The organism is Actinopolyspora alba (genome assembly GCF_900112765.1).
In the GTDB taxonomy this organism is placed as follows: Bacteria; Actinomycetota; Actinomycetes; order Mycobacteriales; family Pseudonocardiaceae; genus Actinopolyspora; species Actinopolyspora alba.
Genome location: NZ_FOMZ01000002.1, coordinates 1 through 115,343, shown reverse-complemented (window position 1 = coordinate 115,343; position 115,343 = coordinate 1). Strand labels below are relative to the sequence as shown.

Annotated in this window: 105 protein-coding genes, 2 tRNA genes, 1 pseudogene and 1 riboswitch; of the genes and pseudogenes, 74 read left to right on the top strand and 34 right to left on the bottom strand. The window is 68.0% G+C overall.

Features of this window, described 5'->3' with window-relative positions; translation table 11 throughout:
• Positions 1-71 precede the first annotated feature (71 nt).
• Positions 72-161: an Imm1 family immunity protein gene (locus BM150_RS25215; protein ID WP_175496662.1), complete on the bottom strand. Its 90-nt coding sequence runs from the start codon at positions 159-161 to the stop codon at positions 72-74.
• Between the two features lie 546 nt (positions 162-707).
• Positions 708-1,034, bottom strand: a complete 327-nt coding sequence (locus BM150_RS03110; protein ID WP_092923596.1) for a hypothetical protein — start codon at positions 1,032-1,034, stop codon at positions 708-710.
• A gap of 146 nt (positions 1,035-1,180) precedes the next feature.
• On the opposite strand from BM150_RS03110, the gene BM150_RS03105 reads away from it, so the two are divergent.
• From BM150_RS03105 to ribD, 4 genes are all read left to right on the top strand, one after another.
• Complete coding sequence (locus BM150_RS03105; protein WP_092923593.1) at positions 1,181-2,065, top strand: helix-turn-helix domain-containing protein; 885 nt, start codon at positions 1,181-1,183, stop codon at positions 2,063-2,065.
• Positions 2,066-2,083: 18 nt separating this feature from the next.
• Entirely contained in the window at positions 2,084-2,308 is a 225-nt protein-coding gene (locus BM150_RS03100) for a DUF397 domain-containing protein (protein WP_092923590.1), read from the top strand.
• 10 nt (positions 2,309-2,318) lie between these two features.
• A complete protein-coding gene (locus BM150_RS03095) occupies positions 2,319-2,528 on the top strand; it encodes a DUF397 domain-containing protein (RefSeq protein WP_092923587.1) in 210 nt (69 codons plus the stop codon).
• Between the two features lie 393 nt (positions 2,529-2,921).
• Positions 2,922-3,785 (top strand): bifunctional diaminohydroxyphosphoribosylaminopyrimidine deaminase/5-amino-6-(5-phosphoribosylamino)uracil reductase RibD, encoded by an 864-nt coding sequence (gene ribD, locus BM150_RS03090; RefSeq protein ID WP_217641329.1) that lies wholly within the window; start codon positions 2,922-2,924, stop codon positions 3,783-3,785.
• 94 nt (positions 3,786-3,879) lie between these two features.
• On the opposite strand, the gene BM150_RS03085 is transcribed toward ribD, so the two are convergent.
• Complete coding sequence (locus tag BM150_RS03085) at positions 3,880-4,557, bottom strand: maleylpyruvate isomerase family mycothiol-dependent enzyme (protein WP_092923584.1); 678 nt, start codon at positions 4,555-4,557, stop codon at positions 3,880-3,882.
• A gap of 88 nt (positions 4,558-4,645) precedes the next feature.
• Here BM150_RS03085 and BM150_RS03080 point away from each other — a divergent pair, with 88 nt between their 5' ends.
• From BM150_RS03080 to BM150_RS03065, 4 genes are all read left to right on the top strand, one after another.
• On the top strand, positions 4,646-7,294 hold the full coding sequence (locus BM150_RS03080) for a valine--tRNA ligase (protein WP_092923581.1): 2,649 nt from the start codon (positions 4,646-4,648) through the stop codon (positions 7,292-7,294).
• Between the two features lie 56 nt (positions 7,295-7,350).
• On the top strand, positions 7,351-8,718 hold the full coding sequence (gene folC, locus BM150_RS03075) for a bifunctional tetrahydrofolate synthase/dihydrofolate synthase (protein ID WP_092924372.1): 1,368 nt from the start codon (positions 7,351-7,353) through the stop codon (positions 8,716-8,718).
• On the top strand, positions 8,715-9,179 hold the full coding sequence (locus BM150_RS03070; protein WP_245755227.1) for a DUF4233 domain-containing protein: 465 nt from the start codon (positions 8,715-8,717) through the stop codon (positions 9,177-9,179). The genes folC and BM150_RS03070 overlap by 4 nt, the downstream gene beginning before the upstream one ends.
• Before the next feature lie 105 nt (positions 9,180-9,284).
• Entirely contained in the window at positions 9,285-9,527 is a 243-nt protein-coding gene (locus BM150_RS03065) for a hypothetical protein (RefSeq protein WP_139219437.1), read from the top strand.
• A gap of 303 nt (positions 9,528-9,830) precedes the next feature.
• Here the strand turns inward: BM150_RS03065 and BM150_RS03060 are convergent, their stop codons facing one another.
• Positions 9,831-10,928, bottom strand: coding sequence for a zinc-binding dehydrogenase (locus tag BM150_RS03060; protein ID WP_092923576.1), 1,098 nt, complete (start codon positions 10,926-10,928; stop codon positions 9,831-9,833).
• A 210-nt stretch (positions 10,929-11,138) separates the two neighbouring features.
• Between BM150_RS03060 and ndk the strand changes: the two genes are divergently transcribed.
• From ndk to proB, 10 genes are all read left to right on the top strand, one after another.
• The gene (ndk, locus tag BM150_RS03055; RefSeq protein WP_092923573.1) at positions 11,139-11,555 is read left to right on the top strand and encodes a nucleoside-diphosphate kinase; all 417 of its coding nucleotides are present in this window, start codon (positions 11,139-11,141) and stop codon (positions 11,553-11,555) included.
• Complete coding sequence (locus BM150_RS03050) at positions 11,552-12,088, top strand: GNAT family N-acetyltransferase (protein WP_092923571.1); 537 nt, start codon at positions 11,552-11,554, stop codon at positions 12,086-12,088. Before ndk ends, BM150_RS03050 begins: the two co-directional genes overlap by 4 nt.
• A 994-nt stretch (positions 12,089-13,082) precedes the next feature.
• A complete protein-coding gene (locus BM150_RS03040; protein WP_092923568.1) occupies positions 13,083-16,373 on the top strand; it encodes a translation initiation factor IF-2 N-terminal domain-containing protein in 3,291 nt (1,096 codons plus the stop codon).
• 905 nt (positions 16,374-17,278) lie between these two features.
• The gene (locus BM150_RS03035; RefSeq protein ID WP_092924366.1) at positions 17,279-17,911 is read left to right on the top strand and encodes a DUF6230 family protein; all 633 of its coding nucleotides are present in this window, start codon (positions 17,279-17,281) and stop codon (positions 17,909-17,911) included.
• A 102-nt stretch (positions 17,912-18,013) separates the two neighbouring features.
• Positions 18,014-18,595 (top strand): DUF6114 domain-containing protein, encoded by a 582-nt coding sequence (locus tag BM150_RS24640; protein WP_245755226.1) that lies wholly within the window; start codon positions 18,014-18,016, stop codon positions 18,593-18,595.
• Entirely contained in the window at positions 18,592-19,452 is an 861-nt protein-coding gene (locus tag BM150_RS24385) for a hypothetical protein (RefSeq protein WP_217641328.1), read from the top strand. The genes BM150_RS24640 and BM150_RS24385 overlap by 4 nt, the downstream gene beginning before the upstream one ends.
• Positions 19,453-19,743: 291 nt before the next feature.
• The gene (rplU, locus tag BM150_RS03020; RefSeq protein WP_092630791.1) at positions 19,744-20,052 is read left to right on the top strand and encodes a 50S ribosomal protein L21; all 309 of its coding nucleotides are present in this window, start codon (positions 19,744-19,746) and stop codon (positions 20,050-20,052) included.
• Between the two features lie 14 nt (positions 20,053-20,066).
• On the top strand, positions 20,067-20,324 hold the full coding sequence (rpmA, locus tag BM150_RS03015; RefSeq protein WP_092923565.1) for a 50S ribosomal protein L27: 258 nt from the start codon (positions 20,067-20,069) through the stop codon (positions 20,322-20,324).
• 168 nt (positions 20,325-20,492) lie between these two features.
• The gene (gene obgE / locus BM150_RS03010) at positions 20,493-22,001 is read left to right on the top strand and encodes a GTPase ObgE (RefSeq protein ID WP_092924359.1); all 1,509 of its coding nucleotides are present in this window, start codon (positions 20,493-20,495) and stop codon (positions 21,999-22,001) included.
• Entirely contained in the window at positions 21,998-23,134 is a 1,137-nt protein-coding gene (gene proB, locus BM150_RS03005) for a glutamate 5-kinase (protein ID WP_092923562.1), read from the top strand. The genes obgE and proB overlap by 4 nt, the downstream gene beginning before the upstream one ends.
• A gap of 479 nt (positions 23,135-23,613) precedes the next feature.
• On the opposite strand, the gene BM150_RS03000 is transcribed toward proB, so the two are convergent.
• On the bottom strand, positions 23,614-25,704 hold the full coding sequence (locus BM150_RS03000; protein ID WP_425427404.1) for a RecQ family ATP-dependent DNA helicase: 2,091 nt from the start codon (positions 25,702-25,704) through the stop codon (positions 23,614-23,616).
• A 363-nt stretch (positions 25,705-26,067) separates the two neighbouring features.
• Between BM150_RS03000 and BM150_RS02995 the strand changes: the two genes are divergently transcribed.
• From BM150_RS02995 to BM150_RS02955, 9 genes are all read left to right on the top strand, one after another.
• Positions 26,068-26,691 carry a TetR/AcrR family transcriptional regulator gene (locus BM150_RS02995; protein ID WP_092923556.1) on the top strand — a complete coding sequence of 208 codons (624 nt, stop codon included), beginning with the start codon at positions 26,068-26,070 and terminating at the stop codon, positions 26,689-26,691.
• 163 nt (positions 26,692-26,854) lie between these two features.
• Positions 26,855-28,054 carry a cytochrome P450 gene (locus BM150_RS02990; RefSeq protein WP_092923553.1) on the top strand — a complete coding sequence of 400 codons (1,200 nt, stop codon included), beginning with the start codon at positions 26,855-26,857 and terminating at the stop codon, positions 28,052-28,054.
• Between the two features lie 128 nt (positions 28,055-28,182).
• On the top strand, positions 28,183-28,404 hold the full coding sequence (locus tag BM150_RS02985; RefSeq protein WP_092924356.1) for a ferredoxin: 222 nt from the start codon (positions 28,183-28,185) through the stop codon (positions 28,402-28,404).
• Between the two features lie 128 nt (positions 28,405-28,532).
• A complete protein-coding gene (gene nadD, locus BM150_RS02980) occupies positions 28,533-29,156 on the top strand; it encodes a nicotinate-nucleotide adenylyltransferase (protein WP_092923550.1) in 624 nt (207 codons plus the stop codon).
• Between the two features lie 174 nt (positions 29,157-29,330).
• Positions 29,331-29,741: a ribosome silencing factor gene (rsfS, locus tag BM150_RS02975; protein WP_092924353.1), complete on the top strand. Its 411-nt coding sequence runs from the start codon at positions 29,331-29,333 to the stop codon at positions 29,739-29,741.
• Complete coding sequence (locus tag BM150_RS02970; RefSeq protein ID WP_092923547.1) at positions 29,738-30,352, top strand: histidine phosphatase family protein; 615 nt, start codon at positions 29,738-29,740, stop codon at positions 30,350-30,352. The genes rsfS and BM150_RS02970 overlap by 4 nt, the downstream gene beginning before the upstream one ends.
• Before the next feature lie 40 nt (positions 30,353-30,392).
• Positions 30,393-31,304, top strand: a complete 912-nt coding sequence (locus tag BM150_RS02965) for a DegV family protein (protein ID WP_092923544.1) — start codon at positions 30,393-30,395, stop codon at positions 31,302-31,304.
• A 244-nt stretch (positions 31,305-31,548) separates the two neighbouring features.
• Positions 31,549-32,394, top strand: coding sequence for a ComEA family DNA-binding protein (locus tag BM150_RS02960; protein ID WP_245755222.1), 846 nt, complete (start codon positions 31,549-31,551; stop codon positions 32,392-32,394).
• A gap of 7 nt (positions 32,395-32,401) precedes the next feature.
• Positions 32,402-34,783: a ComEC/Rec2 family competence protein gene (locus tag BM150_RS02955; RefSeq protein WP_092923541.1), complete on the top strand. Its 2,382-nt coding sequence runs from the start codon at positions 32,402-32,404 to the stop codon at positions 34,781-34,783.
• Between the two features lie 411 nt (positions 34,784-35,194).
• Here the strand turns inward: BM150_RS02955 and thrC are convergent, their stop codons facing one another.
• A complete protein-coding gene (gene thrC / locus BM150_RS02950) occupies positions 35,195-36,466 on the bottom strand; it encodes a threonine synthase (protein ID WP_092923538.1) in 1,272 nt (423 codons plus the stop codon).
• A gap of 13 nt (positions 36,467-36,479) precedes the next feature.
• A riboswitch (SAM riboswitch) is annotated at positions 36,480-36,610 on the bottom strand.
• A 106-nt stretch (positions 36,611-36,716) separates the two neighbouring features.
• Here thrC and holA point away from each other — a divergent pair.
• Positions 36,717-37,697 (top strand): DNA polymerase III subunit delta, encoded by a 981-nt coding sequence (gene holA, locus BM150_RS02945; RefSeq protein ID WP_092923535.1) that lies wholly within the window; start codon positions 36,717-36,719, stop codon positions 37,695-37,697.
• A gap of 136 nt (positions 37,698-37,833) precedes the next feature.
• Here holA and rpsT read toward each other — a convergent pair whose 3' ends face one another.
• From rpsT to BM150_RS02930, 3 genes are all read right to left on the bottom strand, one after another.
• Positions 37,834-38,094: a 30S ribosomal protein S20 gene (gene rpsT, locus BM150_RS02940; protein ID WP_092924347.1), complete on the bottom strand. Its 261-nt coding sequence runs from the start codon at positions 38,092-38,094 to the stop codon at positions 37,834-37,836.
• Between the two features lie 307 nt (positions 38,095-38,401).
• Positions 38,402-38,608 carry a type II toxin-antitoxin system antitoxin gene (locus tag BM150_RS02935; protein WP_092923532.1) on the bottom strand — a complete coding sequence of 69 codons (207 nt, stop codon included), beginning with the start codon at positions 38,606-38,608 and terminating at the stop codon, positions 38,402-38,404.
• 9 nt (positions 38,609-38,617) lie between these two features.
• On the bottom strand, positions 38,618-39,535 hold the full coding sequence (locus tag BM150_RS02930; RefSeq protein ID WP_092923529.1) for an SPFH domain-containing protein: 918 nt from the start codon (positions 39,533-39,535) through the stop codon (positions 38,618-38,620).
• Between the two features lie 736 nt (positions 39,536-40,271).
• Between BM150_RS02930 and BM150_RS02925 the strand changes: the two genes are divergently transcribed.
• The 7 genes from BM150_RS02925 to BM150_RS02895 all read left to right on the top strand — a co-directional run bounded on the left by BM150_RS02925 (position 40,272) and on the right by BM150_RS02895 (position 50,116).
• Positions 40,272-40,655, top strand: a complete 384-nt coding sequence (locus BM150_RS02925; RefSeq protein WP_092923526.1) for a VOC family protein — start codon at positions 40,272-40,274, stop codon at positions 40,653-40,655.
• Positions 40,656-40,833: 178 nt separating this feature from the next.
• On the top strand, positions 40,834-42,696 hold the full coding sequence (gene lepA / locus BM150_RS02920; RefSeq protein ID WP_092923523.1) for a translation elongation factor 4: 1,863 nt from the start codon (positions 40,834-40,836) through the stop codon (positions 42,694-42,696).
• Positions 42,697-42,913: 217 nt separating this feature from the next.
• A complete protein-coding gene (locus BM150_RS02915) occupies positions 42,914-43,387 on the top strand; it encodes an OsmC family protein (protein WP_092923520.1) in 474 nt (157 codons plus the stop codon).
• A 530-nt stretch (positions 43,388-43,917) separates the two neighbouring features.
• A complete protein-coding gene (locus tag BM150_RS02910) occupies positions 43,918-46,281 on the top strand; it encodes an arylsulfatase (RefSeq protein WP_092923517.1) in 2,364 nt (787 codons plus the stop codon).
• Positions 46,274-47,281, top strand: a complete 1,008-nt coding sequence (locus tag BM150_RS02905; RefSeq protein WP_092923514.1) for a formylglycine-generating enzyme family protein — start codon at positions 46,274-46,276, stop codon at positions 47,279-47,281. Before BM150_RS02910 ends, BM150_RS02905 begins: the two co-directional genes overlap by 8 nt.
• Positions 47,251-48,153: a LysR family transcriptional regulator gene (locus tag BM150_RS02900; RefSeq protein WP_092923511.1), complete on the top strand. Its 903-nt coding sequence runs from the start codon at positions 47,251-47,253 to the stop codon at positions 48,151-48,153. Before BM150_RS02905 ends, BM150_RS02900 begins: the two co-directional genes overlap by 31 nt.
• Positions 48,154-48,481: 328 nt before the next feature.
• Complete coding sequence (locus BM150_RS02895) at positions 48,482-50,116, top strand: BCCT family transporter (RefSeq protein ID WP_092923508.1); 1,635 nt, start codon at positions 48,482-48,484, stop codon at positions 50,114-50,116.
• 340 nt (positions 50,117-50,456) lie between these two features.
• On the opposite strand, the gene BM150_RS02890 is transcribed toward BM150_RS02895, so the two are convergent.
• Entirely contained in the window at positions 50,457-51,932 is a 1,476-nt protein-coding gene (locus BM150_RS02890) for an XRE family transcriptional regulator (protein ID WP_092923505.1), read from the bottom strand.
• 115 nt (positions 51,933-52,047) lie between these two features.
• Between BM150_RS02890 and aceA the strand changes: the two genes are divergently transcribed.
• Entirely contained in the window at positions 52,048-53,370 is a 1,323-nt protein-coding gene (gene aceA, locus BM150_RS02885; RefSeq protein ID WP_092923502.1) for an isocitrate lyase, read from the top strand.
• A gap of 452 nt (positions 53,371-53,822) precedes the next feature.
• Complete coding sequence (locus BM150_RS02880; RefSeq protein ID WP_217641325.1) at positions 53,823-54,449, top strand: MOSC domain-containing protein; 627 nt, start codon at positions 53,823-53,825, stop codon at positions 54,447-54,449.
• Positions 54,450-54,489: 40 nt separating this feature from the next.
• Here BM150_RS02880 and BM150_RS24000 read toward each other — a convergent pair whose 3' ends face one another.
• Positions 54,490-54,831, bottom strand: coding sequence for a type II toxin-antitoxin system PemK/MazF family toxin (locus tag BM150_RS24000; protein WP_175496661.1), 342 nt, complete (start codon positions 54,829-54,831; stop codon positions 54,490-54,492).
• A gap of 323 nt (positions 54,832-55,154) precedes the next feature.
• On the opposite strand from BM150_RS24000, the gene BM150_RS02870 reads away from it, so the two are divergent.
• From BM150_RS02870 to BM150_RS02845, 6 genes are all read left to right on the top strand, one after another.
• Positions 55,155-56,654 carry a CoA-acylating methylmalonate-semialdehyde dehydrogenase gene (locus BM150_RS02870; protein ID WP_092923493.1) on the top strand — a complete coding sequence of 500 codons (1,500 nt, stop codon included), beginning with the start codon at positions 55,155-55,157 and terminating at the stop codon, positions 56,652-56,654.
• A 175-nt stretch (positions 56,655-56,829) separates the two neighbouring features.
• Positions 56,830-58,011: an acyl-CoA dehydrogenase family protein gene (locus BM150_RS02865; protein WP_092924345.1), complete on the top strand. Its 1,182-nt coding sequence runs from the start codon at positions 56,830-56,832 to the stop codon at positions 58,009-58,011.
• Positions 58,008-59,066, top strand: coding sequence for an enoyl-CoA hydratase/isomerase family protein (locus tag BM150_RS02860; RefSeq protein WP_092923491.1), 1,059 nt, complete (start codon positions 58,008-58,010; stop codon positions 59,064-59,066). The genes BM150_RS02865 and BM150_RS02860 overlap by 4 nt, the downstream gene beginning before the upstream one ends.
• A 56-nt stretch (positions 59,067-59,122) precedes the next feature.
• Positions 59,123-60,010, top strand: a complete 888-nt coding sequence (gene mmsB, locus BM150_RS02855) for a 3-hydroxyisobutyrate dehydrogenase (RefSeq protein ID WP_092923488.1) — start codon at positions 59,123-59,125, stop codon at positions 60,008-60,010.
• Between the two features lie 437 nt (positions 60,011-60,447).
• Positions 60,448-60,729, top strand: coding sequence for a hypothetical protein (locus BM150_RS02850; protein WP_245755253.1), 282 nt, complete (start codon positions 60,448-60,450; stop codon positions 60,727-60,729).
• A gap of 250 nt (positions 60,730-60,979) precedes the next feature.
• Positions 60,980-61,318 (top strand): barstar family protein, encoded by a 339-nt coding sequence (locus BM150_RS02845; RefSeq protein WP_425427403.1) that lies wholly within the window; start codon positions 60,980-60,982, stop codon positions 61,316-61,318.
• 219 nt (positions 61,319-61,537) lie between these two features.
• Here the strand turns inward: BM150_RS02845 and BM150_RS02840 are convergent, their stop codons facing one another.
• Entirely contained in the window at positions 61,538-62,314 is a 777-nt protein-coding gene (locus BM150_RS02840) for an enoyl-CoA hydratase-related protein (protein WP_092923485.1), read from the bottom strand.
• A gap of 241 nt (positions 62,315-62,555) precedes the next feature.
• Here BM150_RS02840 and BM150_RS02835 point away from each other — a divergent pair, with 241 nt between their 5' ends.
• Both BM150_RS02835 and BM150_RS02830 read left to right on the top strand, forming a co-directional pair.
• Positions 62,556-62,924 carry a YciI family protein gene (locus tag BM150_RS02835; RefSeq protein ID WP_092924339.1) on the top strand — a complete coding sequence of 123 codons (369 nt, stop codon included), beginning with the start codon at positions 62,556-62,558 and terminating at the stop codon, positions 62,922-62,924.
• Positions 62,921-64,150, top strand: a complete 1,230-nt coding sequence (locus tag BM150_RS02830) for an RNA polymerase sigma factor (RefSeq protein WP_092923482.1) — start codon at positions 62,921-62,923, stop codon at positions 64,148-64,150. The genes BM150_RS02835 and BM150_RS02830 overlap by 4 nt, the downstream gene beginning before the upstream one ends.
• A 49-nt stretch (positions 64,151-64,199) precedes the next feature.
• On the opposite strand, the gene BM150_RS02825 is transcribed toward BM150_RS02830, so the two are convergent.
• The 3 genes from BM150_RS02825 to BM150_RS02815 form a co-directional block, all read right to left on the bottom strand.
• On the bottom strand, positions 64,200-64,442 hold the full coding sequence (locus BM150_RS02825; protein ID WP_092923479.1) for a hypothetical protein: 243 nt from the start codon (positions 64,440-64,442) through the stop codon (positions 64,200-64,202).
• Between the two features lie 127 nt (positions 64,443-64,569).
• Entirely contained in the window at positions 64,570-67,035 is a 2,466-nt protein-coding gene (locus BM150_RS02820) for an ADP-ribosylglycohydrolase family protein (protein WP_175496660.1), read from the bottom strand.
• A gap of 36 nt (positions 67,036-67,071) precedes the next feature.
• The gene (locus tag BM150_RS02815) at positions 67,072-72,273 is read right to left on the bottom strand and encodes a type VII secretion system-associated protein (protein WP_139219436.1); all 5,202 of its coding nucleotides are present in this window, start codon (positions 72,271-72,273) and stop codon (positions 67,072-67,074) included.
• 699 nt (positions 72,274-72,972) lie between these two features.
• Here BM150_RS02815 and BM150_RS02810 point away from each other — a divergent pair.
• Both BM150_RS02810 and BM150_RS02805 read left to right on the top strand, forming a co-directional pair.
• Positions 72,973-73,899 (top strand): DUF5818 domain-containing protein, encoded by a 927-nt coding sequence (locus BM150_RS02810; protein WP_092923470.1) that lies wholly within the window; start codon positions 72,973-72,975, stop codon positions 73,897-73,899.
• 272 nt (positions 73,900-74,171) lie between these two features.
• On the top strand, positions 74,172-74,966 hold the full coding sequence (locus tag BM150_RS02805) for an FkbM family methyltransferase (protein ID WP_245755220.1): 795 nt from the start codon (positions 74,172-74,174) through the stop codon (positions 74,964-74,966).
• 139 nt (positions 74,967-75,105) lie between these two features.
• Here the strand turns inward: BM150_RS02805 and BM150_RS02800 are convergent, their stop codons facing one another.
• From BM150_RS02800 to BM150_RS25000, 7 genes are all read right to left on the bottom strand, one after another.
• Entirely contained in the window at positions 75,106-75,864 is a 759-nt protein-coding gene (locus BM150_RS02800) for a sirohydrochlorin chelatase (protein ID WP_092923467.1), read from the bottom strand.
• 36 nt (positions 75,865-75,900) lie between these two features.
• On the bottom strand, positions 75,901-77,256 hold the full coding sequence (locus BM150_RS02795; protein WP_092923464.1) for a sulfate adenylyltransferase subunit 1: 1,356 nt from the start codon (positions 77,254-77,256) through the stop codon (positions 75,901-75,903).
• Positions 77,256-78,200 (bottom strand): sulfate adenylyltransferase subunit CysD, encoded by a 945-nt coding sequence (cysD, locus tag BM150_RS02790; protein WP_175496684.1) that lies wholly within the window; start codon positions 78,198-78,200, stop codon positions 77,256-77,258. Before cysD ends, BM150_RS02795 begins: the two co-directional genes overlap by 1 nt.
• Before the next feature lie 115 nt (positions 78,201-78,315).
• Entirely contained in the window at positions 78,316-79,041 is a 726-nt protein-coding gene (locus tag BM150_RS02785) for a phosphoadenylyl-sulfate reductase (RefSeq protein WP_092923458.1), read from the bottom strand.
• Positions 79,038-79,229 carry an eL43 family ribosomal protein gene (locus BM150_RS02780; protein ID WP_092630667.1) on the bottom strand — a complete coding sequence of 64 codons (192 nt, stop codon included), beginning with the start codon at positions 79,227-79,229 and terminating at the stop codon, positions 79,038-79,040. Before BM150_RS02780 ends, BM150_RS02785 begins: the two co-directional genes overlap by 4 nt.
• Positions 79,226-80,938 carry a nitrite/sulfite reductase gene (locus BM150_RS02775; protein ID WP_092923455.1) on the bottom strand — a complete coding sequence of 571 codons (1,713 nt, stop codon included), beginning with the start codon at positions 80,936-80,938 and terminating at the stop codon, positions 79,226-79,228. Before BM150_RS02775 ends, BM150_RS02780 begins: the two co-directional genes overlap by 4 nt.
• Before the next feature lie 234 nt (positions 80,939-81,172).
• The gene (locus BM150_RS25000) at positions 81,173-81,268 is read right to left on the bottom strand and encodes a putative leader peptide (RefSeq protein WP_342752520.1); all 96 of its coding nucleotides are present in this window, start codon (positions 81,266-81,268) and stop codon (positions 81,173-81,175) included.
• A gap of 379 nt (positions 81,269-81,647) precedes the next feature.
• Here BM150_RS25000 and hemW point away from each other — a divergent pair, with 379 nt between their 5' ends.
• The 9 genes from hemW (at position 81,648) to BM150_RS02730 (ending at position 90,265) form a co-directional block, all read left to right on the top strand.
• Positions 81,648-82,886 carry a radical SAM family heme chaperone HemW gene (hemW, locus tag BM150_RS02770; RefSeq protein ID WP_092923452.1) on the top strand — a complete coding sequence of 413 codons (1,239 nt, stop codon included), beginning with the start codon at positions 81,648-81,650 and terminating at the stop codon, positions 82,884-82,886.
• A gap of 302 nt (positions 82,887-83,188) precedes the next feature.
• On the top strand, positions 83,189-84,214 hold the full coding sequence (gene hrcA / locus BM150_RS02765) for a heat-inducible transcriptional repressor HrcA (protein ID WP_165400776.1): 1,026 nt from the start codon (positions 83,189-83,191) through the stop codon (positions 84,212-84,214).
• A gap of 91 nt (positions 84,215-84,305) precedes the next feature.
• Positions 84,306-85,484, top strand: a complete 1,179-nt coding sequence (gene dnaJ, locus BM150_RS02760) for a molecular chaperone DnaJ (RefSeq protein ID WP_092923449.1) — start codon at positions 84,306-84,308, stop codon at positions 85,482-85,484.
• A gap of 120 nt (positions 85,485-85,604) precedes the next feature.
• Positions 85,605-86,345: a 16S rRNA (uracil(1498)-N(3))-methyltransferase gene (locus BM150_RS02755; RefSeq protein WP_092923446.1), complete on the top strand. Its 741-nt coding sequence runs from the start codon at positions 85,605-85,607 to the stop codon at positions 86,343-86,345.
• A gap of 59 nt (positions 86,346-86,404) precedes the next feature.
• The gene (locus BM150_RS02750) at positions 86,405-86,755 is read left to right on the top strand and encodes a histidine triad nucleotide-binding protein (RefSeq protein ID WP_092923443.1); all 351 of its coding nucleotides are present in this window, start codon (positions 86,405-86,407) and stop codon (positions 86,753-86,755) included.
• A gap of 163 nt (positions 86,756-86,918) precedes the next feature.
• Positions 86,919-87,998: a PhoH family protein gene (locus tag BM150_RS02745; RefSeq protein ID WP_092923439.1), complete on the top strand. Its 1,080-nt coding sequence runs from the start codon at positions 86,919-86,921 to the stop codon at positions 87,996-87,998.
• Positions 87,995-88,561 (top strand): rRNA maturation RNase YbeY, encoded by a 567-nt coding sequence (ybeY, locus tag BM150_RS02740; protein WP_092923436.1) that lies wholly within the window; start codon positions 87,995-87,997, stop codon positions 88,559-88,561. The genes BM150_RS02745 and ybeY overlap by 4 nt, the downstream gene beginning before the upstream one ends.
• A gap of 29 nt (positions 88,562-88,590) precedes the next feature.
• On the top strand, positions 88,591-89,907 hold the full coding sequence (locus BM150_RS02735; RefSeq protein WP_175496683.1) for a CNNM domain-containing protein: 1,317 nt from the start codon (positions 88,591-88,593) through the stop codon (positions 89,905-89,907).
• On the top strand, positions 89,900-90,265 hold the full coding sequence (locus BM150_RS02730; protein WP_092923430.1) for a cytidine deaminase: 366 nt from the start codon (positions 89,900-89,902) through the stop codon (positions 90,263-90,265). Before BM150_RS02735 ends, BM150_RS02730 begins: the two co-directional genes overlap by 8 nt.
• A gap of 28 nt (positions 90,266-90,293) precedes the next feature.
• Here BM150_RS02730 and BM150_RS02725 read toward each other — a convergent pair whose 3' ends face one another.
• On the bottom strand, positions 90,294-90,794 hold the full coding sequence (locus BM150_RS02725) for a MarR family winged helix-turn-helix transcriptional regulator (protein WP_092923428.1): 501 nt from the start codon (positions 90,792-90,794) through the stop codon (positions 90,294-90,296).
• A gap of 54 nt (positions 90,795-90,848) precedes the next feature.
• Between BM150_RS02725 and BM150_RS02720 the strand changes: the two genes are divergently transcribed.
• A complete protein-coding gene (locus BM150_RS02720) occupies positions 90,849-92,624 on the top strand; it encodes a chloride channel protein (protein WP_092923425.1) in 1,776 nt (591 codons plus the stop codon).
• Positions 92,625-92,741: 117 nt separating this feature from the next.
• Positions 92,742-93,650, top strand: a complete 909-nt coding sequence (era, locus tag BM150_RS02715) for a GTPase Era (protein ID WP_092923422.1) — start codon at positions 92,742-92,744, stop codon at positions 93,648-93,650.
• Between the two features lie 158 nt (positions 93,651-93,808).
• Here era and BM150_RS02710 read toward each other — a convergent pair whose 3' ends face one another.
• Positions 93,809-94,306, bottom strand: a complete 498-nt coding sequence (locus tag BM150_RS02710; protein WP_092923419.1) for a DUF4190 domain-containing protein — start codon at positions 94,304-94,306, stop codon at positions 93,809-93,811.
• Positions 94,307-94,662: 356 nt separating this feature from the next.
• Here BM150_RS02710 and BM150_RS02705 point away from each other — a divergent pair, with 356 nt between their 5' ends.
• The 5 genes from BM150_RS02705 to BM150_RS02685 all read left to right on the top strand — a co-directional run bounded on the left by BM150_RS02705 (position 94,663) and on the right by BM150_RS02685 (position 97,999).
• The gene (locus tag BM150_RS02705) at positions 94,663-95,076 is read left to right on the top strand and encodes a DUF2752 domain-containing protein (RefSeq protein ID WP_245755218.1); all 414 of its coding nucleotides are present in this window, start codon (positions 94,663-94,665) and stop codon (positions 95,074-95,076) included.
• A gap of 26 nt (positions 95,077-95,102) precedes the next feature.
• Entirely contained in the window at positions 95,103-96,026 is a 924-nt protein-coding gene (gene recO, locus BM150_RS02700; protein WP_092924330.1) for a DNA repair protein RecO, read from the top strand.
• Positions 96,023-96,631, top strand: a complete 609-nt coding sequence (locus tag BM150_RS02695) for a GNAT family N-acetyltransferase (RefSeq protein WP_245755217.1) — start codon at positions 96,023-96,025, stop codon at positions 96,629-96,631. The genes recO and BM150_RS02695 overlap by 4 nt, the downstream gene beginning before the upstream one ends.
• A 73-nt stretch (positions 96,632-96,704) precedes the next feature.
• Positions 96,705-97,550, top strand: coding sequence for an isoprenyl transferase (locus tag BM150_RS02690; RefSeq protein WP_092923416.1), 846 nt, complete (start codon positions 96,705-96,707; stop codon positions 97,548-97,550).
• A complete protein-coding gene (locus BM150_RS02685; protein ID WP_092923413.1) occupies positions 97,550-97,999 on the top strand; it encodes a hypothetical protein in 450 nt (149 codons plus the stop codon). The genes BM150_RS02690 and BM150_RS02685 overlap by 1 nt, the downstream gene beginning before the upstream one ends.
• Before the next feature lie 131 nt (positions 98,000-98,130).
• Here BM150_RS02685 and BM150_RS02680 read toward each other — a convergent pair whose 3' ends face one another.
• Complete coding sequence (locus BM150_RS02680) at positions 98,131-98,547, bottom strand: Fur family transcriptional regulator (RefSeq protein WP_092923410.1); 417 nt, start codon at positions 98,545-98,547, stop codon at positions 98,131-98,133.
• A gap of 114 nt (positions 98,548-98,661) precedes the next feature.
• On the bottom strand, positions 98,662-99,039 hold the full coding sequence (locus BM150_RS02675; protein ID WP_092923407.1) for an ArsR/SmtB family transcription factor: 378 nt from the start codon (positions 99,037-99,039) through the stop codon (positions 98,662-98,664).
• A gap of 353 nt (positions 99,040-99,392) precedes the next feature.
• On the opposite strand from BM150_RS02675, the gene BM150_RS02670 reads away from it, so the two are divergent.
• From BM150_RS02670 to BM150_RS02650, 5 genes are all read left to right on the top strand, one after another.
• Complete coding sequence (locus BM150_RS02670; protein WP_092924324.1) at positions 99,393-100,778, top strand: glycine--tRNA ligase; 1,386 nt, start codon at positions 99,393-99,395, stop codon at positions 100,776-100,778.
• A gap of 39 nt (positions 100,779-100,817) precedes the next feature.
• On the top strand, positions 100,818-101,483 hold the full coding sequence (locus BM150_RS02665) for a YdcF family protein (RefSeq protein ID WP_092923404.1): 666 nt from the start codon (positions 100,818-100,820) through the stop codon (positions 101,481-101,483).
• Between the two features lie 82 nt (positions 101,484-101,565).
• On the top strand, positions 101,566-102,858 hold the full coding sequence (locus BM150_RS02660) for a deoxyguanosinetriphosphate triphosphohydrolase (protein WP_092923401.1): 1,293 nt from the start codon (positions 101,566-101,568) through the stop codon (positions 102,856-102,858).
• 132 nt (positions 102,859-102,990) lie between these two features.
• On the top strand, positions 102,991-103,185 hold the full coding sequence (locus BM150_RS02655; protein ID WP_092923398.1) for a hypothetical protein: 195 nt from the start codon (positions 102,991-102,993) through the stop codon (positions 103,183-103,185).
• A 146-nt stretch (positions 103,186-103,331) separates the two neighbouring features.
• Entirely contained in the window at positions 103,332-104,450 is a 1,119-nt protein-coding gene (locus BM150_RS02650) for a serpin family protein (protein ID WP_092924322.1), read from the top strand.
• Positions 104,451-104,498: 48 nt separating this feature from the next.
• Here BM150_RS02650 and sigJ read toward each other — a convergent pair whose 3' ends face one another.
• A complete protein-coding gene (gene sigJ, locus BM150_RS02645; protein WP_245755214.1) occupies positions 104,499-105,443 on the bottom strand; it encodes an RNA polymerase sigma factor SigJ in 945 nt (314 codons plus the stop codon).
• Between the two features lie 187 nt (positions 105,444-105,630).
• Here sigJ and dnaG point away from each other — a divergent pair, with 187 nt between their 5' ends.
• The 6 genes from dnaG (at position 105,631) to BM150_RS02615 (ending at position 110,151) form a co-directional block, all read left to right on the top strand.
• Positions 105,631-107,532, top strand: a complete 1,902-nt coding sequence (dnaG, locus tag BM150_RS02640) for a DNA primase (protein ID WP_092923392.1) — start codon at positions 105,631-105,633, stop codon at positions 107,530-107,532.
• Positions 107,529-108,077: a hypothetical protein gene (locus BM150_RS02635; protein ID WP_092923389.1), complete on the top strand. Its 549-nt coding sequence runs from the start codon at positions 107,529-107,531 to the stop codon at positions 108,075-108,077. The genes dnaG and BM150_RS02635 overlap by 4 nt, the downstream gene beginning before the upstream one ends.
• Positions 108,078-108,157: 80 nt before the next feature.
• A complete protein-coding gene (locus tag BM150_RS02630) occupies positions 108,158-108,919 on the top strand; it encodes a trans-aconitate 2-methyltransferase (RefSeq protein WP_092924319.1) in 762 nt (253 codons plus the stop codon).
• Between the two features lie 108 nt (positions 108,920-109,027).
• A tRNA-Asn gene (locus BM150_RS02625) sits at positions 109,028-109,099 on the top strand.
• 594 nt (positions 109,100-109,693) lie between these two features.
• The gene (locus tag BM150_RS02620) at positions 109,694-109,906 is read left to right on the top strand and encodes a hypothetical protein (RefSeq protein ID WP_092630587.1); all 213 of its coding nucleotides are present in this window, start codon (positions 109,694-109,696) and stop codon (positions 109,904-109,906) included.
• 167 nt (positions 109,907-110,073) lie between these two features.
• Positions 110,074-110,151: transfer RNA gene (locus BM150_RS02615), tRNA-Ile, on the top strand.
• 65 nt (positions 110,152-110,216) lie between these two features.
• Here BM150_RS02615 and BM150_RS02610 read toward each other — a convergent pair.
• The 7 genes and pseudogenes from BM150_RS02610 to BM150_RS02580 all read right to left on the bottom strand — a co-directional run.
• On the bottom strand, positions 110,217-111,392 hold the full coding sequence (locus BM150_RS02610) for a site-specific integrase (RefSeq protein WP_175496658.1): 1,176 nt from the start codon (positions 111,390-111,392) through the stop codon (positions 110,217-110,219).
• Positions 111,392-111,571, bottom strand: coding sequence for a helix-turn-helix domain-containing protein (locus BM150_RS02605; RefSeq protein ID WP_092923386.1), 180 nt, complete (start codon positions 111,569-111,571; stop codon positions 111,392-111,394). Before BM150_RS02605 ends, BM150_RS02610 begins: the two co-directional genes overlap by 1 nt.
• A 2-nt stretch (positions 111,572-111,573) precedes the next feature.
• Positions 111,574-113,034: a replication initiator gene (locus BM150_RS02600; RefSeq protein WP_092923383.1), complete on the bottom strand. Its 1,461-nt coding sequence runs from the start codon at positions 113,032-113,034 to the stop codon at positions 111,574-111,576.
• Between the two features lie 99 nt (positions 113,035-113,133).
• On the bottom strand, positions 113,134-114,153 hold the full coding sequence (locus BM150_RS02595; RefSeq protein ID WP_092923381.1) for a hypothetical protein: 1,020 nt from the start codon (positions 114,151-114,153) through the stop codon (positions 113,134-113,136).
• Positions 114,154-114,164: 11 nt separating this feature from the next.
• Positions 114,165-114,350: a hypothetical protein gene (locus tag BM150_RS02590; protein WP_092923378.1), complete on the bottom strand. Its 186-nt coding sequence runs from the start codon at positions 114,348-114,350 to the stop codon at positions 114,165-114,167.
• A complete protein-coding gene (locus tag BM150_RS02585) occupies positions 114,347-114,904 on the bottom strand; it encodes a GGDEF domain-containing protein (protein ID WP_175496657.1) in 558 nt (185 codons plus the stop codon). Before BM150_RS02585 ends, BM150_RS02590 begins: the two co-directional genes overlap by 4 nt.
• An 82-nt stretch (positions 114,905-114,986) precedes the next feature.
• A pseudogene (locus BM150_RS02580) lies at positions 114,987-115,343 on the bottom strand (FtsK/SpoIIIE domain-containing protein); the annotation flags it as partial.

The window sequence follows — 115,343 nt, the reverse complement described above, 5'->3', positions numbered from 1 at the left end:
CTGTCTGTTGAGGTGTGGGATCCACGACCGGTAGTCGTTCCGGGAACGACTCGTCTTGCTCGGCTCGCGTTTCAGACGAGTATTCCCTGACACCAGGTCACGCATGTTGGCCTTGTGCCGCTTTCCGCGAATTCGCGGACCGCTCGTGCGACGGTGTCCACCGGGAGAGCGGCGTCGGTGTCGAACCGGCTGCCGCTGTGGGGCGAGTACAGCAGCCCCGGCTATGCTCGGAGCCGGAGGCTTCCCAGGACTCGATCGTCGTTCCGTCGGTCCGGATGTAGTTGATCGCGCCGACGCTGTCCTGCGGCTGGACGCTGACGTGTAGCCACCCGATCGGAAGCTGCTGCTCGTCCTCATCCTCCGCGCCGTCCACATCGCCGGGATACAGGTCCGCGATGACGTGGGGATCCTCCACGCTTCCGACCGGATAGTCCTCGGGACCCGACAGCAGTTTTTCGATTACGCGTTCGAATTCGTCGGACGTATCGGCAACGAGTCGGGTGGGAACACGTTCGATGAATGCGCTGATCATGTCGCCTCGATGTCCCTAGATTACCGTCGGTTCCGCTCGTTCTGCTTCGCGTGCCGAATGCGGGGCTGGTTACCGGTGAACCAACCCGGCGATCTCCGCTGTTTCAGCGCCGCCGGGTGGTCCGGTTTCTTCGTAGGGGTCGGACTCTCGGTGCGTAAGGTGCTCCCGCCGATTTTCACTCGGTCAGGTTGGTTTCCTCGGGCCAGACCAGCACGACGTCGCGGATGATGCCGAACATGCGTCGCGCCCCTTCGGCCGAGCAGCAGTGAGCGAGCACGTGGCCGTCGGCCCGGAACACGTTGGCGCTCCCACCCACTTCCACACCCCAGGCGTACAGCTCCAGCTCGCCGGACTCGGGGTCGGTTCTCTCCAGCAGGGCGAACACACGTGGGGCTGAGTCACTCAGAGCAACGTTGCTCTCGAACTTTTCCACGTCGCTGTTCGACTGTGTGGTGAGCCACTCCGTTTCAGGAGTGATCCCGTTGGTTGAGCCTCCCGACATGACTTCCTCCCGCAAGATGTAGCTTCCTGATTACGGTGTGCAACATCAATGATGATTGTGGGATTGCAGATAAAAAAGTGGTATCCCACTCACTTCACTCGAAGGGAGGCACATCGTGCGGCGGTGTTCACCCAAGGAGGCGAACGATGTCCCAGGGAAACGGCGAAGCTGTCAATGCGACAGTGCGAAGGTGGCAGCTCACCGAGACGCTTCGGCGGTTGCGTGAGGATGCCGGGCTCACTATTGATCAGGCGGTCTCATGGCTCAAAGCCAGCTCCGGCAAGTGGTCCAGTTCCAAACTGTCTCGGATCGAGACGCGTGACCAGGGAGTACGCGCTCGTGAGGTCGTGCAGCTCCTCGACACTTACGGAGTAAGCGATACCGCATTACGAGAGTGGGTTCTTGAGCTGGCTGAGACCGCCCACGAACGTGGCTATTGGCTTGCCTTGCGTAAGGACCTTCCCGAGGACTTCCACTCGTTCCTCGGTGTGGAGAGTTCGCTGATCGCACTACGCCAGTTCGAGACGATGGTGGTTCCGGGACTGTTGCAAACCCCTGACTTCACCCGTGCACTCATCAACGGAGCCGACCCAGGCTTGGCCGAGGACGTGGTGGAACGGCGAGTCACCGCGCGGATGGCTCGGCAGCAGGTGCTCAACCGTTCGGAACCGTTGCAATACCATGTGATCCTGGAAGAAGCTGTGCTGGAGCGCCCGGTTGGAGGCAGCCGCGTCATGCGCAATCAGTTTCGTCGTTTGGTCGATGAAGCTTCCAGTGAGCATGTGACGATCCAGGTGCTTCCTAAGTCGGCCGGAGCGACACCAGCGTTGGACGGTCCGTTTTCGCTACTTACGCTGCCCGATCCCATACCTGATTTTGGGTACGCCGAAGGTCATGGCGGTGGTGTGTACATCGAGGACCGTTCTTCGGTGCGTAGCTGCACCCTCAAGTTCGGAATACTGACGGAACGTTCCTACTCCCAAGCTGCTTCGATGGATCTGTTCGAGCAGGCAGCGAAGCGTTACTCGTAAGACTGCAAGGAGTGCGACATGACTGGTAATGCTCTTCGACTGACAAGTACATGGCGCAGGAGCAGCCGCTCCGGTAGCGGTGGGCCTGGCGGTGGCAACTGCGTCGAGGTCGCCTTCGGTGAGGGTTTCGCCGCTGTGCGGGACTCCAAATCACCCGATGCGGGTGTCCTCGCGGTGCCCGCTGCCCAGTGGCGGTCCTTCTTGAGTGGATTGCACAGCGATCGTTATGAGTACGGCAGTTGAGGAGGCGAAGATGTTCGTAGCGGGGGAGTCAGCTGGTCTGGCCTGGCGCAAGAGCAGCCGCTCTGGAGGTGCTGGCAGCGGCAGTGGCAACTGCGTCGAGGTCGCCTTCGGTGAGGGTTTCGCCGCTGTGCGGGACTCGAAATCGCCCGATGCGGGTGTGCTCGCGGTCCCTGCTGCTCAATGGAGATCCTTCCTGGCGAGTCTCCGTGCCGAAGCGTAGGCGTATCGCCTTTCCGGAGTCGTCGCTGGAGCCGGGAAGAGGCGACGAGTTCGAGGTGTCCACTGTCGAAGGGCCGATGCCACGACCGTGTGGCCGGATACGGCAGGACCACGACAGTGGGCAACTCGTCCGAATGAAGCGGGACGAGGAACGGTACTGACGAGGCGACCTGTGATCCATCATGGGTGACTCTTCGTCACCATCTCACCCCATCGTGTCGTGGCTGCGAGTTAGGATCACTCGCGAAGTCGAATCCGATCGTGGAGTGAATCAGTGACCGTGGGGTTGCCCAGCGTGGAAGAAGCCGTCGAGCTGCCCGTGATCGCCCAACTGGAGGCGATGAACTGGAAGCATTCCCCGATTCGTACCCCGTCGATCTGCTAGACCAGCTTCATGACGATCACCACGGCTGAGGTCGAGACTCGCGCGATGCGTCACGCGATCGCGCTGTCGGCGTGGGGACACGGCACCACCAGCCCTAATCCTCCGGTGGGGTGTGTCGTGCTCGACGGTGACGGGCGGTTGGTCGGGCAGGGGTGGCATCGCCGGAAAGGCGAGCCGCACGCCGAGGCCTACGCCCTCGCGCAGGCGGGAAGCGCCGCCGATGGTGGGACCGCCGTGGTCACGCTGGAACCGTGTTGCCATCACGGGCGTACCCCGCCCTGTCATCGGGCACTGATCGAGGCGGGCATCGCCCGCGTGGTCATCGCCGTTCTCGACCCGACTTCCCGAGGACGTGGCGGGGCCGCCCTGCTGCGCGAGGCCGGGATCGACGTGGTTGAGGGATTGCTCGTCGAGGAAGCCCACTTGGTGCTCGGCCCGTGGTTGGCCGCGCTGGAGTGGCAGCGCCCGGTGCTCACCTGGGGCTGTTGCCTCCCCCGGCAGGGAAGTCTGACAGGCGACGGCACGGTCCTGCCGGGCGAGATCGACACGCTCGTTCACGACGACACGAGCACGATCATGACCACCGCTATCGAAAGGCCTGTCGTCAGGACGCTGTCCACATTGCCGCACGATCCGCACCAGGCGCTTACCGCTCTCCAACACGAAGGAGCTCGAACAGTCGGCTTGGCCGTGGGCGGTGCGGCAATCCGGCCGTATCTCGATGCCGGTCTGATCGACCACATCGAGGCCCACAGCCCGCACGAGACGGCGCACCTTCCGCACCTGCCCGACGAATACCGACTGACCCGGCTCTCACGCCTGAACGACGGGCTCCGGCTGTCCCTGACCAGAAACAACGCGAACACGATCTAGGCATAGCTGCTCTCGCATCGTTGACGGCAGCTCTGCGGTCGAAGGGGCGTAAATTTCTCGCGAAATCGCCGCGCGGGTCACGGCAGGGGAGCGGTCACGGCCAGGGACCCAGCTCGGGCAGCGGCCCGTCGCCGCTCGGGAGCCGCTGCGGGGTCCGGCCCGCCAGCCAGCACGCCAGCGAGGCGCACGAGCCCTCTATTTTCCGCGTCGGCGAGTCGCCGATCTCCCAGGTGCGCTCCAGGTCGCTGGGAGCGAGCACGACCCCGGTGCCCTCCAGCCGGGGCAGCAGGAAGTCGATGGTGTGCTCGCAGAACTCCGGCGACCACTCCAGCTCGGTGTGACCCAGGTCCAGATCCACCGTGTGGATCTCCAGCTCGCGCCACCGGCACGACACCAGGCCCGCCACCGTGCCGTCGCGGAGCCGCACCGGCCGCTGCCAGTCCTGCTCGGCCACCGAGTCCCAGACGATCTCCAGCTGCGCGTGGGCGGTTGCGGTCTGCTGCACCAGCCCGATCGCGTCCTGGGCGGCGTCGCGCTCGATCGCCTCGTCGCGGTCGCCGTCCGGGTACGGGTCGACCAGCTCACCGCGACCGGCGGCGCTGGTCATGTTCGCCAGTGCGATCGCGTTGTGGGCGAGATGCGCCACCACGTGGGCGCGCGACCACCCCGGCAACCCGGAGGGTTCGCGGAGATCGCTGGTCTCCAGCTCGCTGACCAGGTCAAGCAGTCTGTGGTGACCCTCCCGGACGGGGTCGAGACCGGCTTCGTCCATGGTTCGCAGGCCGCCTTCCCACGCTCGGTTCCGCCGTTGAAGCCTAGCACCGTACAAGGATGCCCGACGGGGTTCGTAGAATCCCGGTGTGACACAGACCAGCCCAGCACAGCCCCGTGAACTTCCGTCGACCTGGAACCCGGCCGACGTAGAGGCCGAGCTGTATCAGCGCTGGGTAGACGCCGGATACTTCACCGCTGACGCGAACAGCGACCGCCCGCCGTTCTCGATCGTCATCCCCCCGCCGAACGTCACCGGCAGCCTGCACATCGGTCACGCGTTCGAGCACACCCTGATGGATCTGCTCACGCGCCGTCGCAGGATGCAGGGCTACGAGGCTCTCTGGCTGCCCGGCATGGACCACGCCAGCATCGCGGTGCAGGCGCTGGTCGAACGACAGCTGCAGCAGGAGGGCATCGATCACCGCGAGCTCGGCCGGGAGGGCTTCCTGGAACGGGTCTGGCAGTGGAAGGAACAGCACGGCGGTTCGATCCTGTCCCAGATGCGTCACCTCGGTGACGGGGTGGACTGGACCCGCGAGCGGTTCACCATGGACGCCGGACTCTCCCGCGCTGTCGACACGATGTTCAAGCGGCTCTACGACGACGGGCTGATCTACCGCGCCGAACAGCTGGTCAACTGGTCGCCGGAGATGCGTACCGCCATCTCCGACATCGAGGTCGAGCACCGCGAGGTCGAGGGAGAGCTCGTCACCATGCGCTACGGCGACGGGGACTCGGCGCTCGAGGTGGCCACCACGCGGGTGGAGACCATGCTCGGTGACACGGCGGTCGCGGTGCATCCCGACGACGAGCGATACCGCCACCTGATCGGCACCGAGATCGAGCTCCCGCTGACCGGGCGCGGGATCCCGATCGTGGCCGACGAGCACGTCGACCCGGAGTTCGGCAGCGGCGCCGTCAAGGTGACCCCCGCACACGATCCGAACGACTTCGAGATCGGCCGCAGGCACGACCTGCCCATGCCGACGATCATGGACGAGCGGGGCCGGATCGCCGGAACCGGCACCCGGTTCGACGGCATGGACCGGTTCGAGGCCCGCGTCGCCGTGCGGGAGGCCCTGCGCGAGCAGGACCGCATCGTCGCGGAGAAGCGCCCCTACACCCACAGCGTGGGCCACAGCTCGCGCTCCAAGGAGCCCATCGAGCCGCGGCTTTCCATGCAGTGGTTCGTCAAGGTCGGCCCGCTGGCGAAGGCCGCCGGGGACGCGGTGCGCGACGGCCGGGTCGAGGTGCACCCGCCCGAACTGGCCAAGCGCTACTTCGACTGGATCGACAACCTGCACGACTGGGCCATCTCCAGGCAGATGTGGTGGGGCCACCGCATCCCCATCTGGTACGGACCGCGGGGCGAGGTCGTCTGCGTCGGCCCGGACGAGCAGCCGCCCACCGGCGAGGGGTGGTACCAGGACGAGGACGTGCTCGACACCTGGTTCTCCTCCGGACTGTGGCCGTTCTCCACCCTGGGGTGGCCGGACGACACCGCCGACCTGCGCAAGTTCTACCCCACCAGCGTGCTGGTCACCGGCTACGACATCCTGTTCTTCTGGGTGGCGCGGATGATGATGCTGGGGCTCTACGGCATGTCCGACCGCGAGCCGGAGCAGGCCGTGCCGTTCCGCCGGATCGCGCTGCACGGCATCGTGCGGGACAAGCACGGCAAGAAGATGTCGAAGTCCTCCGGCAACACCGTGGACCCGCTGCAGTGGATCGAGACCTACGGCACCGACGCCGTGCGGTTCACGCTCGCCAGGGGAGCCAACCCCGGTGCCGACGCGCCGATGAGCGACGAGTGGGTCGCCGGGGCGCGCAGCTTCGTCACCAAGCTGTTCAACGCCACCAAGTTCGCCCTCGGCAAGGACGCCCACGTCCCCGAGCGGTTGCCGGAGCGCGCCGAGCTCACCGACGCCGACCGCTGGATCCTGGACCGGGCGGACGCGTTGGTCACCGAGGTGGACGAGCTGCTGGAGGACTTCCAGTTCGCCAAGTCGGTCGAGGCGCTCTACCACTTCACCTGGGACGAGTTCTGCGACTGGTACGTGGAGCTGTCCAAGGTCCAGCTGGACGAGGGCGGGCGGCGCGCCGAGGCCACCCGAGAGGTGCTCGGCCACGTGCTCGACGTCCTGCTGCGGCTGCTGCACCCCACGATCCCGTTCGTGACCGAGGCGCTGTGGACGGCGCTGACCGGTCGGGAGTCGGTCGTCATCGCCGACTGGCCCACCCCGACACGGCACCCGGCCGACACCGCGGCGGCCGAGCGGATCGACGCGGTCCGCTCGCTGGTCACCGAGATCCGCAGGTTCCGGGCGGATCAGGGGGTCAAACCCAACCAGAAGGTCGCGGCCGAACTGGACGGTTTGCCCGAGGTCGGCATCGCCGAGCACGAGGCGGCGATCCGTGCGCTGGTCAAGCTCACCGAACCGGGGGATGACTTCAACGCCTCCTCGGAGCTGAAGGTCGGCCTGTCCGGCGGCGACGTGGCCGTGCGGCTGGACCTGTCGGGGGCGGTGGACGTCGCGGCGGAGCGCAAGCGCCTGAACAAGGATCTCGAGGCCGCCGAGAAGGAACTCGCCGGTACCGAGCAGAAGCTGAACAACCCCTCGTTCACCGAGAAGGCACCCGACGAGGTCGTGGAGAAGATCCGCACGCGGCGCGCCAACGCGCTCGCCGAGATCGAACGAATCAACACCCGGCTGGAATCGCTTCCGGGGGCGTGACCGTGTCCGGTGCGGCCGTCGAGCGAGACGGCCGCACCTGGGAGGAGAGTGAATTGGTGGCCGACTCCGAGCCCGGCAACCTGCAGGAACTGCGGGTCGTCGAGTCCGAGCTCAACGAGCGCTGGCCCGAAACCAAGATCGAGCCCACGCTGGACCGGATCAGGGCGCTGACCGATCTGCTCGCCGAGCCGCAGCGTGGCTACCCGGTCGTGCACGTAGGGGGGACCAACGGCAAATCCTCCACCGCCCGCATGGTCGACGCGCTGCTGAGCCGCATCGGCCTGCGGGTCGGTCGCTACAGCAGCCCGCACCTGCAGCTGGTCACCGAGCGCATCAGCATCGACGGCGCTCCGATCAGCCCGGCCGGCTACGTCGAGGCCTACCGCGACATCGCGCCGTACGTGTCCATCGTGGACTCCAACAGCGAGGTCCCGATGAGCAAGTTCGAGGTGCTGACCGGCATGGCCTTCGCAGCGTTCGCCGAGGCCCCGGTGGAGGCGGCCGTGCTGGAGGTCGGCCTGGGAGGCGGTTGGGACGCCACCAACGTCGCCGACGCCCAGGTCGCGGTGCTCTGCCCGATCTCGCTGGATCACGCCGAGTACCTCGGCAACGACGTGGCGGGCATCGCCGAGGAGAAGGCGGGCATCATCAAGGAGGGTTCGGTGGTGGTGCTGGCCTCGCAGACCCCCGAGGCGCAGGAGCCGATCCTGCGACGGGTGGCCGAGGTCGACGCCACCGTGGCCCGCGCGGGCCACGAGTTCGGCGTGCTGGAGCGCTCCGTGGCCGTCGGCGGCCAGATGCTGCGGCTGCAGGGGCTGGGCGGCGTCTACGAGGACGTTTTCCTGCCCGTGCACGGTGAGCACCAGGCGCACAACGCCGCGCTGGCGCTGGCTTCCGTGGAGGCGTTCTTCGGTGCCGGTTCGGAGCGCCAGCTCGACATCGAGCAGGTCAGGGACGCCTTCGCCGAGGTGATCACCCCCGGCAGGTTGGAGCGGGTCCGCTCCGCCCCCAGCGTGCTGGTCGACGCCGCGCACAACCCCCACGGCGCACGTGCGCTGGCCGACGCGGTCAGCTCCGAGTTCTCGTTCCGGCGGCTGATCGGCGTGGTCGGTGTCATGGCCGACAAGGACGCCAGGGGTATCCTGGCGGAACTGGAACCGGTGGTCGAGGAACTCGTCGTCACCCGCAACTCCGCGCCTCGGTCCATGGACCCGGACGACCTGGCGGTGCTGGCCGAGGAACTCTTCGGCAGGGATCGGGTGCACACCGAGCCGAGGCTGGACGACGCGGTCGCCTCGGCGATCAGTCTCGCCGAGCACACCACCGATCCGAGCGAGTCCATCTCGGGGGCGGGAATCGTGATCACCGGTTCGGTGGTCACCGCGGGCGAGGCCCGCGCCCTGTTCGGCAAGGAGCCCACGTGAGCGACCAGCGTGATTCCCCCGGCGAGGACTCCGGGCGGCGTTCCTCGGGACTTCCCGAGGCGCCGCCCGAGGTGCGCGATCCCTGGAAGGGGCTGCGCGGCATCATGGCGGGCACGCTGGTGCTGGAGTTCATCGTCTTCGGCCTGGCGCTGCCGGTGGTCTGGCAGCTCGGGTCGGGAGTGAGCAGCGCCGGGTTCCTCGTGGTCGCGGTGCTGACCGTGCTGCTGCTGGCGGCGAGCGGGGTGCAGGGCCGCCGCTGGGGGCTCGGCGTGGCGCTGGCGCTGCAGCTGTGCCTGATCGGCTGCTACTTCGTGCACCCGGCGGTGGGGATCATGGGAGTGATCTTCGCGCTCATCTGGGGCTACATCCTGTACGTGCGGCACGACGTGGCCAAGCGGATGCGGGAGGGGCGGCTGGCCGACCAGCTCGGCCACCCGCCCGGCTACCCGCCGCCGCGGTGAGGCCGCTCGCGGTCGTGCCGCCCAGGGATTCGTCCGACGGCCTTCCTCGGATCTCGCTCGTTCGAGCGATGCGCATCAGTGTGCATGGTGGCCATGCTCGGATACATGGCCACCACGAGAACGACCATCACTCTCGATCAGGGATTACTGGAAGAAGTCAAGCAGCAGGCTTCGCAGGCCCATCGGACGGTGAGCGACTTCGTGGGGGAAAGTCCGCGGGGGCGGTTGAGCAGCATGCGGAGGCAACCCGAGCCGTTCACGCTCGCGACCGTTGACCTGGGCGGCTGCGAGCCAGGTGTGGATATTTCGGACAATGCTTCGTTGCGGGATGTGATGGACGACGAGTGATCGCCCGCGATGTGAAGGTCTTCGTCTCCGCATGGGAAACGGAATTCTCCTCATCGGTGGGACAGGAGCTCGGTGGCGGAATCCTCCCGCTGGTTTTCTCCGGCGTTCCCGAAGTCGAACTCCCACTACGCACGCCGAACTCCGACCACTCACGCAGTCGGCACCCCCGCTGGTTCTCGCGTACGGCTCTCGCGAGGAAGGCCCGACGTGGCGTAGGTCGCTACTCGATGTCGGGCCTCGCCGGAGCGAGAGGTTCCGCCACTTCACGCACCCCGCCAAGCTCCCGGGACGCCGAAGTAACCACTACGCCACGTCGATCACGGCCCGTCCGCGAATCTCCCCCCGATCCAGCGCGGCGAACGCCTCGGCCGCCCGCTCCAGCGGGTAGTGCTCGCTGATCGCGTCCTGCGGCCGCAGCAGTCCACGGGCCACCAGATCCAGCAGCACCGGCATGTCCCTGCGGGGTTTGGCGCCGTAGGAGCCCTTGACCTGCAGCTTGCGTCGAGCGATGGTGCCCAGGTTCAGCTCACCCATGTCGCCGGGCGGCGCGATGCCCACCACGACGACCTGACCGCCCTCGACCACCGAGTCCCGCGCCACCTCGAAGGTCCGGGACGAGCCCAGCGCCTCGAAGGCGACGTCCACACCGCGTCCACCGGTGAGTTCGCGGACCGCCGTCGCCGGGTCCGTCTCGGTCGAGTTGACCGTGCTGGTGGCGCCGAGCTCCCGAGCCGCCGCCAGCTTCTCCGTCGCGACGTCCACCGCGATGATCTCGGCGGCCCCGAAGACCCGCGCCAGCTGGATCAGCGCCGAGCCCACGCCTCCGGCCGCGACCACGGCCACCGTGTCGCCCACCCGCACGTCGGCGGCGTGTCGCAGCGCCCCGTAGGCGGTCATGGTCGAACATCCGACAGCCGCCACGTCCGTCAGCTCAACCCCGTCCGGCACCCGGTACACCGAGGTGGCGGGGGTTACCGCGCGTTGGGCCAGCCCACCCATCGAGTACATCCAGACCGGCTCGCCGTCGCGCGAGAGCCTCGTCCGCCCGTCGTAGAGCTGCCCCTTGGCGCGGTTGTAGGCGAAGAACTCCAGGCAGATCTCCTCGTTGCCCGCCGCGCACTGCGCGCACCTGCCGCACGGCATGATGAAGCTGGTGACCACGCGGTCACCGACCTCCAGGCCGCTGACCGAGCTTCCCAGCTCGCTGACCACCCCGGCGACCTCGTGACCCAGCACCGCTGGGGTCGGAAACGGCAACTCGCCCTTCAGCACGTGCAGGTCCGAGTGGCACGCACCGCAGGAAGTCACGTCGATGGCCACCTCACCCTCGGCGGGACGCTCTGCTTCGATCTCCTCGATCCGCAGCGGCTCGTTCACTGCGGTGTGTACGGCGGCGCGCATGCGGGGCTCCTAATCACTCGGCGACAGACCAGCCAGTCGGTATGCTCGACCAGAAGCTATCGCGCGAACGAATCGCGGACCAGACTTGACAGCGGGGGAGCTACCCACCCCGTCGGTAGCGCACCGGTTGCGAATACCCTTGACAACGATAAGCATCGACCGTTGTCGACCGGGCCCGCGACGGCCCCGGCAAACCAAGGAGAACACCCGTTGAGCGAGCGCACTCTCGTCCTCGTCAAACCCGATGGCGTCGAGCGAGGTCTGGTCGGTGAGGTGATCAGCCGAATCGAGCGCAAGGGGCTCAAGCTGGTCGCGCTCGAAATGCGCCAGGTCGACCGACAACTCGCCGAGCAGCACTACGCCGAGCACGACGGCAAGCCCTTCTTCGGTTCGCTGCTGGAGTTCATCATGTCGGGGCCCGTGGTGGCCGCCGTTGTGGAGGGCCCCAAGGCCGTTGCCGCTTTCCGGCAGCTCGCGGGCGGCACCGACCCGGTGGAAAAGGCCGAGGCGGGCAGTCTGCGTGGCGATTACGGGCTGGAAGTGCAGTACAACCTGGTGCACGGTTCCGACTCCGCCGAGTCGGCCGAGCGCGAGCTCAAGCTGTGGTTCCCGGACCTGGCGGCATGACCGAAGCGGAGTTCATCAGCGGCCCCCATCGGGTGGACCAGCCGCATCCCGAGCTGGCGCAGGCGCTGGCCGACCTGCTGGGGCGGGTCACCGTGGCAGGCGGTGCCACCGGTTTCACCGCGGATGCCGAGTTGGAGACGTTGACCACGACCGCGCAGGCGATCGTCGACGACGCTTCCACCAGGCCGAAACGACGCCACGTGCTCACGGCGGGCAAGCAGCACACCCTCGCCGGTGCGGTGGTGCTGCGGCCGGGAGAACTCCCGGTGGAGCGGCACCGGGCCGAGCTGGAGTGGTTGCTGGTCGATCCGCAGGTGGTCGAGCGGGGCATCGGTGCACAGCTGCTGGACGCCGCCGAGTCGCACGCCCGTGCGCTGGGGATCACCCGGTTGCAGCTGCGGATGCGTTCGGCCCCCGACTCCGAGAGCTTCTACACCGAGCGGGGCTGGACCGAGCGTGGTCGTTGGCCCGGCTCGTTGCTCGTGGGGGAAGGTGAACCGAGGGACGAGGTCTGGTTGACTCGCGACCTCTGACCGGACGTTCCGAGCGACCTGGTCCGTCCCACCGTGCGGGACGGCGCCTCGGTGTGGCGGAGTGGTCGGTTTCGGATCCGCTGGGGCCGCCTGGTCCTCGCGGTCCGAACGCCTCCGAAACCGTCCGAAACGCTGCCTTCGAAGCGGCCGTGTGCCCCCCGGCCTAGGCTGTAGGGTGCGGGGTGCCTCCCGAGCGGTTTCGGCGGGGCGGACCTTCGATCGGACTACGGAGGAAACGCTGAGTCATTACCAGGCCGTGGCCTCGCGGAGAGCTCTTGACCGGGGCTTCGGACGTGATCAGTCGCGGTTCGTCTCGCATCGTGATCCGGCGCGTACTTTCGAGCACGCGTTACCCGGCTCCGTGAGTCGGTCGGTACCCCCGCCGATCCGCTCACGGGTACCGGTTTCCCGGCCGTCGCAGCGGGTAGCCGAGCGGCGGTAGAAGTATGTCGTCACGAGTGGCGACGTGTTGTGAAACCCGTGGCACGGTGGTGGTCTGCCGATCCACGGTTTTTCCGGGCGAGGTGTCCGGTTGAACGCGGTGCGTGACCGTTTTTCGGTTGACGCCCCACAGACGGACGATTGCCCGGATCGCGCGAGACAATATGGGATAATCGTAATGGTCGTACGGCATGCTACTCCGGTCGTGCGACCCGACGACGTACTCGACGCCCTTCGCGTCGTCGCCGACTCGCCCGTGCCGGGGGTTGCGCGAGCCACACGGTTGGCGCAGGGTCGGCCCGACGGAGGAGGCGCGATCGCCGAACCGCTGTCCGAGGACAGGGCGGCGGCCGGATCTCGACAGGTGGATCTCACCCTAGGGTGACGGATTCGGCGGGGACGCCGTCGACCCACCGTGCGGTTCCTGGGTTCGGACCAGGGAAGCAGGGGGAGCGAACAGAATTACCGCCACCAGTGGCGGAGGGCAGCGAACGTATGCAGACCCTCGTGCGGCCGCGTCCGCGTCGGACGCGCCCGGGGGCGAAGGAGCTGAATGTTGAACAGGGAGACGTCCGCTGGTAACTCCAGCGGATCTTCGGCTACATCGGAGCAGCAAGAGCGGGCGCAGGGCGAATCCGCTCACCGGACTTTCGAGATGCCCGCCAAGCTGCGGGTACACGCACTGGCCAAGATGCTGGGGGCCACCAGCCGTGAGGTCATAGCCACACTCGGTGAACTCGGTGAGTCCGTGCGCAGTGCGCAGTCCAACATCACCCGGGATGTCGCACTCAACGTGGTGCGCTCGTTGCGTCCGGACCGGATCCATTCCGAGTCGGAGGGGAAGTCCGAGCAGCAGGCCACCGACGACCGGGTCACGACGTCGGACACCGGGGGCGGCCACTCGGCGGGTGGTTCCGGTTCCCGGCAGTCGAGTGCTTCCGAGGCGCGGTCCGCCACGGGCACGTCGACGAGGGACCAGGGGGCGGCAACCGACAGCGGTGAGGATGCGGCAGTGAAGAGCGGCACCGCCTCCGACGAGGTGCGGACGGGTAGTGACAGCGGTTCCGACGGGGATGCCGCCACCGGCGACGGTACTTCGGACAACAGTGCGCTCGCGCCGGCCTTCGCGGCCCCGCAGGCGATGTTCCTGGCTCCGTCCGAGACGAGCTCGTCGTCGCGGTCGGAATCCGCGGAAACCGCCACCGAGGCCGTGGCGGAGACCGAGGAGTCCCCCTCCGAGTCCGACGGGACACCTTCGGATGAGGAGCAGTCCGAGAGCGTCGCCACGCGCCGTCGGCGGCGTCGGGGCAGGCGCGGTCGTGGTCGTGGGCGCGGCGGTGAGGGTGACTCCGAGAGCTCCGCCGACTCGGAGGGCTCGGGTTCCGAGTCCGGCGCGGAAGCCGAGACCGCCGTCGAGCCGGACAACGTCGAGAAATCCTCCCGGGGACCCAAGAAGGAAAAGAAGAACAAGAAGGACAAGAAGGACAAGTCCGCGGAGGGTGAGAACAAGTCCAACGGGCAGCGCGGCGGGGGATCCCGTGGCTCCGGCTCGGAGGAACCGGCCGAGACGAGTGCGCGGGAAGCCGAACGCTCCGATGCGGTGGACGAGGACACCGACTCCGGCGGTGGCGCCGGCAGCAAGCGCAGGCGCCGCAGGCGCCGCAAGTCCTCGGGTGAGTCCGAGAACGTGACCAGCCGGGACGACGATCCGCCGAACACCGTCGTGCACGTGCGCGAGACCGCGCCCGACAACTCCCGGCAGGACGCGGAGGACGAGGTCCGCTCCGTCAAGGGCTCCACCCGGCTGGAGGCCAAGCGCCAGCGGCGCAGGGACGGCAGGGAAGCGGGCCGCAAACGTGCTCCGGTGCTGTCCGAGTCCGAGTTCCTGGCACGCAGGGAGTCGGTCGACCGCAAGATGGTCGTGCGTGAGAACGAGGGGCAGACCCAGGTCGCCGTCCTGGAGGACGACGTCCTGGTCGAGAACTTCGTGACCTCCTCCGGCAGTGGCTCACTGGTCGGTAACGTCTACCTGGGGCGCGTGCAGAACGTGCTGCCGAGCATGGAGGCCGCGTTCGTCGACATCGGCAGGGGCCGCAACGCGGTGCTCTACGCCGGTGAGGTCGACTGGGAGTCCGCCGGGCTGGCCGGCAAGTCCCGCCGGATCGAGCAGGCCCTCTCCACGGGCGACAGCGTGCTGGTGCAGGTCACCAAGGATCCGCTGGGGCACAAGGGCGCCAGGCTGACCACCCAGATCAGCCTTCCGGGACGTTTCCTGGTGTACGTGCCGGGCGGCGGTGCCACCGGTATCAGCCGCAAACTGCCGGACAACGAGCGCAAGCGGCTCAAGGACATCCTCAAGCGGATCGTCCCCGAGGACTCGGGCGTGATCATCCGTACCGCCTCGGAAGGAACCAGCGAGCAGGCGCTGGACCGGGACGTTCGTCGGTTGCAGGCGCAGTGGGAGGACATCCGGGACAAGGCCGAGTCCTCCGGGGCGCAGGCCCCGCAGCTGCTCTACGCCGAACCGGACCTGCTGATCAAGGTGGTTCGGGACCTGTTCACCGAGGACTTCTCCTCGCTGGCGGTGCAGGGCGGCCAGGCGTGGGAAACGATCGAGGCCTACGTCAAGCACGTGGCACCGGATCTGTTGACCCGGCTGAGCAAGCACGTCGGAACCAAGGACGTCTTCACCGAGTACCGGATCGACGAGCAGATCTCCAAGGCCCTCGACCGCAAGGTCTGGTTGCCTTCCGGGGGATACCTGGTGGTCGACCGCACCGAGGCGATGACCGTCATCGACGTCAACACCGGCAAGTTCACCGGTTCCGGCGGAAACCTCGAGGAGACGGTGACCCGCAACAACCTGGAGGCCGCCGAGGAGATCGTGCGTCAGCTCAGGTTGCGCGACATCGGTGGCATCATCGTCATCGACTTCATCGACATGGTTCTGGAGGCCAACCGCGATCTGGTGCTGCGCAGGTTGACCGAGTGCCTCGGCAGGGACCGGACCCGGCATCAGGTCGCCGAGGTGACCTCGCTCGGTCTGGTGCAGATGACCCGCAAGCGGGTCGGTACGGGTCTGCTGGAGGCCTACAGCAGTACCTGTGAGCACTGCCGTGGTCGTGGTGTCCTTGTTTCCACGGAACCGATCGATCACAGTCAGCACGTCACGGCCGCGAGCGGTTCCCGCCGCGGTAAGCAGCGCAACAAGTCGGGTCAGCAGGCCGAGAGCACCGGTGAGGTGACGGAATCCGCTCGTGCGGAGACCCCGGCGGTCGAGAGCGAGACCACCCGTGCCGACGGTGAAAACGGATCCGACTCCCGTTCCCGTCGACGTCAGCGACGTCAGAACGGTTCGGGCAACGCGGATCAGGCGGTGCGTCGGACCACCGAGCCCACCAAGGACGTCGTGGCCGAGCAGCCTGCCAAGTCGGCTGCCAACGGAAGTGCGCACTCGGAGGAGTCCTCGGCGGATCCGGAGGCCTCGGCTGCCCCGGTGGCTCAGCGGACCGCTGCCGTCGAGCCCGCCGCTGCCGCCGAGCCCGCCGCTGGCGGCAAGCACGGCGCGGCGGTTGCCACTTCGGACGAGGCCGCTCAGCACGAGACCGAACCGGCTCAGCGGGGCAGGCGCAAGGCCAGCAGGCCGACCGGTATCACCGGTACGGCTCCGCAGCCTGTCGTGCTGGATCCCGCGGAGCGGACCGCGGGCAACGTCTCCGAATCCGCCGACTCCACGAGTTCCACGGCGGTTTCCGCCGGTCCGGTACAACGTTCGTCCCGGCGTGCGGCGGGACGTGCGGCCGGACCTCCCGCGGCGGCGGGGGCGGACTCCGAATCGGAGTGATACCGGCCCGGTCGCTTCGTGCCGAGTCGTAACGGAGTGTTGTCGTCCCGGTTCGCCGGGACATCCGGTTGGCGGATCCTCCCGCCCGCGCTCGCGGGGTGGGACCGACATCGAGTGGGCAGCTGTACCACGTCGGTCCCTACCCGGGAGAGGGTGAGGCGGGAGCCCCCACGTCGCCTGCCCGTTACCGGCTGGTCGCCGACCCGAGGCCGACGATGGGAGGACTTCGGGGGCGTTCTTCGGTGGTCGGCTACGCCGGAGAACACCCGCGAGTCGATGTTCCGGCGGGCTGGCCGCTAGCCGTCGGCCGTTGGACGGTGTCGCGGAAGCACCCGCGGTGTTCGAACGGTGCTTTCGGACAAGTCCGATATTTCGTGTGTCGCGCGTGGAGTTCGATTGGCCCGTTCGGCACGTCGCGGTGTTGGTTCTTCCCGAATCGGGAAACGGTTTCCGGGACGCCGTGACATCGGCCCCGGTGCGTGACTTTCGTCGTCCCGGCCGATTTCGGTTTTCGTGGCGGTTGGGATCGCGTCTTCGACTTCGCCGAAGCTTCGGCGATGACGGCCGTCGCGTTCCATTTCTTCCGCTTCGCGATCGATATTCACTCAATCGTGTGGGTCACGAACGGCTTGATCGGTTCCGTCCGATTCTTTCGTGCGAGATTCTCGTGGTGCGATCGTTGTTTCAGGTGGCGGCCTTGCCGGTTCGTTCGGACACGTACAGTGGCAGAGCGTGACTAACTTCACGAAAGTCATTCGTGTTTAGTCTCACGGTATGGTGTTCGCTGTGATTTCCGTCTATGGTTACTCCTCGGTAAGAGTAATGCAGGTCACTCACTGTGTTCTGTGTCGCAACGCTCCGGTGGGGACTGTCTGATCAAGTACCGCACACACCGAGGTGAATACATGGCGGCGAATCGCGAGACCGAAACCGATGACGGCAACGCGCCCAACGGGCGTACCCGGTGGCGCGTCTTCGCGCTGATGTTGTTCGGAAGTTTTTCCGCGATCGCGTTGATGCTGACCGGTCTTTCCAAGGGAGCGATGGCCGCCAACTTCGCCGTGTCGGGAGTCACCTACAAGGCATCCGCCGACGAGTTGGTGGCCGAGGGCGTGGCTCAATTCGGCGCCTATGACAAGGGATCAGGCGAGAAGAACCACCCCGTGTTGGTCAACGCGTTCAAGCACGCCGAGCTGAGTGATTTCTGCCAGTCCTTCGTGGTGGAAGACCTGCCCGGGATCGGTGACGCCACCGTCCGCATCGAGGCGCCCGGCGGCATGGAGGCGCAGCGCCTCGTGCTCGGGGTGGAGAAGGTCAACGGTGACCTCACCCTCAACAACGTGCAGATCGGCAGGGACGCTTCCCAGCTGGACCTCGGTCCCGAGGGCGTGGGCGGTTCCCCGGGGGCGTTCGGTATCCAGGCCACCGGCGCGCGGATCGACGGTCTGCGGCAACAGGCGTGGTCGACCACCGCCTCCACCCTCAATCTCCGGGACGTGGAGATCACGACCAAACCCGGTCATCACCCCTGCTTCTGATTACGCGGTGGACTTTCCGGGTCCGCGGTGGGCGGCCTCGCCGTCCGCTCGGGAAGACGGAACGGGCCCACGGCTCGGTCACACCGGGAGGGAGGACCAACGGTGAGAGGAACCATCGGCAACCGTGGCGGTGTCCCGGCCGTGCTGGCCGGATTCCGGCGCTGGCGTCGCACGAGACCCTTCTGGGGTGGGCTGTTCACCCTGCTCGCGGCGCTGCTGCTGTTGTATCCGCCCTACGCCTCGTTGAAGTTCGGCGACATCGAGGTGTCACTGCGTACGACGGCCGGGATCTCCGCTCTGGTGATCGGAGTGGTGATGATCGCCTGTGCCCTGTCGTTCTGGATCCGTCCCGAGTGGCGGTTGTCCGCGGGCATCGTGGCGCTGTTGTTGTCCCTGGTCGCGTTGGTGGTCGTCAATCTCGGGTCCTTCCTGATCGGAACGATGCTGGGAGTGATCGGCTCCTCGCTCGCGATCGCCTGGTCGCCCCGGCGCGCGCCGGGGCGCGAAACCCGCGAAACCACCGCCGACCGCTCCGGACGCTCCGAGCGCCGTCGGCGGGGACCCGCCGCGTACAAGCCCTCCCCGGTTCCCCGGGAGAACGGGGCGCGTGACGGGGAGACAGCACGCGACGGGGAGACGGCAGAGGTGACCGAGGCGACGAGAATCGGTGAAGGAGACAAGTGAGGGAGGAACAGCGAACTCGGTGGGGCGGCCCGGGGCGAGTGTCGGGACTGGTGCCCCCTCGTCCCCGGGTCGGCGCCGTGGTCGCGCTGCTCGCCGGGCTGGTGGTGCTGGGAAGCGCGGGCGGGTTGACCCGGCCCGCGCTCGTGGCGGCACAACAGCCGCAGCCGTCGGGCTCGGAAGTGGCGCCGAGCGAACCGGGTTCACCGTCCGCCGGGCCGGAAGCCACCGCTACTCCGGAGAGAACCGCGCCTCCGGAATCCACGGTCCCCCCGGCAGCGGAGGCGCCTTCCTCGGAGACCGGGACGAGCTCCTCGCCCTCGGCTTCCACGGAGACCGGTGCCGCGACATCCGCTTCCGAGAACGGGGACACCCGGCTCCCGCTCGCCTCGGAGCGATCCCCGGACGTACGCCCGGGCCCGGGGCGCAGCTGGACGCTGACCGCGAGCTCCCTGACGCTGCGCGGGGTGCACTACCACGGTTTCGCCATGCGGGAAGTAGCTGGTGAGAAGGTGCGCACGATGCACTTCACCGTCGACGAGCTGCTGATCCGCGACCTCGTGCAGCGTGGCGACCTGGGCAACGGCAAGGTGGCCCGGGTGGCGGCGGACCCGGGGTCGGTGTCGACCATCACCGAGGGGCCCATCGAGCTCTACACCCAGAAACTGACCGGCACGCTCAACGTGGTCGGCTATCCGCTGGTCCCCGTGGAGATGTCGCCCGAGGCGTTCCTGCTGCCCGACGTGGATCTCGGCTTCCTGGAACTGCCCGAGCTGACGTTCAGCGACGCGGTGGTGCGCAACGCCGAGCTCAGTGGCGGTAAACTGTTCATACCGGGTGCGGGGATAACCCTGGAATGATCGACTGTCCCACCGGCTCGGCACGGTTCGGCCCCTGCGGCGGGACGCCGGATGTCGGACTGTATGATAAGCGGGAAATTCTCGCCGCCGGACGGGCGGCAGGGGTTCCACGCCTGTAGGAGACGGGGCTCATCCGAATGGGGCTCACCCGGCAGGGGCAGCTTCGTCGCTGTGGCGAGAACCCCCTGTGACGCCGCCTGGTCGGCGTACTGGGATCTCCGGACAGCCGGGGAGGGCGTCCGTCGCAGACTGGTGAACTAGCGAAACCGAGCAGCAGGAGACTTCCGACTCATGTACGCGATCGTCAAGACCGGCGGCAAACAATACAAGGTGGCCGTCGGGGACGTCGTCGAGGTTGAGAAGCTCGAGGGCGAGCAGGGTTCCGAGGTCACCCTCCCGGCGCTGATGGTCGTCGACGGCTCCGAAGTCACCGCCGACGCCGAAGCGCTGCGGAAGGTCTCGGTGACCGGCAAGCTGGTCGAGCAGACCAAGGGTCCCAAGATCCGGATCCACAAGTTCAAGAACAAGACCGGCTATCACAAGCGGCTGGGACATCGGCAGAAGCTGACCCGCGTCGAGGTCACCGGCATCACCAAGTGAGGGCGTGAGAATACATGTCAACCAAGAAGGGCGCGTCCAACTCTCGGAACGGCCGTGACTCGAATCCCAAATTCCTGGGAGTGAAGCGTTTCGGCGGCCAGAAGGTAAACGCAGGCGAGATCCTGGTGCGGCAGCGCGGTACCAAGTTCCACCCCGGCGGCAACGTGGGGCGCGGCGGCGACGACACGCTGTTCGCGCTCTCGGCCGGCTCGGTGGAGTTCGCGCGCAGGCGCGGCCGGAAGTTTGTCAACGTCGTACCGAGCGAGGCCTGAACCGGCTTCGCTACGTGCCCCGGAGCGGGAACTCCCGGACCGGACTCCCTCGCACGAGGTGATCGACTCCGGTAGGGCGATCCGCTTTCGGGCACACACTTGTTCTCCGCGAGGGGCGGGTCCGGTCCGTGCACCGTGACCCGCCCCTCGCTTGGTTTCTCCCCGGTCCTGGAGGTTTTCGTGTCGCGCTTCGTCGATCGCGTGACGATTCATGTCGCCGCAGGTGACGGAGGTAATGGTTGCGCCTCGATCCACCGGGAGAAGTTCAAGCCACTGGGGGGACCGGACGGCGGCAACGGGGGCAAGGGTGGTGACGTCACGCTCGTGGTGGACTCCGGGGTGCACACCCTGCTGGACTTCCACTACCGTCCGCACGTCACCGCGACCCGCGGTACCCAGGGCCGCGGCAGTATGCGCAACGGCGCCGCCGGTGCGGACCTGGAACTGCCGGTTCCGGAGGGAACCGTCGTCTCCACCCCCGACGGGGAGGTGCTGGCCGATCTCGTCGGTGAGGGCACCAGGTTCGTGGTCGCCAGTGGCGGCCGAGGCGGACTGGGCAACGCCGCGCTCATCTCCAGGGCCCGCAAGGCTCCCGGCTTCGCGCTGCTGGGCGAGCCCGGCCAGCGGCAGGACGTGGTGCTGGAGCTGAAGTCGGTAGCCGACGTTGGGCTGGTCGGGTTCCCCTCGGCCGGTAAGTCCTCCCTGGTGTCGGTGCTTTCCGCCGCGAAACCCCGCATCGCCGAATACCCGTTCACCACGCTGACTCCCAACCTGGGTGTGGTGAGCGCGGACGACAAGGTCTTCACCGTCGCCGATGTTCCCGGGCTCATTCCCGGTGCCAGCGAGGGACGCGGCCTCGGGCTGGAGTTCCTGCGGCATCTCGAACGGTGCGCGGTGCTGGTTCACGTGGTCGACTGCGCGAGTTTCGACCCCGAGCGCGACCCGCTTTCCGACATCGACGCGCTGGAAAGCGAGCTGGACCGCTACACCCCTGCCCTGAGCGAGGAGCAGGGCGCGGTTGACCTCGCCGAACGACCGCGACTGATCGTGCTGAACAAGATGGACATCCCCGACGGTCGCGCCATGGCCGATCTGGTTCACGAGCAGGTGCGCGAACGCGGTTGGCCGGTGTTCGAGGTCTCCACCGCCACCCACGACGGGCTCCGGGAACTGCGCTTCGCCCTGGCCGAGGAGGTGGAGCGGTTCCGGGCGAGCCTGCCCGCCCCCGAGCCCAGCCGCCCGACGGTGCGGCCGAAGGCCGTCGACAGCGGGGGTTTCACCGTGGAAGCCGATCCCGAAGAGCCCGATGCCTACGTGGTGCGGGGGGACAAGCCCGAGCGGTGGGTACTGCAGACCAGCTTCGACAACGAGGAGGCCGTCGACTACCTGTCCGACAGGCTGGCCAAACTCGGTGTCGAGGAGGAATTGGCCAGACAGGGGGCCCAGCCCGGCAGTCAGGTCACGATCGGTTCGGTCACCTTCGACTGGGAACCAACCACCCCGGAGGGCAACGCCGCCGTGCGTGCCACTCGTGCCGGGGGACAGCCCCGGACCTCGGCCGACCAGCGCAAGGCCGCCAAACGCGCCCGACGTACCGGGACGACCGACGAGTCCGGGCACCCCATGGCCGAGTACGACACGATCGAGGACTCCGACGACGAGGACGACTCGCTATGAGTTCCGGTGAACTCGCCGCCCTGACATCTCCGACCCGGAACGCGATCTCGGCGGCGCGCCGGGTCGTGGTCAAGATCGGTTCCTCCTCGTTGACCACGGCGGAGGGCGGTCTCGACGAGAACCGTCTGACGGCTCTGGTGGAAACCGTCGCCGCACGGATGGCGGAGGGCAGTCAGCTCGTGCTCGTCTCATCCGGAGCCATCGCGGCGGGAATCGCTCCGCTGGAACTGGGGAAACGGCCCAAGGACCTGGCCACCCAGCAGGCTGCCGCCAGCGTGGGGCAACAGGCGCTGGCACACGCCTACGCCGCCTCGTTCGCGAGGTTCCGACTCACCGTGGGACAGGTACTGCTGACCGCCGACGACGTCGTCCGCAGGGCGCACTACCGCAACGCGCACCGCACGCTGCACCGGTTGTTGAACCTCGGTGCCGTCCCGGTGGTCAACGAGAACGACACGGTCGCCACCGCCGAGATCCGCTTCGGTGACAACGACCGGTTGGCGGCGCTGGTGGCCCATCTCGTCGGTGCCGACGCCCTGGTGCTGCTCTCCGACGTCGACGCGCTCTACGACGGCGACCCGCGTGACGGTGCGGCCGGTCCGGTTCGCGAGATCTCGGCAGCGCGGGACTTGGAGGGGATCACGGTCGGTTCGAGCGGAGCCTCCGGGCTGGGGACCGGCGGGATGGCCTCCAAGGTGCAGGCCGCCCGGGTGGCCTGTTCGGCCGGTATCCCCGTCCTGCTCACCTCCGCGGACCTGGCCGGCGAGGCCCTCGGGAAGGCCGACGTGGGCACCGTGTTCGCGGCGACCGGACCGCGGTTGTCCGCGCGACGTTTCTGGCTGGCACACGCCGCCGGAGCACAGGGCAGGCTGCACCTCGACGAGGGAGCCGTCGACGCCGTGCTGCGGCGACGGCGTTCGCTGCTGGCCGCCGGTATCACCGGTGTCGAGGGGGCGTTCGAGGGCGGCGACGTCGTCGAACTTGCCGGACCGTCCGGCGCGGTGGTGGCACGCGGCGTGGTGTGCTTCGACGCCGCCGAGCTGCCCGACCTGATCGGCCGTTCCAGCCACGAGCTGCCGTTCGAACAGCGGCGTGAGGTCGTGCACGCCGATGATCTGGCCCCCCTCACCTGAGTTTCGCTCGGAACGGTGCTTTGCTCGGTTGGCCGGGTGGCGGAACCTCTCGCACCGCTCTCGCTGGGGAGGCCCAACATCGGGTAGCGGCCTACACAACGTCGGGCCTTTCTCGCGATAGCCGCACGGGGGAACCCGCGGCGGTGCTGGATGCGAGGGTGGTGGGGGCTCGGCCTGCGTTGATGGTCGGGGTTCGGCCTGCACTGGTGGTTGGGGCTCGGCTTTCGGAGCACCAAGGGCGCGGCGATTTCGCGAGAAATTGACGGAGCTCGGGGACCGCACCGCCGTACTGGAGCGTCAATTTCGCGAGAAATTGACGGAGAGGTGGGGTCGCTACTCAAAGCGGCCCAATGCCGCGAGGCGCCGACCCACGCGCCGGCTACTCGACCACCACGCCAGCGCGACCACCCCAGCAACACAGCGAGGCGCCGTCGGAGGTTCCACCACGGAAGCACCCACGGCAACGGTCCCGAGAATTCTCAAGTGCTGGCGAGGGTCAGCGGGAGCACCCCGGGCGCGCCGGACTCGCGCAGCATGCGGGCCACCACGGTGAGGGTCCATCCGGTGTCGGCGTAGTCATCCACCAGCAGCACCGGCCCGCCGAGATCGGTGAGGGGAACTTCCTCCGGCAGACTGAACCGTGACCACAGCCCGGCCAACCGCCGTGCACTGTTGTGACTGCGTCGCGGTGTCCGGCTCGGATCGTGTGCCACGTGACCGAGCAACCGCAGCCTGCCGATGGTGGCGATGCGCTCCGCCAGCCCGGAAACCAGCATCGGTCGCGAGGACGATCCCATGGCCACGACCCCCACCGGTCGCTCCTTCCAGTCCCATTCGGCGAGCACCCGTACACAGGCCTGCACCAGCTCCTCCGGAACCTCGCGATCGGAAGTGTCCGGACGCAGCAGCTCGCGCAACTTGTCACCCCACCCGATGTCGCTCAGCCTGCCGAGCGCACGTCCCGGTTCGTGCTGTTCGGTCGGTGGGATCTTGCCCGAGACCGGGATTCCGACCTCCCGCATCCCGTTCGGCCACATCTTGCGGGGGCTCAGCGTGATCCCGGCGCGTTCCAGTCGTTGCCGGGCTGACTCGGAGGTGTCCGGGCTCACCGCTGTGGAGTAGACCGTTCCGGTGCAGTTGTCACAACGTCCGCACGGTGCGGCGTGGGGATCGTCCAGCTCGGCACGCAGGAACTCCATGCGGCACTTCGTGGTTCGCTGGTACTCCAGCATCGACTGCTGTTCGACCTCTCGTTGCCGCGCGATCCGTTCGTAACGTTCGCTCTCGTAGGACCACTCGACGCCGGTGCTGGTCCAGCCGCCCTTCACGCGCCGCACCGCACCGTCCACATCGAGCACTTTGAGCACCATCTCCAACCGGGACCTGCTCAGCTCCACGTGCGGTTCCAGCGCGGCGGTGGAGAGCGGCTTGTCGGCGCTTTCCAGGGTCGCCAGTACCGCGCGCACGGTGTCCTCGCCGGGGAAGGTCAGTGAAGTGAAGTAGTCCCAGATCCGACGGTCCTCGTCGCCGGGCAGCAGCACCACCTCGGCGCGTTCCACACCGCGTCCGGCGCGACCGATCTGCTGGTAGTAGGCGATCGGGGAGGCGGGTGCGCCCAGGTGTATCACGAAACCGAGGTCCGGTTTGTCGAAGCCCATACCCAGCGCCGAGGTAGCCACCAGCGCCTTGACCTCGTTGTTCAGCAGTGCCGACTCCGCTGCGGCCCGCTCGTTCGCCTCGGTTCGGCCCGAGTAGGAGCTGACCGCGAAACCGCGGTCCGCCAGGAAGTCCGCGACCTCTTCCGCGGTGGACACCGTCAAGGTGTAGATGATCCCGGATCCGGGAAGACGTTCGAGGTTGTCGGCCAGCCACGCCAGGCGTTCCCGGGTGGAGTGCAGCGGGACCACGCCGAGTCGCAGGCTCTCGCGGTCCAGCGAGCCGCGCAGCACCAGCGGGGTGTTGGGGGAGGCCGAGTCCTCGGTGACGCCGAGCTGCTCGGAGACGTCGTGCACCACCCGGTCGTTGGCGGTGGCGGTCGTGGCCAGTACCGGTACCCCGTCGGGCAGCTCGGTCAGCAGGGTTCGCAGTCTGCGGTAGTCGGGCCGGAAGTCGTGTCCCCAGTCGGAGATGCAGTGGGCCTCGTCGACCACCACCAGCCCGGTGTTGCGGGTGAGTTCCGGCAGTACGTTGTCCCTGAAGTCGGGGTTGTTCAGTCGCTCCGGGCTGACCAGCAGTACGTCCACATCGCCGACGGCGACTTCCTCCTCGATCGAGGCCCACTCCTCCTGGTTGGCCGAGTTTATGGTGGCGGCGTGCACACCCGCCGCGGCGGCGGCCTCGACCTGGTTGCGCATCAGCGCCAGCAGTGGGGAGACGATGACGGTCGGCCCTTCGCCCAGGTCGCGCAGCAGGGCCGTGGCCACGAAGTAGACGGCCGACTTGCCCCAACCGGTCCGCTGCACCACGAGGGCCCGGCGCCGCTCCAACACCAGGGCGCGGATGGCGCTCCACTGGTCCTCGCGCAGCGTGGCCGTCGGTCCGGCCAGCGCGCGGAGGTGTTGCTCGGCCATTTCTCGAAGCGCCTGTTCGTCCACGGGCCGATTCTTACCGAAACCCGCTGTCGTCGGGCCCAACGGGTGGGTGCTCGCCCGTCGCATGTCGGCTGCTCCGGTGCCGTTGAAGCACCGCGACGCCCACGTGGCTCGCGTACGGTTCGGTGGACCGGCGACGTGGCCCGGCGACGTGGAGCGGCGGCGCGGCCCGCCGAACCAGCCGCGGAGGATCGAGCGGAGCGATAGGGTGCGGCCGAGCACGGCCGACCGCGTTGGGTGACCATCAACCGGACACGGCTGAAGTGTTGCTCGGCTCACTCCTGTGTTGTAGTGGGTCGTGTCACGATTTCCGGCGGTCGGTGCGGCACTTCCGGTGATCGGATGAGCGTGTCGGCACCGTCTCGGGAGGCGGGTTTGTGCGAGGACCGGCAGCCACGGCGAAAGCGTGATCCGACGGCGACCAGAACGGCGCTGTTGCGTGCGGCGGGCGAACTGTTCGCCGAGCGCGGTTTCGATCAGACCACGGTCCGCGAGGTCGCCGCGCGTGCCGAGGTCAACCAGGCACTGCTGTTCCGGTACTTCGGTTCCAAGCAGGAACTGTTCGCCGAGGTGCTCAGCCACAACAGCGAGGCACTGCTGCGGAGCGGCCCCGCGGCGGAGCTGCCGCGTCGCATCCTGGAGAGCGTGCTCTCCGAGCACACGCGTTCCGGTGCCGAGCACACGCTGGTGGCTCTGCTGCGTTCCCTCAGCGACGAGCGGGCGGCCACGTTGTTGCGCGACGAGCTGGGTGGTTCCTACTCGGAGCGGCTGGCCTCGCTCACCGACGCCCCCGATGCCGAGCTGCGTGCCGATCTCGTGCTGGCCTGGTTCTTCGGTGTGGGCATGATGCGATCCGTGCTGCGCAAGAGTCCACTGGCCGAGGCTTCGCCCGAGGTGATCGTCGATTACCTGATGCGGGCCGTTCCGCTGCTCCTGGAGCGGAACGCGCCTGCCGATGACGAGTGAGCGATGTTCTCCGGTCGTTCCGGGGCGGACTCCCGAGCGCGGGGACTCCTGGGCGATGGGTGTTCCCGTTACCTGTTCGGCGGAGTGCGTGGCACGGTTCGGGCTCTTACCATGCGAGTAGTAAGCGGTTGCTTACTTGTCGTCTCGTGTGCGGGAGCCGAGCATGACCACCATCGACCCGACGCCGCGAACCTATCCGTTCAGCGCGCCCGACAGGCTGCGGCTGGACCCGTTCTACGCGGAGCTGCGCAGGCAGGAACCGGTGTCGCGGGTGCAGCTTCCCTACGGCGAAGCGGCATGGCTGGCCACCAGATACTCCGATGTACGCACCGTCTTCGCGGATCCGCGGTTCAGCCGCGCGGCCACGGTGGACAAGGACGAGCCACGCGCGCGCCCGATCCCGCAGCAGACCGGCATCCTGACCATGGACCCACCGGAGCACACCAGGCTGCGCAAGCTGGTGGCCAAGGCGTTCACCGCTCGCAGGGTCGAGCAGCTGCGACCCCGCGCACAGCGGATCGCCGATGACCTGAGTCGGGCCATGCGGCGCGGCGGGCCGCCGCTGGATCTGGTCGAGGAGTTCGCGCTGCCGCTGCCGATCACCGTGATCTGCGAACTCCTCGGGGTTCCCTACGAGGACAGAACCGACTTCCGGGTCTGGTCGGACGCCTTCCTGTCCACGAGCAAGCTGTCCGAGCAGCAGGTCAACGACTACATCGGACAGATGCGCGCCTACATGGCCGGGTTGGTCGAGCAGCGGCGGGAACATCCCACCGACGATCTGCTCAGCGCGCTGATCCAGGCGAGGGACGAACAGGACAAACTCTCCGAGACCGAACTGCTGGACCTCTCCGTGGGGCTGCTCGTGGCCGGACACGAGACCACGGCCACCCAGATCCCCAACTTCGTCTATGTACTGCTGACGCATCCCGAGGAGCTCGACTGGCTGCGTGCCGATCCGGAACGGATTCCCGCGGCCGTCGAGGAACTCATGCGGTTCGTCCCGCTGGGGGTGAACGCGGCCTTTCCACGTTATGCCCTGGAGGATGTCGAGCTCGGCGGTGTACTGATCCGCGCTGGTGAGCCGGTCCTTGCCAGCCTCGCTTCGGCCAATCGGGACGAGTCCGTCTTCGAGGATGCCGACCAGCTCGATCTGCGACGCGACTCCAACTCCCACATCGGCTTCGGGCACGGTCCGCACCACTGCCTCGGAGCGCAGTTGGCGCGGATGGAACTGCAGGTGGCGTTGGGCACGTTGCTTCGGGACTTCGAGGATCTGCGGCTCGCGGTGGACGAACCGGATGTCTCCTGGAAGACCGGGATGCTGGTGCGCGGACCGAGGAATCTCCCGGTGACTTGGTGATCCGGTGACAGCACCACGCCACCCGGATTCCGGCGGAGCCTTCCGTCGGTCTCACCGGGCGGGGACGAGCCGTGGGACGAACACGCGGAACCGGCGACGTCAGCGTCGGAAACGTGAAAGGTGATCGGATGAGTTGGCAGGTAGAGGTCGACGGCGAGACGTGTATCGGCTCGGGAATGTGCGCCGCCATCGCCGAGGAGCACTTCCAGCTGGTCGACGGTGTCTCGCGCCCGTTACGAACGGAGACCGAACCGGATGACGACGTGGTGGACGCCGCCGAGTCCTGTCCGGTGGAGGCGATCCGCGTTCGGGACGCGCAGTCCGGCCGCACGTTGGCACCCGAGCCGTGACCGGGGCGCGTTCCCATGGATTCCGCGCCGCGACCCGCGAATGATCGTGCTCCGTCCCCCGTGGGGTCAGTCACGGCACGGCGTCCTTCCGGGATCTTTCCGTCGCGTGGCGACTATGCTGGGGCACCATGTCGCGTCCTCGCCGAATCGGCGTCATGGGGGGAACCTTCGACCCCGTCCATCACGGCCATCTCGTCGCAGCGAGTGAGGTGCAGGCCCAGTTCGGCATGGAGCAGGTGCTGTTCGTGCCGACCGGGCAGCCCTGGCAGAAGGGCCACGAGGATGTGAGCTCGGCCGAGGACCGCTACCTGATGACGGTGGTCGCCACCGCCTCCAACCCGCGGTTCTCGGTCAGCAGGGTCGACATCGACCGCAACGGGCCGACCTACACGATAGACACGCTCTCCGATCTGCGGCGGCAGTATCCCGACGCGGAGTTGTACTTCATAACCGGGGCGGACGCGCTGGAGCAGATCCTCTCCTGGCACCGGGTGGACGACCTGTTCGATCTGGCGCACTTCATCGGAGTCACACGTCCGGGATACTCCCTGGACGACGAGCACCTACCGCGTGGTTCGGTCAGCCTGGTCGAGATCCCGGCCATGGCCATCTCCTCCACCGGATGCAGGCAGCGCGTCGCGTCCGGTCTTCCGGTCTGGTACCTCGTTCCGGACGGAATAGTCCAGTACATCAGCAAGCGAGGCCTCTACCGCCGCTTCGGGCAGTCACCGGCGCAGGAGTGGGGGCCGTAGGCACCTCGGGCCGAACGGTACGCGTGCGGCGGGCACCGCTCCGGCCCTCTCCCACTCGTCCGGCACCTCGCCCGCGGCGACCGGTACGGTCCGGTGGATTCCGCCCGTCGAGCGGGGGACGGTTATCCTCGTTCGGAGTATGGGTGGCAGACGGTGACCACCGAGAGGAGCGATGTGGCAGCCAGTGAGAACGCCCGCAGTTTGGCGTTGGTGGCCGCGCGGGCGGCTGCGGACAAGAAGGCCGAGGAACTGCTTCTGCTGGACGTGTCCGACCGACTGATCATCACCGACTGCTTCGTGATCGCCTCCGCCTCCAACGAACGGCAGGTCGGAGCGATAGTCGAAGCGATCGAGGAGAAGATGCGGGCCGCGGGGACGAAACCGGTTCGCAGGGAGGGCACCCGGGAAGGGCGCTGGGTGCTGCTCGATTTCGTCGACGTCATCGTGCACGTGCAGCACTCCGAGGAGCGCGCCTTCTACGAGCTGGAACGGCTCTGGAAGGACTGCCCGGTCATCGAGTTCGACCACGACGGTGCTCCCGACGACTCCGCCGAACAGCACAGCGAAGAGGGCAGTCAAGCGTGACCCTGCAACGGCTGGTGCTCTGGCGGCACGGCGAGACGGACTACAACCTGGCGGGTCGTATCCAGGGGCATCTCGATTCCGAACTCACCGAACTCGGACTGGAACAGGCCAAACGCACCGCGCCGCTGGTGGCGGGGTTCGGTCCCGAAGTGGCGGTGAGCTCGGATCTGCGTCGTGCCAGCACCACGGCCGCGGCGTTCGCCGAGGTCACCGGGCAGGAGGTCCGGCTGGACGAGCGGCTGCGCGAAACCAACCTCGGGCAGTGGCAGGGACTCAGCGGCGCCGAGGTCGAGCAGGGGTGGCCCGGGGCGATGGGTGCGTGGCGCACCCAGCCCACCTTCGCGCCACCGGACGGCGAGACCAGGGTGGAGGTCGCCGAACGCGCCTACGAGGTGGTGTCCGAACTCGACGAGGCCGTGGAAGGCACGGCGCTGCTGTGCGCGCACGGCGGTCTGATAACAGCGCTGACCGCCAGACTGCTGGGGTGGCCGACCGAGATCTGGTCCAGCCTCGGCGGGGTGGGCAACTGCGGTTGGGCCGTGCTCTCCCGCAGCACCCTCGGCAAGCACGGCTGGCGGCTGACGACCTACAACGGCGGGTTCGTCGAATGACACTCCCCCGGATCGCTCGTGGTTCTCGGCGGAGCCCGCGTTGAGCGTCGCCGTGGTCACCGATTCGACCGCGTACCTGCCCGCGCGACGGGTCGAGCACTACGGCGTGCGTGTGATTCCGCTGCACGTGAGCACGGAGGCCGAGCAGTACAGCGACGAGACCTCGTTCGGTCCGGGGCGCCTGACCGAACAGCTGCGCCGCGGCAGGCGTGTCACCACCTCGGGGGCGACGGTTGCCGAGTTCGCCGCGGCCTACCGCGCGGCGCTGGACGCGGGAGCCGAGGGTGTGCTCTCGATCCACCTCTCCGGTGAACTCTCCGGCACGGTGGATGCCGCTCGCACCGCCGCGCGCGAAGTGGCGCCCTCGGTCATCAACGTGCTCGACTCCCGCTCCGTTGCCATGGGGCTGGGATTCGCCGTGCTGGCTGCCGCGGAGCTGGCCGAGGGAGGCGCCGGGTTGCAGGAGGTCACCGGAGTGGCCGAGCGCGTCGCGGCGCGCGGAACCATCCTGTTCTCGGTTCAGACGCTGGAGTACCTGCGCCGTGGCGGGCGCATCGGCACCGCATCCGCCCTGCTGGGAACGGCGCTGGCGATCAAACCGCTGCTGCGGCTGCACGACGGCGTGATCGACGCCGCTGAGAAGGTGCGGACCACCAGCGCGGCCGTGCGAAGGCTGGAGCAACTGGCCGTCGAGGTGGCCACGACCGAGTCCACGCGGCAGTCCCCCGTCGGTGATCCGCACCGACCGGCGCTGGCCGTCCACCACTTGGCGGCACCGGGACGGGCCGAGACGCTCGCCCGAAATATCCGAGGGCGACTGCCGGGGTGCTCCGACTGCGTTGTTTCCGAGGTCGGAGCCACCATCGGAGCTCACATCGGGCCGGGCTCGGTGGGGGTCGTCGTGCTGCCCGGTGGGTGGAGTGCCACCGGCACCGCACCTTTCGACGACTGATCGGAATTTTCCGCCCGGGTTGTCGGGACGCCGGCTCAGCGGAACGCAAAAGCGTGGCCGGGAAGCCGGTTCGGGCAAGGCGCCCTGCGGCGCGTTCCGGTTTTCCACATCGCCTCGCGGCACTCGACTCAATCTCGTATCGTGCGGCTGGCCGCGTGCGTGTTTGTCCACAACGTGCTCGGTTGTCCACCGGAGGCGTTCTTCGGTGTTCCCGGTGGGTGCACCGCCGGTTAGCTTCGCCGGTATGCCCGATCTTTTCCGGTCCGACGGATCGTCCCCTTGGGAGGAACGAATCGTCGCCGCGACCACTGACGAGCTCCCCCCGGCTCGTCGACGGCTGCGGCAGCTGATGGCTTCCGAGGGCGGTGCCTCCGAGGCGAACTCAGCGGCCGATACGGCGGGGACCGCCGAGACGCCGGAAAACCGTGAGACGCCGGAGACCGGGGGTCGGGCGCGGCGGTGGTTGCCCCGAACACCACGTGAGGTGTTGCTGGACCCGGGCCGAGCGGGGTGCCTCGGCGTGGTTCTCGCCGCGGTGATCGGCTGCGTCGTCCTGCTGGTGAGCCGCGATTCCGGTGGCGGGACCGTGGCGGTTCCGTCGACTCGGCTTCCCGCTCCGGGACCGGCAGCGGTGACCGATGCGGTCGTCACCGCCTCCTCCGAGACCGAGCTGGTGGTCAGCGTGGTGGGCAGGGTGCACGAACCGGGGCTGGTGACACTGGCGACCGGATCCCGTGTCGCCGACGCGCTGCGAGCTGCGGGAGGTCCGTTGCCCGAGACGGACACCCTGGCGTTGAACCTGGCTCGGGAACTGTCCGACGGGGAACAGCTCTACGTCGGGGTGCCGGTACCCTCCCTCGCCTCGAGGTCGGCACCGGACGGCACCACCACCGAGTCCTCGAAGGTGGATCTCAACCGGGCTGACGAACAGCGGCTGCGGGAACTGCCCGGCATCGGTCCGGTCACTGCCGGGGCGATTCTGCGCTGGCGTTCCGAGAACGGTGGATTCGAGTCGGTGACCCAGCTTCGCGAGGTCGACGGGATCGGGACGGTGCGGTTCTCGCGGTTGCGCGATCTGGTTCGGGTGTGAGGCGGTGATGACCGACCGGGCAGGCCCGGACACTGCCGCGTCGGTGGCTCGCCCACTGGACCTCCGATTGGTGCCGGCAGCGCTCGGAGTCTGGGGCGCCACGCTGGTCGGGTTGCGCACCGGTTGGGTCGCCGCCGTCCTGTTGGCGTGCTGCTGTGCCACGGCCGCGGCGACGTGCCTGTTCGTCGTGGGCCGGAGATGGGCGATCGGGGTGATCGTGTGCTCGGTTCTGGTGGGAACCGCCGGTTTCGGGCTGGCAGTGCGATTGCGACCCGTCGAGAATCACCCGCTTCGGGAAGCCGCCTCGCGGGGAGAGAGCGTACGGCTGCGTGTCGAACTCACCGAACGCCCCACACCCGTCAGCGGTACCTCGGCAGGGGGCGGAGGCGGGATCGGGGAACGGTCGGTGGTGCGTGCCCGGATCCGTGCGGTACGGCAGCGGCAGCGGTGGCACTCGGAGTCCGGTTCGGTGCTGTTGCTGGTGCCCGCCGAATCCTGGGGCGGACTGTTGCGGGGGCAGCGAGCCACCACCACCGGTGCGGCACTCCGTCCGCGTGGAGCCGATCTGTTGGTGATCGTTCTCGCGGTCCACCAGCGGCCGGAGAACGTGACCCGGCCGCCCGTGTCACAACGGTTCGCCGAGAGGTTGCGCGCGGGACTGCGCGATGTTTCCGAGTCCGCACTCTCCCCACGCGCCGAAGGACTGCTTCCCGGCCTGGTGGTGGGGGACACCAGCGGGTTGCTCGACACGGTCCGCCGTGATTTCGGAAGGGCGGGGCTGACCCACCTGACCGCGGTGTCCGGTGCGAACCTGGCGATCGTCTGCGGTGCCGTACTGCTGTTGCTTCGCGCGATGCGTGCTCCGCCGTCGTTGGCCGCGGGCTGCGCGGGGGCAGCGCTGGCGGGATTCGTGGTTCTCGCCGGTGGTGAGCCCAGCGTGCTGCGTGCGGCCGTCATGGGGGCGCTCGGACTGCTCGCGCTCGTGCTGGGGCGTAACGGAACGGCACTGCCCGCGCTCGCGGGCTGTGTGATCCTGCTGCTGTTGTGGCACCCCGAGCTGGCCGTGAGCCCCGGGTTCGCGTTGTCGGTCACGGCCACGGCCGCCCTGGTGCTGCTCGCCCCGACATGGTCGGGGTGGCTGCGGCGACTTGGGGTGCCCCTCCGGCTGGCCCAGGCGCTGGTGGCGCCGGCTGCCGCGCAACTCGCCACCGCACCGCTCGTGGTCGCGTTGTCCGGGGAGCTCAGCCTCGTGGGTGTCGCCGCGAACGTGCTGGTGGAACCGGTGATCGCCCCGGCCACGGTGCTCGGTGTGGCCGCGACGCTGCTCGCTCCCTGGTTCTCCCCGCTGGGTGAGCTCCCGGTACTGCTTGCCGCTCCGGAACTGGAGTGGGTGCTGCTGGTGGCCCGGTGTGCCGCGAGTTCCTCGCTGGCGACGATCCCGTTGCCTTCCGGGGCGCGGGGGATCCCGCTCGTGGTCGCCCTGGTGGCCGCGATCCTGCTGCTGCTCCGGTTCCGCACCGGCAGACTGCTCCTGGGCGGTTCGCTGCTGTCCGTGCTACTGCTGCTGGTCACGGTCGGGCTGCGGCCCGGTGGCTGGCCTGTGACGGGTTGGAGCGTCGTGGCCTGCGACGTCGGACAGGGGGACAGCCTGGTACTGGCCACCGGAGTCCGCGGTTCCGCCGTCGTGGTGGACACCGGTCCCAGCGCCGCCCTGGTCGATCGGTGTCTCGACCGCCTCGGGGTGCGGCACGTGCCGTTGCTGGTGCTCACCCACCCGCACGCCGATCACTACGCCGGCATCTCCGGGGTGCTGGTGGGACGCGAGGTCGATGCGGTGGCTACGGGAGCGGCCCGTCCGTCCATCTGGTCGGACACCGACGTTCGACGACGTGCGCGCGACAACGACGCGCATCTCGTGCGACTGTCCGCGGGGCAGCTGATCCGCTGGCCCGCTCTGGAGGTCGAGGTGCTGGCACCGGAAGGAGACGCCGAGCCCGTGGCGGCGGAACGGGTCAACGACGCCTCGGTGGTGCTGCGGGCGAACACTCCGGCAGGGCGGGTACTGCTGACCGGCGACATCGAACTGGCCGGGCAGCGCGAGCTGCTCTCGGCGGATGTTCGGCTGGACGCGGAAGTGCTCAAGGTGCCGCACCACGGTTCCCGGTACACCAGTGACGAGTTCCTCCGAGCGGTTTCCCCACGGGTGGCGCTGATCAGCGTGGGGCACGGGAACGACTACGGGCATCCCAGCGACGGGATCGTCACGACGCTGCGCGGCCTCGGCGCCGTGGTACGCCGCACCGATCGCCGTGGCGACATCGCAGTGCTGGGCGGAAACCGCGGAATGCGGACCGCCAGCACCGGCGACCCGTTCCGCCCCGACGACTGAGAATCAATCCCGGGGCGGGATGTGGCCGAGGAGTAGATATCCGAGCTCTGTTCGGGTGCGGTAGACCGCTGCTGTTCCTCGGCGCGGCAGCGCCGAACGCCCACGTACGCAGTCGGCACCGTCGCGGGTTCTCTCGTGGTGCTCTCGCGAGGAAGGCCCGACGTTGTGTAGTCGCTACCCGATGTCGGGCCTCCCGCAGCGAGAGCGGTGCGAGAGGTTCCGCCACGCAGTACTTCGACAACTCCGGCAACAGGCTCGGAACGACAGAACCCCGGTCGTTGAGGTGGTTCGATTGCGAGGCAGGGCCGCTCGCCGCGTAGCGGCCTACTCAAGAGCGGCCCAACGTGGCAAGCGTCCGCCTCAGCGACCGATGACCGACCGAGCGCGAAAGGCGCTCAGCGGTACCGTTCTTCAGAGGTTCAGTGCCTCGTCCACTGCTTCGGTACTCGGCGCCACGGTGGCCTTCGGGCCGACGTGCTCCTGCAGCGAGTCCATCGTCTTGAGACCGTCACCGGTGATCATCAGCACCGTCTCCGAGTCCGGGTCCAGTTGTCCGGACTCGATCAGCTTCTTCGTGGTGGCCACGGTGACGCCGCCCGCGGTCTCGGCGAAGATGCCCTCCGTGCGAGCCAGCAGCCGGATGCCCTCGACGACCTCCTCGTCGCTGACGTCCTCGATCGCCCCGTTGGTGCGGCGCACGGTGTCGAGTACGTACGGACCGTCGGCGGGGGCGCCGATCGCCAGCGAACGCGCGATGGTGTCGGGTCGCACCGGCTGCACCACGTCGTGGTTCTGCTTGTAGGCGTCCGCGACGGGGGAGCAGCCCGTGGCCTGCGCACCGAAGATCCGGTAGGGACTCTGTTCCACCAGCCCGACCTCGCCGAGCTCGCGGAAGCCCTTGTCGACCTTGGTGAGCTGCGAGCCGGAGGCTATGGGGACCACGACCTGCTCCGGAACGCGCCAGCCGAGCTGTTCGGCCACCTCGAAGGCGAGGGTCTTGGAACCTTCCGAGTAGTAGGGCCGCACGTTGACGTTGACGAACGCCCAGTCCTCGTGCTCCCCGGCCAGCTCGGTGGCCAGACGGTTCACATCGTCGTAGTTGCCGTCGACGGCCAGCAGCGAGCCGTCGTAGACGGCGGTCATCAGCACCTTGGCGCGTTCCAACGAGGAGGGAACGAGCACCACCGAGTCCCAGCCCGCGCGTGCCGCGGCCGCTCCCACCGCGTTGGCGAGGTTACCGGTGGAGGGGCACGCCAGTACCTTGAAACCGAACTCGCGCGCGGCCGCCAGTGCCACCGCCACGACCCGGTCCTTGAAGGAGTGGGTGGGATTTCCCGTGTCGTCCTTGATCCAGATGCGTTTGACGCCCAGCGCGTTGGCGAGCGCGTCGGCCCGGACCAACCTCGTACAGCCCGGATCGGTGTTCGGGTGCCGTTCCACATCGGACGGAACCGGCAGCAGGCTCTTGTAGCGCCAGATCGAGCGCGGGCCGGATTCGATGTCCTCCCTGCGCACGCGGCCGAAGTCGTAGGCGACTTCCAGCGGCGAGAAGTCCTCCAGGCAGACGAACTCCGGAGCCAGGGGTTGCCGATGCCCCTCTTCCTTGGATACGAGCTCGGCCGCGGGGCCGAGGTCGAACTTCCGGTCGGTCGTCTCGGACTGTGTTCGGGCGGCAGCTGTCATCGCGAGGTCCTTCCCCTCATCTGTCCCGCTGGCGGGTCGGAATTGGCACCGTTTTCGTCGGCCCGCGCCACGAACGTGGTCGCGGTGCCGACGCTGGTTGCCGGGGCTTCGCCGGGCCGGTCCCTCTGCCCCTCTGGATGAGCTATCCAAGTTGTTTCGGCAACGCTACGGCATGAACCCGTCATCCGACCACTTCGATCCAGCATCCGGGACGGGGTTGACCGTCGGCCCCAGTGGGAGAATGCGGACCATGAACTCGGCTCCCGCCTCGTTGCATCTCGTGCTCGGTGACGAAGAACTGCTGGTCGAGCGTGCTGTTTCCGAATCCCTCGCCGCCGCTCGCCGGGCCGATCCCGAAGCCGAGCTACGTCGTTCCAAGGTGAGTGACCTCACCCCTCCCGAACTCGACGAGATGCTGAGTCCCTCGCTGTTCGCGGAGGGGCGCGTGATCGCGTTGGACAGTGCGCAGGACGCGAGCAAGGAGATCGCCGAGGCGGTGCTCCGCCACGCGCGCGCTCCTGCCGAAGGGGTGGTGCTCGTGGTGCTGCACAACGGTGGTGGCAGGGCCAAGCACGCCAAGGAACTCCCCGGCGAGCTGCGCGGCATGGGGGCCGCCGTCACCGAGTGCGACCGGATCACGCGGCCCGCCGAGCGGGAGAGCTTCGTCCGCGCGGAGGCCACCAGGGCCGGTGGGCGCATCGACTCGGCCGCGGTGAGCGCTCTCGTGGAGACGGTAGGCAACGACCTGCGCGAGCTGTCCGCCTCGGTGTCCCAGCTGGTCGCCGATACCGACGGCAAGGTCGACGAGGCCGCGGTGCGGCGTTATCACCAGGGCAAGGCGGAGGTCACCGGCTTCGTGGTGGCGGAGAAGGCCGTGATGGGGGACCGCGCCGGCGCTCTGGAGGCGTTGCGCTGGGCGCTGCAGCTGGGTGTGCCGCACGTGCTGATCGCCGATGCGTTGGCCGACGCCGTGCGCACCATCGGGCGAGTGGCCAGTGCCGGAGGAGGGGATCAGTACCGGCTCGCGCGGGAGCTCGGCATGCCGGCCTGGAAGGTCAAGAAGGCGCTCTCGCAGGCCCGGGGCTGGAACGCGGCGGGAGTGGCCGAGGCGATGCGGCTGGTCGCTTCGCTCAACGGCCAGGTCAAGGGACAGGCCGCCGACGCCGACTACGCCCTGGAACGCGCGGTGCTGGGATTGATCGCGACCCGGAGTTCCCGGAACCAGAGCTGAGCGGGAGGCCCGGGCGGGGCATCGGGCAGCGAAGGGGACCGGCGGCCTACGGGCCTCTCCGCGGCGTGCGAAGAGGCCCGTGTACCGGCGTTTCCCGGACGGTTCCCGATCGCCGTCGCCCGTCCGGGGAGTCCGATCAGAGCTGGTTGAGCTGCCTGGCCATCGAGGACTTCTTGTTGGCCGCCTGGTTGCGGTGGATGACGCCCTTCTTGGCGGCCTTGTCGACCAGGCGGGTGGCGGCACGCTCCATCTCGGCGGCCTTTTCCTTGTCGCCGGTGGCAGCGGCCTCGCGGAACCGGCGCATCGCGGTCTTCATCGACGTCTTGACCGACTTGTTGCGAAGACGGTTGCGCTCGTTGATCAGGACTCGCTTCTTGGAGGACTTGATGTTGGCCACTGTTGCGCCTCTTTCGCTGATCGACTCGAATGTCGCGACCGCGCTCGAACGGCGCTGCCCCGTCGCGAAACGCTTCGGTTCGCCGGGATTTCCCGGTTCACCGGTGGTTCCGGCACGACGGTTCGCGGGCAGCCTTCCTCCACGTCGGAAATGCCGCGCGGTGCGATCGACCATCGTAGCAACACCGCGCCACGCCGCCGCGCCCGGTTCCGCTGGTCAGGGCGCTGCCCGCTGGAGATGCCCGATGAGGGGGCCAGGAGTTCCCACCCGTATGCCCGGTAGCGCGGGTGGGGGCCGTCGTGGTCGCTCAGTCCGCGTCGTCGTCCTTGCGGGGCCTTCCTCTGCCGCGCTGCCGTCCGGTCTCCCCCGGCAGCCTGCCCGCGTCCTGTAGTGCCTTGCGCAGCAGGAACTCTATCTGCGCGTTCGTGCTGCGCAGCTCGTCGCCAGCCCAACGCGCGAGCGCGTCGTGTACCGCCGGATCCAGGCGGAGCAGGAAGCTCTTGCGGGATGCCACGCGACTACCTCACTGGTACAGCGAGCCGGTGTTGACCACCGGTTGGGTCGCCTTGTCACCGCAGAGCACGACCAGCAGGTTGCTGACCATCGACGCCTTGCGCTCCTCGTCCAGTTCGACGATCTCGTCCGCTGCCAGCTGGCCGAGCGCCGACTCGACCATGCCGACCGCGCCCTCGACGATGCGCTGCCGTGCGGCCACGACCGCGTCGGCCTGCTGGCGCTGCAGCATCGACTGCGCGATCTCGGGAGCATACGCGAGGTGGGTGAGCCTGGACTCGACGACCTTCACTCCCGCCGAGTGAACCCGGTCGGCGATCTCCTTGGAGAGCTTGGCGGTGATCTCCTCGGCGTTCTCCCGCAGCGAGAGTTCCTGCCCGCCCCTGGTGTCGTAGGCGTAGCTGGTGGCGATGTACCGCACCGCCGTTTCCGTCTGGGTCCGCACGAACTCGACGAAGTCGTCGACGCTGAAGGACGCCTGCGCCGTGTCGTCCACCTGCCAGACCACCACGGCGGCGATCTCGATGGGGTTGCCCTCGGCGTCGTTGACCTTCATGACGCTGGTCTCGTGGTTGCGGATGCGGGTGGAGATGCGTGTCCGGTCGGTGGTCAGCGGATTGACCCAGTGCAGCCCCTCCTGGCGCAGCGTCCCGGTGTAGCGGCCGAGGAACTGCAGCACCCTCGCTTCGCCGGGGGAGACCGCCACCAGCCCCGCCATTCCGACCAGGGTGACTGTCCCCAGCGCGATCCCGACCGCGAGCAGCCACCAGGTGGAGTTCACTCCGCCGAGAGCGGCCAGTGCGGCGGCCAGGAGCAGCAGCAGTACGCCCAGCCCGAGCATCGGGAGCCCCGAGGCTCTTCTCGCGGGCTGTTCCCTGATCTCCGGTTCCGGCATCGCCACTCCCGTTCCGGCTTCCTCCGTGCTCATCCGTTTCCTCCCCGATCGTGTTCCTTGCTTTCGAAAAGACATCATAGTGATATCACTTTTTCGGGGTGGGGTCAAAGCCGGAAATCGCCAGATGATCTCGGTTACTCGTGGGGGAACGGTGGGGAAACAGGAGGTTGGGCTGCCCCCGGCGGCCGAGCGGCGAACCGAGCACGCCGTCGACGTCTTCGCGGAGCGTCACGTGTCGGTTTGGCCCGGCCGGAGGGGAGTTCGGATGGGACCGGCGGCGGTGGCGCTCGTGGTGCTGCACGTCGGACCGCCGCCGTTGCGCATCGGGCTGTTCGGCGGTGTCGTCAGTGCTGTCCTGCCTCTCGCGTACTTCGCGTTGCCGCAGCGGGGTTACTCGGCCGGGGACATGTCCGTGTCTGGGACGCCTACGCCGTCATCGAGCTGGCGCTGTCGCCGCTGCTGTTCGACTGGCCCAACCAGCTGGCCCGAGTGGTGCTGTTCGCGCCGTACGCCTGGAGCAGGAGGAACCGGATCGCGCATGTCTGTTCCGGTAATCGGCGCGAAGTGATGCTCGTGGGGCTGTTGTCGCCGTCGGCTTACCGAGACTCCCCGCTCCGCTCGTGGATTTCGCGCGAAATCGGTGCTCTGACACGGCAACAGCGCTGTGCCCTGTCGATTCCCCTCGATTCGCGCGGCGATTTCGCGCGAAATCGCCGCCGAGCGTTGCCGCTGTTCGGCGGATCCTCACGTGATCGGGTAGGACGGGGGCATGGAGGTTCTCAGCAGCAGGGTGATTCTGCGTCCCGGTGACCACGATCGTTCGGTGCGGTTCTACCGCGACACGCTCGGGCTCGCGATCCACCGCGAGTTTCCCGGTGGCACGGTGTTCTTCCTCGGGCAGGGACTGCTGGAAGTGTCCGGGACCGGCGACAGCGGCCCCAGCGAGGACCAGATGCTGTGGCTGCAGGTGCGGGACGCCGCCGAGAGCGTCCGTGAACTGCGCGAGTTCGGTGTTGCGGTGCTCGCCGAACCGGAACGGCGACCCTGGGGGCTGATCGAGGGCACCGTCGCCGACCCCGACGGGATGCGGATCGTGCTGGTGGAGGTGCCCCCCGAACATCCGCTGCGCAGTGACGTTCGGCAACCTCCCTGACACGCTGTCGGTGCGGCCCCGGCGGGGCGGCCGGACCGGTCGCCCCGCCCCGCTCCGCCGCGACGGGTCTCGTGCGGTACGCACTCCCGGGTTGGGGTCGGGTATTCCGCACTTTCGTGGGACCATGGGCACACAGCCCTGCCCGTACGCGAGTCGACATCCCGCGAGGAAGACTTCAGTGAGCACCTTCGCAGACACGACCTTCACGTCTCCTGAACGCATCAGGAACTTCTGCATCATCGCCCACATCGACCACGGCAAGTCGACGTTGGCCGACAGGGTGTTGCAGCTCACCGAGGTGCTCGACGAGCGCGCGTACCGGGACCAGTACCTCGATCGGATGGACCTGGAGCGCGAGCGCGGCATCACGATCAAGTCCCAGAACGTGCGACTTCCGTGGCAGGTCGATGGTGAGGACTACGTGCTGCACCTGATCGACACCCCCGGCCACGTCGACTTCACCTACGAGGTCAGCCGCTCGCTCGCCGCTTGCGAGGGGGCGATCCTGCTGGTGGACGCCGCCCAGGGGATCGAGGCGCAGACTCTGGCCAACCTCTACCTGGCCATGGAGCACGACCTGGAGATCATCCCCGTGCTCAACAAGATCGATCTCCCCGCCGCCGACCCCGACCACTACGCCGCGGAGCTGGCCCACATCATCGGCTGCTCGGAGTCCGACGTGCTGCGGGTCTCGGCCAAGAGCGGTGAGGGGGTCGCCGACGTGCTCGACGCCGTGGTGCTCAACGTTCCCGCGCCGGTCGGCGAGCACGACTCGCCGGCCAGGGCGATGATCTTCGACTCGGTCTACGACACCTACCGGGGCGTGATCACCTACATCCGTGTGGTCGACGGCAGCATCACCCCGCGCGAGAAGATCCGGATGATGTCGACCGGAGCCACCCACGAGCTGCTCGAAGTCGGCATCATCTCACCCGACCAGAAACGCTCCGAGGGACTCGGGGTCGGTGAGGTCGGCTACCTGATCACCGGTGTCAAGGACGTCCGCCAGTCCCGGGTGGGTGACACGGTGACCTTCGCCAAGAACGGTGCCGAGCAGCCACTGCCCGGCTACCGCGACCCGATCCCGATGGTCTACTCCGGGCTCTATCCGATCGAGGGATCCGACTATCCGGTACTGCGTGACGCGCTGGACAAGCTGCTGCTCAACGACGCCGCGCTGACCTACGAGCCGGAGACCTCCGGTGCGCTCGGTTTCGGTTTCCGCTGCGGTTTCCTGGGGCTGCTGCATCTGGAGATCACCAGGGCGCGACTGGAGCGCGAGTACAACCTCAATCTCATTTCCACCGCTCCCAACGTGGTCTACGGCGTCACCTTGCAGGACGGCACCGAACTGGAGGTCACCAACCCCTCGGACTGGCCCGAGGGCAAGATCCAGGAAGTGCGCGAGCCGATCGCGAAGTGCACCGTGATCGCTCCCTCCGAGTTCGTCGGCGCGATCATGGAGCTGTGCCAGAGCAGGCGCGGGCGGCTCGACAGCATGGACTACCTCTCCGAGAGCCGCGTCGAGCTCCGCTACACCATTCCGTTGGCCGAGATCGTGTTCGACTTCTTCGACCACCTCAAGTCGCGCACCCGCGGTTACGCCTCCATGGACTACGAGGAATCGGGCACGCAGGCCTCGGACCTGGTCAAGGTCGACATCCTGCTGCAGCACGAGGCGGTGGACGCCTTCAGCGCGATCGTGCACAAGGACAACGCCTACTCCTACGGCACCAAGATGGCCTCCAAACTCCGAGAGCTCATCCCGCGCCAGCAGTTCGAGGTGCCGATCCAGGCGGCCGTGGGTTCGCGCATCATCGCCCGCGAGACGATTCGCGCCATGCGCAAGGACGTGCTCGCCAAGTGCTACGGCGGTGACATCAGCCGTAAGCGCAAACTGCTGGAGAAGCAGAAGGAAGGCAAGAAGAAGATGAAGACGGTCGGCCGTGTCGAGGTGCCGCAGGAGGCGTTCGTGGCCGCGCTGTCCACCGACGAGTCCGCCAAGGACGATTCCAAGGGAGACTCCAAGGGCAAGAAGTAGCCCGACGGGAAGTAGCGGTGAGGCCTTGTCGTCACCCCGGTTTTCGCCGGGCTCGTTCGGTGGAACTTCCGCTCCTTCGGGGCCGGTGCTCGTCCTGCGTCGAAGCCTGCCGGAGCGCGTCGAACCGTCGCGCGGTCCGGGAAAACGGCGAGTCCACACCGGACCGTGTTCCCTAGAATCGAGCTTCGTCGTAGTCGAGGGTCGAAACGAGGGAACGATGTCCGAACGACACGAGTACGAGACCGTGGTGCGCTGGACCGGGAATCGTGGAAGCGGTACCGAGAAGTACGACTCCTACGGCCGTGAGCACTTGGTCGAGGTCGCGGGCAAGGCGCCCCTGCGCGGCTCGGCCGATCCGGCCTTCCTCGGGGACCCGGAACTGCTGAATCCGGAGGAGCTGCTGGTGGCCTCGCTCGCGCAGTGCCACATGCTCTGGTACCTGGGGATCTGTGCCTCCTCCGGGGTCGTGGTCACCGACTACCGCGACGCGGCTCGCGGCACCATGACCGAGGAACGGGGCGGTGGAGGTCGTTTCACCGAGGTGGTGCTGCGACCGGTGGTGACGGTGCGGAGCGAGTCGATGCGCGACAGGGCCGAGAGACTGCACGAGCAGGCGCACCGCAAGTGCTTCATCGCCAATTCCGTGAACTTTCCGGTCCGTCACGAGCCCGGTATCCGCGTGGCGAGCTGAGCGGACCGGGGGCGATCCGGCCTTCTTCTCCCCGGAGCCCCGGGTGTCGATTTCGCGCGAAATCGACACCCGGGCGCGGTGGGATATCACTCCGCTTCGGGCACTCAGCGTAGTTCGTTGGTCACTTCTCCGGTCACGACAAATATTCGGGTGGTGTGACGCCTGTCCCGCGCCGCCGTTTTCGCTATTGCATATAGATACTGTCTATGTCTTTAATTCAAAAATTGTCTGGCAAGTGTCTGATTTGTGTGGTGGCCTGCGTTTATCTTTCGTTGGAATCGATTCCGCGTGGCGGTGCGGTGAGCCGTGTCGGGGTCTTGGGGGTTGCGTTTCCGACGCCGTCGGCTAGTATGCCCCAGCGAATAACGGCGGTTTCGACGAGTTCGGTAATCCGGTGAAATCGTCGGTTGGTGCCCACGGGTGCGCGTGATTGATCAAAGACGATCCTCGTCCGCCACCCGCGGTTTTTCGTTTTCGACCGGTGGGCTACCGGACGCTGTCCCGAGCATTACGATTTCAGGAGGTCTGGCATGAGTGATCCGGAGATGTCGCGGACGAGTCTCCCCATCCGGGGAGCAACTCGGCAGCACGCGTCATCGCTGGACATCCGCGAGCAGGACCCACCGTTCTCCCCGCCCGAGCCGCCGAGCTCGCCCGAGGGGGCTCCCAACGTGGTGGTCGTGCTGCTGGACGACATGGGGTTCGGCGCCCCCAGCGCCTTCGGCGGGCCGTGCGAGATGCCCACGGCCGACCGGCTGGCCGGGGGCGGGCTGCGCTACACGCGGTTCCACGTGACCGCGGTGTGCTCACCGACCCGGCAGTCGCTGCTGACCGGACGCAACCACCACTCGGTGGGAATGGGAGTCACCACCGAGATGGCCAGCGCCGCTCCGGGGTACAACGGGATACGGCCGCTGAGCGCGGGAACGATGGGTCAGATCCTGGCCGGTAACGGCTACAACACCGCGGCGTTCGGCAAGTGGCACCAGACCCCGGCGCGCGACGTCAGCGCGGCGGGCCCGTTCGACCGCTGGCCCACCGGTGAGGGCTTCGAGAAGTTCTACGGATTCCTGTGCGCTGAGATGAACCACTGGTATCCCGTGCTGTTCGACGGCACCACACCGGTGGAACCCGAGCGTGGGCCGGAGGACGGCTACCACCTCTCCGAGGACCTGGTCGACCGTGCGATCGACTGGGTGCGCGACCAGAAGTCACTCAAGCCCGAAACCCCCTTCTTCGCCTACCTCCCCTTCGGCGCGACCCACGCGCCATACCACGTTCCGAAGGAGTACCGCGACAAGTACCGGGGCAGGTTCGACCACGGTTGGGACCGACAGCGTGAGATCACCCTGCAGCGACAGAAGGAACTGGGAGTCGTTCCCCCCGAAACGGAACTGGCCCCGTGGGCCGAGGGCGTGCCGCACTGGGACGAACTGTCCGAACAGGAGAGGGAGTCCGCCGCCTCGTTGATGGAGCTCTACGCGGGATTCGCCGAGCACACCGACGACCAGATCGGTCGTCTCGTCGACGAGCTGGAGCAGCAGGGCGAACTCGACAACACCCTGTTCGTCTACATCCTCGGCGACAACGGCGCCTCCGCGGAGGGAGGACTCGGTGGGACGCTCAACGAGCACCGGCACGCCAGCGGTATCCCCGACGACGCCGAGACGATCAACCGCCACCGGGAGGAACTGGGTGACGCGACCACGCACGCCCACTATCCGGTCGGCTGGGCGCTGGCGATGAACACGCCGTACCAGTGGACGAAACAGGTCGCCTCGCACTTCGGCGGAACCAGGGACGGCATGATCGTGCACTGGCCACGCGGTATCGCCGAGCGCGGTGGTATCCGCGACCAGTTCCACCACGTCATCGACGTGCTGCCCACCGTCCTCGAAGCGGCCGGGATCCCACAGCCCGAGGAGGTCAACGGGGTCACGCAGCAGCCGGTCGAGGGCACGAGCATGCTCTACAGCTTCAACGACGCCTCGGCGGCGGAACGCCGCCGGATCCAGTACTTCGAGATGGTGGGCAACCGGGGCATCTACCACGACGGCTGGATGGCGGTCACCAGGCACGGCACTCCGTGGGACATGGTGCAGGACGGCACCCGGCACTACTTCGACGACGATCGCTGGGAGCTCTACGACACCAATGTGGACTGGAGCCAGGCCCACGACCTGGCGGCGGAACACCCGGGCAAACTCCGGGAACTGCAACAGCTCTTCCTGGTGGAGGCCAGCCGTCACAACGTGTTCCCCCTCGACGACCGCATGACCGAGCGGGAGAACCCGCGCGAGGCCGGGCGGCGCGACCTGCACGGCGACCGTCGGTCGATCACGTTCCACGCCTCCGCTTCGCGGTTGACCGAGGAGACGGCGCCCAACGTCAAGAACCGCTCGCACACCCTGACCGCCCGTGTCGAGGTCCCCGAGGCCGGTGCGGACGGAGTGCTGGTGGCCCAGGGCGGACGGTTCGGCGGCTGGTCGCTGTACGTGCACCGGGGGCACGCCTGCTACGCGTACAACTACTTCGGACTCGAGGTCTACCGGGTGAGCACGAACGAGCCGCTCCCGCCCGGCGAGCACGAGATCGTGTTGGACTTCGCCTACGACGGCGGCGGTGTCGGCATGGGCGGTACCGCGACCCTCCACGTCGACGGTGAGCAGCGCGGGCAGCAGCGGGTGGGCGGCACCATTCCGTACTATTTCGCCTTCGACGAGACGTTCGACATCGGAGTCGACCGTGCGTCACCGGTAACCGACGACTACCCGCCGGTGGACAACGCCTACGCGGGCACGCTGCACAGCGTGCGGGTGGATCTCGGCGACGATCTGCACAGCGACAGCGACAGCGAACGTGACCGCGAACTGTTCAGGGCGGCTCATGACTGACACGACGACGGGAGACTGCTGCGCACCCACGCGGCCCGCGGGTGAGGCCTCGCGGACGGAGACGGTACGCACCCGGGTCCACTCCGGTTCCACCGTGGGGCTGGTGCGGCTCGGCGGCGGCGAGTTCCGGATGGGAAGCGAGCGGGACGAGGCGTACCCGCAGGACGGCGAGGGCCCGGTGCGGACGGTGCGGCTCGACCCGTTCTGGATCAGCCCGACGGCCGTGTCGGTGGCCGACTTCGCCGTCTTCGTGGACGCCACCGCCTACCGCACCGACGCCGAGCGTTGGGGGTGGTCGTTCGTGTTCGGCGGGCTGCTGCCGGACGACTTCCCGCCCACGCGCGGAGTCGCCGCCGCTCCCTGGTGGCGCCAGGTCGAGGGCGCCTACTGGTGGCGGCCGGAGGGGCCGGGCTCCGATGCCGGGGACCGCCCGGACCATCCGGTCACGCACGTGTCCTTCCGGGACGCGCTCGCCTACTGCGACTGGGCCGGGTTGCGACTGCCGACCGAGGCCGAGTGGGAGTACGCGGCGAGGGGAGGGCTCGAGGGAAGCCCCTTTCCGTGGGGTGAACAGCTGGAGCCTTCCGGTCGGCACCGGATGAACGTCTGGCAGGGTGAGTTCCCCGGGCGCAACGAGTGCTCGGACGGCTGGTACGGAACCTGCCCCGTGGACGCCTTCGAACCGAACGGTTACGGGCTGCACAACACGACCGGCAACGTGTGGGAGTGGTGTGCCGACCGGTTCGACCCGGAATTCCCGGCACGGGACACCCGGATCAACCCGAGGGGACCCGACCGGGGGGAACGACGCAGTACGCGCGGCGGTTCCTACCTGTGCCACGAGTCCTACTGCAGGCGTTACCGGGTTTCGGCGCGTCAGGGAGTAACCCCTGACTCGTCCATCGGCAACATCGGGTTCCGGTGCGTCCGCGACGTGTGGCCGAGTGACGAGGATCAGGAGGCGGCGGGATGGAACGCAGGGAGCTCGAGTACTTCCTGACCATTGCCGACCAGGGCAGTTTCACGGCCGCGGCCCAGACGCTGCGCGTCGCGCAGCCCTCGCTGTCGCACGCGATCGCTTCGCTGGAGAACCGGCTCGGCGGCAGGGTGTTCCACCGGCTCGCACAGGGGGTGAGCCTGACCCCGGCGGGCGAGGCTCTGCTGGAACCGGCACGGCAGGTGATGCGTGACTTCAGCACGGCCACCGACTCGGTGCGCAGGGTGCTGGGGCTCGCGGGCGGCAGGCTGGACATCGTCGCCCAGACCACCCTGGCCGTGGATCCGCTGGCCGATCTGGTCGGTTCGTTCCTGCGCGTGCATCCGAAGGTGGCCGTGCGCATCACGGATCCCGAGCTGGGCTCCGATGTCACGGCCGCCGTGCGGGCGGGCGAGTGCGAGCTCGGCATGGTCGACTCCACAGAGGAGACGGTGGACGATCTCGGAAGCATGGTGCTGCCGGGGCGGGAGTTCCTGGCAGTGCTGCCCGCTTCGGCCGATCCGGGACGTTCCGCGCTGGCGCCCGCCGACCTCGCCGCGCTGGACTGGGTCAGTACCCCGAAGGGAACCGCGCCCCGCGAGGTCATCGAGAACACCGTGGGCACCCAGGGAAGCAGTCCACACGTGGCGGTCGAGACCGCCCACCAGGCGATGATCGTGCCCAGCGTGCTGGCCGGAGCGGGTGCCACGCTGCTGCCCGCGTCGATGGCGCGGGAGGCCGCCGAGCGCGGCGCGGTGACCGTCTCGCTGCGGCCCCGGGTGATCCGGCGCGGGGTGCTCTTCTGGCGTCGCGGTCCGCTGTCTCCCTCGGCGGCGGAGTTCGTGAGCCTGGTGGAGGAACTCGTGCGACGCGGGCCGGGAGACCGCTCCGGGTAGTAGTGGTGCTGTGCGGGGCGGACAGAGTTGTTCGAAACCCGTTTCGAATGGCACGACGAAACCGTTGAACAGCGGAGAATCTACTGGTCGTTCTGGTGCGGAAGGATTTTCGAATGATTCTCTCCGTGTTCGTTCGTCGGTGGGTGAAACCGTGAACGGAAGGGAGGGAACGGACGATCCCGCTCGCTTCGGAATCCGATTCGTCCGCGAGGGATTCGAAAATTCTTTCGGGTTCGAATTCGCTGCTCGCGCCGGGTGGTGTTGCTGCCCGAGCGATGAAAGTGTCCGATTTGTCCGCGTGTATCCAATCTTGTGGATAGTGGTTTCCATGCAAACGTTAAGAAAGAATCGGTCCGCGATCGGAGTCGTTTTCTTCGTCTCCGTCGCGGTCTCGGCACTGGTCGTCCTGTGGGGCGTGGCGGCGCCGAAGGGCTTCGAAGCCGCCACTAATCGACTGTTCGACCACGTCGTTTCGGATCTGAGTTGGCTTTTCCTGCTCGCGGCGAACCTGTTTCTGGTCTTCGTGATCTACCTGGGGCTGAGCAGGTACGGCAGGATCAAACTCGGGAAGAAGGACGACAGACCCGATTTCGGTCGGTTGTCCTGGTTCGCCATGATGTTTCAGGCCGGTATGGGGCCCTCCATCATCTTCTGGGGCCTGGCCGAGCCACTGTCGCACTACGTCAACGTGCCGTTCGGCCTCGCCGAGCCCGGTTCGGAGGAAGCGGCCGGGGTGGCTGTGCAGTACTCCTTCTTCCACTGGGCGTTGCACCCTTGGGCGATCTACGCCACCGCCGGCCTGGCCGTGGCTTACTTCACCCACTACAAAGGTGAGAAGGCACTGGTCAGCGCCATTTTCCGCCCTTTGATCGGCGATCGCGTCGACGGTCCCGTGGGAAAGACGATCGACATCCTTGCGGTACTGGCGGTCGTGTTCGGTATCGCCGTCGCCCTGGGGCAGGCCGGACTGCAGATAACAGCGGGACTCGGTCAGACGTTCGGGTTGCCCACGGTGATGTTGGTGCAGCTCCTGGTCCTCGGCCTCACCACGGCGGCGTTCATGGTCTCGGCCACGACACGGATCGAGCACGGCATCAAGTGGCTCGCCAACATCAGCATGCTCATCGCCCCGCTGCTGCTGGTCTTCTACTTCGTCGTCGGACCCACCGTCACACAGCTCAACGTCCTCACCGAAGGTATCGGCAACTACCTGACCAACATCGTCCCGATGAGCTTCCGGCTGGACGCGTTCAGCACGAACACGGATTGGTTGGGGAGCTGGACCGTTTTCTACTGGTCCTGGTGGATCGCCTGGGCCCCGTACGTGGGAATGTTCATGGCGCGCATCTCCCGCGGACGCAGCATCCGCGAGTTCGTCGGGGCCACTGTCCTGGTCCCCAGCGTGGTCAGCATAATCTGGATCGCCGTGTTCGGTGGAGCGGCGCTGCGGCTGGCTCGCGACGGGCAGGCCTCCGACATCGCCGGGACCGTGGCGCAGAGCCCGGCCGCGGGAATGTTCGTCTTCATCCAGCAGTACCCGCTGCCAGTACTCTTGTCGATCATCACGCTGGTGGTGCTGTGGGTGTTCTTCGTGGCCGGTGCCGACGCCGGTACCGTGGTACTGGGTGAACTGTCCACCGGCGGCTCCGCGAATCCCAAGGTCTGGGTCCGACTTCTCTGGGGACTCCTGCTGGCGGGCGTCGCGGCGGTCCTGCTGGTCTCCGGCGGGCTCGGCGCGCTGCAGAAAGCCTCGGTGCTCATCGGTACACCGTTCACGGTCGTCCTGATCGGCATCTGCGTGGCCCTCCACAAAACCCTGTCCAGGGAGCACGCTCCTCCCGCGGTGGAACCCTCGTACAGCCGAGCTACCGATTCCCAGGACAGCGATTCCCAGGACAGCGATCCCGAGGACAGGCGAACCGGGTACGAGGAAAATTCCGCCGAGCGGGTGCGCCTTCAGTAACCACCACGACTGATCACCGGCACCCGCGATAGCCGGATCTGTCCCGGTGTCGCTGGACCGATTCGGTTCCCGTTGACCGTGTATCTCGGACACGGGGCAACCGTGCTCGGATTGGTGGCGTGTGTGCTGTGGGCCGAGGAGACAGCGGGCGGCTCGTCGGCAGCGGCCGGCGCGTGCATTTCCCTTCCCGCGGCTCCGACGCATGGGTCATCACGCCGAGTCGGTCGCCACGTGACCCTCGGCGCTTCGCGCCGTTGTGGACGCTCCTCCCGCAGCCCGCGGGAGGAGCGTCTTTTTCCTGGCACGCCGTTTCCCGGGACGTCCTTCCCGGAACCGGGGTTCAACCCTGGTGGGTTTCCAGGAACGAGTAGACGTCGGCCTCGTCCACCCCGGGGAAGGTGTCGGAAGGAAGTGCCGACAGCACGTGGGAGTGCGCCCGGGCCGACGGCCAGACCATGCCCTGCCACCGGTTGGCCAGCTCGGCGGGCGGGCGTTGGCAGCACTCGCCGTTCGGGCAACCCGACTTGGAGTGGTTCGTGGTCTCACGCCCCCGGAACCAGCGGGACTCGGTGTAGGGGACGCCGAGCGTGATGGCGAAGTCGCGTCCCCTGCTCGGGTCGACGTGCGCCACGCACCAGTGGGTGGCACCGGGTTTGTCGGTGTACTGGTAGTGGGTGGAGTAGCGGTCCGCGGAGGCGAACACCTGCCGTCCGGCCCAGTACCGACACATCCGCTGCCCCTCGATCGCCCCGGTGGGGTCGGCGGGGAACTCCAGCCCGTCGTTGGCGTATGCCTTGTAGATGATCCCGGTCTCGTCGTTGCGCACGAAGTGGCAGACCAGGTCCAGGTACTGCGTGGCGAGGTTGGTGAACCGGTGGGCGGCCATCTCGTAGGAGACCGAGAACACGTCACGCAGGTCCTCCACGGCCAGGTCCCGGTCCGCTTTGGCCTGGCGCAGGTAGCTCACCGCGGCGCTCTCGGGGATCAGCACGGCGGCGGCGAAGTAGTTCGCCTCCACGCGCTGCCGCAGGAAGTCGGCGAAGTCGCGTGGCTGGCGGTGTCCCAGGTTCAGGTGCCCGAGGGTCTGCAGCAGGATCGTGCGGGGGCTGTGCATTCCCAGCGACTCGCGTCGCAGGAAGATCCGGTTGTGCCGCAGGTCGGTCACCGACCGCACCGAACGGGGCAGATCGGTGACGAAGCGAAGCCCGTACCCGAGATGTGTGGCGATCGACTGGATCAGCCCTTCGGAGAGCGGCCCGCCGTGGTAACCGACGCCCCGCAGGATCTCGCCCGCCGATTTCTCGATCTCGGGGAAGTAGTTGCCGTGTTCGCGCATCATGCCGCGCAGCTCCGCGTTGGCCGCCCGGGCCTCCTCGGGTGTGGCCACCCGTTTCGTCTCCCTGCGCCGTAGCTCCTCGTAGAGCGCCAGCACGTGTTCCAACGCCTCGGTGGGGACCCGCTTGCCGATCTTCAGCGGTGGCACGTCCAGCTGTTGGTAGAGCGGGTCCAGCTGTGCCTGCTCCACGGCTATCTCCAGCTCGGCACGCCGGTTCGGCGGCTTCTTGGACATCAGCTCGTCCACCGAGCTGTTCAACGCCACGGCCAGCGAGCGCAGCAGCGACAGCTTCGGTTCGCGGTGCCCGTTCTCCAGCAGCGAGAGCTGCGAAGGTGCCCGATCGACCCGTTGTCCCAGCTCGGAGAGGGTCAACCCGGCCGCCTTGCGCATGTGGCGCAGCCGCTGCCCGAAGACGAGCAGGTCCTGCTCGTTGGAAAAAGTGCCGCGTTCTTCCGTCGACTCAGCCGTAAACTCCGACATGCAGTTCACCCTAGCAGAAAAAATACAAAATTTTGTCCAGATTGGGGCTCGTTTTTTCTTGGTCGGGTACCAACACTGGGGTCAACAGGCCGCAAGCGATCGGAAGGTGAAAGCCATGACCCCTCAGCCCGGTACCCGTGAACAGGCCCTGCAGGCCGCCAAGGACCTGCAGCGCGACTGGGAGACCAACCCCCGTTGGAAGGGCGTCGAGCGCACCTACTCCGCTGGTGACGTCATCCGACTCCGTGGCTCGGTGCAGGAGGACAACACCCTGGCCAGGCTGGGCGCCGAACGGCTCTGGAACCTGCTGCACGACAACGACTACATCCACGCGCTCGGTGCGCTGACCGGGAACCAGGCCGTCCAGCAGGTCCGCGCCGGACTGCAGGCCATCTACCTCTCGGGTTGGCAGGTCGCCGCCGACGCGAACCTCGCCGGTGAGACCTACCCGGACCAGAGCCTGTACCCGGCCAACTCGGTCCCGCAGGTGGTTCGGCGGATCAACAACGCGCTCAAGCGCGCCGACCAGGTCGCCTGGGCCGAGGCGCTGGACGCCGAGGCCAACGAGGTCGAGCAGGAGGACCGGCACTGGCTGGCCCCGATCGTCGCCGACGCCGAGGCCGGTTTCGGTGGTGTGCTCAACGCCTACGAGCTGATGAAGGGCATGATCCAGGCGGGCGCCGCCGGTGTGCACTGGGAGGACCAGCTCGCTTCCGAGAAGAAGTGCGGCCACCTCGGCGGCAAGGTGCTCATCCCCACCAGCCAGCACGTCAAGACCCTCAACTCCGCCCGGCTGGCCGCCGACGTCGCCGGGGTTCCCTCCCTCGTGGTCGCCCGCACCGACGCGCAGGCAGCCACCCTGCTGACCAGCGACGTCGACGAGCGTGACCAGAAGTACGTCACCGGCGAGCGCACCTCGGAGGGCTTCTACAAGGTCAACAACGGCATCGAGCCCTGCATCGACCGCGGGCTGGCCTACGCGCCGTACTCCGACCTGATCTGGATGGAGACCTCCACACCGGACCTCGACGTGGCCAAGCGGTTCGCCGAGTCCATCAAGGCGCAGTACCCCGACAAGATGCTGGCCTACAACTGCTCGCCGTCGTTCAACTGGCGCAAGAACCTCGACGACAGCACCATCGCCAAGTTCCAGCGTGAGCTCGGCCAGATGGGTTACAAGTTCCAGTTCATCACGCTGGCCGGTTTCCACGCGCTGAACTACAGCATGTTCGACCTGGCGAAGAACTACGCCTCGGATGACATGACGGCCTACGTCGACCTGCAGGACAGGGAGTTCGCCGCGGAGAAGGACGGCTACACGGCCACCAAGCACCAGCGCGAGGCCGGAACCGGCTACTTCGACCAGATCAGCATGGCGGTCAACCCGGACTCCTCGACCACCGCGCTGGCCGGGTCCACCGAGACCGCGCAGTTCTGAGGGCGCCCGCCCGGGCCGGTTGTCGAGTGGTTTCCCGAACCTCCCGGCCACCGCTCGGGCAGGCCAGACGTCGGGTGGCGACGACCGTGCCGCGGCCCGTGGTGAGCCGCGGTACGGCACGAGACCCCCTCCGCCGCGCGCCGGTGAGGCGCCGTCCCGGCGTTCGCGGCGGAGGGCAACGACAGTGAGCGCCGTACTCCTGCGGCGGCGTTCACCAAGACGCACCAGCGGCCCTGTGGCGGGGTGTGATGATCGCGATGGTGCGAGTGGGCGGGAACCCGGATCGGTGGGTTCCCGCCCATGCTTGTGTTTCGGGTCCGTGGGGCGGCTCATGAGTGGCAGGCTCGTCTCCAGCGGCTCCCTCCCGTGGCTCCACTCGGGCCGCGCGCCGCATCCCGAGTGGATTTCGAGTTCCGCTCGATCGGGAGTCGTGCGACGCATAGGCTGGCCCCGTGAGTCGCGTGAACGAGGTCAACCTCGCAGCCACCGCCAGCACGGGGGAGTGGACGGGACGGATCGGTGCCAGCGGAATCGACAAGCGACCGGTACGGGGGCCGGCGCGGGTCGAGGTCTCGGGAGTCGTGGGTGACACGGTCTGCGACACCGACAACCACGGCCGCTGGTTCCAGGCCGTCTACGCCTACGACCTGGAGGACCTGCGGTACTGGTCCGGCGAGACCGGGCGGGAGCTGGAACCGGGCAATATCGGGGAGAACCTGACCCTGGAAGGCTGCGACTGCGGCAACGCGGTGATCGGGGAGCGCTGGCGAATCGGTACGACCGTGCTGCGCGTGACCGGACCGCGGACTCCCTGCAGGGTTTTCGCGGGCTTCTGGGACATGCCGGGGTTGATCAAGCGGTTCACCGACCACGGCAGGCCCGGAGCCTATCTGGCGGTGGAGCGGCCCGGTGAGATCACGGCGGGCGATGCCCGCGAGGTGCTGTACCGACCGGAGCACGGTGTGACCATCGCCGAGCTCTTCGCCTTCCGGATGGGGCGCGCGACGCCCGAACTGACCGAACACGTGGCGGCGGCGGAGCCCGATCTGCCCGAGTACTGGGCCGCGAAGGTTCGTTAGCGGTTCCCGCCGCTTGCGGTTAGCTGTGCTGGTGCGTGGCTCAGATGTCGAGTGTGCGGGCGAGTGCTCGACGCACTTCGGAGAGTTCTTCCTCGGTGGGCGCCAGTTCCGGGGCGAACCGTAGGAAATTTCGCGCGGACACGGTGCGTACCCGCTCGGTGACGACCCAGCTGTCGGCGGCTGCCACGTGGACGCGCTGCGAGCGCTCGCTCCGTTCCTCGCGGGTCAGCGGCAGTACGTTGACCAGTGCGCTGTTGGTCAGTTCCAGGTGGTAACGCGACGAGACCACGAGAACCGGGCACTGCCCGACCTGTTCCTCGCCGTGCACCGGATCGTGATCGACGATCCAGACGTCACCGGGGCTGATCGGTTGGGCGGTCACGTGAGCTCCCGAATCTCCTTGCTCGGCATGGTGGCGAACGGTTCTTGAACCTGCTCTTCCGTCGAATCTTCCCCGCTTCCCCGTCTCGCGCGTCGGCGGGGTGCCGGACGCACGCTCGATGTCGCCGTGAGCGTGGCGAAGTGCGCGGACTATGGTGCCGCGCTTCCTTCCGGTTCGGCCGTTGACCTCACACAATCGTGTTGTGACGCAGCACACCCTGTTGTGATGTGTTGCATTGGGGCAATGATTGGACTACCAAAAGTTTGGCTTCCAAGCGCATAGCGGGAGTCGGCGACCGGTGCGAGGGAAGGGTGCGTAGCGGAATGACCACCGAGCTGGAGCACTTCATCGACGGCAAGCGCGTCGCCGGTACCTCCGGTAACCACGACGACGTGTTCGATCCGAACACCGGAGGCGTGCAGGCCAGGGTGCCGCTGGCCTCCTCCGGAGAGGTCGACGCCGCCGTGCGCGGCGCCGCCGAGGCGCAACGCGAGTGGGCGAACTGGAACCCCCAGCGCCGGGCACGCGTGCTGATGCGGTTCCTCGAACTGTGCCGCGAGGAGATGGACTCGCTGGCACGGCTGCTGGCCTCCGAGCACGGCAAGACGGTGCCCGACGCCAAGGGCGACGTGCAGCGCGGCCTGGAGGTCGTCGAGTTCGCCACGGGCATTCCCCACCTGCTCAAGGGGGAGTACACCGAGGGCGCGGGCGCGGGCATCGACGTCTACTCGATGCGCCAGCCACTGGGGGTGACCGCGGGGATAACCCCGTTCAACTTCCCGGCGATGATCCCGCTGTGGAAGGCCGCCCCGGCCATCGCCTGCGGCAACTCCTTCGTGCTCAAGCCCTCCGAGCGCGACCCCTCGGTGCCGCTGCGCCTCGCCGAGCTGTTCGTCGAGGCGGGGCTGCCACCCGGCGTGTTCAACGTGGTCAACGGCGACAAGACCGCGGTGGACGCGCTGCTGACCCACCAGGACGTGGCCGCGATCGGCTTCGTCGGATCCTCCGACATAGCCGAGTACATCTACTCCACGGCCACCGCCCACGGCAAGCGGGCGCAGTGCTTCGGCGGCGCGAAGAACCACATGATCATCATGCCCGACGCCGACCTCGACCAGGCGGTGGAAGCCCTGGTCGGCGCCGGGTACGGCTCCGCGGGGGAGCGCTGCATGGCCATCTCGGTGGCCGTTCCCGTCGGACGACCCACGGCCGAGGCGTTGGTGGAAAAGCTCACCGAACGAGTCAACGGACTCCGGATCGGCACCAGCTTCGACGACTCCGCCGACTTCGGCCCGCTGGTGACTGCCGCCGCCAAGCAGCGGGTCGACGACTACATCGGCCTCGGCATCGAGGAGGGCGCGGACCTGCTGGTGGACGGCCGCGGTTTCCGGATGCCCGAACACGAGAACGGCTTCTTCACCGGTGCCTCGCTGTTCGACAACGTCACCTCGGACATGCGGATCTACAACGAGGAGATCTTCGGCCCCGTGCTCTCGGTGGTCCGCGCCGCCGACTACGAGGAGGCGCTGCGGCTGCCCAGCCAGCACCAGTACGGCAACGGTGTCGCCATCTTCACCAGGGACGGCGACGCCGCACGCGAGTTCGCGGGCCGGGTGGACACCGGCATGGTCGGCATCAACGTGCCGATCCCGGTGCCGATCGCCTACCACACCTTCGGCGGCTGGAAGCGTTCCGGATTCGGCGATCTCAACCAGCACGGTCCCGACTCCATCCGGTTCTACACCAGGACCAAGACCGTGACCTCGCGCTGGCCCTCCGGTCGGAAGGAGGAGGCCAGCTTCACGATCCCGACCATGCACTGAGCCGTTCCGCCGGCGGGCCGGTGGGTCGTCCGCCGCACCACCGTGCCGACCGGTCCACACCGCCGGTGGTGACCCCACCGGCGGTGTGACCACCACGGACCGCGAACCGGTGGTGCCGCCACCGCGAGAGGCCCGACGCCGCGATCCGGCGTCCCCGATCGAGCAGGAGTCCCACATGACCGCTTCCGTGATCGCCTCCGAAACACCGCGATCCCCGTTCGCGCTCACCGACGACCAGCGTGCGCTCAAGGAGACGGCGGGCGAGTTCGCCGCGGAACGCATCGCCCCCGACGCGCTGCGGTGGGACCGGGAGAAACACTTCCCCGTGGACGTGCTGGCCGAGGCGGGCGAACTCGGCATGGGTGGGATCTACGTCGACGAGCAGTACGGCGGCACCGGGCTCAGCCGGTTCGACGCCGCCCTCGTGTTCGAGGAGCTGGCCACCGGCTGTCCCACCATCGCGGCCTACATCTCGATACACAACATGGTCGCCTGGATGATCGACGCGTTCGGCGACCAGCGGCAACGCGAACAGTGGCTGCCCGAGCTGTGCGCAATGCGGAGTCTGGGCAGTTACTGCCTCACCGAACCCGACGCCGGTTCGGACGCGGCCGCGCTGCGCACCAGGGCGGTACTCGACGGCGACGAGTACGTGGTCAACGGGGTCAAGCAGTTCATATCCGGAAGCGGCTACTCCGGTGTCTACGTGGTGATGGTCCGCACCGGCGAGCCCGGACCCGGCGGTATCTCCGCCCTCGTCGTCGACGGTGCCAGCGAGGGCATCTCGTTCGGCCCCGAAGAGGACAAGATGGGCTGGAACGCCCAACCCACCCGCCAGGTCGTGTTCACCGACGTGCGGGTTCCGGTGCGCAACCGGCTCGGCGAGGAGGGCATCGGCTTCCGCGTCGCCATGTCCGGACTGGACGGCGGCAGGCTCAACATCGGTGCCTGCTCGCTCGGCGGGGCTCGCGCCGCACTGGAACGCGGTACGGCCTACGTCGGACAGCGCTCCGCATTCGGAAGCAGGATCGGCGATTTCCAGGCGCTCCGGTTCAAACTGGCCGACATGGCCACCGAACTGGAGGCCGCCCGCACCCTGCTGTGGCGCGCCGCCGCCGCGCTGGACGCCAAGGACCCCGAGGCGACCAAGCTCTGCGCCATGGCCAAGCGGCTCGCCACCGACAGCGGATTCAACGTGGCGAACGAAGCCCTTCAACTCCACGGGGGTTACGGATACCTTGCCGAGTACGGCATGGAGAAGATCGTTCGCGACCTGCGGGTGCATCAGATCCTGGAGGGCACGAACGAGATCATGCGATTGATCATTTCCCGTGGAATGTTGGAGTCGGACCAATGACAACTCACGCCGCCGAACAGCAGCAGGTGCTGCTCGACGTGCAGGGATCCCTCGGCCGGATCACGCTCAACCGGCCGAAGGCCCTCAACTCGCTGACCATGGAGATGGTCACCTCGGTGCTGGACGCGCTGGAGGAGTGGCGCGCCGACGACCGGGTGCGCACGGTGCTCATCGAGGGAGCCGGGGACCGCGGACTGTGCGCGGGCGGGGACATCCGCGCCATGTACGACGCGGTCAAGGCGGGCGAGCCCGAACACACCGAGGAGTTCTGGGCGGCCGAGTACCGGATGAACGCCGCGCTGTCGCACTACCCCAAACCGGTCGTCGGCATCATGGACGGCATCTGCATGGGCGGCGGCGTCGGCATCTCGGCGCACGGTTCGCACCGCGTGGTCACCGAGCGCTCCAAGGTCGGCATGCCCGAGGTCGGCATCGGTTTCGCCCCGGACGTCGGCGGCACCTATCTGCTCTCCCGCGCCCCCGGGCAGCTCGGCACCCACATGGCGCTGACCGGAGCTCCCGTCAGCGGCGCGGACGCGATCCACTGCGGGCTGGCCGACCACTACGTCGACAGTTCCGAACTCGACGAACTGGTCAACGCCCTCACCGAGGGAGACGCCTCGGCCGTGCTGGACAAGTACGCCACGACGGCTCCCGAGTCCGGGCTGCGCGCCGCCGCCAGCTGGATCGACGAGGTCTACGCGGCCGAGTCCGTGGAGGGAATCCTGACCGAACTCCGCTCCCGCGACGAGCCGGAGGCCGGGGAGGCGGCCGAGACCATCGCCACGAAGTCGCCCACCTCGCTGAAGGTGACGTTGCGCGCGCTGCGGTCGGCCGCGCGGCTGAACTCCCTGGAGGAAGTGCTCGACCAGGAGTACCGGGTCTCGCTGGCCTGCGTGCACCGCGGTGACTTCCTGGAGGGCGTGCGCGCCACCCTCGTGGACAAGGACCGTAACCCGGCCTGGTCCCCGGCCCAGCTGGAGGACGTGGGCGAGGAGCACGTCGCCGCCTTCTTCCGCGCTCCCACCAACGGGGATCTCGGTCTGTCCGGCTGATCTCCCCGCACCCCGGTTTTCGTGACAGTGTCGGATCGCGAGAAAGGTAATCGACCATGGCAGTCATCGGATTCATCGGGTTGGGGCACATGGGCGGCCCGATGTCGACGAACCTGGTCAACGCCGGCCACACCGTGCGGGGTTTCGACCTGATGCCGGAAGTGATCGAGCGCGCGGCGGCGAACGGGGTGACCACGGTCGACTCGGTGGCCGAGGTGGTTACCGGCGCCGACGCCGTGATCACGATGTTGCCGGGGGGCAAGCAGTTGCTGGACTGCTACGACGGGATGCTGGGCTCGGTCGCACCGGGCACGCTGCTGATCGACTCCTCCACCGTGGACGTGGCCGACTCGCGCAGGGCGCACGAGCTGGCCGCGGCCGCGGGGCTGGAGGCGATCGACGCCCCGGTCTCCGGCGGCACGGCCGGTGCCGAGGCGGGCACGTTGACGTTCATGGTCGGTGGCTCCGAGCGGGCCTACCAGGCCGCGCAGCCCTTCCTGGAACCCATGGCGCGGAAGGTGATCCACTGCGGTGGCGACGGCAACGGCCAGGTCACCAAGATGTGCAACAACCTCATGCTGGCGGCGGCCATGCTCGGCACGGCCGAAGCGTTCGTGCTGGGGGAGAAACTCGGACTCCCGCACCAGGCGCTCTACGACGTGACCTCCGTGTCCACCGGGCAGAGCTGGTCGCTGACCACCAACTGCCCCGTGCCGGGCATGGTGGAGACCAGCAGGGCGGATCACGACTACGAGCCGGGCTTCGCGGCCTCGCTGATGCTCAAGGACCTCAACCTCGCCGTTTCGGCGGCCGAGCAGAGCGGCACCGACACCGAGGTGGGGCGGTTGGCCGCGCGGATCTACGACCGGTTCAACTCGGAGGGCGGCGGTGGTTACGACTTCAGCGCCGTGATCGAGTCCGTCCGGCGCCACTCCGAAAGCTAGCTTTGGGGTTTCATTCCTGTCCGGCTGCTTGGGTGGTCGCTTGGCGGAACCTCACGCACGGCTCTCGCCGCGGGTGCCCCGACCTCGGGTAGCGACACCTACACAACGTCGGGACCGTCCTCGCGAGAGCCGCACGGGAGAACCCGCGGCGGTGCCGGTGGCGAGAGCGGCCGGAGCTCGGCCTGCGGGAGTGGTCGGAGTGCGACTTGCGAGGTTGGTGGGGGCTCGGCCTGCCGGGCGTGGTGGGAGTTCGGCGCGGGTGTGAGGGGCGAGCGTCTGGTCGGAATCGACGCGACCGAGTACGGCAGCCGATTCACGTCCGATCCAGGAGTACCCGGCTGGACCGGTCCAGTGAGTCCCGGTGCTGCGGGCCGTTCCGTCGCCCGGGGTGCCCGGCGCACGCTGGAACCACCCCGGGAGTACGCTGACGGTCCGTGATGGGCGAGCTGGTCGCGTTGTGGGACGGGGTCGAGTCGTGGCTCGTGCTGCTTCCCTACCCGTTCCAGGTGGCGCTGGTACTCGTGGTTCTCGTGCCGCTGTGCTGGTTGGTGGCGCGACTCGTCGACCGCATCGTCGACGAGATCTCGGCCAAGGCGAGCAGGATTCGCGACGCCGAACCTCCGTTGCGCAGCAAGGAGAGCTATGAGCGCCACGCGGACGCCGCGGGGACGAGCTCGAACCGTGACGGCTCCGAACGGGAGTGGCACGGTGTTTCGTGATCACGTGTCGTTCCGGGGGAGGCGTGGATGAGTTCGCGCGCTCGGATCACCGGCACCCTGGTGCTGTTGCTCGCACTGGTCGTTCTCGGCTGGGTGGGCCAGTACGTCGACGGAATGTGAGCGTCGTGGACTCCAGGCACCGATCCGGCAGGATTGAATCGCACGGTTGATGATGATGAATGCGGTAGGCTTCCTGAAGCGACACGCCAGGAAGGACACGTCAGTGATCGAGCCCGCCCCGCTGCCCGTCGTGGGCACCACCGCGCAGGCGGTCGAGCAGGCCCGCTCGGAGGGGGGCTATCCCCACGTGGTCGACGGCAGCGAGCTGGTCAACAAGCGCATGATGCTGTGCGCGATCGCCGCCCAGCTCTCGTTCCCGGAATGGGCCGGACGTAATCTCGACGCGCTCTACGACTGCCTGATCGACCTGTCCTGGCTCCCGAAGGGGGAGCACGTGTTGATCTGGTCCGGCCACCGGGTGCTGGCCGAGCACGACCCCAAGGCGTATCGCGGCATCGGTTCGGTGCTGGTGGCCGCGGCGCAGGAGTCCGGCGAACGAGTGTTCCGCGCCGTCTGCACTACGGACTGACACGGTTCCTCGGCTCCGGCTGCGTGGGTGCTCAGTTGGCGGAACCTCTCGCACGGCTCTCGCTGCGGTGCCGGAGACATCGGGTAGGTACTACACAACGTCTCCGACGTCCTCGCGAGAGCCGCACGGGAGAACCCGCGGCGGTGCCGATTGCGTGAGCGGTCGTGATTCACCCTGCGGGCGTGGTGGGAGTTCGGCCTATGGTGTCCCGGTGCGGGGTCAGCTCCGGTCGGGGACCCAGTTCGGGGAGCGCTTCTCGGCGAAGGCCCGCATGCCCTCCTGGCCCTCCTCGCCCGCGAAGTGCTCGGCGGACAACCGCAGCATGTCGGCGAAAGCCTTGTCCACGTCGTCCGGACGGGGTTGCCGCAGCATCTCCTTCGTCGCCGCCATCGCGTTCGGTCCGCCCCTCGCCAGCATGTCGAGGTAGCGCTCCACGGCGCTGTCCAGTTCCGACTCCGGAACCGCCGCGTTGAGCAGTCCGATCGCCTCGGCCCGCTTCGCGTCGAAGGTCTCCCCGGTCAGGAACAGTTCGTGGGCCTGCCGGGCGTGCAGCCTGGGCAGCACGGTCACCGAGATCACCGCGGGGACGACCCCGATCCGCACCTCGCTGAACGCGAAGGTGGCGCCCTCGACGGCGACGGCGATGTCGCAGGCGGCCACGATCCCGATGCCACCGGCCCGCGCGGGGCCGCTCAGTTTGGCCACCACCGGCTTCGGGCTGTTCCGGACGCACTCCAGCAGGCCGGGGACCTCGTTGATCCCCTGGTTCTCCGCGCTCTCCGAACGGGACTCCTTGAGATCCATGCCCGCGCAGAAGACGGTGCCGGTGTGGGTCAGCAGGATCACCCGCACCGTCTCGTCGTCGATCGAGTTCCGCAGCGCCGCCAGCAGCTCCCCGCGCAGCTGCGCGGACAGCGCATTGCGGTTGTGCGGCGAGTCCAGCGTGATCGTGGCGATGCCGCCTGCCACCTCGCGGTGCACGAGTTCGTCAGCCATGCGCCGCAGCCTAGCCGTACTCGTGGTGTGTCACCACGGTGTGCTCGTCGAACGAGCCGGTCAGCGTTCACGAGCGGGTCAGCCGGAGCACGGCCGTGGGATCGAACCCTCGGACGGGGCGGTGCGCGGTGGCGGAAACTCCCGGATGAAAATCTTGATCGCGTGGTGTCGTGTTCGCCGGCTCGGTGACGACCCTCTGGTGAGTCGCCACAAGGGCGGTCCACTTACCGAGGAGGAAACGGTGAAGTACTTGATCCTGATGCAGGTCGATCCGGCGGTGCTGGAGCAGCTCACCGACGAGCAGCAGCGGCAGCTCCAGGAAGGACACGGCGCGTTCATGGCCGAGGCCAAGGAGCGAGGTGAGTTCATCGCCACTCAGGCCCTCGCCGACCCCAGTCAGTCGAAGGTCATTCGCAGCTCCGGGAGCGGGCCCGAGGTGACCGATGGGCCGTTCGTCGAGAGCAAGGAGTTCATGGGAGGCTTCTACCTCATCGATGTCGCGGACGAGGCCCGCGCGGTGGAGCTCGCCGAGCGGATCCCCGATGCGAACATCCCCGGCCTCGCGCTCGAGCTACGTCCGGTGATGTTCGCCGACCTGGGGGACGGGTGACTGCCGATCCCCGCACGGGCGAGGGGCTGTGGCGTGAACTCACGCGACAGGCCCTCGCCCGGCTGGTGCGCACCTACGGCAGCGCCCGGTTCGACCTGTGCGAAGACGCCGTCCAGGAGGCAATCCTGCACGCGTACCAGCGATGGCCGACACAGCTCCCGGACGACCCGCTGGGGTGGCTCACGGCGACCGCCCGCCGTCGCTATGCCGACCACGCCCGCAGCGACGCCCGGCGCCGCCATCGCGAGACGCGTGCCGCGTCGTCGCATCCTCCCGTGGCGCCGGAGGCAGCCCAGCGTGACGACTCGCTGCTGGTGCTGCAGCTGTGCTGCCACCCCGACCTGCCACGCTCCGGACAGGTCGCGTTGACCCTACGGGCCGTCGCCGGACTGACCACGGCACAGATCGCCAATGTCTACCAGGTCCCCGAGAGCACCATCGCCCAACGGATCACACGGGCCAAGCGGCGAGTCTCCGAACTCGGCCGGCCCGTCCCGTCCCCCGAACACGCCGCGGAGCGCGTCACCGCCGTGCTCGACGTGCTCTACGTGATGTTCACCGAGGCACACCACACAACCACCGGCGCACCACCCCGCGACGCGGATCTCGCCGCGGAGGCGATTCACCTGACCCGACTCCTTCGCGGCAGCCTTCCCGAATCCACCGAGGTCGCGGGGCTCCTCGCGTTGATGCTGCTCAGCGAGTCCCGCCACCCCTCCCGAGTAGGGCCGGACGGAAACCTCAAGCCGTTCGACGAGCAGGATCGTACGTTGTGGGACCGGGAACTGATCGACGAGGGAACCGAGCTCGTCGAACAAGCCGCTCCAGGTGCCGAACCAGGCCCTTACCTGCTCCAGGCATGCATCGCGGCCCTGCACGCCGAAGCCCCCGACATCGCGACAACGGACTGGGACGAGATCCTCGCGCTCTACCGGGTCCTCGAACTCGTGACAGGTCACGGCAACCCCACGATCACTCTCAACCGCATCGTTGCCCAGGCCATGGTCGACGGAAACGACACCGCGCTCGCTCAGATCGATGTGCTGGAAGCCGAGCATTCCCGCCTTCCCCGGCTCAACGCCGTACGAGCACACCTACTGGAGCAGGCCAACAGACCCGAGGACGCGGCGAACGCTTACCGGCGAGCCATCGCCGCCACCGTCAATCTCGCCGAGCGACAGCACCTCAGACACCGGCTACGACGCCTCTCCGGCGCGAATGAGTGAGGACTGGCTTCGCATTCGACGGTTCGTGGTACTTCGGCGATGCGGAGAGTTATGCACGGCTCTCCCGGTGAGCTGTGTTCTTGCTCTGATCCTTGCGCTGGATCGCTTTGGTGGTGCCCAGGAGAATCAGGGAGAAGCATCCGAACAGCGGCGTCGCCAGCGCGATGAGCGACCACCAGGGCGCCTTTTCCGCGGGGCCGAGCGTCCACTCCGCCAGCAGCGGGAAAAGCGCTCCTACGGCGATCAGCAGGAAGAGGTGGATCTGGTTCGTTCCGCGGTTCGTTCGCCGCATCGCTGAAAACGCTCCTGTCGTCTCGCTCTCCCACTGATCCGCCCGCGAACGGCGGTCCGATTCCCGTGAACTGTGGGACACCCCTGCGGCACGGCCGTGACCGCGTGCGCACCGTGAGTTCCGCCGCTCAGGAAGCGGGGTAGCGCTCGAACCACTCCGGGGTCTCCGGCGGGTTCGGGCCGAACTCCAGGCAGCCGTCCTCGGCCAGCGATCGGACGGTTTCGCCGAGTTCGAGCTGGTGCGTCCAGTGCTCGGGGATCTCATCCTCGGCCGACATCGCCAGCAGCGTGCCCGTCACAGCGCCGCAAACCCCGCTGTTGCCGGAGTGGTTCACGGCGGTGCGCAGCCCGGCCGCGAAGTCCCCCTCGGCCACCAGCGCCGCGTACAGCCCGATCGCCAGCGCCTCGGCCGCGTTGAACCCCGTGCCGAGGGTGCGTTCCAGCCGTTCCGGCTCGACGATGCCCGACTCGGCGAGCTTGCGTGCCGCATCGATCCTGCGTGTCACGGCCTCGTGCTCCGGATGCCGCCCCAGCTCGGTCACGGCCGCGTCGACGGCTTCCGAGAGCCCCTCGCCCCGGGACAGCCGCGAGACGACCACCCCCAGCGTGCCCGCGCTCAGCCAGGCGGTGGGGTGGCCGTGGGTGAGTGCCGCCGTCTCGGTGGCCACCCGGAAGGTCTCGTGCGCCCGGGGCTTCCACAACATCGCCGGGACCGCCCGCAGCAGCGCGCTGCTGCCGTCCGAGTCGCTGATCGGCTCCTCCGGCGAGCCCATGGCCTGCTGCCCCTTCGCGAAGGCGATCAGCGTGCGCATCATGGTCCTGCCGGGACTGCGGGTCTGGAACAGCCCGCGCAACCCCACCAGCCAGCCGTCCGGTTCGGACGCGGTGGACAGGAACTCGCCCGCCGCGCGGGGCCAGCTCAGGTGCTGGGTGTGCAGCCACCGCTGGTAGGCGTGCTGCACGTGCCGCGTGGGGCGCCGCACCCCGCCGAGCGTGCGCCGGGAAACTCCGGCCCGGATCGTTCCCTCCAGGGTGAACAGCAGCAGCTGGGTGTCACTGCCGATCCGCCCCGAGGGATGCCCGGCCGGTACGTACTCCCGCAGGCCCTCCTCCCCGTAGCGGTCCCTGATCTCGCGCCAGCTGTCGGACGTGACGGCCCCGCCCAGTGCTTCCCCGACGGCGCACCCCAGCACGGCCCGCACGAAACGCGGTCGCCACGCCGCCTCGACGGAGCTCTCGTCGTCGGCGGCCCAGTCGGAGGTTCCGTCCTCGGTCGACTCCTCCTTCCGGGATGCTCCCGGAAGGTTCTCCGTCGGCGGTCGGGCATCCGCGAGCTGCGGGGAATCCGCAGGAGTGACATCCGCCGGACCCGGCCCGAACTCGACGACGGCAGCGGCGACCACGCGTTCCAGCAGCGGCCCGATCCACGGCGAGGTCTCGCCGGTGCGGTTCACCCGTTCCGGTCCGTGCAGGGCGCCGAGCAGCTGACCGCACAGCATCGCCGAGGTGGTGGCGTCCCCGCCGTGACGGGCGGCGACGTCGATCGCCGCGACGCAGTCCTCGGGGGCCGACAGCGCCACCCGCAGCGCGATCGCGAGCACCCCGCTGCCGGTGCCGCCGTCGGCCGTGGCCGCCAGGTTTCCCGCACTGGGCAGGCTGCCCGCCGGTCGGAAACCGGCCAGCCGCACCGCTTCGGACAGCTCCGCCGCGATGTCCTGGTCCGGGCACAGTCCGATGGCGAGCTCCGCCGCCTCCGCGAGTCCGTGGCCGCGTAACAGCCGTAACACCAGGACGGCGAGCACCCCGGCGGGCAGATGACCCCGCGCCCCGCCGTGCGTGACGGCGGCGATCTCGCAGCCCAGCCGGAAAGCGCTCCGGTCGTCCTCGGCCCACAGCGCGGCGATCGCGCCGAGCGGCACGGCCGCCGCCGACTCGACGTCGTTGCCCGGGTGTTCCGGGCTCGCCGGTGTGTCGTCCGGTGCGAGCCGAGCCAGCACCGTCAGCATCACCGGGTCGCCACCGCCGGAACCCACCAGCAGCGGATCGTCCGGCCGAAACAGCCGGGGCGACGTGGATCCGTGCCGCTCGGCGGGCGGATGCACGGGGGCGCCTCGGCTGCGCAGCCAGTGCTGTTGTCCCGCGAGCACCGCTCGCAGCGGATCGGCCCGCCCGAGTTCTCGCAGTTCGGCATGGGCGTGGATCAGCCCGTCCAGCGCGCACAGCAGGGCGGCGGTGCGCTCCGTGCCCCGGTTGTCCTGCCGCGCGACGCTCTCACCGAGCGCGCCGCCGTAGAGCATCCCCAGCAGTCGACCGGGAGAGCGCGCCACGAAGCCGTCCACGTCGAACAGTCCCCCGGAGACGTCGGAGCCCGGTTTCCCGACCGATGCGGTCTCCGCGGCGAGCCGGTAACGCAGGCCGGTGGCCCAGAGCGGCGTTGCCGCCGGGTCGGCCACGAGTTCCCGCCAGCTCCGCACCAGCCACGTGGTCGGATCGGCTGCCGCGTCCGATTCCGCCCGTTTCCGACGCGAGCTCTCGCGTGCGCGAAGAGCGGTCAGTAATCGCTTCTCGTCGTCTTCCAGGGTGTTCTCGTCCAAAGCGTTCGTCATCCTAGCGGGACCCGTCGCGGGCCGTTACCGCTGACGGTGTGAAGATCGTTCGTTTTCTGTGACGTAGGCGCGTGCCCAGGCCGGAAGGCTTCCGTTCGGCGCGATGTCAGCGACACCTCGGCGATCGGCGAGCAGCCGGTCCACGACCTCGCGCACCTCCAGGCGGTCCAGCCACTTCGCGGGCAGCGCGCTGCTCCCCCGGGAAACCCCCACCACGGCACCGCAGACCGCCGCCGTGGCGGCGCTGTTACCCGCGTGGCTCGCCGCGAGCACCACGGCTCGGCGCCAGGAGTCCGGGTACGACAGTGCCGCCAGCACACCTATTCCCAGCGCACTCGGGCCGTGCCATCCCGTTCCCAACGAACGCAGCGCCGAGGCGCTCGGTGTTCCCCGCCGTGCCACTCGAACGGCCGAGCGAAGTGCGTCCGCCGTGTGCTCGCAGCCGTCGTACTTGTCCAGTTCGGTCAGCACGGCGGCCACGGCCTCGGCCAGCGTCGTTCCCCCCAACAGCTCGTGGTTCAGCGCGGCGAGCGCACCCGCCGGCAGATAGCCGTCCGGAGCGCCGTGGGTGAGCACGGCCGTTCGCGCGCCGAGCGTGAAGGCCGCGCCGGTGTCGTCGGCCAGCAGACCCAGCGGAGCCGCGCGCACGGTGGCCAGGTATCCGGCCGAGTCGTTGGGCGGGTCCGCCGGGCCGGGAAGTTCGTCCTCGTCACGCGGTTCGACCAACGCGGCCGTCCCGGCGTGATCGGGGAAGCGCTGGGCGTTGAGCTCGGAACAGTGCGAGAGCCAGTCGGTCGTGACGGGCGGGTCGATGGCCACGCCCTGCGTACGGACCCAGTGCCGCAGCGCCTCCCGCACGTCGGTCACGTAGCCGGTTCCGCTCCCGCGTCCGAGCAGGTCGGCGCGGATCGTTCCCGCCAGCACGAAGGCGAGTTGCTGCGTCGCCGCCGTGACACGCCCGCTGCCACCGAACGCCTCGGCCAACCCGATCGATTCCGGACGTCGCAGCCGGTCCGCCGGTCCGAGCATCCAGGGCGCTCCGAACGCGTCACCACAGGCCGCCCCCAGCACACACCCCGCCAGCCGCTCGTCGAAGTCCAGGGTCAGCGGGGTTTCCCGCACCAGCACCCCGGAGTCGGCGGATTCATCGGGCTGCTCACCGAACAGCAGCGCGGCCCGTTCGTCGCCGAAGGCCCGCGCGGTCAGCTCGCGGAGCTCCCCGGCGAGCTCGGCGGGAACCTCCTCGGGGCTCTCCCTGAGCTTGCGCCAAGCGGCCAGCAGCCGCGTCTCCTCCGCGGAGAGTTCCGTTCCCGGTGATTCCCCCGGTGAGCTCGTTCCCTCGGCACCGTCGGCTTCCGGCGCTGGTGCGGCTCCCGTCGGCGCCGGGGTTCCGGGGGGCGGGTCGTACGTTCCCTCGGAGTTGGTCTTCTCCGACGGCAGGCGACCGCGCTCGTCCCCGTCTTCCGCGCTCTCGCCGGTGCGGCTTTCTTCGTCGTCGGGGAATTCATCATCCACCGTGGCCTGCTCCGCCGCGTTCAGGTACTCCGCCGTTCGCGCGCTCGTCGACGCGGCGTCGGCCTCCAGCGTGGCGTCCTGCTCCGGTTCGGGGACGGAATCCGTGGCCGGGAGGTCGCTCCCCGCGAAGTCCGCCGCGGTGGCCACCCCGTCCGCTTCTTCCTCGGCCGTGTCCGCCACGGCCGCCGTCTCCACGGGCGTGCTCTCGGATCCGACCGCGTCCCGCTGTCCGTCCGTGCTTTCCACGTCCACCGTGGCTCGTTCGTCCCCGTCGTACGATTCCCCGTCGTCCGGTTTCCCACCGCCCTGTTCGATACCGTCCGACTCGGTCCCGTCCTCGTTCGGCACCGCCGTGACCGTCTCCTCGGCGGGTTCTTCCGACGCTCCCGCTTCGTTCGAGTGCTCGGCCTCGTTCGACTGCCCGGCTTCGTCCGCCGCACCTGTTCCCGGCTCCGTGGCCAGCGCCCGTTCCCGCAACGGCCACCTCGGCGCCACCGCACCGGCCTTTCCGCCGTCGGCCACCGGATACCGTTCCGCCCAGTCACGCTCGGGCGGCGTCTCCGCGCCGAACTCGAGCTCCGCGTCCCGCGCGAGCCGCTCGATCGATTCGCGCAGTTCCAGCGGTTCCAGCCATTCCGCGGGAATTCGCTCGGCACCCGACGCGCTGCCCATGATGCTGCCGCAGATCGCCCCGGTGGAGTCGCTGTCGCCGGAGTGGTTGACCGCCAACAGCACCGCGTCGGTGAACGAGTCGGGGTGACTCAGCGCGGCGTAGACCGCTATGGCGAGCGCCTCTTCGCCCACCCAGCCACCGCCGAGCTGCTGTTCGATCACCTCGGGGCCCGGCTCGCCCAGCGAGACCAGCTCCTCCGCCCGCAGCAGGCACTCGGTCGTCTCCTCGTGCCCGTCCCAGGTCGCCAGTCGCGCCAACGCGGTGTCGAGGGCCCGCCGCAGCGTGTCCCCCTCCAGCAGCCGACGCACCAGCACGGCCAGTGTCCCGGCGGGCAGAGACCCGCTGGGATGGCCGTGGGTCAGCATCCCCGTCTCGGCGCCCAGCCGGAACACCTCGTCCACATCGGCCGACCACAGCGCCGCTGGTGCGGCACGCATGACCGCGCCACATCCCTTGGACTCGTTCAGCGGGTTGTGCGACGAACCGGGCCTCTCGCCCGCGGCGAATCCCCGCAGCGCCTCGATACGGGTCGTTCCCGGTGCTCGCCGGTCGAACAGCTCGGACCGGGAGAGCAGCCAACCGTCCGGTTCGGTGCAGCCGGGACCGGTGACCTCCTCGCTCTCGAAACCCTGGGTGTGCAGCCAGCGTTGGTAGGAGTGCTGCACCAGCTCGACCGGATCGGTCGCCAGCCCACGGCGCATGCTGTGACCGGCGCGGATGAGTCCGTCCAGCGTGAACAGCGTCAACCGGGTGTCGTCACTGATCGGAGCGGTGTCCGATCCGCTCGGTTCGAGGCCTGTGACCCCCTCGGGGCCGAACCGGTCACGGATCGTGCGCAGCGAGTCGAACTCCACCGGGTACCCCAGCGCGTCACCGACCGCTCCGCCCAGCAGACAGCCGAGCACCGGTTTCCGGGAAGTGTCCGCCGCACCGGGACGTCCTTCGGCGTCGTTTGCCTCCTCCGTCGACGAACCCGCGTTCTCGTCGGCGCTTTCGGCCGGTTCCTCGGTAGCCGGTTCCTCGGCGGTCGGCTGTTCCGCCGTGGACGGTTCTGAGTGGTCGGGAACCGTCACGGGAAAGTCGGTGCTGAATCCGAGTTCGGAACCGTCCCGCCTGCCCGGGTAGCGGTGCCACCACGTCGGGTCGTCCGGCGGTTCGGCGCCGAACTCCAGCAGCGCGTCCCGCCCCAGGGCCTCGATCGTCTCTCGTCCCCGCAGGTCGCGCAGCCAGGTGCCCGGGAGGGCGTCCCTGCCGTATCGGGCGCCCGCCAGGGCGCCGCAGATCGCCGCCGTGGAGTCGCTGTCCCCGGAGTGGTTGACCGCCAGCAGTACGGCATCGGCGAGGCTTTCGGTACTCAGCAGGGCGCAGACGGCGATCGACAGTGCCTCGGGGCCGGTCCAGCCACCGCCCAGCACGTCCTTGAGCCGTTCCGGGGTGGGACGCCCGTGCTCGGCCAGGTTCACCGCAGCGGCCAGCGCCCGCTCCGTGGCCGAGCCCGCGACGTGTTCACCGAGTACGCTCCGGGCCCGCGCGAGTGCCTCCGGAGCCGGGGTTTCCCACAGCAGTTCCCGCAGCAGGACCGCGAACGTACCCGCGGGCAGATAACCGTCCGGCTCGCCGTGGGTCAGCGCGGCGGCGCAGGCGGCCGTTCGGAAGACCTCCGCGGCGTCGTCCGACCACAGCGCGGCACCGACTCCGCGAAGCACCGCGCCATGAGTGTCCGAATAGTACAGTGGTTCCTCGACCGTGCCCGCCCTGCCCGAGGCCGCGAACTCGCGCAGCGCGCTGATCGAGCCGCTGGCGGGCGAGCGCACCGCGAACAGCTCCGGCCGCTCCACGAGCCAGCCGTCCGGTTCGGGGTGGGTCTCCGAGAACGGCCCGGCCACACGGGACCAGGAGTATCCCTGGCTGTGCAGCCAGCGTTGCAATGCCAGCTGTACGGCCGGAAGCGGTGTCTCCGCCGTCCCGTGGCGCACCGCGATGTGACCTCGGACGAATCCCTCGAGCGCGAACAGCATCAGCTGGCCGTCGTCGGTGAACGAGCCGCCCTGCTGGTTGTCCCGGTCGTAGTCGGTCACCCCGGCGCTGCCGTACCGGTTGCGGATCTGCTCCAGCGGATAGAACTCCACCGGTGCGCCGAGCGCGTCACCGGCAGCGGCGGCGAGCAGGCTGCCGAGCAGGCGTTGGCCGGTTTCGTCGTTCCGCGTATCGGCGGGTGCGGGCGTGGTTCCGGGTGGCGCGGCGCTACCCGCCGCGACGTTCGGCGCGCCGGTCGATCGTGTCTCGGGAGCCGCTGTCGCGGCGGGGGCTCGCTGCGACGCGGTCGGTTGTGCCGGGACCGACTGTTGTGCCGGGACCGACTGTGTCGTTCCTCCGGATCGGTCCGGTCGGTGGCGGGTTCCGAGTCCCGTGACCACCGTGGTCGCCTCAGAACCGTTGCGCGATGCCGCGTCGTTGGTCCGCAGCGGGATGCCCGCGGCCTGGATCAGATCCTCGCAGGGAACACGCACCTTGCTCGGGCTGGCGGGGTTCACCTGCATATCGGTGCCGAGCGGGCGCAGCTCCGCGAGTGACCTGCCGGTCATGCGCTGCCAGCTGGTCCAGTTCCGCGGCAGATGGCCTTCCGAGGTGAAAACCTGCAGCTGGTTGCGTCCCGAGGGGTGTTCGAAGGTGAACAGTCCTTCGCCCTGCGGCTGGGCGAACAGGATGAGTTCGGCTTCCAGCAGGGAGCCGAGCAGCGTCTGGGAGGGGGCGTAGCCGGTGGTGGTCAGTTGCAGTGCCCGCTCCACGTCGTTGGTGGGGGCGGGAAGACGCAACGCCACGGGAGAGGGGCGGTAGTTCGGGTTCGGGGAGAAGTCCGCGGTGATCTCCCCGTGCTCGTCGACTCGGAATCCGCCGATGAACCCCCAGGGCGGGACTTCCGCGTTGGGATCGGTGAAGATCGGATCCACCACGTAGAGCCAGCTGTTCGGCTGTTGCGCGGCCTGCTCCCGCATCGCGGGCGTAATCACCGGTCGGCTCGGTTGCTGACTGTTCATCTCCCCGCTGCTTCCCATTTCCGGTTCGTCGATGCGCAGGGTTCGACCTGCGATTTTCCGGTCGGCGACCACCTGGCGGAACGCGCCCTCGGCTGGCTACGACGATCGGACGCGACGCGTTGAGCGATCGGTTCCGGTGTGTGTCCGCACAATCGTTACTGTCTCATGATCTCACGGAGTGAATTTCGGTATCTCCTGTTTGCCAGGAGTGATTGTTCGGATTCGTAATGTGGTGAACCGCTTCCGTTGTGGGCAGCTACCGGTGCGCGGGGAGTGGACGTCCGTGGAGTTGTCGTTCCCCGCTCGTTGGATGCCACTTCCGACTCCTGCTGCCGAAATCATGCTCCTGGTTCCGTTACCGATGGGGCGAGTGGGTCCGAATTGCTCCGAAAGACCCAGTCGGGGCGCCTTTCGTTACTCCGATCGGGTGCGAAACCTCTTCGGAAGTGGCAGTCTGGGCGGTCTCGCCACGTGGTGGTAGCCACAGGGCATCGGCCGCGTCGCGGTACCCCTCGGCTCTCGGTCGGGCCGACCATCGGTCGCTCCCGCCCCGGTTCCGAGGTGTCGGCACTGTACCCGGGGTGCTCACAACTCGATACGAATCGATGACCGTTTCGGGGCAACCCGAAGTCCCCCGCGACGTCTCCCGGGGCGAAAGGTTCATCGAAGCGATCCCGAACGAAAGGTGGCTCGACAACGATGCGCAAGACTTTCGCGATCGCCGCCGCGGTGTTGACGGTACTGGGTGGTGCGGGCACCGCTGCCGCCGCGGAGAAATCCGACGCGCAGTCCCCCCGGAACGGCCAGAGCGCGGCAGGGCTGTTCACAAGTGCCACCGGAACGCTCGTACGCGGCGGTCAGGGATACGCCCTTACGGCGGAAAGCGACGGCACGCGCTACCGGCTCACCGGCGCGCCGGGGATGCTGCTGCCCTATGCGGGTGAACGGGTCAAGGTGACCGGGAGCGATTCCGGCAAGACCTCGGAAACCGACCGGCTCGCGGTCAGAACGGTGGAACCGGTCGCACGCGGCGAATCGTTGCCCGAGCGCGGTACCACGCGACTGAACTTCCGGGTGCGTACCGACGGCTCCGTGAGCGGCAGCACGACGTTCTACGGCCTGTTCGGAACTCCCGGTGCGAACCCGCGTGACGAGGTCGCCGACATCGACGAGCTGGGTGCGATCGCGCTGCGTGACAACGACGGTGACGGCGTCTACTCCGCACCGGTGAGACTGCGAACCGGTCAGCGCGTCGTCGCGCGTATCGCCGTCGGCAACAGCGTGGTGGGACCACGCGAGGTGATCCACCCGCAGAGCGTCGTCCAGCGGGACAACACCGTCGTTGTCAACGGTGACACCACCGTCTCCACCGAGTACGCGGCCACGCGTTCCTGCGGTGACGTGCCGTTCACTCCCAACTCGGACAACGGTGCCTTCGGCATCGAGGCGAGCGGAGCCGACTGCGACACCGCCCGTGACGTGGCGGCGGACGCCGAGGGGCGGATCGGGCAGGACTACCGCAGCAACGGTTTCGAGTGCTCCGCGACCGAGGCGGACAGCGAGCTGGGTGGCTACGACTACACCTGCCGTGACGCCGGACGCGAGGTGACCTTCGCGGCCTCCTGACCGAGATTTCCCGCGCGCTCCGAAAGCGCGGGCCGGAGCGAGATCTTCCCGTCGGTCGCACGCTCCGGAGAGCCGATCGGTACCGCTGTGACGGGTCCGAGGGCCGATACGGACCGCTTGTCCGTATCGGCCCTGTTACTGCGCCACGCGCCTCGCGGTGCGATTCGGCGCATCGATTATCCTACGTTGGGTAATCGATCGGACGCTGAAAGTGAAAAAGTGACGTGCCGGGTCGGCGACGGTGACCGAATACCTACCGAAAGCGAGTTTCCGTGTCGGGGCAGTTCGAGCGAGCCGAGGGGAAACGTGTTGTCGAGGGGGACGCGGCTTCGGGACGGCGTCGATCGCGGCTGGCCGCTCTGCTGCGGACGGCTTCGGCCGGATCGTTGTTCGAGCCCGAGACGAGAGGTCTGCCGAGTGTGGTCGGTACCGGTGACGTGTGCTTCGACATCGGTGCGGCCTACGGCATGTACAGCTTCTCACTGGCAGAGCTGGTCGGCGAGCACGGGATGGTGCATTCCTTCGAACCGCAGCGTAAGCCACATCGGATACTCACCGGGTTGCAGCGGCTCGTTCAGCTGCCCCAGCTGCGGACCACTCGTGCCGCGATCGGGAGTCGCTCGGAGCCCCGCGGGCTCGTGGTCCCCCGCCGCTTCGGTTTCCCGGTGCACGGCCACGCCCATATCGACGATCGAGGACCCGCACCCGGTGAGCACGATGAGGTGCGGCGGGTGCGAACCCATACCGTCGACGTGCTCTCGGTGGATCAGGTGCGGCGCTCACGCGGCCTCGACCGCGTGGATTTCCTCAAGATCGACGTGGAGGGGTACGAACCGTTCGTGCTGGAAGGCGCCGAACGGACGCTCGCGGACTGCGAGCCGAATCTGCTGCTGGAAATCGAACAACGCCACCTGGCCAGATACGGGTTCGAACCGGACAAAATCACTCGTTGGCTCCGCGAGATGGGATACGGCATGTACGTCTGGCACGCCGAACGGTGGGTGCCCGTCGACAGGGTGACCACTCACAAGCGGAACTACCTCTTCACCACGAGACGGGGAGTCTGACCACCCGCGACACCGCCGTCAGTTTCTCGTACCGCCGTCAGTTTCTCGGGAAATCGTCGCCCCGGTGGGCACTGTGTGGCGCCGGGCGTCAATTTCTCGCGAAATCGCCGGGCCGTCGGGCGAACGCTGCCGTGCGCTCTCAAGTGGCGTGTGCCAGCGACCCGGGCCTGGCGGCCAGCGCCGCCTCGTACCGCTCGATCACCAGCTCGGCCAGTTCCGGTGCCGCTCCCATCGTGTCCGCCAGCAGCGGGTGCTCGGCGTGTTCGGCGGCCCGTTCGAGTACCCGGTCGGGCAGTCTGCCGGGAGCCAGGAACCACGAGCCGACGGCGAACCGCCGTGCTCCCCGCGCACGCAGCAGTTCCAGCGCGGCGGGTACGTCGGGCTCGGCAGCGGCGGCGAACGCCGCCACGGTACCGGCCCAACGGCTGTGCCGCTGCCAGATTCCGGCCACCTCGGAGACCAGCCCGTTGGCGGAAGCGTGCGCCGATCCCGCACCGGCCAGTACGACACCGAGTTCCGGATCATCCGGATCGGCACCGCTCTCGGTCAGCCGCCGCCACGCGGCCTGCCGCAACCTGGGGTCCGGTCCGAGCACTTCGGCCGTGCACAGCCGCAGCAGCGGATTGCGGCGTTCGGCCTCCCGCGCCGCGTTCGGGATGTCCACACTCGCGTGGTAGGCGTGGCCGAGCAACAGCGGAACGATGACGGCCCGCCTGTTGCCGTCGGCGTGCACGGCGTCGAGCACGTCGCCGAGCCGTGGCGCGGACAGTTCCAGGAACGCGGTTCGTACGTCGAGTTCGGGGCGGACGGAGCGGACCACGTCCAGCAGCCCCTGGATCGTGGCTGCCGAACGTGGGTCCCGACTGCCGTGCGCCACCGCGACCAGCGGTGCGCTCATCCGGGAACTCCGGTCGTCATCGAGTCGCTGGGGTCGTCATCGAGTCACCGCCGAGGCCAGCGGGGCCAGCGGAACACCGATCAGGCCCGCCGCGAGCGTGGAACCGTCGGAGGGATCGAGCACGATGAACGAACCGGTGCGCCTGCTGTCCGCGTAGTCGTCGATCGGCAACGACTCCGAGGTGCGGAACCGGATCTTGCCGATCTCGTTGAGCTCCAGCTTGTCCGGGGCGTCCACGCTCGACAGTTCCTGCTCGTCGAAGCGGGTGGACAGTTCGGTGGCCATGGCCTGCACGGTTCGGGCGCCGTGCTTGATCAGCACCTTCGCGTTCGGCGCGAGGGGCTTCTCGGCGAGCCAGCAGACCGTGGCGTCGAACTCGTCGGTCACCCGGGGCTGTTCCGCCGCCGAGACGATGACGTCGCCGCGTGCGATGTCCAGGTCGTCCTCCAGCAGCACGGTGATCGAACGTCCGGCCGCCGCGCTCTGCGCCCGACCGTCCGGGGTGTCCACCATGGAGACCCTGCTGCGTGCTCCGCTCGGAAGCACCACCACCTCGTCGCCCTCGTTGACCACTCCCGCGGCGACCTGCCCCGCGTAACCGCGGTAGTCCGGGTGGTCGGCGGTACGCGGCCGGATCACGTACTGCACCGGCAACCGGAACGGAACGTCGTGCGGGTCCGGAGCGACCGGAACCGTTTCCAGGTGCTCCAGCAGGGCGGGGCCCTCGTACCAGGGCGTGCGCTCGGAACGTTCCACGACGTTGTCACCGTGCAGCGCCGACACCGGGACCGTGACCACGTCCTCGTCGGAGTACCCCAGGGCCCTGGCGTGCCGCGCGAAGTCCTGGGCTATGGCGGTGTGCACCGACTCGTCGAAGTCGACCATGTCGATCTTGTTGATCGCCAGCACCAGTCGCGGTACGCCGAGCAGCGCCAGCACCGCGGCGTGCCTCCTGGTCTGCTCCACCACACCCTTGCGGGCGTCGACCAGCAGCACCGCGAGCTGCGCGGTGGAGGCACCGGTGACGGTGTTCCTGGTGTACTGCACGTGACCGGGGGTGTCGGCCAACACGAAAGTGCGCTTGCCGGTCGCGAAGTAGCGGTAGGCGACGTCGATGGTGATGCCCTGCTCGCGCTCCGCGCGCAGCCCGTCGACCAGCAACGACAGGTCCGGAGTGCTAAGTCCGCGGTCGGCGCTGGCACGGTGTACCGCGTCGAGCTGGTCGGCCAGCACCGACTTGGTGTCGTGCAGCAGCCGTCCCACCAGCGTGCTCTTGCCGTCGTCCACCGAGCCCGCCGTGGCCAGCCGCAGCAGATCGGTGTGCACCGGAAGTGCCACTTCGGTTCCGCTGTCGGGGGCGAACCGGGTGAGGGTTTCGGTCTCGTTGCTCATCAGAAGTAGCCCTCCCGCTTGCGGTCCTCCATGGCTGCCTCGGACATCCTGTCGTCGGCTCGGGTCGCCCCTCGCTCCGTGAGGTGACTGGCGGCGACCTCGGCGATCACGTCGTCCACCGTGTACGCCTCGGACTCCACCGCGCCGGTGCACGAGCCGTCCCCGATGGTGCGGTAGCGAACCGTCTTCTCGTGGACTTCCTCGTCCTCGCGTGGCCCGCCCCACGGGCCGGAGGTCAGCCACATGCCGTCCCGATGGAAGACTTCCCTGCGGTGGGCGTAGTAGAGGTTGGAGAGCTCGATCTTCTCGCGCTGGATGTAGCGCCACACGTCCAGTTCGGTCCAGTTGGACAGCGGGAACACCCGCATGTGCTCGCCGGCCCGGTGCTTGCCGTTGTAGAGGTTCCACAGCTCGGGGCGCTGCCTGCGCGGATCCCACTGGCCGAAGGCGTCGCGCAGGCTGAAGACGCGCTCCTTGGCGCGGGCACGCTCCTCGTCACGCCTGCCGCCGCCGAACACGGCGTCGAAGCGGTTCTGCTCGATCGCCTCCAGCAGCGGCTGCGTCTGCAGCGGATTGCGGGTACCGTCCGGCCGTTCGCTGAGCCTGCCGTCGTCGATCCAGTCCTGGACCCTGGCCACGACCAGTCGCAGGTCGTGGCGGCTGACCAGCTCGTCGCGGAACCGCAGCACTTCTTCGAAGTTGTGCCCGGTGTCCACGTGCAGCAGCGGGAACGGCACGGGTGCGGGCCGGAACGCCTTCAGTGCCAGGTGCAGCAGCACCGTGGAATCCTTGCCTCCGGAGAACAGGATCACCGGGCGATCGAACTCCCCAGCGACCTCCCGGAAGATGTGGATCGCCTCGGATTCCAGCGCATCGAGGTTGTCCACTTGTGGTGGTGCCTCGGATGTCGCCGGATCTTCCGGTAGGTCGAGATTTTGATCCATGATCGCTTCCGTCGTCATCAGCGTGCCCTTACACAGTTACCAGTTCATCCCATCGGGTGATGCACTGGTGCCGGTCGTGCCGGCATTTTCCCCCGGAGTTCCCGAGTCCGCGGGCTTAGGCGTGCAATCCGCACTCCGTCTTCGTGCTACCGGCCCAGCGGCCACTGCGCCGGTCCGCGCCCGGCGCGGGCTTGGCGGTGCACGGCTGACACCCGATCGAGGGAAAGCCGGCGGGGACCAGGGGGTTCACCAGCACATTGTGCTCGGCGATGTAATTGTCCATGTCCTCGTCGGTCCACGCCGCGAGCGGATTCACCTTCACGAGGTTGTTGCGTTCGTCCCAGGTCACGAGGGGAGTGTCGGCCCTGCTCGGCGAATCCACGCGTCGCAGACCGGTGATCCAGGCCTCGTAGCGGGCCAGCGTGTTGCGCAGCGGAAGAACCTTGCGCAGGTGGCAGCACCGGCCGGGGTCCCGTTCGTAGAGCCTCGCCCCCTCGGTGGCGTCCTGCTGTTCGACCGTCTGTTCGGGCATCGCGTTGATGATGTTGACGTCGTAGGTCTGCGCGACCGCGTCACGAGTGCCGAGCGTCTCGGCGAAGTGGTAACCGGTCTCCAGGAACAGCACGTCCACGCCCGGCTGGACCTTCGAGACCAGGTCTATCAACGAGGCGTCCTCCATGTTGGAGGCCATGATCAGGTTCTCGCCGAACGTGCGTGCGGCCCAGTCGAGTACCTCCGATGTGCTCGACCCGGCGAGTCGCTCGGAGGCGTCCTCCGCCAGAGCGCGGAGTTCGTCGTCACCACGTCGAAAGCCGATTCGGGAGGTGCTGTCAGTGGTCATGGTTCTTCGTCCTCCTCGGTCAACGCCAACCCGGCCAGTCGCACCGTGAACACGCGACGGCACGCCTGACATTTCCACGCGCCCACGGGTTCAGCCTCCGGTGTGAGTTCCTCGTCACCGCAGTACGGGCAGTAGAACGGAACGGCCCTGCCCTCGGGACCCGGTTCTGCCGAACGCCCCCCACTCACGTTAGCGCCTCGTCACCGACGCGTTTCGTCCACTCGGCGAAGGTCTCGTCCTCGCCGCGCTGCTCGACGTAACGACGCACCAGGCGTTCCACGTAGTCACCCACCTCGGCGGAAGTCACCTTGTGCCCCCGGATCTTGCGTCCGAAGCCCGCGTCCCTGCCGAGACCGCCCCCCAGGTGCACCTGGAAGCCCTCGACCTGGTTGCCCTGTTCGTCCTGCACCAGCTGGCCCTTGAGGCCGATGTCGGCGACCTGGGTGCGGGCGCATGCGTTCGGGCAGCCGTTCAGGTTGACCGTGACGGGTTTGTCGATGTCGCCCTGCACGTCCTCGAGCCTGCGCTCCAGATCCTCGACCAGCTCCATGGCACGGTTCTTCGTCTCGACGATCGCCAGCTTACAGAACTCGATTCCCGTGCACGCCATGACGCTGCGTCGCCAGGACGAGGGCCGTGCCCGCAGGTCGAGCCGGTCCATGTCGCCGACGAGGCTTTCCACCTCGGAGCCGGGGACGTCGAGCACCAGCAGGTTCTGCTCCACGGTGGTGCGGATCCGGCGCGATCCCGCGCGTTCGGCGGCCTTGGCGACCTCGATCAGCTTGGAGCCGTCGACCCTTCCCGCCACGGAGGTCACGCCGACGTAGTAGTTGCCGTCGACCTGCTCGTGCACCCCCACGTGATCACGGGGGCCGTCCGGCAACGGCGGTTCCGGGCCGTCGGTGAGCGCGCGGCCGAGGTACTCGTTCTCCAGCACCTCGCGGAACTTCTCGGCGCCCCAGTCCGACACCAGGAACTTCATCCTCGCCCGGTTGCGCAGCCTGCGGTAACCGTAGTCGCGGAAGATCTGCACAACGGCGTTCCAGACCTCCGCGACCTCCTCCACCGGAACCCAGGCTCCCAGGCGTACCGCGAGCTTGGGGTTGGTGGACAGGCCACCGCCGACCCACAGGTCGAAGCCGGGGCCGTGCTCGGGGTGCTCGACCCCGATCAGCGAGATGTCGTTCGTCTCGTGAACCACGTCCTGGCGCGGGGAACCCGAGATGGCTGTCTTGAACTTGCGCGGCAGGTTCGAAAGTGATTCGTCACCGATGTAGCGTTCGGTGATCTCCCTGATCGCCGGGGTGGCGTCGACGATCTCATCGGCGGCGATGCCCGCGACCGGGGAGCCGAGCACGACGCGGGGGCAGTCACCACAGGCCTCGGTGGTGTACAGCCCGACGGACTCCAGCTTTTGCCAGATGGCGGGCATGTCCTCCACCCGGATCCAGTGCAGCTGGACGTTCTGCCGGTCGGTGATGTCGGCGGTGTCGCGGGCGTAGGTCTGCGAGATCTCACCGATCACCCGCAGCTGCTCGGTGGTCAGCGCGCCGCCGTCGATCCTGATGCGCAGCATGAAGTACGAGTCGTCCAGCTGCTCCGGCTCGATGGTTCCCGTCCGCGCGCCCGGGATGCCGGGAGCGCGTTGCGTGTAGAGGCCCCACCAGCGGAACCGACCGCGCAGGTCGGAGGGGTCGATGGAGTCGAAACCACGCTGCGCGTAGATGTTCTCGATGCGCCCGCGGACGTTGAGTGGGTTGTCGTCCTTCTTGGACTGCTCGTTGCCGTTCAGCGGTTCGCGGTAACCGAGCGCCCACTGGCCCTCCGCGCGGCCCTTGCCCTTACGTGCGGGTGCGCGGCGTTGTGTGGGGCTCGGTGCTTCCGTCGGGGGGACCATTCGTCCGACCTCCGCGATGACATGGCGTGACTACGCCGCGAGAGTTTTACGGGAAAAGAACGCTCACGATCCGGTTGCCGACACATCGGATCGGATGCGGACACGAAACGCGACAGGAAATACCGGGAGTTTCCGATCGGACCGACGCGGGCGACCACTCGGCACCGTGCTTCCGGAAGCGGAAACCGCGGCGGATTCGCCGAGCGAGCACCCGTCAGGTGCGAACGGGAAACCTCAACAGTCCGTGCTCCGGCACAGCGCGCTGGAGACCCGCCGTAGATCCAGGTAACGCCGGGCGACCAGCAGCAGCTCGGTGGGGGTCGCGTCCATGGTCGTCAGCGTGCCACGCACGTATCGGGTGGTCCAGGATCATCCGCATGCTGGGACAGCGCGTCACCCGTCCGTTGGCGACTCCCGTGGGCGAACACACCCGCACACAGCGGGTGCCCGGCGTGGTACCGGCGGCCCGCCGCGGGATCCGTTCCCCTCCGGTGGGAGCAACCTCACACTCGCGGAGCACTGTAGTCGATCGCCGTCGCGTGGTCACCGCGGGTCGGCGGAATCGGTGGTCGGCGTGGACCCTCCGTGCGCCCCGGCGACCCCCGGCGGGTTCCGCCACGGAAACGGCTCCGAGAACCGGGTAGACGAAGTCCCGGCGGGATGAGGCCGAGTCCGCGCTCCTGTCGGCCCTCGAACGCCCGCTGGGAGAATGTGTGTCGTGAGCACGCATCCACCGACCGGCCAACAACCACCGCAACAGGGCACGCTGCCCGCCACCGCGCTGCGCGGCGTGGGACAGCGGCCGTTCGGGATATACGTGCACGTGCCGTTCTGCGCCACCAGGTGCGGTTACTGCGACTTCAACACCTACACCGCCGACGAGCTCGCCGGCGGCGGCAGTTTCCGCGGCTGGCTCGACGCTCTCAAGGCCGAACTGGAGCTAGGGGCTCGGGTGCTGGGGGAGGGCGACCGTGCGGTTCCCCGCGCCGAGACCGTCTTCGTCGGCGGCGGAACCCCCTCACTGCTGGGTGGCGAGGGGCTGGGCGAGGTGCTCGACGCGGTACGTGCCTCCTTCGGGCTCGCCCCGAACGCCGAGGTCACCACCGAGGCCAATCCGGAGTCCACCTCCCCGGAGCTGTTCACCGCCCTGCTCGGGGCGGGCTACACCAGGGTTTCGCTGGGGATGCAGTCCGCGGCAGAGCACGTACTGCGGGTGCTGGACCGCAAGCACACGCCGGGCCGCGCCGTCGCCGCCGCGGGTGAGGCGATGGCGGCGGGGTTCGAACACGTCAGTCTCGACCTCATCTACGGCACCCCCGGCGAGAGCACCGACGACCTTCGGGGGTCGCTGGAAGCGGTGCTGGAAGCCGGGGTGGACCACGTCTCGGCCTACTCCCTGATCGTCGAGGACGGCACCGCCATGGCTCGGCGGGTCCGCCGTGGCGAGCTGCCGATGCCTGACGAGGACGTGTTGGCCGCCGATTACGAGCTCGTCGACGGGATTCTCTCCAAGGCCGGATTCGACTGGTACGAGGTCTCCAACTGGGCCACCGGCGAAGCGGCACGCTGCGCGCACAACATCGGTTACTGGCGTGGTGGTGACTGGTGGGGTGCGGGACCCGGCGCGCACAGTCACGTCGGTGGCGTGCGGTGGTGGAACCTCAAGTACCCGAGCCGTTACGCGGCCGCCCTGGGAGAGGGGACCTCGCCTGCCGCGGGGCGAGAGGTGCTCGACGCGGAGGACCGGCGGGTCGAACGCGTCATGCTGGAACTGCGGCTGCGGGAGGGACTCACCACGGAGGTGCTCGACGACGCCGGGGTCGCCGAGGCTCGGCGCGCCGTGACCGACGGCCTGCTGCGGGACGACGAGTTGCGTGCGGGACGCTGCGTGCTCACCGATCGCGGCAGACTGCTGGCCGACGGGGTGGTCCGTCGACTCGTCGGGTGATACCCACACCTGTCCCCGCGTCCCGGAGGTGCGGCTTCCGGCGGTTCATCGGGAACGGAGATTCGTCGGGGCCTCCCGACCGGGCCGGCCACGTCGGGCGCTTACGGTGCGGGCCCGGGCCCGCACACCGGTGAGAGCGGGTTTCGCGGTGCTCACGACCGCCGCCTGCCCGCCACCGTCCTCGTGGCCCTCGGCTCAGCGGTCGAAACACCGTAAACTCGGACGGTGGACCGCAGGCACGGGACGCGTGTCTGCCGAGTCGGACGTGTCCATCCCGGGGCGCGCCGAACGAGGAGGTGACGCTGGTGAATGCGGACGAGCGCCGGTTCGAGGTGCTGCGCGCGATCGTTGCCGACTACGTGTCCACCAACGAGCCGGTCGGTTCCAAGACGCTCGTCGAGCAGCACAATCTCGGTGTGTCCAGTGCCACGGTACGCAACGACATGGCCGTTCTCGAGGAGGAAGGGCTCATCGCGCAGCCGCACACCAGTGCGGGACGGATTCCCACCGACCACGGGTACCGGACCTTCGTCGACCGGCTGCACGAGATCAAACCGCTCACCTCACCGGAACGCCGTGCCATCCACGCCTTCCTGGAGGGCGCGCTGGATCTCGACGACGTGATGCGGCGGAGCGTCCGGCTGCTGGCCCAGCTCACACAGCAGGTGGCCGTGGTGCAGTACCCCACGCTGACCCAGTCCACCGTACGTCACGTCGAGGTGGTGACCATCACCTCGGCACGGCTCATGCTGGTGCTGATCACCGACACCGGGCGGGTCGATCAGCGTATGGTCGACCTGGGCGACGTCATCGGCGAGGAGGACGTCTCGCGGCTGCGAACCGTGCTCAACTCGGCGATGGCGGGCAAGCGGCTCGCCGAGGCATCCGCTTCGGTGGCCGAACTCCCGGAGCAGTCTCCCCCGGAACTGCGGGAGACCATGTCCCGGGTGTGCGGGGTGCTCATCGAGACGTTGGTGGAACACCCCGACGAGCGCATGGTGCTCGGGGGAACCCCCAATCTCACCCGCAACGTCGCCGATTTCCCCGGCTCGTTGCGCCAGGTGCTCGAAGCGCTCGAGGAGCAGGTGGTCGTACTGCGGCTGCTGGCGGCGGCACGGGACTCGGACGGTGTGACGGTTCGTATCGGGATGGAGAACGAGGCCGAGGAGATGCAGACGACCTCGGTCGTTTCCACCGGTTACGGTTCGCATGGGACGGTACTGGGGGGGATGGGCGTGGTCGGCCCCACTCGGATGGATTATCCGGGAACGATGGCAGCGGTTCGTGCCGTTGCGTCCTACGTGGGAGAGATCCTGGCGGGGCGGTGACGTCCGCGTCGGCACGTGTGGCGCGCCACGACCGGCCCTTCGGAACTCTTCGGCATGTACCCGCTAGACGAGCAGAGGAAGAGCGCACAAGGTGGCCAAGGACTACTACGGGATCCTCGGGGTATCGAAGGACGCGACCCAGGATCAGATCAAGCGGGCTTACCGCAAGCTTGCGCGGGAACTCCATCCCGACGTCAACCAGGAGGACGGCGCGCAGGAGCGCTTCCGAGAGGTAAGCACTGCTTACGAAGTTCTTTCGGATCCCCAGAAGCGCCAGATGGTCGACCTGGGCGGGGACCCGATGGACAGCGGGGGAGGTGCCGCGGGCGGTCGCGCCGGTGGCGACCCCTTCGCCGGATTCGGCGGCCTCGGCGACATCATGGACGCGTTCTTCGGTGGCGGATCCGGCGGCGCCGGCGGACGTGGACCGCGCAGCCGGATGCAGCAGGGATCCGACGCCCTGCTGCGGCTGGAGCTGACGCTGGAGGAGTGCGCCCAGGGAGTCAACCGCGATGTCACCGTCGACACGGCTGTCGTCTGTGACAACTGTGAGGGAGGCGGCTCCAGTGCGGGGAGCGCTCCCTCCACCTGTGACACCTGTGAGGGCCGCGGCGAGATCCAGTCGGTGCAGCGCTCCTTCCTCGGGCAGGTCATGACCTCGCGTCCCTGCCCCGTCTGCCGCGGCTTCGGCGAGGTGATCACGGATCCCTGCCAGCAGTGCGGCGGTGACGGGCGGGTTCGCTCCCGGCGCACCATCACGGTGAAGATCCCGGCCGGTGTCGGTGACGGGATGCGTGTCCGGCTCGCCGGTGAGGGCGAGGTCGGTCCCGGCGGCGGTCCCGCCGGCGACCTGTTCGTCGAGGTCGAGGAACTGCAACACGAGCGGTTCGTCCGCGACGGTGCCGATCTGCACTGCCACGTTCAGGTGCCCATGACCGCGGCGGCGCTGGGCACGGTGGTCAACATCCCAACCCTCGAGGACGAGGAGGAGCTGACGGTCGAGCCCGGCACGCAGCCGGGTACCGAGTACGTGCTCGACGGCCGCGGGCTGCCCAAGCTGCGTTCCAACGGACGGGTGAGCGGCCACGGCGACCTGCACGTTCACCTGGATGTACGGGTGCCGACGAAACTGGACGAGGACCAGGCCGACCTGCTGCGGCAGTTGGCCACCGTGCGTGAGGAGGAGCAGCCGGAACCCACCGTCAGCGCCGGTGGCAACGGGCATCGCAACGGCATCTTCTCCCGCTTCCGCGGCTTCGGTCACCGCTGATTCCGCCCGCACCGCTGATTCCGCCCGGCCCCGTTCTCGCGGGGTCGGAACGGGACACGGTTCCCGCGCGGCTCGGCGGTCCACCGTGTCTCGGCTCGTCTCCCGGAAGGGGTTAGCGAGATGTCATCCACCCTCCCGGTCTTCTCGGTCGAGGAGCTGCCCACGGGCGAGCTCGCCCGGCTGGACGGACCCGAGGGCAAGCACGCCGCCACAGTGCGCCGGATGCGTTCCGGCGCCCGGCTGTTGCTGTCGGACGGGCGGGGCGGTGTGGCCGAGTGCCTGGTGACCGACGTCGCAAGGGACGCCCTGGACCTGGAGGTGGTGCGGCGGGACAGGGTCCCCGCCGCCGAACCCCGGGTTCGACTGGTCCAGGCGCTGGTCAAGGGTGACCGCGGTGAACTCGCCGTCGAACTGGCCACGGAGGCGGGGGTCGATCTCGTCACTCCCTGGCGGGCCGAGCGTTGCGTGGCGCGCTGGGAGGACGGTCCTCGTGGCGCCAAGGCACTGGCGCGGTGGCGCAATTCCGCGCTGCAGGCCGCCAAACAGGCACGCAGGGCCTGGACCCCCACGGTGACCGAGCCCTGCTCCACATCGGAGGTCGCGGATACGCTGCGTGGCAGCGAGGCCGCTTTCGTGCTGCACGAGTCCGCAGAGCTCGGACTGGCCGACGTCGAGCTGCCCACCGCCGGTGAGATCGCCGTGGTCGTCGGCCCGGAGGGCGGCATCACCGATCAGGAGCTGTCGACACTGCGTGCGGCGGGTGTCCGGCCGGTCCGGCTGGGGCACGAGGTGCTGCGAGCCTCCACCGCGGGTGCCGTGGCGCTCGGAGCGCTGGGCGCGCTCACGCCCCGCTGGCGGTGATCGGGGATCGGGCGGAGCACCCGGTCACGGCGTGATCGGCGGTGGATAGTCTCGCGGGTATGACCGATAGCGAACCCTCCCTGTTCGAACGGATGATCGCGGGCGAGATCCCCGCCGATTTCGTGCACACCGACGAGCGCACGATCGCGATCCGCGACATCAGTCCGCAGGCACCGGTCCACGTGCTGGTGGTCCCCCGCGAGCGGTACCGCAACGCCGCCGAGCTGGCCGCGGCGGATCCGGAGCTGTTGTCCGAACTCGTCCGGGTGGCGGGGCGGATCGCCGAGAGCGAGGGGATCGCGGAATCGGGGTACCGCCTGCTGTTCAACACCAACTCCGACGCCGGGCAGACCATCTTCCACGTGCATCTGCACCTGCTCGGCGGGCGCCAGTTGGGGCCGTTGGCCTGACCGGCCGACCTGACCAGCCCGGCAGCGTGGCACGCGGGTGTGCTCGGCGCGTCCCGGGGAACGAGCATCGGCGCTAATCCAGTTGTTCGTTGCTCTACCATTGACAGTGACAGGATCCAGTACCGAAATCGCGCTCCAGCGCAGGAAGCAGGCCGGTAACAGCGTGGCCGGAACCGCAGCGGACGGGGCGGCGGCTCGTTCGGGAAACGAGTCGTCCCAGCCCCAGAAGGCACAGTCCACCCGAACAGTGCCCGACACGGCGGTGCTCGCCCTGCTCGGCTCGAAGGACGAGAACCTTCGGACCGCGGAGGACGCACTCGACGCCGATGTCCACGTACGGGGCAACGAGGTGAGCATCTCCGGGGAGCCCACCGAGGTCGCGTTCGCCGAGCGGGTGTTCGACGAACTCATCGAGTTGGTTTCCAAGGGCAACCAGCTCACACCCGACATCGTGCGTCGCAGCGTGACGATGCTTTCCACCAGTAACGGGGACTCGCCCAGTGACGTGCTGACCATGGACGTGCTGTCCCGTCGCGGGCGCAGTATCCGTCCGAAGACCGCCAACCAGAAGCGCTACGTCGACGCCATCGACGAGAACACGGTCGTCTTCGGCATCGGACCGGCCGGAACGGGCAAGACCTATCTGGCGATGGCCAAGGCCGTGCAGGCCCTGCAGGCCAAGGAGGTCAACCGCATCATCCTCATCCGGCCCGCCGTGGAGGCCGGGGAGCGGTTGGGGTATCTGCCGGGAAGTCTCTACGAGAAGATCGATCCCTATCTGCGGCCGCTCTACGACGCGCTGTACGACATGATCGACCCCGAATCGGTCCCCAGGCTGACCCAGGCCGGAACCATCGAGGTCGCCCCGCTGGCCTACATGCGCGGGCGTACCCTCAACGACGCCTTCATCATCCTCGACGAGGCGCAGAACACTACGCCGGAACAGATGAAGATGTTTCTGACCAGGCTGGGCTTCGGCTCCAAGATCGTGGTTACCGGTGACGTGACGCAGATCGACCTGCCCGGTGGTCAGCGCAGCGGGCTCAAGGTCGTCCGCGAGATCCTGGAGGGGATCGACGACATCCTGTTCTCGACCCTGGACAGCAAGGACGTGGTGCGGCATCGCCTGGTCGGTGAGATCGTCAACGCGTACGACCGTTGGCAGGAACACCAGGACGGTGAGGGCGGCAATCCTGCGCGAAGGACACGACTTTCCGAGGGGCGGGCGCACGAGCAGGCATGAGTATCGAGATAGCCAACGAGTCCGTCGTACGGGTGCCCGAGACCACCATCGTCTCCGTTGCCCGCTTCACGCTGGACCGCATGGGCGTGAGCAGGTTGGCCGAGCTGTCCATCGTGCTGGTCGAGCTCGACGTGATGGCCGACCTGCACGAACGCTGGATGGACCTGTCCGGTCCCACCGACGTGATGGCGTTTCCCATGGAGGAGTACGAGGCGCCACGCGGGCAGGACTCCACCGAGACCAGCCCGGGACTGCTCGGTGACATCGTGCTGTGTCCCGAGTTCGCCAGGGATCAGGCACGTAAGGCCGGTCACGGGATGGAGGACGAACTCTACCTGCTCACGGTGCACGGGGTGCTGCATCTGCTCGGCTACGACCACGCCGAGCCGGAGGAGGAACGCGAGATGTTCGCGTTGCAGAACCGGTTGCTCGCCGAGTTCCGCGAGGCCAAGACGGAGGCCGATCGCGCCGCGCAGCAACGCGACGCCGATTCACGAGTGCTGGGCGTGGTGGGGCTCGACGAGTCCCAGGAGGCCACGGCCGACGGCGATTCCGAACGGTAACGGACTTTCTCATCGTGTTCACCGGGATCATGGCGCTGCTGGTGTGGGCCGTGTCGTTGGTGTTGGCGGCCGGTGTGTTCGCGGCTGCCGACGCGGCCATCGGAACGGCTTCGCACGCCAGGGTCGAGGAGCTGCTGCGGCAGGGGAGGGCCGGAGCGGCACAGTTCGCCAGGGTGCTGGCCGACCGCCCCAGGCACGTCAACCTGTTGCTGCTGTTGCGGTTGACCTGCGAGCTCACCGCGACGGTGCTGGTAACCGTCATGGTGCTCGAGGTGAGCGCCACGCCGGGTTGGTCGGTGCTGTTCGCCGTGCTGATCATGTTGGTGGTTTCCTACGTGCTCGTCGGCGTGGGACCGCGAACCATAGGTCGCCAGCATCCCTACGGGGTGGGACTCGTGGTGGCGGGACCGGTAGCCGTGTTGGCCCGTCTGCTCAACCCGCTGACGCGGTTGCTGATTTTCGTGGGAAACGCCATCACCCCCGGCCGTGGTTTCCGTGAGGGGCCGTTCTCCTCGGAAGTGGAACTGCGGGAGCTCGTCGATCTGGCCGGGGAGCGCGGCGTGGTCGCCGCCGGTGAGCGCGAGATGATCCACTCGGTCTTCGAGCTCGGCGACACCACGGCACGCGAGGTGATGGTGCCGCGCACCGAGATGATCTGGATCGAGCGCGTCAAGACTCCCCGGCAAGCACTGGCGCTCGCCCTGCGTTCCGGTTTCTCCCGTATTCCCGTGATCGGTGACAGTGTCGACGACATCGTCGGGGTCGTCACGCTCAAGGAACTGGCCAGGATGACCACCGAGCGCGGTGAGTCCACCGATTCCGAGAGCGTCCGGGTCTCCGAGCTGATGCGGGAGGCCAGTTTCGTGCCGGACTCCAAGCGGCTGGACGAGTTGCTCAAGGAGATGCAGCTCTCGCGCAGTCACATGGCGATAGCCGTGGACGAGTACGGCGGCACGGCGGGACTGCTGACCATCGAGGACATCATCGAGGAGATCGTCGGTGAGATCACCGACGAGTCCGACCGGGAGGAACACCGTCCGGTCGAGTGGCTCGACGAGGAACTGGTTCGGGTCAGTTCACGATTGCCGGTGGCCGATCTCGCGAGCCTGTTCGAGGTGGAGCTCGACGATTCCGAAGTCGAGACCGTGGGAGGGCTGCTCGCGCAGCGCCTCGGCCGTGTCCCCCTCCCCGGGGCCGAGGCCGAGATATCCGGACTCCGGTTGCGTGCCGAGGGGGGCAAGGACCATCGCGGTCGTATCCGGATCAACGCGTTGCTGGTTCGCAGGGCGAGTGAGTCCAACGGGCACAACGCCGCTGATGACGAAAGGAATTCGCAGCATGGCTGAACGCACCGAGACCGTGACCGAGCAGCTCGATCCCGAGGACAGCAAGATCGTGACGTTGGCACGGTCGGCGCGGGCGCGCATCGGCGCGGCGGAGGGCGCCGCCGTGCGCGACACCGACGGCAGAACCTACACCGGTTGCACCGTGCGATTGACCGCGCTGCGGCTGACCGCGTTGCAGGTGGCGGTGGCCACCGCCGTCTCCAGCGGGGCCGAGGGGCTGGAAGCGGCGGCCGTTGTCACTGAGGCGGGTGAAGTGGACGCCGACTCGGTGGCGGCGGTTCGGGAGCTGGCGAGTACGGCCCCGGTGCTCCGGGCGGGCGGCGACGGCGAGGTCGTCGAGCTCTCGCGAGGGGCCTGACGAATCCGGCCGGAGCCGGTCGGGTGGCTCAACGCCACTCGGTCAGTCCCGCGTCGTAGGGGGAGGCACGTGGTGGTGGTTCCTCCCCCGCTTCGGTGAAGGCCTGCAACGCCCGCACCAATCCCGCGCGATCCTCGTGCGGGATTCGTTCGACGATGGCCGAGATCTCGCTACGGCGGTACTCGGTGACCCGATCCACCAGGTCGCGGCCCGCTTCGGTGAGGCTGACCGTGATCTCCCGCCGTGACTCGGGATTGCTGTTGCGCTGCGCCCACCCCGCTGTGACCAGCCTGTCCACCGTTCTGGTCGCCGTGGACGGATTCACTCCCAGCATCTCCGCGAGCGAGACCAGCTTCAGCGGGCCCCGCGACCCGAGGGCCACCAGCAGTCGGAACTGCGGCAGCGTGATCGGTCCGGCGACCGCGGCGACCGATTTCGCCGAGACTCCCACCAGTAACCGGGAAGCGGTCAGCACCGCCTCGGTGATCGCGTCCACCTCGTCACCGTTCGGCGGCATTTCGTTACGCATGTCGCCATTTTCACATTGACGTGCACAGGGCAAGACTTGCATCATGCAACGGTGATGGCGGAAGCCGTAAAACGATCGATAGCCCTGCCCGTAGCGGTACGTGGGCGGATCGGAATCTGGCTCCGCGAACGTGGCAGCGGCCTGATGGCCCTCGCACTGCTGGTCGGCCTCGGTTCGGGGCTCGGCGCCATAGCCTTTCGGTGGCTGATCACGTCCGCGACCGAGCTGTTCTCCGGACGTCCCGAATACACCGACGTGCCCGGTGCGCCACACCCCTGGTTGCCCGCACTCGGAATCTGGTTTCTGGTGCTGGTTCCCGCCGTCGCGGGACTCATCTACGGCCCACTGGTCTACTGGTTCGCTCCCGAAGCCAAGGGACACGGGGTTCCCGAGGTCATGTACGCCGTGTCGGAACGCGGCGGCCGGATAAAACCGCAGGTCAGTCTCGTTAAGGCTCTGGCCTCGGCGCTGTGCATCGGTGGTGGCGGATCCGTCGGCCGGGAAGGTCCGATCGTGCAGATCGGCTCCGCGCTCGGCTCGACCATGGGACGCGGCATGCGGCTCACCGAGCGCAGAATGCGCGTGCTGGTCGCCTGCGGCGCGGCGGGCGGTATCGCCGCCACGTTCAACGCCCCCATGGCGGGACCGTTCTTCGCGATGGAACTCATCCTGCGCGACTTCACGGTGGAGTCCTTCGGCGCCGTGGTGCTGTCCAGCGTCACCGCCAGCGTGATCGGCCGTGCCGTGATGGGCAACGAGGCGTTCCTCTCGCTGCCCGCCTTCCACCTGCGGAACCCGAGCGAATTCCTGCTGTTCGCGCTGCTCGGCGTGCTCATCGGTGCCTCCGGGGTGCTGTTCTCCAAGGTCCTCTACCGCATGGAGGACCTCTGCGACCGAATATGGCGTGGCCCGGAGTGGTTGCGTCCCGGCGTCGGCGGGTTGTTCCTCGGCCTGCTGTTGCTGGTGCTGCCGCAGATGTACGGCGTCGGCTATCCGGTGCTGGGCAACGCCATCAACGGCAACTACGCTATCTGGTTCCTGGTGGTACTGCTGCTGGGCAAGATGCTCGCCACCAGCCTCACCATCGGCATCGGCGGATCCGGGGGCGTGTTCGCACCCGCGCTGTTCATCGGCGGCATGGGCGGCACCGCGTTCGGCCTCGTCGCTCACGGACTGATCCCGGAGATCGCCGGATCGCCGGGAGCCTACGGGCTCATCGGAATGGGGGCGGCCTTCGCCGGATCGGCACGGGCACCCATAACGGCCGTGATCATCCTGTTCGAGCTGACCGGGCAGTACTCGATCATCCTGCCACTGATGCTCGCCGTCGTGGTCGCGACGTTGATCAGCAGAACGCTCAGCAGGGACACCATCTACACCACCAAGCTGAGCAGGCGCGGCATCGACCTCGACGCCAGGCAACGGCGTGGTCGGTTGCCGGACCGCACGGTCGCCGACGTGATGGATCCGTTGCCGGAAACGTTGACCACGAGGACCAAGCTCTCCGAAGCCGCGCAACGGCTGGCCCAGAGCGCTGACTCCGTGCTGCCCGTGCTGGACGACGAAGGGCGCTACAAGGGGTGTGTCACGGCTGGGGCCGTGGCCGAAGTGCTCGGGGACGGCACCGTGGACAACGGCGAGGTCGGCGACCTGCTGGAGATTCCCCCGGCGATCGCTTCCGGGACCAAGCTCGTCGACGCGCTCGACTCGCTGGTCTCCGTCGAGGTGACCGCCGCTCCCGTGCTGGAGGGGCAGGGCACCCAACCGGTCGGTTGGATCAGTCACCGAACGCTGTTGAGCTGCATGGGGACGACCACCAACAGCGGCTGACAACGGTTTTCAAGGGCGTGTTCTCGGGGCCCGTCCAGCTTGCCCCGCCGCGGTCAGCGGTGGGGCGACCGGGCTCCCCACACGTCGGTGGGATGGCGGGCACGTCAGAATAGAGCCGTGACCAGCTCAAGCGAAACACATCGATCCGGATTCGCCTGCTTCGTGGGACGTCCCAACGCCGGCAAGTCGACGTTGACCAACGCGCTCGTCGGCACGAAGGTGGCCATCACCTCCAGCAAGCCGCAGACCACGCGGCACGCGATCCGAGGGATCGTGCACCGGACCGACGCGCAGTTGGTCATCGTGGACACGCCGGGACTGCACCGCCCCCGAACCCTGCTGGGAGAACGACTCAACGACCTGGTGCACGAAACGTGGTCCGAGGTCGATGTCATCGGCTTCTGCGTGCCCGCCGACCAGAAGATCGGCCCCGGCGATCGCCACATCGCCGCGGAACTCGCCAAGGTCGCCCGTCGTACCCCGGTGATCGGTGTCGTCACCAAGACCGATGTGGTGAGCAGACCACGCGTGGCCCAACAACTGGTCGCCATGCAGGAACTCATGGACTTCACCGAGATCGTTCCGGTCTCGGCGGTGGACCGGTTCCAGATGGACGTGCTCTCCGATCTGCTGGTGCGGCAGGTTCCGGAGGGACCGCAGCTGTACCCGGACGGCGAGATCACCGACGAGCCCGAGGAGTCGTTGATCTCCGAACTCATCCGCGAGTCGGCCCTGGAAGGGGTGCGCGACGAACTGCCGCACTCACTGGCGGTGGCCATCGACGAGATGGCACCCAGGGAGGGCTACGACAACCTGGTGGACATCTACGCGTCGCTGTACGTGGAGCGTTCCAGCCAGAAGGCCATCGTGATCGGTAGGAGCGGGGAACGCCTCAAGGAGGTCGGCGAGACCGCCAGGCGGCACATCCAGGCGCTGCTTGGCAGCAAGATTTTCCTGGATCTGCAGGTGAAGGTCGCCAAGGAATGGCAGCGTGATCCCAAGCAACTTCGCAAACTGGGCTTCTAGAATCGCGGCGCGAGTTCGTTCGGCTCGCGCGATCGTGTCTTCGACCGGGTTGGGACGTTCCGGTGTGAGTCCGGTCCACAGCAGGGCGGCGGGGGGTCCCGCGAGTGTTGTCTCCAGCCGTCACGGCGCTGGTCCGCACGCGAGTGGTGCTCTTCGCGCTACGCGTTCGTCGCTATCAACGGTAGGGTGGCGATGCCGAGCAAGATCACCGGCACGATCACCAGGAGTGCCAGTCCGAGCACGCAGTAGCCGACAACCAGTCCGGCCGTGGCCATGCCGTCTCCCTCGGTCCCGTCGCGCCGGATCTGTTTCTTGGCCACGTGCCCGAACACTACTCCCAAGATCGCCGGTATGAGTCCCAGTCCCCACATGCATGTCAACAGGATGCTCGACAGCGAGAGCACCATCGAGGTGATCGCCATTCCGTTGTTCCGGGGAGGCCGCGCAGTGGGATAAACCGGTCCGCCCGGCTGGGCCGGCGGGTACTGCTGATACTGGGGATACTGCTGGTACTGGGGATACTGCTGGTACTGGGGGTACGGTTGGTCCGGCTGGTAACCGGGATAACCACCCCCGTGCGAGCCCTGGTAGGGCTGTGGAAAGCCACCGCTGTCCGACGGCGGGTTGTGCGGGTTCGGATCGTACGGATCGCTCATGCTGCTCCTTCTGGGTTGTCGGCCAGATCCAACCACGCCGGACGACCGAAGTGACGCACCGTCCCGAACCGGCTGAGCCGTGGGTACGACCTGCACGCTCGGCGTCCGCGGTGGACTCTCGTCCGTCGCGGGCAGTGCGGATTCGATGCGGCACCCCACCCTTGTGGTTCCTCGCCGTGGGAGAAATCGTGCGGTACGAGAACCGTACCGAGGCGCTCTCCCGCGAGTGCCGCGAAATCGTAGGAGGGGGAGCCCTTCGTGCCCCGCGGTCGTGGCCGCGAGCCGGACATCCGCGCGTTCGCCGGACATCGAAATCGGACAAGCGTGCTCGGCCCGTGACTCGTCGGAGGTGATTCTTGGGGACCGGATCCGCGTCCCGTCGATTCGGGCCGCTCCGTACGCTCTCGGTGGCCGTCGGGCTCGGCGTCATCGCCGCGGTGTTGCTGATCTCACCCGTAGGGCCGTCGTGCCCGTTCAGGATGCTGGGACTGGACGGCCCCATGTGCGGAGGTACTCGCATGCTCCGGGCGTTGCTGGCGGGTGATCCGTTGCTCGCCCTGGATTTCAACGCCTTCGCGCTGCTGGTGTTGTCCCCGGTGGCGCTGTCCCTGTTCGTGGCGGCGGCACGTTTCGAGCTGGGCAGAACACGGCGGATCTGGCCCGCGGGCCGTGGCGGGATGGTGTGCGCGTACCTGCTGGGAGTGGGGCTGCTGCTGTGGACGATCCTCCGCAACATTCCCGTGCCGCCCCTGACGACGCTGTCCACCTGAGTCCCCCGCGATGGGATGATGTGAACGTGAGCCTGTATCGGGATGTCGGTGTCGTGCTGCGCGTGGGCAAGCTCGGCGAGGCCGACCGGATCGTCACACTGCTGACCCGGCGGTACGGCAAGGTGCGCGCCGTGGCCAAGGGGGTGCGTCGCACCGGTTCCCGGTTCGGCGCCAGGCTGGAACCGTTCGCACACGTGGATGTCCAGCTGCACACTGGAAGAACGCTCGATGTGATCACCCAGGTGCAGACCCTGGACGCCTTCGGGATGGGGATAGTCGGCGACTACCGGCGCTACACCACGGCCTGTGCCGCGTTGGAGACCGTCGACCGCATCGTCGCGGAGGAACGAGAACCGGTGCTGCGCGTGTACCTGCTTACCGTCGGGGCGCTGCGCGCCTTCAGCGGCAGGGACCGGGATCCCTCGCTGGTGCTGGACTCCTTCGTGCTGCGGGCCATGGCGTTCGCGGGGTGGTCACCGGCGCTGGGCGAATGCGCCCGTTGCGGTCTCGCCGGGCCACACCCGGCGTTCAGCGTGGCCGCGGGAGGCACGATCTGCGCCGAGTGCAGGCCCACGGGCGCGGTTCGTCCGGCCGCTACGACGATCCGACTGCTGAATGCCCTGCTCAACGGTGAGTGGGCAGTGGCGGAGGACTCGGGGGAAGCCGTACGCGGCGAGGCCAGCGGGTTGGTCGCCGCACACCTGCAGTGGCATCTGGAGCACCGGTTGCGGTCGTTGCCCCTCGTCGAGCGGCACGCGGCGGCTGATCCGGAGGTGCGCGAGCACGAGTCGCCGAATCCCGTGCCCGAGCTCATCCGGCAACGCGCGAGCGGGGTCGAGGACCCGGTCGAGCGCGACACTCCGACCGAGGCAACCCAGTCGGCCCAGCCCGGATCGGCCCAGCCCGGATCGGCCCAGCCCGATTCCGTCACCGGATCGGGGGATTCGTGATAGTCCGCCCCTGTCGTCCCGAGGACGCCGTGGCGGTACGCCGGATCTGTGTGGCCACGGGGGACGCGGGAGAGCACTCGCGTCACATCCTGCGTGACCCGGAGCTGATGGCCCACGTTTTCGCGGGACCCTATCTCGCCCTGCAACCGCGACTGTGCTTTCTGGCCGAGATCTCGGGACAACCGCTCGGTTATGTGGTGACGGCACTGGACTCGGCCGAGTTCTACCACCGCTGGCAGCGGGAGTGGACCCCGGCGTTCGTGACCAGTCATCCGCTCACCGGTGCCGAGGAACGGTCCGACGACGCCGACGAGCACTTGCGGTTGCTGCTGCATCGACCGCTGCGAATGCTGCTGCCGGAGTCGGGGAGCTATCCTTCGCACCTGCACATCAACGTGCTTTCCGGAGCCCGTCGTAGCGGACTGGGCGCGGCGCTGCTGCGTACACTGTTCACCGCGCTGGAACAGGCCGGTTCCCCGGGGGTGCAGCTCGGTGTGCGGGCCACCAATGCCGCCGCTCACGCGTTCTACCGTGCGATGGGGATGACACGCCTGCCGTTGGACGACGGCCCCGCCATCCGGTTCGGCCGACCACTGGGCGGGTAGTGCCGTCGCGTTCGCGAGAATGGGCGACGGTTCGGGAAGGACTCGGCCCAGCGATCACGAAGGGGACCCATCGATGCTGCGACGCCGCGGGCGGGACAGGGAAGCGCCGAACGTACGGGCGCCCGACCCGCATCCCTCCGGAGCACAACCCCCCTCACTTCCACCGGAGCTGGTGCCCAACCACGTCGCCGTGGTCATGGACGGCAACGGCAGGTGGGCCAATGAGCGCGGTCTGCCGCGCATCGAAGGGCACAAACGCGGTGAGGCGGTGGTCCTGGAACTGACGCGCGGGGCGATCCAACTGGGGGTGCGGTGGCTGTCGCTGTACGCCTTCTCCACCGAGAACTGGAAACGCAGCCCCGATGAGGTCAAGTTCCTGATGGGCTTCAACCGGGACGTGATCCACCGCAGGGTGGACGAGCTCGACGAACTCGGTGTGCGGGTGCGTTGGGCGGGTCGGCGTCCCAAGCTCTGGCGCAGTGTCGTCGACGAGCTGCGGACCGCGGAGCGGCGTACCGCCGAGAACCAGGTCATGAACCTGACGATGTGCGTCAACTACGGGGGGCGCGCGGAGATCGGTGACTCGGCGCGGGAGATCGCCAGACTCGCCGCGGCGGGCAAGATCAATCCGGACAAGGTGGACCAGCGTACGGTGGCACGCCACCTGTACCAGCCCCAGATGCCGGATGTGGATCTGTTCATCCGTCCCTCCGGGGAGCGCCGTACCTCCAACTTCATGCTCTGGCAGTCCGCCTATGCCGAGATGGTCTTTCAGGACACGCTGTTCCCGGACGTGGACCGTACTCACTTCTGGGAAGCCTGCGCCGCTTACGCGCGCCGTGATCGTCGATTCGGCGGTGCGGTGGACCGAACCGAGCTGGATTCGAGCTCGGCCGAGCCCGATGGGGAGCAACATTGATGTCGAGTGAAGCCGCCGGGACGGCCGATCTGCTGACAGTGGCCAAACGCGCGCTGGAGAACTACTACGAGGTACGGGTCGACGACGACGGCGCGCTGACCTTCCTGCACTCCGGTACGCCGTGCGCGTTGCAGGCGATGCGCCTCGCCGAGGGGCTGACCGTGCTGAGCCTGACCTGCGTAATCGCCTGGGACCTGCCCCAGGAGGACGCGATAGCCCGATGGGTGGCCGAACGCGCCGGTCAGGGCATGTTCGGCACGCTCGGTGTGGTGCGCACCGAGGGAGGAACTGATCTCACGCTGCGCTATGCGTTCCCCGCGGACGGGATGACCGAGGAGCCGTTGGCCACGTTGCTGATGCTCGTGGTTTCCGGCGGGTCGCAGCTGCGGGGGGAACTCGCCGAGGCGTTCGGCTCCGAGGTGGTGGCCGGGTTCGGCGATCCCGGCTGAGCGGGACCTCGATCCGGTGGCACAGGGAGCACGGGCCCGATCAGTGAGCTCTCCGGGGGCCGTGTGTGGCCGTTCGCGACTCCGGTCACCGCATGGCCCGCCGCGGGCGGGTGTCGCCCGCCCGGTGGAGATCAGAGTCCGCACTCGGAGCAGGTGCCGATTATCTCGACGGTGTGATCCACCTCGGAGAAGCCGTGCTCGGTGGCGATCCGTTCCGCCCAGTCCTCCACCGGGGGGTCCGCCACCTCGACCGTTCTGCCGCAGTACCGGCAGACCAGATGGTGGTGGTGGTCGGTGGAGCACTTCCGGTAGACGGCTTCCCCGGAGTCACTGCGAAGTACGTCGATCTCACCCGCGTCGGCCAGCGATTGCAGCGTGCGGTAGACGGTTGTCAGCCCGATCCCCTCGCCGCGGTTCCGCAGCTGCTCGTGCAGCTCCTGCGCGGAGCGGAAATCGTCGATCTCGCTGAGCAGACGCGACACCGCGGCCCGCTGCTTGGTGGACCGCAGACCCGGGATCGCGGCCGAGGGACGCTCGCTGGAGGTCACGCTTTCTCCGTCTTCTGCTCGGGTGTGTGTACGGGATTGCAAGTGGATTCTCGTTCTCGCGTGCCGCCCCGTTCCGGGTAGGTCGACGACCCTTCGGTCGAATCGTGTCATCGACTAGGGCGCGTTCACTGTGGAGGCGTTCTCGTCCTCCGAATCCTCTTCCGCGTGGGCTACGGCGTCCACGACTATGTGCGCCAGATGGTCGTCGACCAACCGGTAGACCACCTCGCGCCCGTTGCGGCGGCCACGCACCACACCGGCCGTTTTCAGCACCCGAAGGTGTTGGCTGATGAGTGGTTGGGCCACGCCGAGCGCGTCGACGAGCTCGTGCACACAGCGTTCGCCGGCACGCAGTTGCAGCACGATGGCGATCCGCACCGGCGCGGCCAGTGCCCGCAGCAACTCACCCGCCTCGGTAAGGGTGTCCGGGTCACCGGCGGGGACCGTGGCCGGTTCGGCTCGTTCGCCGGAGTGCTCTTCGTCGTTGCGCATGAGAGGTGATCAGCGGCACTACCACGTGATGACCGACCGTCCGCCGGTCACGGCGGTACGAGTCCTCCGAGGCACACGCGGCGCAGTGTCGTGGCCGAAGGGGTCCTTTCGTCGCCTCGTCGCGAGTTGGTCGTGGAACACCGTCCATCCTACGGGCGTCGTCCACTTCGGCGGGCGCAGCCGAGCTCGCGGGTGTCGGCACTGCGGGGTGGGGCCGCGCCGCCCTCGATGCTGCCTCGGTACGCTGGGAAACTCACCGTCGGGAATCCGCGGGACCAGCCCGGCCGATTCGTCGAGTACCGAACCGACTTCCGGCCGGAGCCCGAGCAACCAGCGACAAGCGTGGAGTGAGCGTGCCCACCGACCAGATCGAAACGATCGTGAATCTGTGCAAGCGTCGTGGCTTCGTCTACCCGAGCGGCGAAATTTACGGCGGTACCCGGTCGGCATGGGATTACGGGCCGCTCGGGGTGGAGCTCAAGGACAACATCAAGCGCCAGTGGTGGCGCAGCATGGTGCAGGGGCGGGACGACGTCGTCGGCCTGGACTCCTCGGTCATCCTGCCGCGTGAGGTCTGGGAAGCGTCCGGGCACGTGCAGGAGTTCGTGGATCCGTTGGTCGAGTGCACCGCCTGTCACCACCGGCACCGTTCCGACCAGCTCGCCGAGGAGTACGCCGAGCGCACCGGCAAGGACGTCGACGACAGCGACCTCTCCGAGGTGCCCTGCCCGAACTGCGGGAACCGCGGCCAGTTCACCGAGCCGAAGATGTTCAACGGCCTGCTCAAGACCTTCCTGGGGCCTGTCGACTCGGAGGAGGGGCTGCACTACCTGCGCCCGGAGACGGCTCAGGGCATCTTCGTCAACTTCCTGAACGTGATGACCACGGCGCGCAAGAAACCACCGTTCGGGATCGGCCAGGTCGGCAAGTCGTTCCGCAACGAGGTGACCCCCGGAAACTTCATCTTCCGCACCCGCGAGTTCGAGCAGATGGAGATGGAGTTCTTCGTCGAGCCGGGTGAGGACGAGTCCTGGCACGAGTACTGGATCTCCAACCGCACCGAGTGGTACACCGGGCTCGGCATCGATCCGAACAACATCCGCCATTACGAGCACCCCAAGGAAAAGCTCTCGCACTACTCCAAGCGGACCGTCGACATCGAGTACCGCTTCGGCTTCAGCGGCAGCGAGTGGGGTGAGCTGGAGGGCATCGCGAACCGGACGGACTTCGACCTGACCACCCACTCCAACCACTCCGGGGTGGACCTGTCGTACTTCGACCAGACCAGCAACTCCCGCTACCGTCCCTACGTGATCGAACCCGCGGCCGGGCTCGGCAGGCCGATGATGGCCTTCCTGGTCGACGCCTACCGCGAGGACGAGGCCCCCAACGCCAAGGGCGGGGTGGACAAGCGCGTCGTGCTCAAGCTCGACCGCAGGCTGGCGCCGATCAAGGTCGCGGTGCTGCCGCTGTCGCGGAACGCCGACCTCTCCCCGAAGGCGCGGGACGTCGCGGCCACGCTGCGCCGCAACTGGAACATCGACTTCGACGACGCGGGCGCCATCGGAAGGCGCTATCGCAGGCACGACGAGATCGGTACCCCGTTCTGCGTCACGGTCGACTTCGACTCGCTGTCCGACCACGCGGTGACGGTGCGCGAACGCGACACGATGGAGCAGGAGCGGGTGGCCATCGACAAGCTGGAGGCGTATCTGGCGGCTCGCCTGGTCGGCTGCTGATCCCGGGGCTCGCGCGTCGTCGGTGGCGGATCTGCAACGATGCGTGACGTGACCCATCACCCCGAAACCGGTCAGGCACGGCGCCGTGGGCGCATCACCGTCTGGATAGGCCGAGCAGTCCTCGGTGCGCTGCTGGTCGCCTCGCTGGTGCTCGGTGGTACCGCTTTCCGGGTCTGGCAGGTAGCGCTCGTCGATCACCGGCGCAGCGCCGACATGATCGTGGTTCTCGGGGCCGCGCAGTACAACGGGGACCCCTCCCCGGTGTTGCGCGGCAGGCTGGAGCACGCGCTGGAGCTCTACCGGAGTGGGCTCTCCGAGCACATCGTCACTGTCGGCGGTAACCAGGCCGGTGACAACTACACGGAGGCCCAGGCGGGCAGCATGTGGTTGATCGAGCAAGGGGTGCCGCCGGGAGCCGTGGTGGAGGCCGAGGTCGGCAGTGACACGCTGCGCAGCATCCGTGCCGTCTCCGAGGTCGCCGAGCGCCGCGACTGGGACTCGGCGCTGATCGTCAGCGACCCCTGGCACTCCTGGCGGTGCCGGACCATGGCCGAGGACCAGGGGTTGCGGGCCATGGTCTCGCCGACCAGGAGCGGCCCGACCGAGGACGTGCGGACCGCCTACATCCTGCGCGAGGCGGCCGCGATGCTGTTCTACCGCGTCATGCACGCCTCGGCGGACGTCACCGGATACGGACTCGGCTAGCGGTAGGAGTCTCATAGACTCACCGCCGACGCGCTGACTCGTTCGCGGCGTGTTGTCGGACCCGTTCCGTAGGCTGTGGTCGATGTCCGCACTCCGGCCGCCGGGTTACACCGAGCACGACTCACAGCGGCTGGTCGACGAGTCCCCCAAGGTCTCCGAGTCGGCCGGTGGGGAACCGCTGCCGCGTGCGCCCTTCGCGCGCGATCGTGCGCGCGTGCTGCACTCGGCCGCGTTGCGTCGTCTCGCGGGCAAGACTCAGGTGATGGGGCCCGGTGAGGGTGATGTCCCCAGGACGAGGCTCACCCATTCCCTGGAGGTCGCACAGATCGGTCGAGCCATCGCGGTGGAGCTGGGAACCGATCCCGACGTGGTGGACACCGCCGGCCTGGCCCACGACATCGGTCATCCGCCGTTCGGGCACAACGGGGAAGACGCGCTCGCGGAGCTCGCGGCGGACTGCGGTGGTTTCGAGGGCAACGCGCAGACGTTGCGGATCCTGACCAGGCTCGAACCCAAACTGGTGGGGCCGGACGGTACCGAGTGCGGTCTCAACCTCACCCGTGCCTGCCTGGACGCCGCCACGAAGTACCCGTGGCCGCTGTCGCACGACGGGTACGGCAAGTTCGGGGTCTACGAGTCGGACTCGACCGTGTTCCGGTGGCTGCGGCAGGGAGCGCCTTCCCGGACGCGTTGTCTGGAGGCCCAGATCATGGACTGGGCCGACGACGTCGCCTATTCGGTGCACGACTTGGAGGACGGGGTGCACACCGGGCGGATCGCACCGCGGGCTCTGTTGGATCCCGAGGAGCGTGGGGAGATCCTGCGTATCGCGGGCAAGTACTTCCGTGGGCAGCGACCGCTGGACACCGGATCGTTGGAGGCGGCGGCTCTCGAGCTGGTGGCGAACCCCGCTCTCGCGGCCGTGCTCGACTACGACGGTTCGGTCACCGCGCAGGTGGCGCTCAAGCGGCTGACCAGTGAACTGGTGGGGCGGTTCGTCGCCGCGGCGGTACGAGCCACCAGGTCGGAGTTCGGGACCGGTCCGCTGACGCGTTACGCGGCCGATCTGGTGGTGCCGGAAGAGGTGGCCGCCGAGGTGGCGGTACTCAAGGCCACGGCGCTGCGCTACGTCATGAGCGACCCGGAGCGGTTGCGGCTGCAGGAGTCGCAGCGTCGGATCCTCACCGAGTTGGTCAACGTGCTGGCGCGGGCCGCTCCCGCCTCGTTGACTCCGGCGGCGCGGGTCGCCTGGCAGGCCGCCGCCGACGACTGCGGGCGACTGCGTGCCTTGCTCGATCAGGTGGCGTCGTTCACCGACGCCCAAGCGGTGTCCTGGCATGCACACTGGGTGACTAAAACCGGCTATTCAGTGTGACCTATGTCAGACAAGGCAGCGTAAAACGCATCTGTTGGTGCAATCTAATACGCAGCGTGATTTTCACTGGTCATGATTCCAACTTTCGTGTGAAAATCTGCGGCAGTCCCCGATAAGCCGCCAGGAGCCCCGATGTCCAACGACGTGAACCGGCATCACATCCAGAAGGTCGTCGTCGACGGCGAGCCCTACATCAACTCGGACAATGTCGCCGACTGGGTGACGGACCTGCGCTGGCAGGATCCCGCCGCCGAGCGCGCGGCCGGCTACATCGCCCAGGAGCTCCGCCTGATGGGGCTGGCCGACATCGAGGAGACACTGGGGTAGTCACCTCCCGCGATCTCCTCGCCGCTTCGGCCGCCCGACGGCCGGGCTCGGCGGAATCCCTCCGAAAGTTCGCCCGGTACGGCCTCTCACTGGCAGACTCGCCTCCGGTAAACGCCTCGCGAGACCGATCGGAGTACCGCGTCGTGGTGAACACCGAGTTGCGATTCCTGTGGTGGCTGCACCGGCGGCTAGCCCCCGACCCCCGTGAGAACCACTGCTGGTCCCCGTACTCGGTGACGACGGCACTGGGGCTGCTCGCTGAGATCACGCGGGGACAGACCCGCGCCGAGGTCGTCGAAGCCCTGGGAACGGACCCGGCCGAGCCGGAGTTCGTCGAATCGCTGAACGCGGCAGCGCGTCCCGAGGCCGAATCCCGGGACAGCGCCGAATCCCGCGACAGCGTCGCCCTCGCGGTCGCCAACCGGCTGTGGACCGACGAGCGGCTACCACTCGAAACGGACTCCCCGGCGGCGCTCGAACAGCGGTTCGGCGCGGGGATTCGCACCGCCCCGTTCCGGGACGCCCCGGAACGGGCACGGGAGCGGATCAACCAGGACGTGGCTGACGTGACCCGGCAGTTGATTCCCGACCTGGTCAAACCGGGAGCGGTGAACTCGGACACGGTCGCGGCGCTGGTCAACGCGCTGTACCTGACGGCGCCGTGGCAGGAGGTCTTCGATCCGAACGAGACCAGGTCCGGTTCGTTCCTTGCTCCGGCAGGGGAACAACCGGTCTCACTCATGCGTGTGAGCGCTCGGCTCGGCTACGCCCATCATTACGGTTGGCAGGTCGTTCGGACGGGACTGGCGGGGGGCTTCGACGCGTTCGTGCTGTTGCCCGACGCGGAGCTGGCCACCGCGGAACCGGCGCTCGACCACGACACGCTGCTCCGGTTGCTCGAAGCGGTCGAGGAGCGTCCGGTCGAACTCCGGTTGCCGCGCTTCGCCGTGTCCGGTTCCGGCGAGCTGGACGAGCCGTTGGCGGCCTTGGGCGTGCGCCGGGCGTTCACGCCCGCCGCGGACTTCGCGCCCCTGACCCCGCGGCCGCTGCGGATATCCACCGCGCTGCACGAGGCCGTGCTGCGGGTCGACGAGCACGGTGTGGAAGGAGCGGCAGCCACCGCGGTGATGATGCGGTTGACCTCGTTGTTCGACGATCCCGTGCGAGTACGGGTGGATCGGCCGTTCCTGTTCCTGCTCCGTCACCGGCAGAGCGGGTTCGTTCACTTCCTGGCAAGGATCACCGACCCCGGCGGGACTCACTGATCCCGGCGGGACTCGCTCATCCGGCCGGTTTCGACCGCCGACAGCGGCTCAGCCGTAGGGGGTCGAGCACGAGATCCTGGTCAGTTTGTCCGGGTTGACGATGTCGTGGATCTCCGCGACGCACCCGTCGCGTACCGCGAACCCCACCACGCGCACCGCCGCCGAATCGCGCGAGACGTTCCCGCTCGAGGTCCCGGGAAGCAGCAATCCCGGGTCCCCGTTGACCAGTACCGATCGAACGTTCGACGGGGTGGGGGACGGGTACTTGCGCATCAGGCTGAGCAGGAAACGGGTTACCTTGTCCCGCCCGTGGACCGGTCGTAACGCGGTGCGGGCCTTGCCGTCGCTGTCGCCGTGCACGCTCACGTGCGGGTGAAGCAACCGTGCCAGCCGCCACTCGTCCCCCGCCGCGAGCGCGGCGAGCATCGCCTCGACGAGTTCGTGCTGTTCGGTGGCGGGCACGCGGCGGGGTGGCCGTGCCTCGTTCATGACTCGCCGTGCGCGGGAGGCGTACTGTCCGGCGGTCGTGGCCGTGCAGCCGAGCATTCCGGCTATCTCCTCGAACGGCACCGCGAAGTTCTCGTGCAGCACCAGTGCGATCCGTTGTTCCGGAGTGAGTTGCTGCAGTACCCGCAACGCCGCCATGCGCACGTCCTCGGCGTGGGTGATCCGCTCCAGCGGGTCCGTGGTTCGTGCCGGTACTTCCAGCGTGACTATCGGTTCGGGCAGCCACGGGCCGACGTAGTGCTCCCGGCGCGTCGCCCCCGACAGCGCACGGTCCACCGACAGTCTCCCCACCGCGCCGCTCAGCCCGTCGTTCGGGCAGTGACCGGGCGAGTCCGCCACGTCTCCGGTTCCGGCGAACCGCACGCGCGCCTGCCGCAGCACCGCCTCCGCGTCGGTGATGCTGCCGGTGAGTCGATAGGCGAGACCGAGCAGCCGCGTGTGCCGACTGCCCGACTCCGCCGTGAAAGTTTCCTCCACCGATCGCACACCGCGATTGTGCCCGAACAATCCGCTGTTGCCCTGCTGAGAAACCTTTTCGGCTGTGCGCCGTGCCGCCGAGGCCGACCGGGGTGCGTGCGGTACCCGACGGTTCGGGCCGCTGTCGAACGTCGCATCACCCCGGTGCGACGCGACCGTCACCGCTCCCGTGAGCGCGTGCATCTAGACTGGGCTCGTGGCGGGACGAATCCGGGAAAGCGACATCGCCGAAGTACGCGAGAGCAACCGGATCGACGATGTCGTCGGTGAGTACGTCGCGTTGCGCCGTTCCGGTGGGGACGCGTTCAAGGGGCTGTGCCCGTTCCACGACGAGAAGACCCCATCCTTCAACGTGCGCGCCAATCACGGGACCTTTCACTGCTTCGGATGCGGTGAGGGCGGTGACGTCATCGCCTTCCTGATGAAGACCGAACACCTCGGTTTCGTCGAGGCGGTGGAGCGGCTCGCGGACCGTTCCGGTGTAAGACTGCGCTACGAGGACGGCAACCCGACGAGTCGTCGCGAACCCGGCACCAGAGCCCGGCTCGTGGAGGCCAACCGGCTCGCGGCCGCGTTCTACGCCGAGCGGCTGCGCTCCGAGGAGGCGCGCCAGGCCCGCGAGTTCCTCACCGAACGGGGGTTCGGGGAGGAGGCGGCCACCAGATTCGGCTGCGGCTTCGCCCCGAGCGGCTGGGACCGGTTGACCAAGTACCTGCTCAACCAGGGATTCGAGGCCGAGGAGCTCTACAAGGCGGGGCTGTCCAGGGAAGGCAGGCACGGCCCCATGGATCGGTTCCACCGCCGGTTGCTCTGGCCGTTGAAGGATCTCGGTGGCGATGTGGTCGGTTTCGGGGCACGGCGGATCTTCGACGACGATCCGATCGAGGCCAAGTACATCAACACCCCGGCCACCCCGATCTTCAACAAGTCACAGGTGCTGTTCGGCATCGACCTCGCGAAACGCGAGATAGCCAAGCGCCACCAGACCGTGGTGGTGGAGGGCTACACGGACGTGATGGCGATGCACCTCGCCGGTGTCCCCACGGCGGTCGCCTCCTGCGGCACCGCCTTCGGTGACGAGCACATCTCCGTGCTGCGTCGGCTGATGATGGACGACGACACCTTTCGCGGGGAGGTCATCTACACCTTCGACGGTGACGAGGCGGGACAGAACGCGGCGCTGAAGGCGTTCGACGGCGAGCAGCGGTTCGCCGCGCAGACCTATGTCGCCATCACACCGGGAGGGGACGACCCCTGCGAGTTGCGACAGCGCAGCGGGGACGCCGCGGTGCGTGATCTGGTCGCGCGGCGACGTCCGCTCTTCGAGTTCGCCATCCGCAGCCTGCTCGACGGCTACGACCTCGACTCGGTGGACGGCCGGGTCGCCGCGCTCCGGCGCACCGTACCGCTGGTGGCGCGTATCAAGGATCCCGCGAGCAGGGACGGCTACGCCGTGCAGCTCTCCGGCTGGACCGGTTGGAACGACGAGAACCAGGTGGTACGCCGGGTGCGGGAGTACTCCGGCGAGACCGCGAACGGGAACCGTCGGGGAAAGAAGCAGCGGCGTGCCGACCCCGACTCGGAACCGGCCGGGGAGCGGTTGCCGGAACGTCCCCCACGGCACGATCAGCTGCGCTGGTCGCAGCGGGAGGCGCTGAAGGCCGCGCTGCAGATGCCCGCCCTGGCGGGGCCGGTGTACGACTCGCTGCCGGAAGAGGCATTCACCGAGTCCGGCTATGCGAAGCTGCACACCGCACTGCTCAAGGCGGGCGGCACCCAGTCGGGGCTGTCCGGCTCTACCCTGATGGAAGCGGTGCGGACGCAGTGCCCCGACGAGGGATCCACCAGGCTGCTCTCCCAACTCGCGGTGGAGACGCCGGACACCAAGTCCGAGCAGGACCACCGCTACGTAGGTGGGGTGCTCGCCAGGCTCCGCGAGCGGATGGTGGCCCGCCAGATCGACGAGATCAAGTCGCGGGTCCAGCGGTTGTCGCCGCTGGAGAACGCCGAGGAGTACCACGCGCTGTTCGGTGACCTGGTGGCGCTGGAGCAGTATCACAGATCGTTGCAGCAACAGGCCGCGGACGGTGTCGTATGACTTCGTTGCTCAGACGTGTGCGTGCGCTGTTGACCGGTGCGCACGAATTGCCCACGGGGTTCGACGGTGAGTTGGAGGGCGAGGAGCGTGTGCTGGCCACCGCGACCGGCACGCACGGGCCGCTGGTGGCCACCAACCACGGGCTGTGGCTACCGGAGGAGTCCGGTGCGCGTCGGGTCGGCTGGCACCTGCTGAGCCATGTGCGCTGGCAGAACGGGGTTATCGGGATCGTCGAGGCCGACGAGTGGCAGTGGGTCGACGGCGCGGTGCTCCTCCGGGACCGACCTCGTCGTGATTTCCGACTGAACGCCGCCGGCAAGCTGCCGGACGTGGTGCACAGCAGGGTGACGCGCTCCATCCGATCCACCCAGTACCGCGAACTCCCCGACGTGGGCGGGGCACGGTTCGTGCGTCGCGGTGTTCCCGGGCGGGACGGCACGGTACTGCAGGTCAGGGCCGATCCTGGGGCGGACGAGGCCGCCCTGGTCGAGTACGCGCGGGAAGTGGCACGCCGGTTGGAGAGCCTGGCCGAAAGCGGCGAGTGAGTCCGCCGTTCGGCGTTTCGCGGCTCGACGCGAGTGGATACGGTACGTTCGTACCGTTCACTTCTCGGTTGGAGCCGCGAATGTGGGACCCGGGAACGTATCTGGCTTTCGCCGAGCAGCGTGAGCGACCGATGCGCGATCTGCTCGCCAGAATGCGCGCCACCTCGGCGCGGCGCGTGGTCGATCTGGGGTGTGGTGCGGGAAACCTCACACCGTTGCTGACCGAGCGCTGGCCCCGCGCCGAAGTGGAGGCCCTGGACTCCTCGCCCGAGATGGTCGCCGCCGCCGTGCGGTCCGGAGTCCCCGCAGAGATCGCCGACGTCCGGGAGTGGATGCCGAGATCCGATACCGATGTGGTCGTCTGCAACGCGGTGTTGCAATGGATTCCGGGCCATCTCGAACTGGTCGGGAAGTGGCTGTCCCGACTCCCACCGGGAGCCTGCTTCGGGATGCAGCTTCCCGGTAACTTCGCCGCTCCGGCGCACCGGATCTGCTACCAGCTCGTCGAGGAACCGGAGTGGCGGTCCGAGCTCGGGGAGGTTCCGCGCGATCCGAACCGGGTATCCGAACCCGTCGAATACGCGGAGGCGTTGGCCGAGCTCGACGTGGAGATCGATGCCTGGGAAACGACCTACGTGCATCGGCTCCACGGCGAGGAGCCCGTCCTGGCCTGGCTGTCCGGAACCGCGCTGCGCCCGATCCGTGCCCTGCTCGACGACCACCGTTGGCGGCGTTTCACTGCGGAACTCGCCCCACGGCTGCGGGAGGCATACCCGCCCCGCGCGGACGGATCCACCTGGTTGCCCTTTCGGCGGATCTTCCTGGTCGCTCACCGAAATTGAGCTTCTGGCCAGGTGTTTCCGCACAAGGGGGAGGGGGTGTTCGAAGGCTTCGCGGTATGCGCTAGAGTTGTCGTTGTCAGCGCGGCGGCGTTGCGGAAAACAAAACATTCCTCCGTAGCTCAATGGCAGAGCATTCGGCTGTTAACCGAAAGGTTGCTGGTTCGAGTCCAGCCGGGGGAGCAGGTAAAGCCCGATCCGTTCACCGGATTCGGGCTTTTTTCGTCGGTTGTCCCGGATGTTGCCGCGCATCGCGTCGAATGTGTGTCGCGACACATTATGGTTGGAGTGGGAGTCCGTTCGGAATGCTGTCGTGAATCACCCGTTCGATCTTCTCGATAGTTCCGATCACGCACGTTACGATGGCAGCGGATACCGGCAGCCGAAGTCCGATGTTCGTCGAGTGCGCCATCGAGCCGCTTCGCCGTGTCCGGTGGAGCCACGTTGGGTCCGGTGGAGTCGCGTGGCGTCCTGGCGCGTGGTGTCCCTGAACGGCCAAGGCCGACATTTCACCTGAAGGTGTGGTTTGGTGTCGGCGAGGTCAGGCTCCGGTAACGATCCATGCTCCGTTGGCGATCATCGGAGTGTACGGAAGACGCCGTACTCCATGTTTGTGCAGCTCAAGGCTTGATCGTGCGATCATGGCCGATTTTCGGCCCTCGGTAGGCTGAAAGCGCGATCGAATTCGTTGCCGCTGATACACAACGCGGTTCCGCCGCTCTTCGTCCCCGGGACGGCGGAATATGACAGGGGATCGCAGAGGACGGGGGAGATATCATGTCCGCACCTGGTATCGGTAAGAACCCTAGGCAGCTGTCCATGCCGGATCTTTCGGCTGTGACGCGGCTGCCCAAACCATTGAAGGCGATGGTTTACCTGGTCATGCTCGCGGTGCTGACCGTCGCTGGAGTCGGGGCGCTGCTGGCCAGCATCGTCATCGTCGGCCAGCTGACCGGATCATTCGACATCGCGACCTTCATCGCTCGCTGAGAACGGGCTCGCTGCGAACGGGCTCGCTGCGAGCGGACCAGTGTTCGACAACGCCGGGTCGGTGCACCGCCGTGGTGCGCCGACCCTTTTCGTCCCGGTGGTACCGTCCGGCCGACCCGGCGGTCATACTGGAGGACGTGGCCGGTATGATCGGCAACGTCTGTAACGGGGCGGTAGCTCAGCAGGTCAGAGCAGCGAACTCATAATTCGTCTTGTCGTGGGTTCAAGTCCCACCCGTCCCACCAAAACAGCAGCACAGCGAGGGTGTGGGGAAACCGTACCAAGATCTTCCCCACACTTTTGCCACACTTTACTGCTCGAACCACGTAACCTTGTTCAACGCCTCGGCAGCCTCGCGGCTCGTGACCTTACGGCCCATGTACACATCCTGTGTCGTCGAAACCTTCGAGTGCCCGAGCTGATCGGCGATCTGCCGAGCACTCAATCCGGCGTCATCCAGGATTGTCGCGACCGAGCGCCGGAACGTCCGGAAAGTCACCCAAGGGTATCCGGCACGCTCGCGGAACTCCCGCCAGCGAGCCCCGGTATTGTGCTTGTCGCGGAGGCCGCCTTCCGTGTTGGGGAAGACCGGCCCCGCTACCTCACTCTCGGGTACCCCGAATCGCTCAGCGAGCATGACAAGTCGACTCTTCAACATGGTGATCAACCACTCCGGCAACGGTAGCGAGCGTTCCGATACCTCGGTCTTGCCCTGGTTGATCATGTTGCCGGTTCCGCGAGCTCGGATCAGGTTGCCCGCCCAAGTGACCGTCCCTTGGTCGAGGTCCAGGTGGTGCCAGTGCACCGCGAGAGCTTCACCTGTCCGAAACCCGGTGCCCGCGTACCACCGGGCCAAGTCCGGTAAGTCATGCCGGATCGCTCGCTCGTCTTGATCAAGCTTGTCCAGTAGGTCTTGCATTTCGGAAGGCTCCAGGGCTCGAGAAGGCTTCTTGCGGCCTTCGAGGGGAGCCATTTCCCGAGTCGGGTTCGCGGACAAGACTTTGTGCCGAACGGCGAGGGAACACACTCCGGAAACGATGTTGCGCACCGTTCGGGCCGAGTCCACGCTCTGATTCGTCCGCACCGTCTGGCATAACTGTTCGACCCGCAATGTTGTGATCTCGCGCATCCGTAGTTCACCGAGAGCGGGCAATACCAACGACTCCAGTCGCTGCCGGTAGGTGTCCAGCGTCGTTGGGGAGCGGCTACCAGACTCCACAGCTCGCTCGACCTCACTCAGCCACCAGGAGGCCAATTCACGGAACCGACTGTTACCGGAAAATTCCGACTGTCCCGCAGGGGTTTGCCGGTCTCGAAGCTCCGCCTTCAGATTCCGCTCAGCCTTCCCTTTTGTGCTGCCCGTTCGTTCCACCGTGCGAGTGACCCCGTCGAAGTCACGGTACTTCGCCACAGCACGCCAACCGGAGGAAGTCCGGTAGCACCGGATCTTTCCGTGCGTCCCCAACGGCAGCGGTGGTCGTGGCATTAGCTGACCTCCGTGGCTTGGGCGTCGAACCAGGCTTCGACGTCGTCGGGTTTGAATCGCAGGTGTTTGCCGAGCCTGCGTCCGGGGGGTCCGCTGCCGCGGCTGCGCCATTGGTAGATGGTGTTGGTGGGTACGCCGAGGTAGTCGGCCACGTCGGCCGGGGTCCAAAGGTTGCGCATGGCTAGCTCCGTTTCTCGTGTTCGTAGCGTTGTTTGCGGTCGTGGCGGATCTGCTGGGCGAGGGCTTCGGCCAGTTCGGTTTCCTCAGGCGAGTCGTGACCCACGTGGGTCATGGCCCAGTGGTTGACCACGGTGATGTCGTCCTCGTCCACGCCGAGCTCGTCGAGCACCTGGTCGTGCCGGTACTGGCGCCGGTCATCACGGATGCGCTGGAACGTTGTGCTGTAGTGCTTGGACTTGGACAGGAAGTGCCCGCGGAAGGCGAGCATGTGGGCCCAGCGGCGCAGGTTGAGATGTTCCAGCGGCCCGGCGAGGGATCCGCTTCCGCCGCAGGTGCCGCAGGTGGCCCGCTGTTGGCAGGGGCAGCCGTCGGGGGTGTGCTCGCCGTGCGGATGGCAGTCCGCACAGCGTTGGGGTGCCCCGAGGTCCCAGGCGGTTTGGATGATCCGCCGGTGGTGCGGGTTGATGTCGAGTAGGTCGAGGTGGCCTTGGGACCGGATGGGTTTGTCCACGGCCTCGCTGGTGGAGGTGCCTTTGGTGGCGTATTTGGCCACGTAGGACGCGAGCCGGTCGTCGGTGATCTCGCCGTGCTCGTTTTCGACCTGGGAGGCGTTGCCCGCCTTAATGGGGCGCACGTCGATCTGCTCACCCCACCTGAGGACGTGCGGGTTGCCGTCCCGGTCGCACGCGGTGACTGAGACCGCTCGGGACGCTGTGCGAACAGCGTGGTCGAGGAGCTCGCTAGTAGCCCAGGCCGGGGGTGGGTCGGCCGGTCCCGCGGGGCCGTCGAGGCGGATCACGGCGTGGAAGTGGATGATGCCGCGCCGTTGGTATTCGGCGACTTTGGCATACGACAGGCGGACGTGGTCGCCGATCTCGCGGACCCGCAGCCCGACCAGCCCGGCGAGGTGACGTAGGAGGTAAGTGCGAAACCGGCTCCACAACACCCCGGCGTGGGCTTGCCAGAGGACGTGGCCGGTGTAGTCGTACGAGTCGGGGTCGAGGGGCTGTCCGCGTGCCGGATCGTGCTCGTGATGAAACGACCCGCACCCGCACGGCATGGTTTTACCGGTCTTGGGGCTCACGCGTCGGTTGTGGACGGGTCCGAAGCTCGGTGCGGTGAGGGTGACAAACAGCCGGGGTGCCTCGGCCACGGTTTCGGGAACGTCCTTACTGCCGCCGGACAGGCCCGCGCGGAGCAGGTGGAACGCGTCGGCGGCGTAGCGGTCGGAGCAGGCCGGGCAGACGGCCTCGCGTCGGTTGCCGCAGGGGCTCATGACCGCGCCGGTGCGGGAGGCCAGCTCCGCCCCGCTGTGAGCGTGATGGATGGCCCACCGGCCGGACAGGTGCACCGGGCGGGTGCAGCCGGCCACCGAGCGGACCTTGGCCTTCCACGTGTCGAAGTCGGTGGCCTGTATCCGGCGCGTGAGCCGATCCACCGTGGGGTCAACCGCAAGAACCATACTTGCCCTTTCCCTACAGAGAGCACGAAAAAAGGGCGGAAACCCCAGGGCAGCAAGGCCACAACGGGGGTTTCCGCCGAGAAGTGAGCAGTCGGACGATCAGGACACGGGGTGCCCGTTGGTGTCCGGTACCGCGAGTTCGGCGACGAGCGTGGTCGCCAGGGTGTCGGGAAGCCGCACGATGTCCTGCACATCCGCAGCGGTGAGGGACCGGCCTTCGGTGCGGTAGGCGTGCTCGCGGGCCTCGGACAGCTTGTCCACCACGTGCTCGGGCAGCCGCATCGAGGAGGGCCGCACCCGCCCCAACACCGCCGAGTCGCCAGCGGCCGGTTCGGGCTCGCCGGAGACCTCCGAGGGGTCCGTGTGCTCCCTGGTGTCCGCACCGGAATCGAGCGAAGAAGCCGCGGACTGGACCGGCTCCGTTTCGGACTCGGTAGGAGCGGGAGGGGCCAGCATCGGTTCCGCCTCGATCGGTGCGGGAGCGGAGGGCTCCGGTTCCGGTGGTTTCGGGGGAGGCTCGGCCGGTGTGGTCTCGGTCGGGGTGTGCTGGTCGGCGGTCTCGTAGCTGGCGAGGATGACCGCGCGGGAGCGGGCTTGGATGATGGGGATGACTTCGGCCAGGCCGTAGACGATGACGGGGATGATGGCGTGCACGGCCAGCGATCCCAGGTTGACCGAGCCCGCCCCGAGCAGGGGTGCGAGTTGGGGCACGACGTTCATGAACAGCGTCGACCCGAGCAGCACGTGCTTGATCCGGGACCACCAGGCCGCCTCCGGAGCGATGCCGTGGGCGAGGATGGTGGCCTCGAAGTTCAGCAGCACGATCAGCAGTCCCGCGAACATGGGTTCCACGGTCCAGGCGGCCCACCACATCGGGTCACCGATCGCGCGGTTTCCGGCGAGGAAGTCGTGGACCCCGGTGGTGGTAAACACCAGCCCGGTAGCCAGGAAGACCCACAGCCCGGCCACGGTGCGACGCCGCGAGGTTTCCATCCGCACCGCCACCAAATCCGGATCCCGCACCAACGACCGCAGATGTCGGGATTCGGCGATACGCCGCTCCAGATCACTGACCCTGCGCGTACGCCCCGACTCGGAATCGAAGTCAGATTTCGCCACGACTGGCCTCCCTATTCGCTGTCGCCGGGTGAGAACAGGGCCAGCACCCCGCGCACCAGCAGCACCAGCACCAGGCCGAGGCCGATGGACCAGGCGGGACCGGCCAGGGCCCACAGCAGCGCCAGCACAGCGAGGACGAGCAGGGTGGCCGCCAGGAGTCCGAGGAGGCTACGGCCGGTGAGGTGGAACAGGATCATGACGTGACCGCCTTTCGTGCGGGTTTGGTGGCATACATCCGTTGGTCGGCCAGGGCGAGCAGGTCGGACAGTGACCCGTCTTCGGTGGTGGCCGCGCCGACCGAGAGGGACAGGTGGATGGTGTGTCCGGCGATGGGCCGTGGTCCGTGGATGGTTCGGCGGATCTGTTCCGCTCGTGTTTCGGTGATCTCGCCCGCGTCGGGTCGTGTGAGGAGGACGGCCAGTTCGTCGCCGTGTAGCCGCACCGGTAATTCACCGGAGTGGGTGCAGTCTGCGAGTTCGGCCGCGATCTGGCCGAGCACTTGGTCGCCGACGCGGTGCCCGTGGGTGTCGTTGACCTGTTTGAACCGGTCCACGTCGAGCAGCAGCAGCCCGAGCGGAGTGCCCGTGCGGCGGCGTAACCACCGGGTGCGGTGGAAGGTGCGGTGCATTCGGGCGCGGTTGGCCAGCCCGGTCAGCGGGTCGGTGTGTAACCGGCGCCACAGCCGGTGCGCCCACAGGCCGCAGCCGGTGGTGGACAGGGTGGTTGCGCCCAGGGCGAGTTCTGCCAACATGAAACCTGCCTCCATGGGTGAGGTAGGCCCCGCTCCTGAAACTCTTGCCGGAGGGAGGAGCGGGGCCGCTTACGTGTTCGGGTCACGCCGCGTCGAAGTCGTCGTCGTCTTCGCCGTCGTCGATGACTTCGATGTGTTCGATGTCGTCGGTCTCGCCGGACTCGCCGCCGGTGTCCGGAGAGTCCGCGGACTCGGTGCCGTCGTCCCTGTTGGGGAAGTCGAGGACGGTGGCGTCGTGGCTGGTGGCGAACCGGACCAGTTCGGTGATGTCGTCATCGCTGGTGTAGGCCGCCCGCACCCGCAGGGGTTCGCGGGAGCCCTCGGTTTTGACGTAGGCCACGCCGGGCATGTAGTCGGGGATCTGATCGGCGAACGCGCCCCGCTCGCGCACCCCTTCACCCAAGGCCATGTCCACGTAGGAGGCCTCTTCCAGCCGCAG

What these genes read in the sequence shown, in the direction of transcription:
- BM150_RS02895 (WP_092923508.1), top strand. Translation starts at nt 48,482, where the DNA reads ATGCAAACGTTAAGAAAGAATCGGTCCGCGATCGGAGTCGTTTTCTTC.
- BM150_RS02665 (WP_092923404.1), top strand. Translation starts at nt 100,818, where the DNA reads ATGCGTGACGTGACCCATCACCCCGAAACCGGTCAGGCACGGCGCCGT.
- BM150_RS02955 (WP_092923541.1), top strand. Translation starts at nt 32,402, where the DNA reads ATGACCGACCGGGCAGGCCCGGACACTGCCGCGTCGGTGGCTCGCCCA.
- ribD (WP_217641329.1), top strand. Translation starts at nt 2,922, where the DNA reads ATGACGATCACCACGGCTGAGGTCGAGACTCGCGCGATGCGTCACGCG.
- BM150_RS02600 (WP_092923383.1), bottom strand. Translation starts at nt 113,034, where the DNA reads ATGGTTCTTGCGGTTGACCCCACGGTGGATCGGCTCACGCGCCGGATA.
- BM150_RS02865 (WP_092924345.1), top strand. Translation starts at nt 56,830, where the DNA reads ATGACCGCTTCCGTGATCGCCTCCGAAACACCGCGATCCCCGTTCGCG.
- BM150_RS02860 (WP_092923491.1), top strand. Translation starts at nt 58,008, where the DNA reads ATGACAACTCACGCCGCCGAACAGCAGCAGGTGCTGCTCGACGTGCAG.
- BM150_RS02720 (WP_092923425.1), top strand. Translation starts at nt 90,849, where the DNA reads ATGGCGGAAGCCGTAAAACGATCGATAGCCCTGCCCGTAGCGGTACGT.
- holA (WP_092923535.1), top strand. Translation starts at nt 36,717, where the DNA reads ATGAACTCGGCTCCCGCCTCGTTGCATCTCGTGCTCGGTGACGAAGAA.
- BM150_RS03095 (WP_092923587.1), top strand. Translation starts at nt 2,319, where the DNA reads ATGTTCGTAGCGGGGGAGTCAGCTGGTCTGGCCTGGCGCAAGAGCAGC.
- BM150_RS02985 (WP_092924356.1), top strand. Translation starts at nt 28,183, where the DNA reads ATGAGTTGGCAGGTAGAGGTCGACGGCGAGACGTGTATCGGCTCGGGA.
- BM150_RS02915 (WP_092923520.1), top strand. Translation starts at nt 42,914, where the DNA reads ATGTCCGAACGACACGAGTACGAGACCGTGGTGCGCTGGACCGGGAAT.
- BM150_RS03105 (WP_092923593.1), top strand. Translation starts at nt 1,181, where the DNA reads ATGTCCCAGGGAAACGGCGAAGCTGTCAATGCGACAGTGCGAAGGTGG.
- BM150_RS03040 (WP_092923568.1), top strand. Translation starts at nt 13,083, where the DNA reads ATGTTGAACAGGGAGACGTCCGCTGGTAACTCCAGCGGATCTTCGGCT.
- BM150_RS02585 (WP_175496657.1), bottom strand. Translation starts at nt 114,904, where the DNA reads ATGTTGGCAGAACTCGCCCTGGGCGCAACCACCCTGTCCACCACCGGC.
- BM150_RS03110 (WP_092923596.1), bottom strand. Translation starts at nt 1,034, where the DNA reads ATGTCGGGAGGCTCAACCAACGGGATCACTCCTGAAACGGAGTGGCTC.
- nadD (WP_092923550.1), top strand. Translation starts at nt 28,533, where the DNA reads ATGTCGCGTCCTCGCCGAATCGGCGTCATGGGGGGAACCTTCGACCCC.
- ybeY (WP_092923436.1), top strand. Translation starts at nt 87,995, where the DNA reads ATGAGTATCGAGATAGCCAACGAGTCCGTCGTACGGGTGCCCGAGACC.
- BM150_RS02685 (WP_092923413.1), top strand. Translation starts at nt 97,550, where the DNA reads ATGTCGAGTGAAGCCGCCGGGACGGCCGATCTGCTGACAGTGGCCAAA.
- BM150_RS02815 (WP_139219436.1), bottom strand. Translation starts at nt 72,273, where the DNA reads ATGAACAGTCAGCAACCGAGCCGACCGGTGATTACGCCCGCGATGCGG.
- rplU (WP_092630791.1), top strand. Translation starts at nt 19,744, where the DNA reads ATGTACGCGATCGTCAAGACCGGCGGCAAACAATACAAGGTGGCCGTC.
- mmsB (WP_092923488.1), top strand. Translation starts at nt 59,123, where the DNA reads ATGGCAGTCATCGGATTCATCGGGTTGGGGCACATGGGCGGCCCGATG.
- BM150_RS02730 (WP_092923430.1), top strand. Translation starts at nt 89,900, where the DNA reads ATGGCTGAACGCACCGAGACCGTGACCGAGCAGCTCGATCCCGAGGAC.
- BM150_RS02630 (WP_092924319.1), top strand. Translation starts at nt 108,158, where the DNA reads ATGTGGGACCCGGGAACGTATCTGGCTTTCGCCGAGCAGCGTGAGCGA.
- BM150_RS02735 (WP_175496683.1), top strand. Translation starts at nt 88,591, where the DNA reads ATGGCGCTGCTGGTGTGGGCCGTGTCGTTGGTGTTGGCGGCCGGTGTG.
- BM150_RS02775 (WP_092923455.1), bottom strand. Translation starts at nt 80,938, where the DNA reads ATGGTCCCCCCGACGGAAGCACCGAGCCCCACACAACGCCGCGCACCC.
- proB (WP_092923562.1), top strand. Translation starts at nt 21,998, where the DNA reads ATGAGTTCCGGTGAACTCGCCGCCCTGACATCTCCGACCCGGAACGCG.
- BM150_RS02610 (WP_175496658.1), bottom strand. Translation starts at nt 111,392, where the DNA reads ATGCCACGACCACCGCTGCCGTTGGGGACGCACGGAAAGATCCGGTGC.
- rpmA (WP_092923565.1), top strand. Translation starts at nt 20,067, where the DNA reads ATGTCAACCAAGAAGGGCGCGTCCAACTCTCGGAACGGCCGTGACTCG.
- BM150_RS03000 (WP_425427404.1), bottom strand. Translation starts at nt 25,704, where the DNA reads ATGGCCGAGCAACACCTCCGCGCGCTGGCCGGACCGACGGCCACGCTG.
- BM150_RS02890 (WP_092923505.1), bottom strand. Translation starts at nt 51,932, where the DNA reads ATGTCGGAGTTTACGGCTGAGTCGACGGAAGAACGCGGCACTTTTTCC.
- BM150_RS02995 (WP_092923556.1), top strand. Translation starts at nt 26,068, where the DNA reads ATGAGCGTGTCGGCACCGTCTCGGGAGGCGGGTTTGTGCGAGGACCGG.
- BM150_RS02690 (WP_092923416.1), top strand. Translation starts at nt 96,705, where the DNA reads ATGCTGCGACGCCGCGGGCGGGACAGGGAAGCGCCGAACGTACGGGCG.
- BM150_RS03035 (WP_092924366.1), top strand. Translation starts at nt 17,279, where the DNA reads ATGGCGGCGAATCGCGAGACCGAAACCGATGACGGCAACGCGCCCAAC.
- BM150_RS02930 (WP_092923529.1), bottom strand. Translation starts at nt 39,535, where the DNA reads ATGAGCACGGAGGAAGCCGGAACGGGAGTGGCGATGCCGGAACCGGAG.
- BM150_RS03050 (WP_092923571.1), top strand. Translation starts at nt 11,552, where the DNA reads ATGACCGAAGCGGAGTTCATCAGCGGCCCCCATCGGGTGGACCAGCCG.
- BM150_RS02750 (WP_092923443.1), top strand. Translation starts at nt 86,405, where the DNA reads ATGACCGATAGCGAACCCTCCCTGTTCGAACGGATGATCGCGGGCGAG.
- BM150_RS02800 (WP_092923467.1), bottom strand. Translation starts at nt 75,864, where the DNA reads ATGAGCGCACCGCTGGTCGCGGTGGCGCACGGCAGTCGGGACCCACGT.
- thrC (WP_092923538.1), bottom strand. Translation starts at nt 36,466, where the DNA reads ATGACAGCTGCCGCCCGAACACAGTCCGAGACGACCGACCGGAAGTTC.
- BM150_RS02910 (WP_092923517.1), top strand. Translation starts at nt 43,918, where the DNA reads ATGAGTGATCCGGAGATGTCGCGGACGAGTCTCCCCATCCGGGGAGCA.
- cysD (WP_175496684.1), bottom strand. Translation starts at nt 78,200, where the DNA reads ATGGATCAAAATCTCGACCTACCGGAAGATCCGGCGACATCCGAGGCA.
- BM150_RS02870 (WP_092923493.1), top strand. Translation starts at nt 55,155, where the DNA reads ATGACCACCGAGCTGGAGCACTTCATCGACGGCAAGCGCGTCGCCGGT.
- BM150_RS02960 (WP_245755222.1), top strand. Translation starts at nt 31,549, where the DNA reads ATGCCCGATCTTTTCCGGTCCGACGGATCGTCCCCTTGGGAGGAACGA.
- hemW (WP_092923452.1), top strand. Translation starts at nt 81,648, where the DNA reads ATGTGTGTCGTGAGCACGCATCCACCGACCGGCCAACAACCACCGCAA.
- BM150_RS02725 (WP_092923428.1), bottom strand. Translation starts at nt 90,794, where the DNA reads ATGCGTAACGAAATGCCGCCGAACGGTGACGAGGTGGACGCGATCACC.
- BM150_RS03065 (WP_139219437.1), top strand. Translation starts at nt 9,285, where the DNA reads ATGGCCACCACGAGAACGACCATCACTCTCGATCAGGGATTACTGGAA.
- BM150_RS02655 (WP_092923398.1), top strand. Translation starts at nt 102,991, where the DNA reads ATGTCCAACGACGTGAACCGGCATCACATCCAGAAGGTCGTCGTCGAC.
- BM150_RS02850 (WP_245755253.1), top strand. Translation starts at nt 60,448, where the DNA reads ATGGGCGAGCTGGTCGCGTTGTGGGACGGGGTCGAGTCGTGGCTCGTG.
- BM150_RS02905 (WP_092923514.1), top strand. Translation starts at nt 46,274, where the DNA reads ATGACTGACACGACGACGGGAGACTGCTGCGCACCCACGCGGCCCGCG.
- BM150_RS02710 (WP_092923419.1), bottom strand. Translation starts at nt 94,306, where the DNA reads ATGAGCGATCCGTACGATCCGAACCCGCACAACCCGCCGTCGGACAGC.
- BM150_RS02990 (WP_092923553.1), top strand. Translation starts at nt 26,855, where the DNA reads ATGACCACCATCGACCCGACGCCGCGAACCTATCCGTTCAGCGCGCCC.
- BM150_RS02840 (WP_092923485.1), bottom strand. Translation starts at nt 62,314, where the DNA reads ATGGCTGACGAACTCGTGCACCGCGAGGTGGCAGGCGGCATCGCCACG.
- BM150_RS03100 (WP_092923590.1), top strand. Translation starts at nt 2,084, where the DNA reads ATGACTGGTAATGCTCTTCGACTGACAAGTACATGGCGCAGGAGCAGC.
- BM150_RS02590 (WP_092923378.1), bottom strand. Translation starts at nt 114,350, where the DNA reads ATGATCCTGTTCCACCTCACCGGCCGTAGCCTCCTCGGACTCCTGGCG.
- BM150_RS02825 (WP_092923479.1), bottom strand. Translation starts at nt 64,442, where the DNA reads ATGCGGCGAACGAACCGCGGAACGAACCAGATCCACCTCTTCCTGCTG.
- BM150_RS02785 (WP_092923458.1), bottom strand. Translation starts at nt 79,041, where the DNA reads ATGACCACTGACAGCACCTCCCGAATCGGCTTTCGACGTGGTGACGAC.
- BM150_RS02925 (WP_092923526.1), top strand. Translation starts at nt 40,272, where the DNA reads ATGGAGGTTCTCAGCAGCAGGGTGATTCTGCGTCCCGGTGACCACGAT.
- BM150_RS02755 (WP_092923446.1), top strand. Translation starts at nt 85,605, where the DNA reads ATGTCATCCACCCTCCCGGTCTTCTCGGTCGAGGAGCTGCCCACGGGC.
- BM150_RS02605 (WP_092923386.1), bottom strand. Translation starts at nt 111,571, where the DNA reads ATGCGCAACCTTTGGACCCCGGCCGACGTGGCCGACTACCTCGGCGTA.
- BM150_RS02900 (WP_092923511.1), top strand. Translation starts at nt 47,251, where the DNA reads ATGGAACGCAGGGAGCTCGAGTACTTCCTGACCATTGCCGACCAGGGC.
- BM150_RS25000 (WP_342752520.1), bottom strand. Translation starts at nt 81,268, where the DNA reads ATGGACGCGACCCCCACCGAGCTGCTGCTGGTCGCCCGGCGTTACCTG.
- BM150_RS02675 (WP_092923407.1), bottom strand. Translation starts at nt 99,039, where the DNA reads ATGCGCAACGACGAAGAGCACTCCGGCGAACGAGCCGAACCGGCCACG.
- BM150_RS02620 (WP_092630587.1), top strand. Translation starts at nt 109,694, where the DNA reads ATGTCCGCACCTGGTATCGGTAAGAACCCTAGGCAGCTGTCCATGCCG.
- BM150_RS02810 (WP_092923470.1), top strand. Translation starts at nt 72,973, where the DNA reads ATGCGCAAGACTTTCGCGATCGCCGCCGCGGTGTTGACGGTACTGGGT.
- BM150_RS03085 (WP_092923584.1), bottom strand. Translation starts at nt 4,557, where the DNA reads ATGGACGAAGCCGGTCTCGACCCCGTCCGGGAGGGTCACCACAGACTG.
- BM150_RS02635 (WP_092923389.1), top strand. Translation starts at nt 107,529, where the DNA reads ATGACTTCGTTGCTCAGACGTGTGCGTGCGCTGTTGACCGGTGCGCAC.
- BM150_RS03060 (WP_092923576.1), bottom strand. Translation starts at nt 10,928, where the DNA reads ATGCGCGCCGCCGTACACACCGCAGTGAACGAGCCGCTGCGGATCGAG.
- aceA (WP_092923502.1), top strand. Translation starts at nt 52,048, where the DNA reads ATGACCCCTCAGCCCGGTACCCGTGAACAGGCCCTGCAGGCCGCCAAG.
- BM150_RS02795 (WP_092923464.1), bottom strand. Translation starts at nt 77,256, where the DNA reads ATGAGCAACGAGACCGAAACCCTCACCCGGTTCGCCCCCGACAGCGGA.
- BM150_RS02660 (WP_092923401.1), top strand. Translation starts at nt 101,566, where the DNA reads ATGTCCGCACTCCGGCCGCCGGGTTACACCGAGCACGACTCACAGCGG.